Here is a 113,993-nt window from a genome sequence, read left to right as displayed (position 1 = left end):
AGGCGATTTTTTCCGCTGTTTGGCTTACAGCGCTCTTGATGCTCGTGTTCTGGATGATGAACTTTCGTTCATCCATTCACCGTGAAAATGTAAGTCGTAGTTATCAGCCCGAAATGAGGGAGGCGACGCCTGAAAGCGAAGAGATTGCATCAATTCCTTTCAAAATTCGCGCAACCTTTCCGGGTCGAATTTCAGGGATCAAGGAATGGACACCCGAGGAGATCAACCTCATAATCACATCCTACAAGGAACGCTACCCCGAAGAATGACAGGCCTATCTTGATGCCGAGAATAACAATGGGTTCATTTCCAGTGCGATGAGCGATCGCATTTGTTCATTCATTGAAGAATTGTTTCCCGGCCTTCATCGGAAGCACTACCGCGCTGGCGCAGTTAATTTTCGATTTGCCAATGAGCGCACTTTTCAATTTGTCATGTGGCAGCCCGAAAATCGACTGCTGCGTAGGGAGAAATTCCTAGCACACATCAAGAAACATCGACAAATTGTTAATGGTAGTGTCGAATGGAACGAAGCCCAGGGCATTGTTTTACTGGAGCATATACAGAGCAATGATCCCGATCTTTGGACAGACTATTGCAATTCATACAACGACATCGGCTTCATAGGTCTCGGAATTATCGGTCGAATTAAGGCGCATATTACGGCCCTATTCCCTCTTCCGGAGGATTGCAGCAACAAATGGGTAATGCGCGGGCTATTGGACGAGGCCAATCGGCGTTACGGCTTCGAAATGCTCAAGCCGGCAAACGCCAAGATGCTAGATCGGCTTGAGAGCGAGTGGTTCAATGAGCGGCGCGGGTGGATGACTTTTGAAGAATGGCACCAGCAGGTAAAATTGCGCACCAAAAACACTTCAGACAAAGGCGATTAAGACCGCGCTGCGGCTGGAATATCACCCCTCGCCCAACCTTCTGAAATCTCTGCCGCGCGGGTCTCGAACGCATTAGCCTCGATCGCGGCGCGGATGTCCTGCATAAGCTTCTGATAATACGAGAGATTGTTCCAGGTCAAAAGCATCGCACCGAGCGCCTCCTGCGAGCGCACCAGATGGTGCAGATAGGCGCGTGAGTAATCCCGGGCTGCCGGGCAGTCGTTTTCCTCGTCGAGAGGGCGCGGATCGTCGGCATGGCGGGCGTTGCGCAGATTGACCTTGCCGCGCCTGGTGTAGGCAAGGCCGTGCCGGCCCGCTCGCGTCGGCATCACGCAGTCGAACATATCGATGCCGCGCGCCACCGATTTCAGGATATCGTCCGGCGTGCCGACGCCCATGAGATAGCGCGGCTTGTTCGCCGGCAGTTCCGGACAGGTGATGTCGAGCATCTCGAGCATCACCGCCTGCGGCTCGCCAACGGCCAGGCCGCCAACCGCATAGCCCTTCAACCCCATCGCGCTCAGTGCCTGCGCCGACCGCACCCTGAGTGCCGCGTTGTCGCCGCCTTGCACGATGCCGAACATCGCCTTGCCCGGCTGGTCGCCGAACGCCGTCTTGCAGCGCTCGGCCCAGCGCAGCGACAGCTCCATGGCACGCTCGATCTCCTTCATCGCGGCCGGCAGCGCCGTGCACTCGTCGAGCTGCATCTGGATATCGGAATCGAGCAAGCCCTGGATCTCGATCGAGCGCTCCGGCGACATCTCGTAGGCGGCGCCGTCAATATGCGAGCGGAAGGTGACGCCCTTTTCGGTCAGCTTTCTCAGCTTCGACAGCGACATCACCTGGAAACCACCGCTATCGGTCAGGATCGGATGCGGCCAGCGGGCGAACTCATGCAAGCCGCCGAGCCGCGCCACGCGCTCGGCGCCCGGCCGCAGCATCAGATGGTAGGTATTGCCCAGGATGATGTCGGCGCCGACGCCGCGCACTTGGTCCATGTACATCGTTTTGACCGTGCCGCCGGTGCCGACCGGCATGAAGGCAGGCGTGCGGATTTCGCCGCGCGGCATGTCGATCACACCACGCCGCGCCTTGCCGTCCGTCGCCAGAACCTTGAAGCTGAACGGCTTAGCCATTGAATTCCTTGTCATGAACCGGTGCGCCAGGTGCCTGCTTGTCGAGCGACTGGCGGTATTGGATGCAGCCACGCATGAATTTTGGCCAGGGCGGCACGGCGATCGATGGCTCGGTCTTCTCAGGCAGCAAATCCCACAGATCCGGATGATACCAGCACAAATCATGGCCGGTGGCGTCGCGATGCTGCCGAATGCCGGTGCGCAATTTTTTCACTTCCGCGATCAGTGCATCGCGGTCCAGGCTCTTGAGATCATCGTCCATCGCTCATCTCCGCTCGATAAAGCAGGCTTGCGTCTCCATAGGAGTAGAATCTGTAACGGGTCTCAATGGCATGCGCATAGGCCGCACGCATCGTGTCGAGGCCACTGAAGGCCGAAACCAGCATGAACAGGGTCGAGCGCGGCAGATGGAAATTGGTCATCAGCATGTCGGCGGTGCGAAAGCGATAACCCGGCGTGATGAAGATGTCGGTCGGGCCGGACCACGCGGCGAGCGTGCCATCTGCGCGGGCGGCGCTCTCCAGCAGGCGCAGCGAGGTCGTGCCGACAGCGATGATGCGCCCGCCCCTCGCCCTGACCGCGTTGAGTGCGTCGGCGGTTGCCTTGCTAACCGAACCGGTCTCGGCGTGCATCTTGTGGTCGGCGGTGTCATCTGCCTTCACCGGCAGGAACGTGCCGGCACCGACATGCAAGGTGACGAAATGGCGCTCGACACCCTTGGCGTCGATTGCCGCAAAAAGCTCCGGCGTGAAATGCAGGCCCGCCGTGGGTGCGGCAACGGCGCCTTCCTCCCTGGCATAGATGGTCTGGTAGTCAGCCCGGTCGCGTTCGTCGTCGTCGCGCTTCGAAGCGATATAGGGCGGCAGCGGGATGTGGCCGACCGCGTGCAGTGCCTCGTCCAGGAAGGGCCCCGACAGGTCGAAGCCAAGCAGCGCTTCGCCGCCCTCGCCTTTCTCGATCACGGTGGCGTCGAGCTGACCGAGGAAACAGGAATTGCCGTCATGGCCGAAATGGATGCGGTCGCCGGCGGCAATGCGCTTGCCCGGCCGCATGAAAGCCAGCCAGCGGTCCGGCGCCATGCGCATGTGCAGCGTGGCTTCGACCTGAGCCTGTGCCTCACCGCGCCGTCGGATGCCTTTGAGCTGCGCCGGAATCACCTTGGTATCATTGAAAACCAGCACGTCGCCGGCCCTGAGCAGGGACGGCAGGTCGCCAACTGTCCGGTCGTCGAGCCCTTCGCCAGGCTTGACCACCAGCATCCTGGCGCTGTCGCGCGACTCTGCCGGGCGAAGCGCGATGCGCTCCTCCGGCAGGTCGAAGTCAAATAGATCGACGCGCATCAGTAGAGCCGGACGAGCAGCGCTCCGGCCAGCAGCAGCACCGCGCCGGCGACCCGGCCGAGCGAAATTTCACGCACCGCGACGCCGAGGAAGCCTACACGGTCGATGAGCATGCCGGCCAGCAACTGGCCGGCCACCAGAAACGCCATCAGGGCGGCGGCGCCGATGCGCGGCGTCAGGATCGTCGACAGCGTGACATAGAAGCCACCGAGCATGCCGCCGGCGACGAACAGCCACGGTGCCGGCGCCTTCCAGTCGAGCGTGACGTCTTGCAGCTTCACCACCGTGACGGCGATGATGCCGAGCACGACCGCGCCCGATAGGAACGAAAACGCAGCCGCCGCGACCGGGAGCCCCAGGCCGCGCGCCAGCTGCGAATTGATCGGCGCCTGAATGGCAATGAAGGCGCCGGACAGGATGCCGAAAAGCGACCAGACGACGCCCATCATTGTCGTTTTACCTTACTTGACGTCGGCCGCGACCTTCAGCGACACGATCTTGTCAGGATCCGGCACCGGCTCGCCGCGCTTGATCTTGTCGACATTGTCCATGCCTTCGATGACCTGGCCCCAGACCGTGTACTGGCGGTTGAGGAAGGCGGCTTCGTCGAAGCAGATGAAGAACTGCGAATTGGCCGAGTTCGGGTTCTGCGAACGGGCCATCGAACAGGTGCCGCGGCCATGGTTGGCGTTGGAGAATTCGGCTTTCAGGTCCGGCTTGTCGGAGCCGCCCATGCCAGCGCGCGACGGCGCGAAGGAAGGCTTGCTCGAATTGCCGAACTTGACGTCGCCGGTCTGCGCCATGAAGCCGTCGATGACGCGGTGGAAGACCACGCCGTCATAGGCGCCTTCGCGCGCCAGCTCCTTCATGCGGGCGACATGGCCGGGCGCCAGGTCGGGGAAAAGTTCGATGACGACCGTGCCCTTGGTCGTTTCCATGATGAGCGCGTTTTCGCGGTCCTTGATCTCGGCCATGTCAGATATCCTTTTGAGAAAACAGAGTTATTTGTCGGCGGCGATGCGCACCTTGATCATCCGGTCAGGGTCGGTGACCGTGCCATTGTCCGCTTCGTCGCCCTTCTTGATGTGGTCCACCAGATCCATGCCGCTGACGACGTTGCCGACGATGGTGTACTGGCCATCGAGCGGCGGCGCCGGCGCGAACATGATGAAGAACTGCGAATTGGCGGAGTTGGGATCCTGCGAGCGGGCCATGCCGACCACGCCGCGCTTGTAGTGCTCGGTCTGCGAGAATTCGGCTGGCAGGTCGGGCTGGTCGGAACCACCTGTGCCGACGGCCTCGGCGCTAAAACCCTTCTTCATGTTGCCGAACTTGACGTCGCCGGTCTGCGCCATGAAGCCGTCGATGACGCGATGGAAGGCGACGTTGTCATAGGCGCCCTGGCGCACCAGCTTCTTGATCTGCGCGACGTTCTTGGGCGCGAGATCGGGTCGAAGTGCAATGATGACGTCGCCATCCTTCAGCGTGATGATCATGGTGTTTTCCGGGTCGGCGGCGAAAGCCGAGACCGATGCGGTCACAAGGCCGGCAAGCACAATGAGGAGCGAGGCAAGCTTTTTCAGCTGCATGGATTTTTCTCCGGAGTCCTTATTTCGCGAATTTGGCGGTGAGCGCACCGGCAACCGCCGCCGGCACGAAGGGGCGGATGTCGCCTCCCATCGAGGCAATCTGGCGGACAAGTGTGGCGGTAATGGTGCGCACGGACGGGCTGGCGGGCAGAAATACCGTCTGCAGTTCAGGCGCTATGGTCTCGTTCATGCCGGCCATCTGCATCTCATAGTCGAGGTCGGTGCCATCGCGCAGGCCGCGGATCATGATCGAGGCGCCCTGCTTCCTGGCCGCATCGATGACCAGCCCGTCGAAGGCGACGACCTTGATGCGCGCGCTGTCGCGGCCGAATAAGGTGTGCGTCGCATTCTCGATCAGCTTCACCCGTTCCTCAAAGGAAAACAGCGGCTGCTTGCCCGGATGGATGCCGATCGCCGCATAGACGACGTCGGCCACCGCCAGTGACGCTTTCAGCACGTCGAGATGGCCGTTGGTCAGCGGGTCGAAGGAGCCGGCATAGAGAGCGATGCGTTCAGTCATGGCTGGTGCTTCTAGCGAGCCTCTCTCGCAAAGGCAAATCCGATTGGCGAGCGGGTCGTGAACCTTTTCCGCCGCATGAACGACAGATGAACACGCTGATCACGAAGCCTTCACGCAGCGTTCACTAGGTTGCACCTTAATAAGATGAAACCAAAATCCCATATGTTCGTTGTTAGGCGCAGGAGAACACACATGCTGATCTACATGCTCGCCACCGCAATGACCGTCGCCATGCTGATCGCCACCGTTTTCGGCTTGCATCAGGAGGCTCAGCGCGTCCGCATCAAGGTCAACACCAGGCGCTTCGAAGGTTTTGGCCCCCGCAAGCCATATCGCCACTACTAAGTTCGTCCTAACTTGCTGCCGCGCCGGCCGATGGGCCGGCGTTGCTTTGTCAGAGCCTATTCTATGACACCCGGGCCGGCGTCCGCGGCCGGAGTGGACTCAGCGCCGCCCTCGATACCGTCCTCGGCTTCCTCGTCCGCCTGCGGTTCCGAAATCCGCTCGACCGAAACCACCTTTTCGCCTTCAGCCGTGTTGAAGATGGTCACGCCCTTGGTGGCGCGGCTGGCGAAACGGATGCCGTTGACCGGCACCCGAATGACAGTGCCGCCGTCCGACACCAGCATGATCTGGTCGTCATTGCCGACCGGGAAGGTCGCCACCAGCCTGCCGATCTCGGCTACCTTCGAAACGTCGGTGGCACGGATGCCCTTGCCGCCGCGCCCGGTCACCCGGAAATCATAGGAAGACGACCGCTTGCCGTAGCCATATTCGGTTACCGTCAGCACGTACTGCTCGTGTACCTTGAGATTCTCGTAGTCCGCGTCGGAAAGCTCCGCCTCCTCGCCGACCTCTTCATTGGTCAGCGCGATCTCTTCCTCTTCGCCGGCCGCGATGCCGGCGGCAAGCCGCCGTTCGGCCGCCGCCCGCTTGAGATAGGCGGCGCGCACGGCCGGCGACGCATCGACACTCTCGATCACCGCCATGGAAATCACCCGGTCTGTCTCGGCCATGGCAATGCCACGCACCCCGACCGAATTGCGGCTCTGGAAGACGCGCACGTCGCCGACCGAGAAGCGGATGCACTGGCCGGAACTGGCGGTCAGGAGCACATCGTCATTGTCGGTGCAGGTCTCGACGCCGAGGATCTCGTCGCCCTCCTCCTCCAGCTTCATGGCGATCTTGCCGTTGCGGTTGACCTGGACGAAGTCGGAAAGCTTGTTGCGCCGCACGGTGCCGCGCGTGGTGGCGAACATCACGTCGAGCTCGCCCCAACTGGTCTCGTCCTCGGGCAGCGGCATGATGGTGGTGATGCGCTCGCCCTGTTCCAGCGGCAGCATGTTGATCAGCGCCTTGCCGCGCGATTGCGGGTTGCCGATCGGCAACCGCCAGACCTTCTCCTTGTAGACGATGCCGCGCGAGGAGAAGAACAGTACCGGCGTATGCGTGTTGGCCACGAACAGCCGGGTGACGAAATCCTCTTCCTTGGTCGACATGCCCGAGCGGCCCTTGCCGCCGCGGCGCTGCGCCCGGTAGAGCGACAGCGGCACGCGCTTGATGTAGCCGGAATGGCTCACCGTCACGACCATGTCCTCGCGCTGGATCAGGTCCTCGTCTTCCATGTCCGCGCCACCGTCGGTGAGCTCGGTGCGGCGTGGCGTGCCGAACTCGTCGCGCACGGCGGCAAGCTCGTCCTTGACGATCTGCTGGACGCGCGCGCGGGACGACAAAATGTCCAGATAATCAATGATTTCGGCGCCGATCGTGTTCAACTCGTCGGCAATTTCGTCACGGCCAAGCGCGGTCAGGCGCTGCAGGCGCAGTTCGAGGATGGCGCGCGCCTGTTCCTCGGAGAGGTTGTAGGTGCCGTCCTCGTTGATGCGGTGGCGCGGATCGTCGATCAACAGGATCAGCGATTCGACGTCGCCGGACGGCCAGCGCCGCTCCATCAACTGCTCGCGCGCCGTCTGCGGATCCGGCGCGGTGCGGATGAGCTTGATGACCTCGTCGATGTTGGCGACGGCGATGGCGAGACCGACCAGCACATGGGCGCGGTCGCGCGCCTTGCGCAGCAGGAATTTCGTCCGCCTTGTGATCACTTCCTCGCGGAAAGCGACGAACGCCCGCAGCATGTCGGTCAGCGTCAGCAGTTCCGGCTTGCCGCCGTTCAGCGCCACCATGTTGGCGCCGAAAGAGGTCTGCAGCGGCGTGAAGCGGTAAAGCTGGTTGAGAATGACGTCGGCGACGGCGTCGCGCTTCAGTTCGATGACGACACGGTAGCCCTGGCGGTCGCTCTCGTCGCGGATGTCGGAAATGCCCTCGATGCGCTTGTCGCGCACCAGTTCGGCCATCTTCTCGATCATCGACGACTTGTTCACCTGATAGGGAACCTCGGTGATGATGATCGACTCGCGGTCGTTGCCGCGCGCCTCGATGTTGACCTTGCCGCGCATGACGATGGAGCCACGGCCGGTCGAATAGGCGCTGTAGATGCCGGAACGGCCAAGCACGATGCCGCCGGTCGGGAAATCCGGTCCCGGAATGATCTCCATCAGCGCCGGCAGGTCGATCGCCGGATTGTCGATGATGGCGATGGCGCCGTTGCAGACTTCGCCGAGATTGTGCGGCGGGATGTTGGTCGCCATGCCGACGGCGATGCCGCCGGAACCATTCACCAGCAGATTGGGGAACCGTGCCGGCAGAACCTTGGGCTCGCTGCCGGACGCATCATAAGTGTCCTGGAAATCGACGGTGTCCTTGTCGATATCCTCCAGCAACTCATGCGCGACCTTGGTCAGCCGCGATTCGGTGTAACGCATCGCCGCCGGCGGATCGCCGTCGATCGAGCCGAAATTGCCCTGTCCGTCGATCAGCGGCACGCGCAGCGACCAATCCTGCGCCATGCGCACCAAGGCGTCATAGATCGAGGCATCGCCATGCGGATGGTATTTACCCATCACGTCGGCGACCGGGCGCGCCGACTTCACATATTTGCGGTTCCAGTGGTAACCGCTCTCATGCGAAGCGAAGAGAATGCGGCGATGCACCGGCTTCAGGCCGTCGCGCACGTCCGGCAGCGCACGGCTGACGATCACGCTCATGGCGTAATCGAGATAGGAGCGCTGCATCTCCTCGACGATGGATATCGGCTCGATGCCGGTGGGGCCGCCGTCGGCGCCGCGCGGTGTCTTTTGGTCGGTCAAATCGGATCACAATCTAATCAGGAATCACTTGCTGCTTATATAGGAAGCAAGCCCGAAACTCCAACATCCGCAACACTTTTCCAGTGTCAATTTTGGTGGTAATTTCAAAAGGATACCACTGATTGCGACGATATGGCCAAGGCGGTTTCGCCGCCACCGAGGCAAAAGCCTGCAACGGACCATTTTCCCCAAGCGAAAGCCACGAGCGCGATGAATTGGACCCCTTGGCTGCCCTTGCGAGCACTGAGCGGTTGGACACCAAGGGACCTCAACCGCGATCTGGTCGCGGGCCTGACACTGGCGGCGATCGCCATTCCCGAACAGATGGCGACCGCCCGCCTTGGCGGCTTTGCTCCAGAGATCGGCTTCTTCGCTTTTGTTGCCGGTTCGGTGGCGTTTGCCCTGTTCGGTGCCAACCGGCACCTGTCGGCCGGCGCGGATTCGACCATCACGCCTCTGTTTGCCGGCGGCCTCGCTGTGCTCGCCGCCTCCGGGTCGCCGCATTATCTGGCGCTGGCTTCCATGCTGGCGCTGATGGTCGGGCTGATCGTGACCTTGAGCGGCGTCTTTCGCCTTGGCTGGGTTGCCGACCTCTTGTCGGTGCCGGTCACGACGGGTTTTCTGGCCGGCATCGCCGTCCATATCATCGTTTCGCAATTGCCCGGACTGCTCGGCCTGCCCGCCGAGAACGGTGAAACCGTGCGGCGCATCGGTGAGATCGCCGGCAACCTGCATCTCACCAATCCCTGGAGCCTCGGGCTCGGCCTTGGCGTGTTCGGAACCGTGTTCTGCGCCGAGCGCATCAGCGCCCGCATCCCCGGCGCGTTGATCGGCATGGTGCTCGCCACCTCAGCGGTTGCCGTCTTCGGCCTTAGGGATCGCGGCGTCGAGGTGCTTGGCGCCTTGCCCAACGGCCTGCCGCAGGCCGGCCTGCCGTTTGCCAGCCCTGGCGATGTGCAGGCGCTGGTCCCGCTGGCATTGCTGATCGCCATCGTCGTCATGGTGCAGACAGCGGCCACCTCCCGCTCCTTCGCGCCGCAACAGGGCGACGCTCCTGACGTCAATCGCGATTTTGTCGGCGTCGGTGCCGGCAGCATCGCGTCAGGCCTGTTCGGCGCCTTTGCCGTCAATGCCAGCCCGCCGCGCACGGCAATCGTCTCCCAGTCGGGCGGCCGCTCACAGGTCGCAGGCCTCCTTGCCGCGGCCATCGTGCTGGCGCTCGGTGCTTTCGGCGGCGGCCTGCTTGCCGATGTCCCGCAGGCCGCCCTTGCCGGTGTTCTGCTGTTCGTCGCCCAGCACATTCTGCGCTGGAAGGTGTTCGCCAACGTCTACCGGCAGGCGCCGGTCGAATTCGCATTGATCCTCATCACCATGGCGGCCATCGTCGTGCTGCCCATCGAGACCGGCGTAGCGATCGGCATCGGCCTGTCGCTGCTGCACGGAATCTGGAGCGCAACCCAGACACAGCCGATCGAACTGGAACAGGTGCCGGGTACTTCGGTGTGGTGGCCACCCGGCGAGCCGGCAGCTGGCGAACAGCTCCCCGGCGTGCTCGTCGCCGCATTCCAGGCGCCTTTGTCCTTCGTCAATGCCGACCGCTTCAAGCGCGGCCTTGTCGATCTTGTCGATGCCAGGAGTGAGAGCGTGAAGCTGGTCGTGCTGGAGGCCAGCAACATCGTCGAGATCGACTACACAGCAGCGCAAGCCCTGGTCGAAACCATCACCCATTGCCGCAAGGCGGGCGCGATCTTTGCCATCGCGCGGATGGAATCGCTGCGTGCCCAAGCGGCGCTGGCACGATTTGGCATTGCCGACCTGATCGGCCCGCAGCGAATTTTTCACAGTGTCGATGCCGCCATCAGGGCGCTCGGTCCGGACCAGCAGCCGCAACAACAGGACAAAACCAAATGACGACCCAGCGGGAACCGTTGTTGACCCCCGTCGCAGTGGAAGATTTGCGGCCGACGCAGATCACCGTCGGCATGCGGGAAGTCGCCCTGAAGCGCCAGATGATCCGCTCGCAGAGCGCAGGGAAGACCAGGGTTTTTCTCGGCACCCACATGGTCCCTGTCGTGCTGGGGCCAAAGAAGCGCAACTACGTCACCGATCACCACCATCTCGCCCACGCCTTGCTCGAGGAAGGCATCAGGGACGTTTTGGTCACGGTGATCAGCGACCTGTCGGGCCTCGACAACAAGGACGCCTTCTTCGTCGTGCTCGACAATCGCGGCTGGATGCACCCGTTCGACGAGAAAGGCAGGCGCCGGCGCTATGACGCCATTCCCAAAACCATGGCCGAACTCGCCGACGATCCCTATAGGAGCATGGCCGGCGAACTGCGCCGGCAAGGCGGCTTTGCCAAGGACACCACGCCGTTCAGCGAATTCCTGTGGGCGGATTTCCTGCGCCGGCGCATCGACCGGAATGGGGTGGCGAAAAATTTCGACAAGGCCATGAAGGACGCCCTGACGCTGGCCAAGGGCAAGGACGCCGACTACCTGCCAGGCTGGTGCGGGCCGACATCCGACTAAGCTGCGTTGATATTCAGGTGATGCCGGCCTGCAAACGCCGGTTTCCTGCGCTTCCGGTGCTCACGTACTTTAAGTACGCTCCGCTCCGGTTCTCGAAAACCACCGTTTTCGGCTCGGTCTGACCTGAATCTCAACGCACCTTGTGCTGCAAGCGTTAGCGGGCCGCCCCTCGGCGGGCGCGGTACTGGCCCGGCGTCTCGCCCATGACGCGCCGAAACCGACGATTGAAAGTCGACAAATCGTTGAAGCCTGCGTCAAAGGCGATTGCCGAAACCGCATCGTCTGACATGCGCAGCCGCACCGCCGCGCGGTGCAGCCGGGTCTTGAGCAGGAACTGGTAGGGCGTCATGCCCGCGACCTGCCGGAAAATGCGCAGGAAATGATAGGGGCTGGTCGCGGTCTCATCGGCAAGCGCTGAAAGCGAGACCGGCCTGTCGGCATCGAGTTCGATCCGCCGCACCGCTTCGGCAACCCGTTTCTGATCGCGGCGGCTTGGCGCGCGCCTGACAGGTGTGGAGCCAGAGACCGTTGCCACCGCAGCCCCCGCAATGCGCAGCCCGAGTTCCTCGAAGGCGTCGATGTCGGCCATCTCGCGAGCGGTTTCCGCCTCGGCGAGCAAGGACGCCAGGGCCGGCAAAGGCGGCAGGCGCGGCGCCTCGAAGGCCAGCTTTTTCGCGCCCGGCACGCCAGCCACGATCCGTTCCATGTAGGTCGGCCCGAAATGGAACGAGAGGCAACGGTCGCCGCTGCCATGTTCATGCCCGCATTCGTAGCATGTGGCGGGATTGCCGAGCAGGAGCGCGCCGGGCGCCAGCAGCGCCGTGCCTTGTTGCGCGCGATAGCGGAACGTGCCGCTGGTGACCGCGGCGACGCAGAAATCCCGATGCGCTTCCTCGAACGGCCGGTCACCGGCGCCGGCCGTGCAGATCACATCCGCCACGTGCCAGCCGGACCCGGATGCGAGAGTGTGCGTGGTCGCTGTCATGACCGAAATATAGCAATTTATCCCAAGCCCAGAACCCCATCAGGGCCTACTCCTCGCGGTCTCCTGACAAGAAGAGGCCGGAGCCATGTATGACCAATCCTCCTTTGCGGAAGCCTTGCACAATCCCGGACCAATCGACGGACTTACCGAGAAACTGAACCTTTACGGCCGCTTCGTCGGCGCCTGGACGTTTGACGCCTCGCGCCATCTCGAGGACGGCACGGTGCTGACCGGGCGTGGCGAGGTGCATTTCGGCTGGGTGTTGGAAGGCCGGGCGATCCAGGATGTGTGGATCCTGCCCGCGCGTGACGCCGGCCCCTCGCCCTCGCTCGGCAAATGGACGTTCTACGGCACGACATTGCGCCTCTACGACCCCACCGAGGACGCCTGGCACATCTTCTGGAGCGACCCGCGCAACCAGTATTACAGCCGCCAGCTTGGTCGAGCCGAGGGCGATACGATCGTGCAAGTGGGCGCAGATGGCACCGGCTCCTCGGTGCGCTGGAGCTTTTCGCGGATCACCGAGAATTCCTTCCGCTGGCTCGGCGAGCGCTCGCACGACAACGGCGCGACATGGCGGCTGGAAGTCGAGTTCCTGGCGCGCCGAACGGCAACAACTTGACGCGACAAGATATTGTAACAATGGAGAAAAAACATGTTCGATCATATCTCGATCGGTGTTCGCGACACCGCCGCTTCCAAGCGCTTCTACGATGCTGCGCTGAAGCCGCTCGGCTATACCTGTCTCAGCCAGTCACCGGGTTCGTTGGGTTATGGCGCGCAAGGCGTCGCGCTGTGGGTCAACGATGCCGCGCGGCCTGTGCCATCAGACGCAAAATCCGGCCTGCATTTCTGCTTCGCGGCGCCGACGCGGGCCAGCGTCGACGCCTTCCATGCCGGCGCCTTGCGTGAAGGCGGCAGCGACAACGGCGCGCCGGGCCTGCGCGCCGACTATGGCGAGAATTATTACGCGGCGTTCGTCGTCGATCCGGACGGCTATCGCGTCGAGGCCTATTGCGGCGCTGTCGGCTAAAGCATTCCAGGAAAAGTGTAAAACGGTTTTCCGTCCGGAATTGCGTCAAGACAAAGGAAAGCAATTCCAGGAAAAGTGTGAAACGGTTTTCCCAGGAAAAGCGCATAGCGCTTTCCCTCAGGGAATTGCGTCAAGACAAAGGGTTGTCGAAGTCTCCGGTTTCGTCCTCCGACGGTTCCCACCGACCGGGCTTTGCTCTACCAATATCCTGGTGCGGGCACGGCCCGGCGGGAGGGGTCTGAGATGCCGAGCTTCGACAGCCTGTTCAACGCCTTCGTCACCATTCTTGTGACCATCGATCCGCCCGGGCTGGCGCCGCTGTTCCTCGCCGTGACACGTGGCATGAACCGCGAGGAGCGCCAGCAGGTTTCCGTCCGCGCCTCGATTATCGGTTTTCTGGTGATGGCGCTGTTTGCGGTTGCCGGCGCCTCGATCCTGTCGGTGTTCGGCATCACGCTGCCGGCCTTCCGCGTCGCCGGCGGTTTTCTCTTGTTCTTCATCGCCTTCGAAATGGTGTTCGAGCGCCGGCAGGACCGCAAGGAGAAGATCGGCGACGTCGCCATCACCAAGGACATGATCCACAACATCGCCGCCTTCCCGCTGGCGATCCCGCTGATCGCCGGCCCCGGCGCCATTTCGGCGACGGTGCTGCTCTCCGGCTCGTTTCAGGGCTTTGCCGCGCAGGCGGCGCTGGTCGGAATCATCTTCGTCTGCCTCGCCATCACCTATCTGGTGTTCGTGCTGTCGGAGCGCATCGACCGCATCCTCGGCCAGACTGGGCGTTCGATCCTGACCCGGCTGCTCGGCGTCATCCTGGCGGCGCTTGCCGTGCAGTTCGTCGCCGATGGCATCAAGGCGCTGATGGCGGGATAGCGCGCGACAAGCCGCCGAAGCCGGCCCTACTTCGCCGTCGTATCGACGACTTCGAAATCGTGGGTAATCGTGGCGGTCTTGGCCAGCATCGCCGAAGCCGAGCAATATTTTTCGATCGAAAGATCGATCGCCCGCTTGACCTTGTCGCTGGAAAGCGACCGTCCCTTGACGACGAAATGCATGTGGATGCGCGTGAACACCCTGGGCTCGGTTTCGGCCCTGTCAGAGTCGAGCTCAACCACGCAATCCTCGATCGCCTCGCGGCCTTTCTCGAGGATATGGACAACATCATAGGCCGAACAGCCGCCGGTGCCGATCAGCACCAGTTCCATCGGGCTAGGCCCTGGTGTTTTACCTTCCGGCCCGAGCGCGGTTCCCAGCACCACCTTGTGGCCGCTGCCGGACTCGCCGACGAAGGTGCGCTCTTCGACCCACTTTACGCGTGCTTTCACCTGAGATTTCCTTTCACTTGAGGTCATCCACCTCAAGGATCAAATAGGGTCATGGTCCGGCTCGCGCGACGCCAAAGACGACATCGTGCATGACCCTGCTCGGCAACAGCGTGAAGATGCCGGCGCCGACCAGCGCAAAGACATACAGCGAAATCATGACCTTGCGGTGCTTGGCGACGCGGTGATTGTGGGCGTGCCACACCGCCAACGGTACAGTCACCAGCACCAAGATCGACAGGAGATGGATCGGACTGAAAGGGCCGATGAGGCGGATCTGATGAATCCAGAAACTCGAGACGGCGATGACCAGCATCAGCGCGGCCCAGACATAACCCGCGATGCGATGGCGCGGCGTTCCCTTCGGCAGCACCAGCTGCGTGGCCCCTATCGCCGATGCGGCGAAGGCCGCAAAGGCATGCCAGGGAATCGGAGAAGGGGCGGCAAGCAGCGGTTGCAGCGACATTGCCGCCTCTCCGGTGGTTGATTGTCCTCAGAACGGGATTTCGTCGTCCAGTTCGCGCGACGAACCGCCGCCACCGCCGCTCTTGGCACCGCCGCCACCGCGATTGAAGCTTTCGCTCGGGCTGGACTGGCCGAAATCGGAACCACGGCTGCTGCCGCCACCGGCATAACCGCCGACCTGGCCGCCCTCACCCTGTCCGCGCGCGTCGAGCATCTGCAGCTCGCCGCGGAATTTCTGCAACACGACTTCCGTCGTGTACTTGTCGTTGCCAGTCTGGTCCTGCCATTTGCGCGTCTGCAACTGACCCTCGACATAGACCTTCATGCCCTTCTTCAGATACTGCTCGGCCACCTTGGCGAGCTGGTCGTTGAAGATGACGACGTTGTGCCACTCGGTCTTTTCCTTGCGCTCGCCGGAATTCTTGTCGCGCCAGCTTTCCGACGTCGCAATGCGGATGTTGACGACCGGCTCGCCCGAGTTCAGGCGACGGACTTCCGGGTCCGCACCGAGGTTGCCGACCAGAATGACCTTGTTGACGCTACCCGCCATGATATTTCTCCGCGCTCATCCGAAACAAATTTTTGTCGCAGCACCTTACAGGCTGCGGACAATCGCCGCCTGCTAAGGCTGGCTTTTCCCACAAGGTTTTTGTTCCCTGTTCGTTCTACGATGCTGACGACGTTCTGTCAATGTTTGTCAGCAGGATGTAGTGTTCCGGACTGAAAATTTCCATGAAATCGGGAATGGGTCGGGGGCGATCAAATGAAGTCCGTCACACATGAGGACCAGCAGCGCGAGCAATGGCGAGCAGGTGTTGAAACGCGTATGCATGTGTCGGCCAGCAACGGTGCATCGCAACTTTGCATATTCGAGCAATGGGTCGAGCCCATGGTCGGCGCCCCAACGCATTGGCATCCCGTCGAGGAAGTGCTGACCGTTATCGCCGGCAGGGCCGAGATGTGGATCGACGATGAGCACAACGTCCTGACATCGGGCCAGTCTCTCGTTGTTCCTGCGAACAGGAAACACGGGTTCAAGAACGTCGACACAGGACCGCTTCACATCCACGCTGTGCTTGCGTCGCCAATCTTCGAGGCAACGTTTGATGGACCTGCCGGGGTAGTGAGGCGCTGGCTTCCGACAATCTCGTAAAACAGCGCTTGCCAAATCAATAAGTATCGACTTATGCTTTTACCATGATCGAAGCAGAGATTTTTCGCGCCCTTGCCGACCCGACGCGCCGCGCCGTCTTTGAGCAGCTCGCCGCTGGCGAAATGACCGTATCGGAATTGCGCAGCGGCATGACAGTGTCGCAACCCGCGGTGTCGCAGCATCTGGCGGTGTTGCGCGGCGCTGGCCTGGTGGTCGAGCGGCGAGCTGGCCGCAACGCCTATTACCGCGCCGATCCACAGGGGCTTGCCCCCTTGCTCTCCTGGATCGAACGCTACCGGACCTTCTGGCCGGAGCGCATCGAAAGGCTGAAGGCGGTTTTGAAGGACATGGATCAATGAAGAACATGAGATCAATGAAGAATATGGGATCAATGACAGACCAAAGCCACGCGGACTCCGAGACCGCGCCTGACGCGATCGAATTTGAATGCGACCTGGCGGAGCCGCCGGAAAAGGTGTGGCGCGCGCTGACCGTGCCGGAGCTGCTCGCCGCCTGGATGATGCCGAACGACATCAAGCCGGAGACCGGCAGCCGTTTTGCCTTCGCCGGGCCGGACGCGTCGATCGAATGCGAGATCATCGACGCCGAACCCGAACGGCTGCTGCGCTATTCCTGGCGCGAGCGGCCGCAGCCAGGCGATGCCGCGCGGCAGGATCCGCTCGACAGCCCACTGGACAGCATTGTCACCTTCACACTCGCCCGCACTGTTTCCGGCGGCACCCATCTGCGCATCGTCCATGACGGTTTTGCCCGAACGGCGATGCCTGAGGTTGCCATGACGGGCGCCGGCTGCCGGCTTTCGCTGGGGTTGCGCAATCCAAGACAGCCAATCGCCGCGAACACGCCTTTGCTGTTGCTGCGCGCGGCCTGAACAACGAAACGGACGGAGACAAACATGAGCGGCCTTGCCAATCTGGTACCGATGGTGATCGAGCAATCGAGCCGCGGCGAACGCGCCTTCGACATTTTCTCGCGGCTGCTGCGCGAGCGTATCATTTTCATCAACGGCGAGATCAACGACGACATCTCGGCGCTGGTCTGCGCGCAGCTGCTCTCGCTGGAATCGGACAATCCCGACAAGGAGATTTCGCTCTACATCAACTCGCCCGGCGGCGTAGTGACCAGCGGCTTCGCCATCTACGACACCATGCAATACATCAGCTGCCCGGTGTCGACGGTGTGCATGGGCTTTGCCGCGTCGATGGCCTCGTTCCTGTTGATGGCAGGCACCGCCGGGCGTCGCATTTCTCTGCCGAACGCCACCATCCTGCTGCATCAGCCGCTGGGCGGATTCCAGGGCCAGGCCTCCGACATCCAGCGCCATGCCGAGCGCATCGGCCAGACAAAACGGCATATGGCCGAACTCTACGCGCAGCATTGCGGCCGCACCTATGAAGAGGTCGAGCGCACGCTGGACCGCGACCACTTCATGACGGCCCGCGAGGCTCAGGCCTGGGGCCTTGTCGACCATGTTTTCGATACGCGCAAACAGGCCGCGTGAGGCTAATGCATGTCGCCCAAAAGTGGCCTCGGTTTTGGGAGAACGACATGCATAAAAACAGACTACCTAAAGCGCATCGCCTGAATCCAATCAATCGCGATGCGCTTTAGGCCAGATCGGATTCCTGCCGGCTGTCGAAGATTTGACGACGCCGGTCTGGTCCGGTCGGCGACACGCCACTATAACTGGGCGATGACCGACACTCGTCCGTCCAGAACATTGCACCGCGTCGTCGCCGTTGTCGTGTTCACTGCCGTTGTCGTGATCGCTCTTGCCGGCCTCATGAGCGGCACGGCACTTGCCGAAGACAGCTCACCGCCGGCGCGGAAAGGCGCCCTGCCCGGTGTGACCGGCGACTATCGCATTGCCAAGCCGGCTCCCCAGCCCGAACCCGACGACGCATTCCCCAGCAATGGCAACGGCCAGTTCAAGATCGGCAATACGGATGTGAGGATTTCCGGCAGCATCACCGTGGATGTCGGCACTGGCGCAATCGGGCCGCCGCGTCGTTGACAGTGCGTGGCGGTGTAGCCGCGCATAAAAACGGCCCCGCCGTGCTTTGCGCAAACGGTCGGGGCCTTTTTTGGATCTCAAATCCAATTTTTGCCGGGAGTGTACTGCCGGCGTTTGATTTCGGATGCTTCGCGGCGTTCAGCCGTCGATCCGACTAGCAGTCTCTGATTTTTGTGGGGTATGGCAGGTCACGGTTTGTCGGGTGGCGCAAACGCTAAACCCTGGCACTTATGCCTGCCTCGGCTCCAGTGACAACTGGAACCCTAGGGGACGATCCGGTGGCGTCATGGCTCCACTCCCTTGTCCGTTGCGACGTGTCGTCCCAAAGCACAAATCGCGGATGCCTGCGGCGTCTCGCAGGCCGCCTCTGGCGGCGAGGCCATCGAAAGACGGCCGGCTTCGGTTGACTCCCGGACACTGCGCCCCTGAGTCAGTGGCGTCAACCTTCAATAGCCGGTTACCGAAAAATGTGATCTCTGGGAGGTTACGTACAAGTCAGTTTTTTGCACAGCTTTGTCAGGAGCGTGTTCGGCCTTTGTTCTTTCCGCTTGCCCGTTCGCGCGAAAGACGGTTAAACGCTTTTGTCGGGAATTGTGGCGTCTCTCGACGTGGCGGCAATAATACCTACATAGGGGATGGCCGGGAAAACCCGCCATTCCAGGAAATTCCAGATTCTGAGGCGGCGACCGGCGATGGCCGACCATAAATATCTTTCTATTCGCGGGGCGCGCGAACACAATCTGAAGAATGTCGATCTCGATCTGCCGCGTGACAGCCTGATCGTCATGACCGGCCTGTCCGGGTCCGGCAAATCGTCGCTTGCCTTCGACACCATCTATGCCGAAGGCCAGCGCCGCTATGTCGAAAGCCTGTCGGCCTATGCGCGGCAATTCCTCGAAATGATGCAGAAGCCTAACGTCGACCAGATCGACGGCTTGTCGCCTGCCATCTCGATCGAGCAGAAGACGACCTCGAAGAACCCGCGCTCGACCGTCGGCACCGTCACCGAAATCTACGACTACATGCGGCTTCTCTTTGCGCGCGTCGGCATCCCCTATTCGCCGGCCACCGGCCTGCCGATCGAAAGCCAGACGGTCAGCCAAATGGTCGACCGCGTGCTGGCGGTCGAGGAAGGCACGCGCCTGTTCATCCTGGCGCCGATGGTGCGCGGCCGCAAAGGCGAGTACCGCAAGGAACTCCTGGAACTGCAGAAGAAGGGCTTTCAACGCGTCAAGGTCGACGGCGTCTTCTATGAAATCGCCGACGTGCCGGCGCTGGACAAGAAGTACAAGCATGACCTCGACGTCGTCGTCGACCGCATCGTCGTGCGCGGCGATCTGGCCACCCGGCTTGCCGACTCCATCGAGACCGCGCTGAAGCTCGCCGAGGGGCTGGCGGTGGCCGAATTCGCCGACAAGCCGCTCGACGCCACCCAGACCGGCGAGGATTCGGTCAACAAATCCAAGAACGAGACGCATGAGCGCATCCTGTTTTCGGAAAAATTCGCCTGTCCGGTCTCCGGCTTCACCATTCCCGAGATCGAGCCCAGATTGTTCTCCTTCAACAATCCGTTTGGCGCCTGCCCGACCTGCGACGGTCTCGGCAGCCAGCGCGCCATCGACGGCAATTTGATCGTGCCGGACGAAAACATCTCGCTGCGCGACGGCGCCGTCAGCCCATGGGCGAAGTCGACCTCGCCCTATTACGCGCAGACGCTGGAAGCGCTGGGCAAGGTCTATGGCTTCAAGCTCGGCGACAAATTCAGGGATCTGACCGACGAGGCGAAGGAAGCCATCCTGCGCGGCACCGGTGAGCGCGAAATCACTTTCCAGTATGATGACGGCCTGCGCTCCTACAAGACCACCAAGACTTTTGAAGGCGTCATTCCCAATCTCGAGCGCCGCTGGAAGGAGACCGAATCCGCCTGGATGCGCGAAGAGATCGAGCGCTTCATGTCGGCGACGCCTTGCCCGGTCTGCAGGGGCTATCGACTGAAGCCCGAGTCGCTGGCCGTGAAAATCGCCGGCAAGCACATCGGCGAAGTCACCGAGCTTTCCATCCGCAAGGCCGACCAGTGGTTCACCGACCTGCCGGCATCGCTCAACGACAAGCAGAACGAAATCGCAGTGCGCGTCTTGAAGGAGATCCGCGAGCGGCTGCGCTTCCTCAACGATGTCGGGCTCGACTACCTGACGCTGTCGCGCAATTCCGGCACGCTGTCGGGCGGCGAGAGCCAGCGCATTCGTCTGGCCTCGCAGATCGGCTCCGGCCTCACTGGCGTGCTCTACGTGCTGGACGAGCCGTCGATCGGCCTGCACCAGCGCGACAATGCGCGGCTGCTCGACACGCTGAAGCACCTGCGCGACATCGGCAACACGGTGATCGTCGTCGAGCATGACGAGGACGCCATCCTGCATGCCGACTATGTCGTCGACATGGGTCCGGCCGCCGGCATCCATGGCGGCGAGATCATCGCCCAGGGCACGCCGCAGCAGGTGATGGCCAATCCCAATTCGATCACCGGCAAATATCTGTCGGGCGCGCTCGAAGTGGCGACACCCGGCGTGCGGCGCGAGGCGAAGAAGAACCGGCGGCTGAAGATCGTCGGCGCGCGCGGCAACAATCTGAAGAATGTAACGGCCGAAATCCCGCTCGGCACTTTTACCGCCGTCACCGGCGTGTCGGGCGGCGGCAAGTCGACCTTCCTGATCGAGACGTTGTTCAAGGCGGCGTCGCGGCGCATCATGGGTTCGCGCGAGCATCCGGCCGACCACGACCGCATCGAGGGTCTCGAATTCCTCGACAAGGTCATCGACATCGACCAGTCGCCGATTGGCAGGACCCCGCGCAGCAACCCCGCCACCTACACCGGCGCCTTCACGCCGATCCGCGACTGGTTCGCCGGCCTGCCGGAAGCCAAGGCGCGCGGCTATCAGCCGGGACGTTTCTCTTTCAACGTCAAGGGCGGCCGCTGCGAGGCCTGCCAGGGCGACGGCGTCATCAAGATCGAGATGCACTTTTTGCCCGACGTCTACGTCACCTGCGACGTCTGCCACGGCAAGCGCTACAACCGCGAGACGCTCGACGTGCTGTTCAAGGGCAAGTCGATTGCCGACGTGCTCGACATGACGGTCGAGGAAGGCGTCGATTTCTTCGCTGCGGTACCCGGCGTGCGCGACAAGCTCGAAACTCTGAAGCAGGTCGGCCTCGGCTATATCCATATCGGCCAGCAGGCGACAACGCTGTCGGGCGGCGAGGCGCAGCGTATCAAGCTAGCCAAGGAACTGTCGCGCAAGGCGACCGGCAAGACGCTCTACATTTTGGACGAGCCGACCACCGGCCTGCATTTCCACGACGTCGCCAAGCTCCTGGAAGTGCTGCATGAATTGGTCGACCAGGGCAACACGGTGGTGGTCATCGAGCACAATCTCGAGGTGATCAAGACCGCCGACTGGGTGCTCGACCTCGGCCCCGAAGGCGGCGACGGCGGCGGCGAACTGGTCGCGTCCGGCACGCCGGAAGCGATCGTGCGCGAGAAGCGCAGCTACACCGGCCAGTTCCTGAAGGAACTGCTGGAGCGGCGCCCCGGAGGCAAGCGCGAAGCGGCGGAGTGATGATCGGACCGGCTGGCGCCTGGAGAGCCTTTGAATGACAATCCGAAGAGCGCTTGCCGATGATCTCGAAACTATCGTCTCGCTGACGGAAGCCGCCTATGCGCCCTACATCGCGCTGTTCGGCGCGCCGCCGATTCCGGTTACCGAGGACTATGCACCGCGCATCGCGCGCGGCGAGGTCTGGCTTTTGGAGAATGGCGGTGAGCCCGCCGGATTGCTCACTTTGGAGCGGCATCCCGACCACGCGATGATCTTCTCCGTCGCCGTCTCCCCTGCTTTCCAGGGCAAGGGCTTCGGCATCACCCTGCTCAAACACGCGGATGAACAGACCCGGCTGTGGGGCCTGCCTGAGGTGCGGCTCTACACCAACGCCAGGATGGAGCGGAACATCGCGCTCTATCTGGCCTATGGTTTCCACGAAACGGGTCGCCGGCCCAATCCATACCGGCCAGGATGGGTGCTCGTCGACATGGCCAAAGCCGTCGATGAGATCACGACGGCCTGATTTTCTGAACTCGGGAGGATGACTATGAGCAAATCGGGAACAATCCGCTCCGGCATGGGTGGCTGGACGTTCGAGCCCTGGGACACGTCCTTTTATCCCGAAAAGCTCTCCAAGGCGAAGCAGCTGCAATACGCCAGCCGGCAGGTGCCGAGCATCGAGGTCAACGGCACCTATTATTCGAGCTTCAAGGAGCCGACCTTCGTCAAATGGGCCAGCGAAGCGCCGGATGGTTTCGTCTATGCGCTGAAGGGCAATCGCTTCGTCACCAACCGGCGCGTGCTCGGCGAGGCTGAGGAATCGATGACGCGTTTCCTCGGCTCAGGCGTTGCGGCGCTCGGCGAAAAGCTCGGGCCGATCCTGTGGCAGTTCGCGCCGACGAAAAAATTCGATCCAAGCGATTTCGAAGCCTTTCTGAAACTACTCCCCGAAAAGCAGGACGGCGTTGCCCTGCGCCACGCCGTCGAGGTGCGCAACGACAGTTTTATCGTGCCGGAATTCGCGACGCTCGTGCGCAAATACAAGGTGGCGATCGTCTATGCCGACCACGCGAAGTATCCGGCGATCGCCGACGTCACAGGCGATTTCATCTATGCCCGGCTGCAGACCGGCAGCGACGACAACCCCGACTGCTACACGCCCAAAGGCCTCGACGAATGGGCCGCGCGTGCCAGAACCTGGGCGGATGGCAAGGTGCCGGCCGACCTGCCGCGCGCCGATCCCGCCACCGAAGCACCGGTGCAGCCGCGCGACGTGTTCGTCTACTTCATCACCGAGGGCAAAGTGCGCGCGCCGTTCGGCGCGATGGCACTGATGCAGCGGGTGGCCGACTGAGAGCGCCAGCATAAGACTTTTCATACGCTAAGCGCGTCTCATACGCGTTTTGCGCGTAGCAAAGTGTCCAATCGTGGCAATTTCGGCACCGTCGTAACCTTATCGATACCTCCTTGCTGCATGAATCCAGCCGGGCCAAGCCGCAGAGCTGGGATCGCCGCCGGCAAGGAACGAGGGGCATGTCGCTCGACTACACTTCACTTCTGCTGGCTGTCGGTTTTTCCGCTACCTGCCTGAGCCTGACACTGTTTGGCATGTGGCTGACCGCTCGCTCGGAGAAATTCCTGCTGACATGGGCGATCAGCCTGCTGTTGGTGGTCGGCGACATTTTTGCCTATGACGCCTATATCGACATGCCCGGGCGTCTGCTTGGCATCGCGACCCTTGCCCTGCTCCTGCTTGGTTTTTCGGCCATGCTCGGCGCTGCCTACCAGTTCAGAACCGGCGCTTCGCCGGTCCCGAGAACGGTGTTTGGCAGCATCGCGCTGGCCGTCGCGCTCCCTCCCATGGCGCTTGGCTATGACGGTCTCGGTTTCATGTTCGAGAACCTGTTTGCCGCCTTGCTTCTGTTCGCAACGGCGTTCGAATACTGGAAGGGCCGCAACGAAGCCCCAGCGCTCACGATCGGCATCACAGCACTCTATTCGGCGACGGCCACGTCCTTCGCTCTCTGCGCCATGGTTCTCGCCTGGGACGGAAAGCTGATCCTCGGGCATGCGCCAAGCAATTGGGCCGAGGAGTTGAGCCTCATCATCGTCATCGCCAGCATGACCGGCATCGGTGCGCTGTCACTTGCGCTCAATCAGGGGCGCCTGGCTAGGCATCACCGCCACAACGCCCTGACCGATCCCTTGACCGGCCTGCTCAACCGCCGCGCCCTGTTCGACATGCATGGCAATGCACCGGTCGGCGCTTTCACCGCTGTGGTCGTGTTCGACCTCGACGGCTTCAAGGCCATCAACGACGAATTCGGCCACGCCGCGGGCGACGAGGTGCTGAGGGTGTTCGCCAGGGAACTCGCCGGCAATCTTCGCCCGGCCGACGTCGCCGCGCGCATGGGCGGCGAGGAATTCGCGCTGGTGCTGAAGCGGACCTTGCCCGAAACGGTTGAGGCCACCGCCGAGGCCATACGGGCTGCCTTCGCCGCGTGCTGCATCGAAACCGAGACGGGTCCCCTGACATGCACGGTCAGTGCCGGATTTGCTTTCGGCACCAAGGAGGGCCTCAGCTTCGACAAGGTGCTCAGCGCCGCCGACAAGGCGCTCTACGCCGCCAAGCGCGGCGGCCGCAACCGCGTCACCGCCTCGGCATTCCGGCGCGCGAGCTGACCACGGGCATCAATACCGCGTCTATGATTGCTGGAACGGGCGAAGCGGCTTCTATGCGGCCATGACAATTTCGTTGAAAGCATCGAGATCGACGTAGAAGACCTTGGTGATTTCCTCGATCAGTTCGTCGCGGTCGTACCCCTGGGACCTCAATATGTTGATGGCGGTGATGATATCGACGCGCTCGGTAAGCCGCCGCTTCTGGTAGTCCTCGACGTAACGTTCCATGGCTGTCCCTTAGCCTGTGTGCCCAAACGAGTTGAACGACAATCAGATCGCAGGAGGGAAGCTAGGAATGCTGGCTTGCGTGGAACTTGCCCGGCCTTCGCCGCGCCCCTCGATCTGCGATAAACCAGACTGAAACGGAAGCGGCCGACTCACAAAAGCCAAGAAAAGACTAGCACGCAGCCGCCGGTGCGCCAGAGACACGGATGACTGGATCGAAGAAATATTGGACTTGCGAAAGACTTCGGAGCGTCACCTGAAGTCAGTACTGATTCTAATGCATGTCGCCCAAAAGTGCGCAGCGGTTTTGGGACACGACATGCACAGAAGCAAAAAACTAAAGCGCGTCGTTTGAATCCGTTTGGATGCGACGCGCTTAGAGCAATTCCAGGAAAAGTGTGAAACGGTTTTCCGTCCGGAATTGCGTCAAGACAAAGAGTCTACACGGTCAGGAATTTGCGGACATCGGCCCGGTCGAGATCTTCCGCCGGGCCGGTATGGACGATCAGGCCGCGGTCCATGATGTTGACCTCGTCGGCAAGCTCACGGCAGAAATCGAGATATTGTTCGACCAGAAGCACGGCGATGCCCGCCTGGTCGCGCAGATAGCGGATCGCGCGACCGATATCCTTGATGATCGACGGCTGGATGCCTTCGGTGGGTTCGTCAAGCACCAGCAGCTTCGGCCGCATGACCAGCGCTCTGCCGATGGCGAGCTGCTGCTGCTGGCCGCCGGACAGGTCGCCGCCACGGCGGCCAAGCATCTGCTTCAGCACCGGGAACAGTTCGAAGACATGGGCGGGCACGTTGCGGTCGGCACGCTTCAGCGGCGCGAAGCCCGATTCGAGATTCTCCCGCACCGTGAGCAGCGGAAAGATCTCCCTGCCTTGCGGTACGAATGCGATGCCCGACCGGGCGCGGTCATACGCCGCGCTCCGGTCGAGCGCCTTCCCCTCGAAGGCAACGCTTCCGCTCGTCAGCCGGTGGTGGCCGACGATCGATCTCATCAAACTGGTCTTGCCGACGCCGTTGCGGCCGAGCACGCAGGTGATCTTGCCGGCGCCGGCCTTCAGCGACACGCCGCGCAGCGCCTGGGCGGCGCCGTAGTGGAGCGTGGCGTTCGAAACTTCGAGCATGTCAGCGCCTTTTCCAGAACCTGAGGAAGGACAGATCGAAGCGATGGAATTGAACCCGCCAGACCATGCTCATCTCCCCAGATAGACTTCGACGACGCGCTCGTCGGCCGAAACGAAATCGAGCGTGCCTTCGGACAGCACCGAGCCCTCGTGCAGGCAGGTGACCTTGACGCCCAGTTCGCGCACGAAATGCATGTCGTGCTCGACCACGATGACCGAATGGTCGCGCGCAATCTCCTTAAGCAGCCGCGCGGTTTCCTCGGTCTCTGCATCGGTCATGCCGGCGACCGGCTCGTCGACCAGCAGCAGCTTCGGGTCCTGCGCCAGCAGCATGCCGATCTCCAGCCACTGCTTTTGCCCGTGGCTCAAATTTGCTGCCAGTTGATCGCGTTTGTCGCCGAGCCGGATAATGCCGAGAATGTCGTCGATCTGCCGCGCTTCGGCGGCCGAGCGGCGATGGAACAGCGCCGGGAAGATCGAGCGTGGCCCCTTCAGCGCCAGCATCAGATTTTCCTCGATGGTGTGGCTTTCGAAGACCGTCGGCTTCTGGAATTTGCGGCCGATGCCCATCATGGCGATCTCGGCTTCATCATGCTTGGTCAGGTCGACCTGGCCGTCGAAGAACACCTCGCCCTCGTCGGGCCGCGTCTTGCCGGTGACGATGTCCATCATCGTCGTCTTGCCGGCGCCGTTGGGGCCGATGATGGCGCGCATCTCGCCCTTGTCGAGCACCAGCGACAGGTTGTTGATGGCGCGAAAGCCGTCGAAGGAAACCGAGACGCCGTCGAGATAGAGGATCGTGTTCGACTTGCTCATCGTCGCTCACTCCGCCGGCTGCGGTTCGGGGCTGGACGAGGACCAGTCGCCCGGCTTTGTCGCCGCACTGCGAACGATCTTCTGCTGCGGCGGGACGACAGGGTCGGTGCCAGCCTCCTCGGCCAGCGATGCCGCCCGCAGCGCTTTGGCGTTGCCGCGCCAGGAATCCCACATGCCGACGATGCCTTTGGGCAGCAAAAGCGTGACGGCGACAAACAGGCCGCCGAGCGCGAACAGCCAGAATTCCGGCAGCACGCCGGTGAACCAGGATTTGCCGGCATTGACCAGCAGCGCGCCGATGATCGGCCCGACAATGGTGCCGCGCCCGCCAACGGCCGCCCAGATCACCACCTCGATCGAATTGGACGGTTCGAACTCGCCCGGATTGATGATGCCGACCTGCGGCACGTAGAGCGCGCCGGCTATGCCCGCCATGACAGCCGACACGGTGAAGGCGAACAGCTTCACGTTTTCCGCCCGCCAGCCGAGGAAGCGGGTGCGGCTCTCGGCGTCGCGCACCGCCATCAAGAGCTTGCCGTATTTGGAACCGACGATCGCCCAGGTGACGAACACGGCGAGCGCGAGCATCAGCGCGCTGGCGGCGAACAGCGCCGAACGCGTTGCGTCTGCCTGCACGTTGAAGCCGAGAATATCCTTGAAATCGGTCAGGCCGTTGTTGCCGCCGAAACCCATGTCGTTGCGGAAAAAGGCGAGCAGCAGCGCGTAGGTCATCGCCTGGGTGATGATGGAGAGATAGACACCGGTGACACGGCTGCGGAAGGCGAACCAGCCGAAGACGAAAGCGAGCAGGCCGGGCACCGCGAGCACCATGATCGCAGCGAACCAGAAATGATCGAAACCAGTCCAGAACCAGGGCAATTCCTTGTAGTTCAGGAACACCATGAAGTCCGGCAGGATGGGGTTGCCATAGACGCCGCGCGCGCCGATCTGGCGCATCAGATACATGCCCATCGCATAGCCGCCGAGCGCGAAGAAGGCGCCGTGGCCGAGCGAAAGGATGCCGCAATAACCCCAGACCAGGTCGAGCGCTAAGGCGAGCAGCGCATAGCAGAGATATTTGCCGGTCAGCGCAACGATGTAGGACGGCACGTAGAAGGCGCTGGTTGGCGACACAGCCAGGTTGAGCAGCGGCACGATGATGGCCACCGCCAGCAGGATGAGAATCGTGATGGCGATGCGGCGGTCCGCGCCCGCGGCGAAGAAGCGACCGGTGATCATGCTTCCACCGCCCTGCCCTTGAGCGCGAACAGGCCCCGCGGGCGCTTCTGGATGAACAGGATGATCAGGACCAGCACGACGATCTTGCCGAGCACGGCGCCGGCATAGGGCTCAAGAAACTTGTTGACGATGCCGAGCGAGAAGGCGCCGACCAGCGTGCCCCACAGATTGCCGACACCGCCGAAGACAACGACCATGAAGCTGTCGATGATGTAGCCGCGGCCGAGATTCGGCGAGACATTGTCGATCTGACTGAGCGCGACACCGGCGATACCGGCAATGCCGGAACCCAGCGCGAAGGTCAGCGCGTCGACCCATGGCGTCCTGATGCCCATCGAGGCGGCCATGCGCCGGTTGGCGGTGACGGCGCGCATCTGCAGACCCCAGGGCGTGCGCTTCATCACGTAGAGCAGCACGGCAAAGACGGTGAGCGCGAAAACCAGGATCCACAGACGGTTCCAGGTGATTGCGAGCTGACCGACATTGAACGAGCCCGACATCCAGGCGGGATTGCCCACTTCCTGGTTGGTTGGCCCGAAGATGCTGCGCACGGCCTGCTGCAGGATCAGCGAGACGCCCCATGTCGCCAAGAGTGTCTCCAGCGGCCGGCCGTAGAGGAAGCGGATGACGCCGCGCTCGATGGCCAGGCCGACGATCGCGGCAACGAGAAAGGCGAGCGGCAGCGCGATCACCAGCGACCAGTCGAACAGGCCGGGAAAGGATGTGCGGATGACCTGCTGGACGACGAAGGTCGTGTAGGCGCCGAGCATGACCATCTCGCCATGCGCCATGTTGATGACGCCCATGACGCCGAAGGTGATGGCAAGCCCGATCGCCGCCAGCAGCAGCACCGAACCCAGCGAAATCCCGTACCAGATGTTCTGACCGGCATCCCAGAATGCCAGTGTCGAATTGATGTTACGAATAGCCGCCGTCGCCGCGTCCTTGACCGCGCCCGAGGCGTTCGCTTCGACCGAGGTCAGCAGCGAAACCGCATCACGGTCGCCCCGTGCGCCGATCAGCGTTATCGCCGCCAGTTTGTCGGCATCCGGACGATCCGAGACAAGAACCGAGGCAGCGCGGGCCTGTTCGAGCAGAGCCTTGACGCTGGCCACGGTCTCGCTGGCGATCGCGGTGTCGAGCGGCCCGATGTTTGCGGCATCGGGTGTCTTGAACATGGTGTCGGCGGCGGCGATGCGCACGGCCGGATCCTTGGCGCCGAGCGTCAGCGTTCCCAGCGCATCGCGGATGACGCGGCGCAGCGTGTTGTTGACCTTGATCTTAGTGATGTCGTCCTTGGCGGCATCCGCCGACTTTTCGCCGCTCAGCGGATCGAACAACTCTACGCTGACACCTGCTTCCTTGCCGACGAAGACCTGCGAATCGGCCTTGCGGATATAGAGGTTGCCGTCGGCGAGTGCCGCAAGCGGCCGTTCGACTAGGGGGTCACCTGTAGCCGCCAGGTCGTGAACGACAGCCCCCGTCTCCGAAAAGCCCTTGGCCGTCGCGAATTTGGCGATGATGCCACGCAGATCGGCTTCGCCAGCACCCGACGACGACAGCGTCGCCAGCAGGAACAAAAGCGTCAGGCCAATCGCACGGAACAGGTTCATCGGCTTCAGGCGACCCTTGAAGGTTGAATTGGGCGTCCGGACGGCGGAGGAAACCGTCCGGACGCTGGCGGTCATAGGTCGTGGACTTAACAGCCCAGACCTGGACCCGGGAGGATCAGTTTGTGCCCTTGCCGCCGCATTTGCCGGTGGCGACGTTGAAGTTGCCGCAGGACAGAGGCGCGCGCCAATCGGAGATCAGGTCCTTGGAGTCGGGCAGGTAGTCGGACCATTCGTCGCCCATCACCAGGCCCGGCGTGCGCGAAACCGTCTCGAACTGGCCGTCGGCCTGGATTTCACCGATCAGCACCGGCTTGGTGATGTGGTGGTTCGGCATCATCGTCGAATAGCCGCCGGTCAGGTTGGGCACCGAAACGCCGATCATGGCGTCGATGACCTTGTCCGGATCGGTGGTGCCGGCCTTCTCGACCGCCTTCACCCACATGTTGAAGCCGATGTAGTGGGCTTCCATCGGGTCGTTGGTGGTGCGCTTGTCGTTCTTGATGAATTTGTGCCAGTCGGCGATGAACTTCTTGTTCTCGGGCGTGTCGACGCTTTCAAAGTAGTTCCAGGCGGCGAGATGGCCGACCAGCGGCGCGGTGTCGAGACCGGCAAGCTCTTCCTCGCCGACCGAGAAGGCCATGACCGGGATGTCCTCGGCCTTGATGCCCTGGTTGCCGAGTTCCTTGTAGAACGGCACGTTGGCGTCGCCATTGACCGTCGACACAACGGCGGTCTTCTTGCCGGCCGAACCGAATTTCTTGATTGCTGAAACTTCGGTCTGCCAGTCGGAGAAGCCGAACGGCGTGTAGTTGACCATGATGTCTTCCGCCGCGACGCCCTTGGCCTTCAGATAGGCCTCGAGGATCTTGTTGGTGGTGCGCGGATAAACGTAGTCGGTGCCTTCGAGCACCCAGCGCTTCACCGAACCGCCATCCTCGCTCATCAGGTAGTCGACCGCCGGAATGGCCTGCTGGTTCGGCGCCGCACCCGTGTAGAACACGTTGCGCTCGCTTTCCTCGCCCTCGTACTGGACGGGATAGAAAAGGATGTTGTCGAGCTCGCTGAACACCGGCAGCACCGATTTGCGCGACACCGAGGTCCAGCAGCCGAACACCGCGGCAACCTTGTCCTTGGAGATCAGCTCGCGCGCCTTCTCGGCGAACAGCGGCCAGTTGGAAGCTGGATCGACGACCACGGCCTCAAGCTTCTTGCCGAGCAGGCCGCCCTTGGCGTTCTGCTCGTCGATGAGCATCAGCATGGCGTCCTTCAGCGTCGTCTCCGAGATCGCCATGGTCCCCGACAGCGAATGGAGAATGCCGACCTTGATCGTGTCGTCAGCCGCCCTGGCGGGTGCGGACATCAACAGGCCGGCGGCAACGACGCTGGCCGAAAACATTTTTGTTATTGTCGAGAAACTACCCCTCATGCCTAACACTCCCAGGCTGGTTGATTGCACCGCAACAATGCAATGCAACCCCCATGCCAATCGCTGGAGAGATGCCAAACAAGGGACAATAACTCAATATTATCAGTCGTTTGAAATATTAGCTTTATGGAAACAAAGAAGGGCGGTTAAAAATTGATTGAGAGAAATTTGCGCAGCGCACACGGACTTTGCCTAATTTTCGCCCAAATTGGCAAGGTGCCTAGTTTTTGATCTTCATCGGCAGATCGCGGACGACAAATGTTGCGGCTCAGCGCAAAAGTAGGGCAAGGTCGCTCCTCAAACGAGCGACGTCATGGCATCCGGCATTTCACGCATTTCCATCGGCATATTGCTTCTGGCGGCAGCGACCGGCACAGCACGAGCCGATTTCAGCGACGGCAAGATGCCCGACGGCGTCTACCACTGCGAAGTATACCTGCTTGGCATGTTTCTCAACCTCGGCGACATCACCATCAAGGGAAATGTCTACAGCGGCCCGGTCACCTTCGGGACCGCCCAGCAAGGCTACAATTATCAGATGGATGCAAACGGCGTGATCTCGTGGCTGGGACCGCTGGGTGGCTATACCGCCGGCGACAACGCGCTGTCGCTGACCCAGGCGACGCTGGACGGCCAGAGTGCACCCTCCTTCGACATCATCATGAAGCAGCCCGACGGTGCGTTCACGGCCTCGACCTGCACCAGGGGAGCCGGCCAGTAGGCCATTCCCGGGCAATGGCCGCCGCCTCGGCGGGCCTGCCCGTCTCTCATGTCATCTGGATGTTGCCGAAACTGGATAGGCAGCGGTGCGCCGTCACCATCCACCTTGAGAGGCAGACACAATGGCCAACTCCCCGTCTTCATCCTCCCCTGTCATTCGCGACGTCATAGCCGAGCGCGTCTCGCGCCGTACCCTCCTGAAGGGCAGCCTTGCATCTGGTGCGCTGATTGCCGGCGGCAGCTTCGTCGGTTCGTTGTTTGCCGGCGAAACACATGCCGCGGCTGCACTTTCCACACTCGGCTTTCCCGAGCTGAAGCGCGTCTATGACAAGACCCACGCCGCCGCCGAGGGCTATGAGACCACAATCGTCGCACGCTGGGGCGACCCGCTTGTGGCCGGCCTGCCGGATTTCGACGGCAACAAGGTCGCCGCCGACGAGCAGGAGAAGCGCTTCGGCTACAACTGCGACTACATCGCCTTCCTGCCGCTGCCGAAAGGCACGGTGAATTCCGACCACGGCTTGCTTTGCGTCAACAACGAATACATTTCGCCCAACGTCATGTTTCCCGGCATGACCGAGGATGACGCCGGCAAGACGATGAGTAAGGAACAGGTCGATCTCGGCATGGCCGCCATGGGCCACTCGATCGTCGAAGTGCTGTTGAAGGACGGCAAGTGGTCGCTGGTCGAGGACAGCCCGCTCAACCGGCGCATCACCGCCAACACCGAAATGACCGTCTCCGGTCCGGTTGCCGGCCATGCCTTGATGCAGACATCTGCCGACGCCACCGGCACGAAGGTGCTCGGCACCAGCTATAACTGCAGCGGCGGCTTCACCCCGTGGGGCACCGTGCTGACCTGCGAGGAAGGCGTTTCCGACCTGTTCGGCGGCGATCCGAAGAAGGCGCCGACCGCGGACGTTCTCGACCGCTATGGCTTCGACGGTTCCGACATCTATGGCCGTGGCCGCTTCCATGACCGCTTCAATCTCGACAAGGAGCCGAACGAGGCCAACCGTTTCGACTGGGTGGTCGAGATCGACCCCTATGATCCCCAGTCCAAGCCGGTGAAGCGCACCGCACTTGGCCGCATGTCGCATGAGGCGTCCACGGTTGTCCTCAACAAGGACGGCCGCGTCGTCGTCTACATGGGCGACGACGACTATTTCGAATACATGTACCGCTTCGTCTCGAACAAGGCCTACGATCCGGCCAAACCGGCCTCTGGCAACGACCTGCTGGATGACGGCGTGCTTTCGGTCGCCCGCTACGAAGCCGACGGCTCCATGACATGGCTGCCGCTGGTTCACGGCCAGGGCAAGCTTACGGCTGAAAACGGCTTTGCCGATCAGGCCGAAGTTCTGCTGAAAACACGGCTCGCGGCAGACACACTTGGCGCAACACCGATGGACCGTCCCGAGGACATCGAGACCAATCCGGTGACCGGCCGCGTCTATGCGGTGATGACCAAGAACAAGAAGCGCGACCAGTCGAAGGTCAACCCGGCCAACACGCGTCCGGAAAACCTCTGGGGCCACATCGTCGAACTGATCCCGCCAGGCGGCCGCGGCGCAGACGCCGACCATACCGCGGACAAATATGCCTGGGATCTGTTCGTGCTGTGCGGCAACCCCAAAGATGCCGCGGTCGGCGCCACCTTCCACCCGGACACGTCGGACAATGGCTGGTTCGTCTGCCCCGACAACATCACCTTCGATCCGGCCGGCCGGCTCTGGGTGGCGACCGACGGCGCCAATGATTTCGACCTGCCGGACGGCGTCTATGGCGTCGACACCGAAGGCCCGGCGCGTGGCCTGCCGAAACTGCTGTTCACCTGCCCAAATGGCGCCGAAGCAACCGGACCCTGCTTCACGCCGGATGGCACGACCTTGTTCCTGTCGGTCCAGCACCCGGCCGAAGACGCCGAGACGCTCGACAAGGTGCAGACGCTGTGGCCCGACTTCAAGGATGGCCAGTTGCCGCGCCCTTCGGTGGTCGCCATCCGCCGCAAGGACGGGCAGCCGGTCGGCGCCTAGCCAGCACGAAAAAAAGCGGAACGCGCGTTACGCGTTCCGCTTGGCAGTCCGGGAGGACGCTTGGATTTCGCACCGCCCCGATGGTCGGGGCGGTGTCTTGGCGGCTCAGATCGTCTTGGCCGACATCTGCGTGGCGATGTAGTCGGCCTGGCGGATCGCCAGCGACACGATCGTCAGGGTCGGGTTTTCGGCGGCACCCGTCGTGAACTGGCTGCCGTCCGACACGAACAGGTTCTTGATGTCGTGCGTCTGGCCGTGCTTGTTGACGACGCCGTCGGCCGCCTTCTCGCTCATCCGGTTGGTGCCGAGATTGTGGGTCGACGGATAGGGCGGCGTCGGGAAGGTGCGCGTGGCGCCGACCGCGGCGTAGAGCGCCGAGGCCTGCTTGTAGGCATGGTTGCGCATCGCCGTGTCATTGGGGTGGTCGTCGAAATGCACGTCGGCGATCGGCATGCCGTGCTCGTCCTTCAAGTCGGCATGCAGCGTGATGCGGTTCTCCGCGCGCGGCATGTCCTCGCCGACGATCCACAGGCCGGCCATGTGGTCGTAGTGATCGAGCGCCGTGGTGAACGAACGGCCCCAGGCCCCCGGATCGAGGAAGGCCGCCATGAACGGCAGACCGAGCGACAGCGTCTCGAACTCGTAGCCGCCGACGAAGCCTCGTGACGGATCATGGCGCGCCTCGTCGCGGATGATGCCGGCCATGGTGGTGCCGCGATACATATGCACCGGCTTGTCGAAGATGGCATAGACCGAGCCCGTGGTGTGGCGCATGTAGTTCTTGCCCACCTGCCCCGACGAGTTGGCAAGGCCATCGGGGAATTTGCCCGACGCCGAATTGAGCAACAGCCGCGGGCTTTCGATGGAGTTGCCGGCGACGGCGACGATGCGGGCCTTCTGCTCCTGCAGCTTGCCGTCCTTTTCGGCGTAGACCACGCCGGTCACCTTGCCCGAGTCATCATGGTTGATCTTGACCACCATGGCGTTCGGCCTGACCTCGAGATGGCCTGTCGCCTCGCCCTTGGGGATCTCGGTGTAGAGCGTCGACCATTTGGCGCCCCATTTGCAGCCCTGGAAGCAGAAGCCGGTTTGCTGGCAGGACATGCGGTCGTCGCGCTCGACCGAGTTGATCGCCATGTTGCCAGTGTGGCATTCCTTGTAGCCGAGCTTGTCGGCGCCGGCCTTCAACACCTTGAAATTGTTGTTGCCCGGCAATCTCGGCCAATCGTTGGTGCCGGTGACGCCCATCTTGGCTTCGGCCTTGGCATAGTATGGCTCCAGCTCGGACAGCGTGATCGGCCAGTCGAGCAGGTTGGCGCCCTCCAGTTTGCCGTAGGTCGACAGCGTCTTGAACTCGTGTTCCTGGAAGCGCAGCGACGCTCCGGCCCAGTGGGTTGTCGAACCGCCGACCGACTTGACGATCCAGGCCGGCAGGTTTGGAAAATCCTTGGCCACTCGCCAGTCGCCGGAGGTGGTGCGCTTGTCCTTCCAGGCAAGCTGGGTGAACGAATCCCACTCGTCGTTGACAAAATCCTCGTATTCGTGACGCGCGCCGGCTTCCAGGATGACGACGTCGACACCCTTCTGGGCAAGTTCGTTGCCGAGCGTGCCGCCGCCGGCGCCCGAGCCGATGATGACGACCACGCCGTCGTTGTTCAGATCAAATGCTGCAGCCATGGTTTCCTCCCATGATTTTCTGTTTGCGGGTTCAAGAACGACGGGGCTCAGAGCCACTCGATGTCGTTGAAACCGCGCGCGATGTAGCCGCCCTTGGAAAAGGACTCGCCCTCGTAGCCGAAGATCGGCCAGACCTCTTTCTGGTTGTAGAGGCTGACGACGAGGCCACCACGGATGGCCTGGAAGAACGGCGTTGCCTCGACCTGCTTCAGCACAGCGACGCGCTGGTCCTCCCAGCCAAGGCCCCGGTAGCCTCCATCCCCTGACTTCTTGTCGAGGTCGGCGATGCCGTCTTCGATCATCGTCTTGTAGGCGGCGTCCTTGCCGGCCTGCTCGTCATGGCCTTTCACGGCAATGGCGTAATTTTTGTCGGGAACCTGATCGTGCGGATAGATGTCGCGCGCCATCTGGATCAGCGTCGCCATGGTTTCGGGCTTGAGCGCCGATGTCTCGAGCCCCCAGGCATGTTCGGGGCTGATGACCGCGCTGCCGGAGATGACGAGCAGCGCGCCGATGCCACCGCGTTTGAGAAGCTCACGACGTGAAAGTCCAGGCTTCCCGTCATAGATCGTGACCATTTATTCCTCCCTGCTTGCTATTTGCGCCCTGCTGAGCGCCGTTGCTGGCACCGCACCTGCCGGTGCGGTCGCACTGTCCCCTATTTGAAGCGACCTCCGCGTTGCAGAACCTCGATCTTGTAGCCGTCCGGATCCTCGATGAAGAAGAAGCGGGCGATCAGCGATCCGTCATGGTTGAACTCGACGAGCTTCTTGGGGTTGAGGCCGAGCGCGCCGAGCCGATCATGTTCGCTGTCGAGGTCGGCGACCGAGACCGCGAGGTGACCGTAACCATCGCCAAGTCCGTAAGGCTCGATCCGACCCTTGTTCACGGTCAGTTCGAGTTCGAACCCTGACTCGGCATTGCTGAGGTAAATGAGTGTGAATGTCTCGAAGTCCAGCCTGTCGGCGACATCGAGCCCGAAGGCATTCCTGTAAAAATCGATGGATCGGGCCTCATCGAGAACCCGGATCATGGAATGGATCGCTTTGGCCAAATCAGTCTCCGCCCTGGTCTGGAACCGATTATGGGCGGCGCGGGGGAAAAATGGTGGCAGCCGGTTACCACGCCCAAAACCGTGAACTGGCTTGCCTAGTGCATGTCGCGCAAAACTGGCCCCGGTTTTGCGAGAACGACATGCATGAAGACAAACACCTAAAGCGCGTCGCCTGAACCCATTCAAACGCGACGCGCTTTAGGGGACAGGGACGAAAGTCCGATTGCCGTTCCGGCAATTTTGCCCGAGAATGCGGATGGGGACAGGTCGAGCAGTATCAGACCGCACGCCTGCCCGCCCAAGACCAACAAGCATGGGAGGTTTGTCGGATGTGCAGGGTATTTGCGGGCCAGGACCCCGAAGGCTATCGCCAGATCAACCGGTCGATTCGCATCGACGGCCACTCGACCAGCATCCAGCTTGAAGCGACATTCTGGGCGTTGCTTGATGAGATCGCCGAAAACCAGGGCCTGACGACGCCGAAATTCATCTCGAAGCTTTACGACGAAGCCATCGAGATCAACGGCGCCATTCCAAACTTTGCCTCGATGCTGCGCACCACCTGCGCGCTCTATTTGCGCGGCCATCGTCCAGGCATGGATGAACAGATGGTGCCGAAGCGGCAAGCCGCCTAGAGCAATTCCAGGAAAAGTGTGAAACGGTTTTCCCGATTGCGTCAAAACAAAGAGATAGAGCGGTTCGGCGTTTCCGTGAAACGGTGAACCGCCCTAGCCTCCTTCCACGGCGACAGCGAGCGCCAGCCGGCTCATATCGGTGAACAGGTCCTGACGCTCGGAGTAGTCGGTCAGTTCCCCGGTCTCGATGTTGTCGACCACCGTGCAGATCGACAACGCCCGAGCCCCGAAATGCTCGGCGATGCGATAAAGCGCGCTGGTTTCCATATCCACGGCCAGAGCACCGGCTGCCTGCGCATCGGCAAAGCGGCCGCGTCCTTCCGGGTGATAGAAGATGTCGCTGCAAACCGTCAGGCCGGCACAATGGTCGATGCCGAGTTCGGCTGCCTTGGCCAGCGCACAACTGAGAAGTGCCGGATCCGGACCGGCGACGGCTTTGTAGAGGCCGAAGACCTGACCGCTTTGAGCGCTTTCCGCCTGCGCCGATTGCGAGATGACAAGGCTGCGCAGCTTGGCCTTGGCGGTCAGGCTGCCGCAGGTGCCGGTGCGGATCAACGTCCGGGCACCATAATAGTCAAGCAATTCATGCGCATAGATCAGAAACGACGAGACACCGATGCCTGTCGCCTGGATGCTGATGGGTTTGCCGCGAAACAGTCCGGTAAAGCCAAGGGCGTAGCGTCGGCGATTGATGCAGCGCGGCGCTTCCAGAAAAGTTTGCGCCATCCATTCGGCGCGCTGCGGATCACCCGGCAGCAACACCGTGTCGGCGTAGGCACCCTTGTCTGCTTCGTTGTGTGGCGTCAACCGCTGCTCCCCCAAGCCCACTTGCCGTTTCACCCGCAATCATGGCGTTGTCACGGCGTAGCGCAAGGGAAAGAGCATCAGAAAATTCTAAGACTCCAGCACATCCTTGACGATCGTCGCCAGTTGCTTGAGCGAAAACGGCTTTGGCAGGAAGCCGAAATGCGCATCTGCCGGCAGGTTTCTGGCGAATGCGTCCTCGGCATAGCCGGACACGAAGACGAATTTGATGTCCGGCTGGCGCTTGCGCAATTCACCAAGCAGCGTCGGCCCATCCATTTCCGGCATCACCACGTCGGAGACGACGATGTCGACCTTGCCGCCCAGCGCCTCGAACACTTCCAGCGCCTCGACGCCCGAGGATGCCTCGTGCACGGTATAGCCGCGCGATACCAGCGCCCGCATGCCGCCCATGCGCACCGCGTCCTCGTCCTCGACGAGCAGCACCGTGGCCGAGCCGGACAGATCCTTGGCCGCATCGGCAACCTTCGCCGGTGCCGCCGGCAGATCGTCGGGCTCGCCTGCTTTTTTCGCTTCCGCGATATGACGCGGCAGGAAAATGCGGAAAGTCGAGCCCTTGCCGACCTCGGAATCGCAGAAGATGAAGCCGCCGGTCTGCTTGATGATGCCGTACACCATCGACAGGCCAAGCCCGGTGCCCTTGCCGACCTCCTTGGTGGTGAAGAAGGGCTCGAAAATCTTCTTGAGCACGTCGGGCGCGATGCCGCTGCCGGTATCCTCGACTTCGACCACGACATAGTCGGCTGGGGTGAGTTCGCGGTAGGAAAAGGCCTTGCATTCCTCGGTGGCCACATTGCGCGTGCGCACGGTGAGATCGCCGCCCGCCGGCATGGCGTCGCGCGCGTTGACCGCAAGATTGACCACCACCTGTTCGAACTGCCCGATATCGACCTTGACCGGCCACAGGTCGCGGCCATGGTCGACCTTCAGCTTGATGTCGTTGCCGACAAGGCGAGCCAGCAGCATCCTGAGATCGGCCAGCACGTCGGTCAGGTTGAGCACCTCCGGCCGCAGCGTCTGCTTGCGCGAGAAGGCCAGCAATTGCCGCACCAGCGAGGCCGCCCGGTTGGCATTCTGCTTGATGTTCATGATGTCGGGGAAGGATGGGTCCGACGGGCGATGGTTGGTCAACAAAAGGTCGGACGCCATGATGATGGCGGTCAGCACATTGTTGAAGTCGTGCGCGATGCCGCCGGCGAGCTGGCCGACCGCCTGCATCTTCTGGCTTTGCGCCATCTGCCCTTCGAGCGCTTTCTGCTCCGTCGTCTCGACGGCGTAGACGATGGCCGACTCCTCGGCGCCCTCGCCGCCGGTGCCGTCGGCGACCGCGTTGACGTAGAAACGGATGTGCCGGTCGTCGTTGCCGGGCAGCAAGGTGTCGATCGGCTCGATGTCGGCCTGCCGCTGCTGCGCCTTTTCGAAAGCCGCGGCGAAGGCCGGCCGATCGCGCTCGTGGATCACCGTGTCGAGCCGCACACGACGATCGACGGCGTCGCGGTCGACGACCGACGAAAACAGCGACAGGAAAGGCGCATTGGTGCGCAGGATGCGCCCGCTGTGGTCGACACCGGCTATCGCCATCGGTGTCGAGTTGAAGAAGCGGGTGAAGCGCACTTCCGAAGCGCGCAGGTCGGCCGAGGCGTCCTCGCCCTGCGTGCGGTTGAGCACGATCGTGCGCGTTGGCCCGTTGAGGCCTTCGCGGCTGGCCGAAACGCGGTGCATGAAACGCACCGGCAGTGCTTCGCCCGTCATCGTCGTCAAGTCGAGATCGATGACCGCGTTGCGTGTCGTTCCGGGGTCGGCCTTGACCGAGCGGACCAATGCCATGCCGTCGCCGGCCACGATCTCCGGCAGGGTGACGGAGCCGGGCGTGAAGCTGGTAAGGTCGATGCCCAGCCATTCGGCAAGCGTGGCGTTGATGTAGGTGACGCGACCGTCCTGGTCGGCCGAAAAGAAGCCGGCTGGTGCGTGGTCGAGGTGATCGATCGCCTTCTGCAGGTCGAGGAAGAAACGCTCCTGCTCGGCCCGCTCCTGCGAGATATCGGCAAGCTGCCAGGCCAGCATCGGCAGCCGCTGGCCCGGAATGCTGAAGGCGCGGGCACGCGCCCGGTACCAGCGGGCGCCGGGCTCGGCGCCCGGCCGAATGGACTGCGCGAGACGAAACTCGCCGTCGCCCGGCTGGCCGTCGCGCAGGCCGGACGCCAGCCGATAGATCGTCACCGAGGCTTCGGGGACATCCGAGAGCAACCCCTCGACCGTCTTCAGGTCGGCCGCCGACGTCGCTCCGGTCATGTCGGCATAGGCCCGATTGGCGTAGACGACGCGGCCCTTTGTGTCCGTGACGAGAAGGCCCTGCGACATCGAATCAACGAATGCCTTCGACAGTTCGTCACCGGTCGAGCGTGGCGTGATCTGCACGAAGCCGATCGCCGTGGCGAACAGGAAGCCGACACCGATCATCGCCAGCACACCGAGCATGCCAAGCAGAAAAGGGTCGCCGAGGCGCTCGCGGAAAAGGCCGAAGACGATCGCGGCCCCGGTCAGAACGACGATGAAGATGATGAGCCGGGTGACCGCGCCCGGTCGCGTATTCTGGTCGACGATCGGTACCGGATAGAAATCGCCGCGCGCTTCCTTGGCCATGTGCCCCCTGCTCGTGAATTCCGGTGTTCCGACACCCGCCCCTAGCGGGTTGAATCACATTCTCCTAGTCCGGAAAAGGCCTGGGCGGCAAATGTCGGATAAAAATGATATCTTCCGGCCTTCGGAGTTTTCAAGCTGTTCATCAAGCGCGAAACGCAACTTGCGGTGGCCCGCCGCAACGGTCTAGTGTCGCGTCACTTCCAAGGGCAATCAGGTAAAACCAATGCAATGGCTGGATAGCGTGGCGGGCCCCGGTTATGCCGCAGCACTGTTGTGGACGTTTGCAGCGCTCGTCCTGCTGGTCATCGTTCTGGTCATCATCAAGCTCGTGCGCAATCTGACGTTCGGAACCTTCGTTGCCGGCGGCAGGAACCGCAAGACGCGGCTGGCCGTCATGGACGCCACCGCCGTCGACAGCCATCGACGGCTGGTGCTGATACGCCGCGATGATATCGAACATCTGCTGCTGATCGGCGGCCCGACCGACGTTGTCGTCGAACGTGACATCCGGCTTTCGGCGCCACGCCGTCCGGCGCTGACCGGAGATGGCGGCTTGCAGCCCGTCCCGGCCGCCGCGGCCCCGGCGGCGAGACCGCGGGCGCCTCACTCCGCTCCGCCGCCGCCGGTGAGGCAGGCACCTGCTCCGCAGCCGGTGAGCGCGGCGCCGCACGCACGCCCGCGTCAAACAGCGCCGGCGCCAACACCGGCGCCAGCACCGAAGCCGCAGAGTTACCAGCCGGCCAATGTCACGCCGGTGCCCGCCTATGGATCCGCGAATGCCAATGCTATCAGGCACGCGCCGCCACCGCCAAGGCAGGACAGCATCGATGATACGCTGATGAAGGAACTCGAAGTGTCGCTTGACCAGCCGCGTTCGAGCGACCCGGTGAGCAAACCGGTGGCGAAGGCGCCGCCGTCGCTTGACGACGAAATGACGAAGCTTCTGGGCGAACTCTCCAGCCAAAAGAGATGATCAGATCCTGATCTGCCCCGCCAGTCGGGAAATTGGACCGGTCAAGGTCTTGGGCGTGCATTCGCCTGTTCGGACAGATGCGTGGCGCGCCAACAAAAATGGCCGGAAAACCGGCCATTTCAACGTCAGCGTCACTGCAAACTGTCTTGAGCGCAGCCCTTGGCCGATGCGTCAGTCGTCGCGATAGACCTTTTCGCGGCGCTCATGCCGCTCCTGCGCTTCGATCGACAACGTCGCGATCGGACGGGCATCGAGCCGCTTCAGCGCGATCGGCTCGCCGGTCTCCTCGCAATAGCCGTAAGTGCCTTCGTCGATGCGCTGCAGGGCGGAATCGATCTTTGCAATGAGCTTTCGCTGACGGTCGCGGGCCCTGAGTTCGATAGCGCGGTCAGTTTCCGAAGAGGCGCGGTCGGCAAGATCGGGGTGGTTGGCGTTTTCCTGTTGCAGGATTTCGAGTGTTTCGCGCGCTTCGCGCAATATGTCATTCTTCCAGGTGACGAGCTTTTGGCGGAAGTAGGATTTCTGCCGCTCGTTCATGAACGGCTCGTCTTCGGAGGGTATGTAATCGGCGGTAACGATGTCGTTCATTCGACTCACCCAAACTGCCCCAAATTTTGCGCCTATATATTCGCGGTCCGACGCCTGCACAAGCGCAATCGGCCGCCGTCTCACGCAATTGTTAATGTGCGGTGGCTGGCGCCTTTGCAGCAGCGGATGGTCGTTTTGATACCAAACTCCGCTCCGACACTTTGGATCCCGTGCAACATGCTTTTCGAAGATCGGCGTGATCTTCGGGCCGAAGCACAGGCGCCTTTTGCGGCGCCGCACCATGGGTGATTCGCTGTGTTTGAAGAACACGGGCCATTGTGCGCAACGCCTTTCTCGTGGCTAATCCCTAGAGTTTCGGCATTCGGCGTCAGCGGAGGTTGGGTGAGCACGCTTTATCTGTTGCGACATGCGAAGGCCGGCTGGGCACTGCCCGGCATGCGCGATTTCGATCGCCCGCTCGACGCATCCGGCCGCGCCGATGCCGAAATGATGGGCGCGGCGATGCGGTCCCGCTGCTATGTTCCGGACCTGACCCTCTGCTCCAATGCCAAACGCGCCAAGGAGACGCTGGAAGGCCTGGCCGGCCAGACCGACACCGGCCGGGTTCTGTTCTTCGACACGCTCTACAGCGAAGACGCCGCCGGTTACCTCCGCCTCATCCGCGACAATGGCGGATCGGGTTCGTTGCTGGTCATCGGCCACAACCCGATGACGGAAGATCTCGCCATGGCGGTTTCGGGCGACGGCGACGAGACGGCGCGGGCAACGCTCACCCACGGGTTCCCGACCATGGGCCTGGCGGTCGTCCGCTTCGACGGCGATCTCGCAAAAGCCGCCCAGAACGCCGGCTATCTCGAAGCGTTCCTGACGCCGGCCGATCTCTGAAGCCATTTCAAAGCCGGGTTCCACAGCCTATATCGGACGGACCGAAGCCCGAGAGATCATATTTTGGCATCATCGCTGACCACCTTCACCGACGAGGCGAGGATTGCCCTCGATACGCTGTCGGGCCGGGCCACCGGGCTTTTTTCTCCATCGCTGCGATTGGGTGTCACGGGTCTGTCCCGCGCCGGCAAGACAGTGTTCATATCGGCCTTTGTCCACAATCTGATCCATGGCGGGCGCCTGCCGCTGTTCGAGGCTCAGAAATCCGGGCGCATCGCCCGTGCCTTCCTTGAACAGCAGCCCGACGACGCCGTGCCGCGCTTCCAGTACGAGGATCATATCGCCGCACTGGTCAACGATCGCGCCTGGCCCGATTCGACGCGCGCCATTTCGGAATTGCGGCTGACCATCGAATATGAATCGGCCTCCGGCTGGAGCCGCATGTTTTCCTCCGGCAAACTGTCGGTCGATATCGTCGACTATCCCGGCGAATGGCTGCTCGACCTGCCGCTGCTCGGCAAATCCTTCGCCGATTTTTCCCGCGAAGCCTTCGAAATGGCCGTTTTGCCGGTGCGCGAGGACCTGTCGCCGGCCTGGCGGGCGCTGTCGGCGGAGATCGACCCGAACGCCGATGCCGACGAGATGACGGCGCGCCGCCTGGCCGAAAGCTTCGCCGCCTATCTGAAGGCGTGCAAGCTCGACGAGCGGGCGCTTTCGACCTTGCCGCCCGGCCGCTTCCTGATGCCTGGCGATCTCGAAGGCTCGCCCGCACTGACCTTCGCGCCCCTGGCTGGGCTCGGCGACAAGCGTCCGCGCCCAGGGTCGCTGCACGCCATGATGGACAGGCGTTATGAGGCCTACAAGACGCATGTCGTCAAACCGTTCTTCCGCGAACACATCACGCGCCTCGATCGTCAGATCGTGCTGATCGACGCCATGCAGGCCCTGAACGCCGGCCCCGGCGCCATGGCCGACCTGGAGCGCGCGGTGACAGAGATCCTCAGTTGTTTCCGTCCCGGTCGGGGCAGCTTCCTCACCGACCTGTTTTCACGGCGCATCGACCGCATCCTGGTTGCCGCGACCAAGGCCGACCATCTGCACCACGAAAGCCATGACCGCCTGCAAGCAATCGTGCGGCGGCTTGCCGACCGCGCCGTGGCACGGGCGAATTTCACCGGCGCCGATGTCGATGTGGTCGCCATGGCGGCCGTGCGCGCGACACGCGAAGGCACTGTCAAACAGGGCCGAGAGACGCTTCCCGTCATCATCGGCACACCGATCGCCGGCGAGAAGATCAACGGCGAAACGTTTGATGGAAAAACGGAAACAGCCATATTTCCCGGTGATTTACCGGAGAATATTGATGCGGTGTTCGATATTTCGGGACCCGATCACAAGCAGGACGCTGTGGATCCGGCAATCCGCTTCGTCCGTTTCCGTCCACCAAAGCTCGAACGCACGGCCGAAGGTGTCACGCTGTCGCTGCCGCATATCCGGCTCGACCGTGCCTTGCAGTTCCTGATTGGAGATCATCTGGCATGACCGCGCCCCGCAAGCCGGCCGCATTTCGTATCGAGCCGGAAGCCCTACCAAGACAAGAGGCGCCTGAGGCGCGCCGTGCCCGGGCCGGCACCCGTGCCCAGGCCGACGCAGAGCGGAAGCCCCGCGCGATGAAGACCGATGTCGCCATGGTCATCCCGGCGGAAGTCGATGTCTTCGACGAACCCGACATCGTTACCGCCGAACCACCGCCGGCGATCGCCCCCAGAAGGCGGTCGCTGCTTGGCAGCATCTTCTTCGGCGCCTTTGGCGTGCTGGTTTCGCTGGCTGTCGGCCTGTGGACCGATCAGCTCATACGGGACCTCTTTGCGCGCGCCGAATGGCTGGGCTGGCTGGCAGCCGGCATGGCGGCCATCGCCTTGCTGGCACTTCTGGTCATCCTCATCCGCGAGTTCCTGGCAATCGCCCGCCTCGCCGAGGTCGAAAAGCTGCAGAAGCGAGCCCTCGATGCCATTGCACGCGACGATCCCAAGGCGGCACGATCGGTGGTCGACGAGCTGTCGGCCTTCGTCGCCGCCAAGCCCGAAACCGCGGCCGGCCGGCGCGCGCTGGCCGAACTGCGCGGCGAAATCATCGACGGCGGCAATCTGGTGCGCCTGGCCGAAGCCGAAATTCTCGGCCCCCTCGATGCCAGGGCAAAGGTGATGATTCTCGAGGCCGCCAAACGCGTCTCACTGGTGACGGCGGTCAGCCCGCGCGCGCTGGTCGATGTCGCCTATGTCGTGTTCGAGGCCGGACGCCTCATTCGCCGCCTGTCGGAACTTTATGGCGGGCGGCCGGGAACGCTCGGTTTCTTCCGCCTGGCGCGCAGCGTGCTGGCGCATCTGGCGGTCACTGGCTCGATCGCCGTCGGCGACAGTTTCGTCCAGCAGATCGTCGGCCACGGCCTGGCGGCGCGCCTTTCGGCCAAGCTTGGCGAGGGCGTCGTCAATGGCATGATGACGGCGCGCATCGGCATCGCGGCGATGGAGACGGCGCGTCCCCTGCCCTTCAGCGCCGCGAAGCGTCCGGGACTGGGCGATTTCCTCTCGGCGCTGACATCGTTTGCAACCAGGAAAGGTGCTGAAACAACCTCATCCGGCAAGTGAACCGGACTGCAGCATTTGGACCTTCGGAATTGTTACCGGACTGCTTTCCGGTGGGCTCGTAGTGACGAAGCATTAACCAATCTTGTTCATGGTCAGACGGGTTCCAAACAGCCTCTTTGTTGCCGGGTGTCGTCGATGAAAAGTGTAATTCTGTCCAGCGTCTTGCCGCTGGCAACCGTGATCACAGCACTCGTCGGTATTGCCGGAGCGGCTTCCGCGGCGGAACCGGACAAGCAGTTCTTCCAGTCGGCCGAAGGCAAATGGATCGGCCCCGGCGAAATCGTCGCCGGCAAATACAAGGGCACCAAATTCAACTGCAGCTTCACCGGCTCGACGCCGGACGGCAAGGTCGGCATGTCACTCGACGGCGGTTGCCGGGTCGGCATGTTCACCCAGCAGATGTCGGCCAAGATCGAGCGCAAGGGCCGTGAGGGCTACAAGGGCAGCTTCATGGGTGGCGCGACCGGTTCCGGCCTCGACATCATCGGCGGCAATGTCGTCGATGCCCGCAAGGTGGTTTTCACCATCAACCGCAACCAGCTGCGCGGCGTCATGCAGGCCCGCATCCCCGACGACAATTCAATGACGGTGACCATTGCGGTGCGCGTCGACGACCAGTTGGTGCCGGTGATCGGGATGAGCCTGAAGCGCGTCGATGCCGTCGAAGTCGGTTCCATCGCGCCGAACTGAACAATCACCGATCCCTGATGCATGTCGCCCAAAGTGGCCCCGCTTTTGGCGGAACAACATGCACAAAAACAAAGACAAAAAAGGCGGCGACCCACGGTCGCCGCCTCGTTTAAACCGCTTGAACCAGGCGCTTAGCCCTTGATCGCGGCCGTCACCTCGTCATAGGCCTTGCAGGCGTCGGCCAATGTCGTGGCGCCCTGATATTTGGTTGTCACTGCCTGCACCTTGGCCGTCAGATCAGCCGCCTTGGACGGGTCCTTGGTGATCGCCTCCTGCAGCGCGGCAGCCATGTCCTGCGCTTTCTTGGTTGCGATCTCGGCCGTGCACTCAGGCGCCTTCGAGCAAGCCGAACCGGCAAGCACCGCCAGGCCGACGGCAACAAACAAAAACTTCTTCATGTCAGTCATCTCCTCAAAAGGGCTCGACTTGATCGTCGCTCACCCTCCAATGGCCGAAGCCGAGCGTCCTTAGCCTTCGATTGTGGCAAGATGCAACGCGGTCCCGGCGTCACTTGTATAACGCGCCTGCAACATCGCCGGTGATCCGGATTCGGGCTGTTCGATCCCCACCGAAGCCCCTATCTTCGCCCCTTGTCATAGAACTCCGAAATCGGAATCGGTCCTCAAACGAGCGGAATGGCGGCATGGCTGTAGAGGCATCGAGCAGCGATCTGGTTCAGGTGGTGGCGCTGCTTGCAGCCGGCGTTGTCGCCGTTCCCATCTTCAAGCGCATGGGCCTCGGCTCGATCCTCGGCTATCTGGCCGCCGGTGTGGTGATCGGCCCGTTTGGTCTCCGCGTCTTTTCCGAATCGGAAGCCATTCTTCATGTCGCTGAGCTTGGCGTGGTGATGTTCCTGTTCATCATCGGACTGGAAATGCAGCCGTCGCGGCTGTGGGGCCTGCGCCGCGAGATCTTTGGCCTCGGTGCACTGCAGGTCGGCGTCTGCGCGGTCTTGCTGACCGCTGTTGGCGTGGCGGGAGGGTTTCCAATCTCGCAATCCTTCGTCGCCGGCGCCGGCTTCGTGCTGACCTCGACGGCGATCGTCATGCAGCTTCTCGAGGAACGCGGCGAAATCGCCGAGCCGAAAGGCCAGCGCATCGTGTCGGTGCTGCTGCTCGAGGACCTGGCCATCGTGCCGCTGCTGGCCCTGATCGCGTTCCTGGCGCCCGGCGGCGCCGACACCAGCCTGACGGAGCGCCTCACCGAGGTCGGCATCGGCCTTGCCGCGATCGTCGGACTGGTACTGGCAGGCCGTTATCTGCTCAATCCGTTCTTCCGCATCCTGGCGGATGCGCGTGCCCGCGAGGTGATGACGGCTGCCGCCCTTCTGGTCGTCCTCGGATCGGCGCTCGCCATGCAGCTCAGCGGCCTGTCGATGGCGATGGGTGCATTCCTGGCCGGCGTGCTGCTGTCGGAATCGACCTTCCGCCATCAGCTCGAAGCCGACATCGAACCCTTCCGCGGCATCCTGCTCGGCCTGTTCTTCCTCGCCGTCGGCATGTCGCTCGACCTGCATGTGGTGGTCGCGAACTGGCGGCTGATTGCCATCTATGTCGTCGCCTACATGGTGATGAAGGCGCTCGGCATCTACATCGTCGCCCGGGTCTTGAAAACCGGCCATCGCGAAGCGCTGCAACGTGCGGTCTTCATGGCGCAAGGCGGCGAATTCGCCTTCGTCCTCTATTCGGCGGCCGCCGCGGTCGGCATCATCGACAACCAGGCCAACGCGACCCTGACGGCGATCGTCATCATCTCGATGGTGCTGACGCCGCTGGCGATCATCGCGCTGCGGTATCTCACGCCGCGCGACGAGCAGTCGCTCGACGGGGTCGACGTCGCCGATGGCCTGACCGGTAGCGTGCTGATCATCGGCTTCGGCCGCTTCGGCCAGATCGCCAGCCAGCCGCTGCTGCTGCGCGGCATCGATGTGTCGATCATCGACAATGATGTGGAGATGATCCAGGCGGCGGCCGATTTCGGCTTCAAGGTCTATTATGGCGACGGCACGCGCCTCGATATCCTGCGCGCCGCGGGTGCAGGCCGGACGCGCGCCGTGCTGATCTGCGTCGACAAGCCTGATGTGGCCGTTCGCATCGCCCAGCTGATCAAGGCCGAATTCCCACTGCTCACCGTGCTGGCCCGGGCTTTCGACCGCGGAACAGCGCTGCAGCTCATTCGCGCCGGCGTCGACTTCCAGCTGCGCGAAACCTTCGAATCGGCGCTGGTTTTCGGAGGTTCGGCGCTGGAGTCGCTCGGCGTAGATCCCGAAGACGTGGCCGAGGTGATCGAGGATGTGCGGCGCCGCGACACCGCCCGTTTCGAAACCCAGCTCGCCGAAGGTGTTCGCGCCGGACAACGCTTCTTGAGGGGCAATATCGGCACGCCCATCCCCACACCCCTCACCCAGCCGCGCCGTACCGGCCAGGCACTCAATGAAGAGACGGCCGGTGTTTTGCACAAATCCGAACCCGCGGATTGAACAAGGAATTATGCATGGAATTGGACAGCAGAGCCCTGTCGGTCACCAAATTCTGGCGCGACGCCGGCGAGGATGCATGGTTCGAGAAGAACGAGGCTTTCGATGCCGACTTCCGCAACCGCTTTCTCGATCTGCACTACGCAGCCGCGCGGCGTGAATGCGACGACTGGTCGGCACACGCCGAAGGCTCGCTGGCGCTGATGATCCTGCTCGACCAGTTTCCGCGGAACTGTTTTCGCGCCACCGGCCATATGTATGCGACCGATCCGCTGGCCAGATATTTCGCTGCAAAGGCGATCGCGGCGGGCCATGATCTGGCGCTCGACGAGGACGTCCGCGTCTTCCTCTATTTGCCGTATGAGCACTCGGAGCTGCTCGCCGACCAGCACATATCGGTCGAGCTGACGCGGGCCAGGGCCGAGCCCTATCTGAAATACGCCGTCGAGCACCGCGATATCATCGAGAATTTCGGCCGTTTCCCGCACCGAAACAGGATGCTTGGCCGCGAGACCACGCCGCATGAGCAGGGGTTCCTGGATGGCGGCGGCTTCTCCGGTTAAAAGGCCCTGCTGCCGCCTCCCCAAGCGTCAGACCAGCCACCAATCGCGGCCGGATGGCAATCGCTCGATACCGGACGTGTCGACCGCGACCAGCCGGTCCGCAACGCTGCGGCCACCGACAACCAGGCCCGGCGCGATCTCTGCCAGCGGCGCCAGCACGAAGGCGCGCTCCAGCATGCGCGGATGCGGCACTTCCAGTCCCGTCTCGTGAATGACGCGGTCGCCGAACACCAGAATGTCGATGTCGATCAGCCGCGGTCCCCAGCGCTCCTCGCGCACCCGCTTCAGCCGGCGTTCGGCATCAAGACAGAGGTCGAGCAAGGCGCGTGGCGCAAGCCCGGTGGAAATTTCGGCAGCCGCATTGAGAAAATCCGGCTGATCGAGCTTGCCCCAGGGTGGCGTGCGATAGAGCGAGGATACGCCGGTAACGCGCGTATCCGCGTCGGCATCCAGCATGCGCAGCGCCGCGCCCATCGACTTCGCCGGGTCGCCAAGATTGCCGCCAAGGCTGAGATAGACGGTGCTATTCGGGCCAGACAACGGTCACCTCGACGTAATCGAGCACACCGGGGACCGGGGCGTTGGGCTTGCGCACGGTGATCTCGGCCTTTTTGATCTGCGGAAAACGCGCCGTCAGCGCACGGGCCACCTCGAGCGCCAGGGATTCGATCAGAAAGCGGCGCTGCCCCGTGATGATCTTTTCGATCACCGTGAACGCGATACCGTAGTTGACCGTGTCCTCGATGGAATCCTCGACAAGCGCCCGGCCGGGATCAACGGTAAGAGCGGCATCGACATAGAAGCGCTGGCCGAGCCTTTCCTCCTCGTCCAGCACGCCGTGCCGGGCAAAGAATGCGCAATTCTTCATGCGGATGACATACATCGCTCAGTCTTTCGCCCAGTCGGTTTGACGCGCCAGCATAGCATCTGCGAGCGCCAGCGCGTCCACGTTGAATGCGACATCATGGACGCGAAACAGATCGGCGCCCTTGAGCCGCAGGATGACGCTGGTCGCCGCTGTTCCGACACCTCTGTCAGCCGCGTCGCGGCCGGTGACGGTGCCGATGAAGCGCTTGCGCGAGGTGCCGGCCATCAGCGGCAAGCCGAGCGCACTGAGCTCGGAAAAGCGAGCCATCAGATCGAGATTTTCCTCCGCCGTCTCCTTGGCGAAGCCGAATCCGGGATCGAGCACGATATGGTCGTCGGCAACGCCATTCTGACGGGCGATTTCCAGCGATTTTCGCAGGAACGCCAACTGATCGGCAATCACGTCCGGCAGCTTCTCGCGGTCCCGCCCGGTATGCATGATCACAAGCCCGGCGCCGGCGTCGGCGGCGACACGGGCAATGTCGGGCTCGCGCTGCAAACCCCAGACATCGTTGACGATATGCGCGCCGGCGGCCACCGCGAGCCGGGCGGTGTCGGCGCGATAGGTATCGACCGAAATCAGCACCTCGCCGGCGCTTGCCAGCGCTTCGATCACCGGCAGGATGCGGGCCTGTTCGTCGCTCGGCGATATCGCGGCGGCACCCGGGCGGGTCGATTCTCCGCCGACATCGACGACCAGTGCCCCTTCCCCGATCATGCGCCGTGCCTGGACCAGCGCCTTTTCGGGGGCGTCGAACAGACCGCCGTCGGAAAAGCTGTCGGGCGTGACATTGAGGATGCCGACCACCACGGCCTTGCCGCCAAGGTCGAGATGGCGTCCATGCGCCAAGTGCCATCGCCTAGCCGTCATTGCTCAGCAACCATAGGCTCATCAACCAAGAGGCTCATCAACGATGTGTGATCCGCAGCGGATCAATTCCGTTGCGCTGGCAACGGCCGTAAAGCAAGGTGATCGAAGAGGCAACATGATGAAACGATCCATGCTTGGCATGAAACCATCCCTGCTCTGTGCGCTGCTGCTTGCCGCCACTGCCGTCCCGGCCGGTGCGGCCAATCTCGTCAAGACGTACAGCTATTTCGCCATCGGCGGCAGCACCCTCGACGACATCGAGGCACAACTCTCCAAACGCGGGCCGGAGGTGAAAAGCACGGGCACGCGGCACCCGGGCGCCACGCAGATGGCCTTCACCACCCGCATAAGCTATGCGAAGACATCGAACTCCTGCCGGATCGCCGACGCGGTGGTGACCGTCAAGGTGAAGGTGATCCTCCCCGAATGGCGCCGTCCGCGCAAGGCCGATGCCGATGTCAGGCTGTTTTGGGACACGCTGGCCGCCGACATTAAGCGCCATGAGGAGCGCCATGTCGAGATTGCCAAAAACCATGGCCGCGAACTCGAAGAGGACCTGAAAGCCGCCTACCCGCAAAAGAATTGCGACGCCGCCAAGGCCAAGGCCGCCGAAATCACCGCGGCCGTTCTTGCCAGGCATGACCGGGCACAGGTGCAGTTCGATCGTGTCGAAAGCGTCAATTTCGAAAGCCGCATCCTGCGGCTGCTGCGCTATCGCATCGAACGCATCGAGAGTGGTCAGCTGCCGCCGGCCTGACTCGAAAACCAGCGGCGCCGGCGAAAGCCAAATTCACTGAAGCGTAGTGCCAGTTTCGAAAAACTTTCGGGCGCCTGTCGAAATCGGCCTATACGGGACGACATATATCAGGCTCGCCAGGCACGGGCTTCAAAACGCCAATGCAATCAAAATGGTCAAAGGACCGGACAGGGCCGAACAAGGCCGGTCAATCGCAAGCTTACGGATGAACGATCATGGACCAGGCTGTCGACAAGCAAACGATGGTGGAAACCGGCACGCCACTGACCGAAACCGAAAAGAACGCCATCATCGCCGGCGTGCTCCTGTCGATGCTGTTGGCGGCACTTGATCAGACCATCGTCGCACCTGCCATGCCGACCATCGGGCATGCGCTCGGCCATGCGCAATATCTACCATGGATCGTTACCGGATACCTCTTGACCGCGACCGCCATGGCGCCGCTCTACGGCAAGATTTCCGACGTCTATGGCCGCCGGCCAACTGTTTATGCGGCAATCCTGATCTTTCTCCTGGGATCGCTGGTCAGCGCCATGGCCCCCAACATGTTTGTGCTGGTTGTCGGACGGGCGATCCAGGGCGCTGGTGGCGGCGGCCTGTTCACCTTGACGCAGACCGTCATCGGCGACCTTGTTCCGCCACGCGAGCGGGCGCGCTACACCGCCTGGATCTCCGGCACCTGGGCTGTCGCCAGCATCGCCGGGCCGCTGCTCGGCGGTACATTTGCCGAACATCTCCACTGGTCGCTGATTTTCTGGATCAACATTCCGCTCGGCCTGCTAGCCATGGCGATCATCAACAAGCCGCTCAAGAAGCTGCCAATCGCCGCAAAGCAGCATCGCATCGACGGCCTGGGCGCGCTGCTGCTTGTCGCGGCCACGGCATTGTTGCTGCTGGCGCTCAACTGGGGCGGCAGCGAATATCCATGGCTGTCGCGCGAAATTCTCGGGCTGTTGGCCGCTTCAGTGGTTTTCTGGGCTGCTTTCGCACTGCGTCTGCTGCGCGCGGCTGAACCGCTCATCTCGCTTGAGGTGCTCAGCAACCCAGTCGTTCTCACCGGCACCTCGTCAGTGTTCCTTTTGCAGGCCGCCAACATAGGTCTGGCGGTCTACCTGCCTGTCTATCTGCAGTCGATCGTCGGTCTCTCCGTCAGCGAGTCGGGTCTGGCGATGCTGGGCCTGCTGCTTGGCACCGTGGCCGGCGCGACGATCAGCGGGCGTATGCTACAGCATTTCACCCACTACAAGCGGATCGCGATGGTGGGTGTGCTCTTCGCCATGATATGCCTCGGCCTGCTCGCTTTTGTCGCCGGGAACGCCTCGCTGCTGGTTGTCGAGATCCTGACGATCTGCGTCGGCCTGGGCAGCGGGACGACCTTCCCGGTTGCCACCGTATCGGTCCAAAACGCCGTCGATCGCGCGCACCTCGGCGTCGCAACCGGCGTGCTCACCTTCCTGCGCTCACTGGGCAGCGCGCTGGGTGTCGCCATGCTCGGCGCTGTCGCGCTTGGCTACGGCCTGCCGCTTGCCGGTGAAGGCACGCTGGCCATCGGACAGGTTATTTCAGCCGCGCCATTCGAGATGATCTTCCTTGTCGCCGCGGCGACGCTGCTCATGGCGCTGATCGCACTCGGCCTGATGCCGGAAATACCGCTTCGCGGTCAGGCCGAGCATGCACCGGTGATGGCGGAATAGAGCAATTCACGGTTTCCGCCAGGAATTGTGCGGAAACAGACGGCTGGCGCAACGCTGAGGTGGTCCGGCGGCTCAGCCGACGACGCCGAGTTTCTTCTGCAGGCTGGTCGACGAGGTCGTGTACTGGAACACGATGCGCTCGCCGGGGCTGATGATGCGCTTGGCAGCCTGCGCCATCAGCGCCACCTCGTGGAAGCCCGACAGGATCAGCTTCAGCTTGCCGGGATACCAGTTGATGTCGCCGACCGCGAAGATGCCTGGCACCGACGTCTGGAACTTCTCGGTGTCGACCGGAATGAGGTTCTCGTGAAGATTGAGCCCCCACTCCGCGATCGGCCCGAGCTTCATGGTCAGGCCGAAGAACGGCAGCATGCGGGTGCAGGGCACCTCGACATCTCCGTCCGGCCCCTTGATGACAGCCGATGAGAGCTGGCCGTCCGCGCCGGTCAGTCCGGTCACTTGCCCGACCTGGAACTCCAGCTGCTTCATCTCCTGCATGGCATACATCTTGTTGACGCTGTCGGGTGCGGCGCGGAATTCGGGCCGCCGGTGCACCAGCGTCACGCTCTTCGCCACCGGCTGCAGGTTGAGCGTCCAGTCGAGCGCCGAATCGCCGCCGCCGACAATGACAAGGTCGTGGCCGCGAAAATCGTCCATCCTGCGTACCGAGTAGAAGACGCTCTTGCCTTCATAGGGTTCGATGCCCGGGATCGGCGGCCGCTTGGGCTGGAAGGAACCGCCGCCGGCGGCAATCACCACGACCTTGGCCTCGAACACCTCATTCTCGTCGGTGGTGACGCGAAAGCTGCCGTCCTCCAGCTTTTCCAGGCTGGAAACCATGCGGTTGTAGGTGAAGTCAGGCTTGAACGGCGCGACCTGCTCGAGCAGTCTGTCGACCAGCCCCTGCGCAGAGATCGAAGGCCAGCCTGGAATGTCGTAGATCGGCTTTTCCGGATAGAGTTCCGCGCATTGGCCGCCCGGCCGGTCGAGGATGTCGATCAGGTGGCACTTCATGTCGAACAGACCGAGCTCGAACACGGCAAACAGGCCGACCGGCCCTGCCCCGACAATGAGGACGTCTGTCTTGGTGATGTCGGTCATGCGGTGTGCCTCGCTGCGCATGACCCCGAAAATCGGAATCGATTTTCGGAAAGGATCATGCGCCAAATAAAAGTGCTACAGCGTCCTTTGCGCGCCCAAGAGGACGCGCGGCGCTGTAGCGGAAACCGCGTGACACTGCATGAGCAATGCGCCGCTGCCAAGCAGCAGCCGGCAAAAATCGGTGTCTCAGCCCTGGCGGGCCGGCACCCGGACGACCAAACCGTCAAGCGCGTCGCGCACCTTGATCTGGCACGACAGCCGCGAGTTCGGCTGGACCTCATAGGCGAAGTCCAGCATATCCTCTTCCATCGCTTCCGGCTCGCCGACTTGCGCCGTCCATGCCTCGTCGACATAGACATGGCAGGTCGCGCAGGCGCAGGCGCCGCCGCACTCCGCCTCGATCCCCGGCACCGCGTTGCGGATCGCGTTCTCCATGACCGTCGAGCCGTTTTCGGCGTCCATGTCGAATTGTGTGCCGTCATGGGCGATGAAAGTCAGCTTGGTCATTTGTCACCTGAAGGAGTCTCGCCCGAGATAATCACTCCGGCAGACAAGTCAACTGCGCGCGAAAGCGCCGCTCGGTGACGTTTTTCCGCAAACCGGGTTCAGCGACTGATGGCGGCGATGAAATCGCGCACTTCGTCGATCAGGACACCAAGCCGCCCGAGCGTCTGGTTGTCTTCCGGCCGGTGCTCGATCTCGGTGGCGCAATCGGCGATGGCAAAGGCACCGACACCCCGTGCCGAACCTTTCAGCCCATGCGCCAGCAGAAGCCGGTCCTTGATGTCGGCATCGACTATTTTGTCGCGCACCGACAGCGCCTGTTGTACAAACAGCGCCAGCACCTCTTGCTCGAGGCTGCGGTCGCCCATCGTCTGGCGGGCAAGATGTGCCAAATCGACCGGCCGTGACCGCCTGGGTCCGGATACGTCGCCCCCGGGCATTGAGAAGGCAATGCCACTTTCGCCACGCATGAACTCGAACTCCGTTTCTTCGATCGCCCAAAAAGCTAGGTGATTCCAGTGGACAACGGGTTAATGAGTGGCCTGGAAAAATGTTGCGAAAGCGGCGCCGAAATCACGCTTCCGTTAACCTTATATTTAAAGTTTTACGTATCTCGCGGAATGCATGTTTTCTTTACCCCCCTGTGTCATTACGATACGAGGGGTCCATTTTCAGCCTCCTGCGCGGGGTACGACAAACACAATTATAAGCCCGCGGCAGCTAGTACAGGGTAGAAGGCATGGCAAAGAAACCAACGACGACGAGAACTCTCGACAACGACGTGGCCAGGGAACTCGAAAAGGCGCTTGATCTAGACCTCAGCAGCGATACCGGCGACGGCGACCTCGACATCGCGGCTTCGATGGAAGATCTGGAAGCGCAGATATCCCAGGCCGCCGACGAACTGGCGCGCGAGGGACGCAACGAGAAGCCGGCGCCCGCTGTCAATCAGAGTCAGGCCGCGCAAAGCCAGCAGTCCGCGAAACCCGCGCCCCAGCCCAAGCCTGCCGAGTTGCGCCCCGTCGAAACACGCAATGGCGCCCAGCCCGCCGGTTTCGCGCCGGCCAATGACGATCGCCAGAAGGACTATAAGACGCTCCTGCACAGCCTCAACAGGCGTGCCTCGAACACCATTTACTGGGTCGTTGCCTTTGTCTCGCTCGCCTGGTTCGCCGGTGCAGGCGGACTGGCCAACCTCCTTTTCGGACCGAGCGTCTGGAGGATCCGCACACTCGACCAGTTTCTCGCCCGCCCCGAAGTGATCGGTCTGGCAGTTGCGGCGATCGTGCCCGTCATCCTGTTCTGGGCCTTCGCGGCGATGATCCGCCGCGCCCAGGAAATGCGCATTGCCGCCCAGTCGATGACCGAAGTGGCCTTCCGCCTGACCGAGCCGGAAAACCTTGCCCAGGATCGCGTCATGATGATCGGCCAGGCCGTTCGTCGCGAGGTGGCCGCCATGGGCGAAGGCATCGAGCGCACGCTTGCCCGCGCCGTCGAGCTGGAAACGCTGGTCCACAGCGAGGTCAACCAGATCGAGCGCTCCTATTCGGAGAACGAATCCCGCATCCGTTCGCTGGTCGACGGGCTCGGCAGCGAGCGTGAAGCCGTTGTCAGCCACGCCGAGCGCGTCCGCGCCTCGATCACCGGCGCGCATGAGACGCTGAAGGACGAGATCGGCGCTGCCTCCGACATCATCCGCGACAGCATCCTCAATGCGTCGACCAAGCTGTCGATGACGATCACCAATTCCGGCGACACGCTCATCGACCGCATCAATGAAAGCTCGATGTCGATCTTCGATTCGGTGGAAGGCCGGCTCGATACGATCACCGACAAGCTATCGACCTCGGGCGAGGCCTTCGCCAGCCTTCTCGACACCCGCATCGCCAAACTGACGGACACCACCGACGGCCTGACGCGGTCGTTGACCGATCTGCTCGACGATCGCACCACCGGCATGGTGTCTCTGCTTGGCGGCGCCGCGCGCACCCTCAATTCCGAATTCGAGGCCAGCCTCAACGGCATCGAGCGGACGCTCGCCGAGCGCGGCCAGGCGCTGATCAGTGAGTTCCAGACTCGCGCCGAGGCACTGGACACCGGAACGCAGAAGCTCAACGCGGCGCTCGAGGCCCGCGCCCGCCAGATCAACGAGACGCTGGTCGAGCGTGCCCGCGAAATCGCGCACACCTTTGCCGAGAGCAAGGACACGCTGTCGGCGATGATCGATCAGGGCAAAACCCAGATCGGCGCCGACATGGCCGACATCGTCACTTCGACCTCCTCCATGCTCGAAGCCCGCGCCAGCGACTTCGCCGGCCGCATGGAAGCCGCGCGTCATGTCGTCTCTCGTTCCTTCGACAGCGACATCCAGCGGCTCGCCGACGCTCGCGTCGGCATCGAGGAAGCCGTCGAAAACCACAGCCGCAAGCTTTCCGAAAGCCGCGAGCGCATGGCCGAGGCCATGCAGGCCGACCTGGCAAGGTTCGACGAAGGCCGCGCCGGCATCGATGCGGCGGTGACCGATCAGGTGCAGAAGCTGGCCGAAGGCCGCAGCCTGATCGCGCGCGCCCTCGAAGAGGACCTGCGCAAGGTCAATGAATCGCGGGCGGCCATCGATGCGTCGCTCGGCAGCCATCTTGAAAGGCTGGAAGAAGGCCGCAATAGGCTCTCCAATGCCTTGAATGAAGACTCCGGGAAACTGGTACAAGCTCGTACAATCATTGATGAAATGGTTGCCGGACACGTCGGCAAGCTTGCCGAGGGTCGCAGCATCCTGTCGCGCGCCCTGGAAGCCGATCTCGGCAAATTGTCCGACAGCCGAGCCAGCATCGACGGGCTCGTCGCCGGCCAAGTCGAGAAGATCGCCGAGGGTCGCGCCGTGCTCGCCAAGGCACTGGAAAACGACATCACCGGCATCAAGAGCCTCATCGAAGTCCATTCCGCCAAGCTGGCGGACGACCGCACGCAGCTTTCCCATTCGCTCGACAACGATCTGTCCAGCATACGCGGCCTGATCGACAGCCATTCGGGACGGCTGGCCGAGGATCGCAGCCTGCTGTCGCAGACGCTCGAGGCTGATCTTGCCAAACTGGCCGACAGCCGCTCCAGCATCGATGGGCTGGTTGCCGGTCAGGTCGAGAAGCTAGCCGAAGGCCGCGACATTCTCAAGCGGGCGCTGGAATCCGATCTGAACACGATCAAGGGCGTCATCGCCAGCCAGTCGGAAAGATTGGCCGAGGATCGCGGCCAGCTTTCGCGGGTGCTGGAAACCGACCTGCAGAATGTGAACAGCGTCATCGCCGACCACATGAACAAGCTCGTTCAGGATCGTTCGACCTTGTCGAAGGCGCTTGAAGATGATCTCGCCAAGCTGGCGGAGAGCCGCTCCAGCATCGACGGGCTGGTCGCCGGTCAGGTCGAGAAGTTGTCGGAAGGTCGCGACATCCTGCGGCGTGCCCTGGAAGCCGACCTCAATGCGATCAAGGGCACCGTTGCCGACCAGTCGCAGAAACTGGTCGATGACCGGGCACAGTTCGCCCGTGCGCTCGAGGCTGATCTAGAAAGCGTCAACGGCTTGGTCAACAACCACGCGGAACGGCTTGTCGAGGAGCGCTCGACCCTGTCGAAGGCGCTCGAAGACGATCTTGCCAAGCTGGCCGAAAGCCGTTCCAGCATCGACGGGCTGGTTGCCGGTCAAGTCGAGAAGTTGTCGCAAGGCCGCGACATCCTGCGGCGCGCGCTGGAAGCCGACCTCAATGCGATCAAGAGCACCGTTGCCGACCAGTCGCAGAAACTGATCGATGACCGGGCACAGTTCGCCCGGGCACTCGAGTCTGATCTCGAAAACGTCAGCGGCCTGGTCAACAACCACGCAGAAAGACTGGTCGGGGAGCGCTCGACCCTGTCGAAGGCGCTCGAAGACGATCTCGCCAAGCTGGCGGAAAGTCGTTCCAGCATCGACGGACTGGTCGCCGGCCAGGTCGAGAAGCTCGCCGAAGGCCGCGATATCCTCAAGCGTGCGCTGGAAGCCGACCTGCAGAAGCTGTCCGCAAGCCGCAGCGATATCGACGACATCATCGCCGGACATGTCGGCAAGCTATCGGAAGGCCGCAATATGCTGGCCCGCGCGCTGGAAGACGATCTCGGTAAGCTCGCCGAGACCCGCCAGGACGTCGACCGCTCGCTGTCGGGCCATATCGACCAGATCGCCGCCAGGAGCACCGATATCTCTGCGGCGATCGCTGCCGATGTCGAGAAGATCGAGCAGGCGTTCAGCCGCCAGACCGGCGTCATCGAGGAGCGCGCCGGCACCATGGAGCGTGCGCTCTCGACAGGCGTCGACAACGTCCGAGCCGTGCTCGAGAAGAGTGCGGTCTTCGTTGCCGGCGCGTTGCGCGAAAAGGTCCTGGAGGTCACCAGCACGCTGCATGAGCAGGCCGGTGCTGCGTTCAGTGACGCCGACCGCAAGATCGCCGAGCGCGCCGAGCAGACCTCGGCCGCCCTGCTGGCGAGAGCCGAAGACATCGCCCGCACCTTCGAGGAGGCCGATCGTCGCCTCCACGCCCGTGCGGAAGATACGTCGAGCGCCTTGCTTGCCCGCGCGGATGACACCTCCAGCTCGTTGCTGGCCCGTGCCCATGAAACCGCTGATCAACTGGCTGCTCGTGCAAGCGAGATCGCCGGCAGCTTCGACGTAGTGGACCAGAAGCTCGCCGCCCGCGCCCAGGAAACCGCCGATCAGTTGACCGCCCGTGCAAGCGAAATTGCCGGCGCATTCGATGCGGCAGACCAGAAGCTGGTCGCCCGCGCTGTCGAAACCGCACAGTCGCTGGCCGCCCGCGCCGGCGACATCCTGCGCAACTTCGAAGGCGCCGATCAGCGGCTCGGTGTGCGTATCGGCGAATCGGCCGAGGCGCTTGCCGCACGTGCATCGGATCTCGGCCGTATCTTCGATGCCGCCGACCAGCAATTGGTCTCGCGCATCGCCGAAGGTTCGGAAGCGCTGTCGAGCCGTGCCTCGGAAATCGGCCGCATCTTCGACGAAGCCGATCAGCGTCTGGTGTCGCGCATCGCCAGCAGCTCGTCGACGATCGGCGAGCATACCGAAACCATCGTCGGCGCCTTTGCCGACACCGAGCAGAGGGTCGCCGAACGCGCAAGGCGGACCGGTCAGGAAATGGCCGTGCATGCCCGCGAAATCGAACAGGCGCTTGTCGGCGCCGACGAGCGCCTCGCATCGAGCGCGGCGGCTGCGGCGGCCCGTGTCGAAGAGCAGGTCTCAGGCGTCGAGAACCGCCTCGCCTACACGGCCGAGACCATGGGCCAGAAGATCCACGAGCAGGTGGCGAATGCCGAGGCGCAACTCGTCTCGCGCGCCAATGTGATCGCGGAGACCTTCACCGCGGTTGGCCAGCATATCGGCCAGAGCACCAACGATGCCGCCAAGACGATCGGCGCCAACACACGCGAGCTCAACACCATGCTCGCGGCGCGTTCGGCCGAAATGTCGAAGATCCTCGACGAAACCGCGCGGCCACTGGTCGAGCGCTTCGCCCAGGGCGGCTCGGAACTGCAAAAGAGCATGGAAGAGGTCACCGAACGCGCCACCGAGAAGCTGCGCAGCGAGAATGCCGCACTTGTCAACGCACTCGCCAACCGCACCGCCGAGACGTTGTCGGCGGTCGAGGGCGCCCGCTCGTCGCTGTCCGACAGCGTCGCCGACCTCATCGGCCGCATGACCACGTCCAGTTCGCAGCTCGGTCAGTTGATCGAGCAGGCCGCGGTCAATCTCGGCCAGGTCGACGAACGCCTGAGCGGCAGCACGCAAAGCTTCGCCGCCACCACGGAGAAAGCCGCGCAAACCTTCGCCAGCTCGGCACGGCTGGTCGATTCGAACACGACAAGGCTGACGGAACTGTCGTCGTCCACCTTGCGCGAGGTCGCTTCGATCGCAACCAAGTTCGACGAACACAGCCGCCTGCTGTCCAGTGCTTCGGACCTGCTGAGCTCGGCCCAGAGCAACCTCGAGCACACGCTCGAAAGGCAGTCGTCGCTCGAGGATCTCGCCGTCGGCCTGGTCAAGAAGTCGGAAGATCTCGAAAGGGTCATGCGCTCGTTCGAAGATCTCGTCGGTCAGACGCTGCAGAACGCCGAGGGCAAGACGATGGAGTCGGCCGACAAGATCCGCAACGCCATCACCGATGTCGTCGATTCAGCGACCAAGCGCTTCGCCGACGCGACCGAGGAGATGCGGCGCACCGCGGGCTCGATCAAGAGCGAGCTCGACCTTACCCGCGCCGAGCTCAAGAAGGGCGTCATCGAGATGCCGGAAGAGGCAAAGGAATCGACCTCGGCCATCCGCCGCGCCGTTTCCGAGCAGATCAACGCCCTGAAAGAGCTTTCGGACATTGTTGCGAAGTCCGGTCGCGGCGGCGGCGATGCCTCCGAGCAACGCAATCTGCGCCCGGCGCCACAAGCGCCGGCCGCACGCCCTGCCGAGCCACCGCGGCGCGCACCGGCACCGCAGCCGGAGCTGCGCACACCACAGGCCCCGTTGGGCGGCGCAGCACTGCGCGGCACGCTCGACATGGAGCGTCCAGCCGAGGCGGCACCGCGACAGCGTGCCGATGCCGGCGCACGCACACCACAGGGCGGCTGGGTGCGCGATCTCCTGACCGGGGCATCGCGCGAAGAGGACGCCAGGCCGGCAACGCCCGCGGAAGCACCGCGCGCGGCTCCTGCCCAGCGCTCGCCGCTGCATGTCGTGGAATCGCTGAACTCGCTTTCCGTCGACATCGCGCGAGCCATCGACCACGACGCCTCGATCGAGCTGTGGAACCGCTACCGGCGCGGCGAGCGTGACGTCTTCACCCGGCGGCTCTACACGCTGAAGGGCCAGCAGACGTTCGACGAGATCCGCCGCAAGTATCAGGCGGAGGCCGAGTTCCGCACCGCGGTCGACCGCTACTGCGACGATTTCGAGAAGCTGCTCAAGGATGTCTCGCGCAACGACCGCGACAACATCATGGCGCAGACCTATCTGACATCAGACACCGGCAAGGTCTACACCATGCTGGCCCATGCCAGCGGCCGCCTGCATTGATCACCCGATAGGGCAAAAGACAAAAAAGGCGGGAAATATCCCGCCTTTTTCATTTTTGCCGATTTGTGCCGCTGGCGCGTCTGCGGCGGCGCGTCCCTTGCAGGGCCTCAGACATCAGAGCCTCGGCATCAGCGTTATCGGAAACGTTGCGCGATCAATCGTTTACGGCGATCAGATGACCGAATCCGTCCAGCGCACGATCTGCTTAGCGGCATCGCCGAAAGCACTGTCGAGCGCACTGACATAGGCAGGATTGCCGCTGCCCGAAACCGGTGCGGATGCGGTGAAGCTCTTGGAGGCACGCACCTCGCCATTGCGGTCGTTGAGGATACGCACGAACAGGTCGACCTCGGCGTGCTCGCCGCCGTCGACCCGAACTTCGAAAGACCGGACCTCGACGATCACCTGATAGTCGATCGCCAGGCCCTCGCCCGGCTTGCCGACGCCGGCAAAGCTGCCCGAACGCTGGAAGGTCTCGGCCAGCCGCGCCTGCACGATCAGCGGCAGCCGGTCGGCCCATTGCGCGCCCTTGAGATACTGGATCGAGCGATCCGATGGCTTGATGACGATGTTCTGGCTGTCCAGCGCCTTGAGCGCCGACGGCTGCGCGATCAGGATTTGTCGGCGGCTATGGCCATGCGCGTCGACCGACGGCGCCGACAGCTCGAACGTATCGAGCGGCGCAGGCTTGCCGCCCAACACCGCGCAGCCGGCCAGCGTCAGGGCAAGCAGTGCCGCAGCCGATGTCAACCCGCCCGTTCTCACCCACACAGACTTCACGCGCGATCCCCGTTGTCCCCGGATCGTAAGATCGACCCGCTTTCGCGGCTCATGTTCTTGGGGCGCGCCGAAGCCGAAGTCAACGCCGCGCCCTGCCATCGAACTGCCGAACCTCGCCATCGCCACCCGATAGGATGCGCTGCGGATTGCGGCTGAGATCCGTTACGGCCTCCTCGATGCGGCTGATCGAACGGCGGCTGTCCTGCACCAGCGCCTCGACGTTCGAAAGCCCCTGGCCCGAGAAGCGCGCCAGATTGTCGGTGATGACGCCCAGGCGGGCATTCAGCGTGTCGGCAACCTGCTTGAACGACTTCAGCGTATCCCTGGCGTCGGCGATCACGCCGTCGGCCTGCCCCGACCCAAGCAAGGTGTCGACCTTGGCGAGGATGCCGTCGACACGCACCGAGGCGTCGTTGAGCCGCTGCGCCAGTTGCTTGGCATCCTTGATCGTCTGGTCGATGTCGTCGGCCCGGTTGGCGATCTTGTCGGTCACCTCTGCGATGTCGGCGGCGGCCTTGTCTGCGTTTTCGCTGGCTTTCTGGATGTTGGCCAGTGCGGCGCGCACCTGCGCCGGATCGATACCGTCGAGCACGCCGTCGACCTTGGCCAGGGTGCCTTGCGTCTGCTTGGCGAAATCGTTGACCGAACCCACCGCCGTGTCGACATTCTTGATCACGCCGTCGAGCTGCGTGGACGTTTCCTTGAGATTCGCGGTTGCCGTATCGACGTTGGCAACGATGCTCTTGATCTTGTCCTTGTCGACAGCATTGAGCAGGCCTTCCGCTGCTTTCAGCGTGCCGTCGAGCTTGCCGGAAACGCCTTTCAGCTCTTCGGAGAGCGCACTGACGCTGGACAGGAACTTGTCGATGCCGTCCGAATTCTTGGCCAACGCGTCGGAGAAGGTCTGCGCGTTCTTGACGGTCTGCGTCAACGGCCCGCGAACGTCCGTGGTGAAGCCTTCGAGCTCCGTGAGCACCTTGTCGGCGCGGCTGAAGATGTTCTGTGCCGTCTGCAGCAGATTGGTCACAGCAGAGGGGTTGGCGACGATCTCGGCGACCTTGCCTTCCTTTTCGGCTTGGTCGAGGAGTTTTACTTCCTTGGGATCGGCGCCCTTGAGTTCGATGTTGGCTTGTCCGGTGAGGCCAGCGAGGCCGATATCGGCCTGTGTCGACTTGGTGATCGGCGTCAGACGATCGATTTCGGTGTCGGCGATGGCGACGGTCGGATTGTCGACGTCGATATAGACGCGCCTGACATCACCGACCTTGACGCCGTTGAACAGCACGAAACTGCCGCGGCCAAGCCCGGAAGCCGAACCCGGAATGCGCACGCGCAGCAACGTGGTCTCGCCCTTGTCGCCGATCGCCGCCGTCCAGTAGACGAAGGCAAACGCCGCCAGGATCGCGGCCAGCGTGAAAATGCCGACAATGACGTAGTTGGCTCTGGTTTCCATTGTCCCACTTATGGCTATGCGCGCGCCGCAAGATCAAGTTGCCGGGCGCGTTTTCCGCGGAAATAGGATTTTACCCACGGCTCCTCACTCTTGAGCATGTCGTCGATGGTGCCTTCGACCAGCACTTTCTTGTTGCCGAGCACAGCCACCCGGTCGCAAGCGGTGAAAAGCGTGTCGAGATCGTGCGTCACCATATAGACGGTCAGATCCATCGTATCGCGCAGCTTGACGACCAGTTCGTCGAACTCCGCCGCGCTGATCGGATCGAGGCCGGATGTCGGCTCGTCGAGGAAGACGATATCGGGATCGAGCGCGAGCGCCCTTGCCAGCGCCGCCCGCTTGATCATGCCCCCGGAAAGTTCGGACGGGAATTTCTGCGCCGCGTCCGGCGGCAGCCCGACCAGCTCGACCTTGAGCATCGCCAGTTCGTCCATCAGCTTTCGCGGCAGGTCGAGATATTCGCGCATCGGCACCTGGACGTTTTCCAGCACCGTCAGCGCCGAAAACAGGGCGCCGTGCTGGAACAGCACGCCAAGCCGCATGTCGATGCGCAGGCGCTCCACATCGCTCGCCTTCCCGACATCGACGCCGAACAGCTTGATCGTGCCCGACTGCTTGCGCGTCAGGCCGAGAATGGTGCGCAGCAGAACGGATTTGCCGGCACCCGAGGCGCCGACAAAGCCAAGGATCTCGCCGCGCCTGATATCGAGCGACAGCTTGTCGAGTATGAGCTTGTCGGCGAAGGACACGGTGATGTTGTGCGCGGAAAGCACGATGTCGCCCTCGCCCGTTTCGTCCGCGATCGCCTTTGTCCTGCGCAGCTTCATCTCAGAACTCGATCGCTGCGTAGAAGATGGCGAAAAGCCCGTCGAGGATGATGACGACGAAGATCGACTTCACCACCGAGGCGGTCACGTGCTGGCCGAGCGATTCCGCGCTGCCGCCGACCTTCATGCCTTCGACCGAGGCAATCGTGCCGATGATCATGGCCATGAACGGCGCCTTGATCAGGCCGGCGAAAATGGTGCTGAGGTCGATGGCGACGCGCAGCCGATCGATGAAGGCGGCTGGCGCGATGTCGGAATAGAGCCAGGCAGCCAGTATGCCGCCGCCGAGCGCTGCGAAATTGGCGATGATGGTCAGGCACGGCAAGGCGATGACCAGCGCCACCAGGCGCGGAAAGACCAGCACGCCGATCGGATTGAGCCCGATGACCTTCAGCGCGTCGACCTCCTCGCGCATCTTCATCGAGCCGATCTCGGCGGTGATCGCGCTGCCGGAGCGGCCGGCGATCATGATCGCCGTCATCAGCACGCCGAGCTCGCGCAGAATCAGCACGCCGACCAGGTCAACGACGAAGATATCGGCGCCGAAATAGCTGAGCTGATAGGCGCCTTGCTGGGCAACGATGGCGCCGACGATCGCCGACATCAGCACCACCACTGGAATGGCGCCGACGCCCATGCGGTCGATCTGGTTGAAGATCGCCGCCGGGTTTATGGCATGGCCACGGCCGAGCTTCATCTGCGCGCCGCGGATGGTGGCGCCGAGGATGTTCATCGAGGCGAGGAAGTCGTCGCGCATCTCGTAGACGCGCCGGCCAACGGCCTCCAGCGCGCGAATGATGATGTTGGGCGGACCGGCGGCACCGGATTCGGGTTCGCGCCGAACGGCCTCACCCACCGCGTCGAGCAGGATGGAAGCGATCTCGCTTTGGCCTTGCATGCTGACTTTGACGCCCTTCTTCTCGAAGGCACTGACCAGCCGGTCGATCAGCCAGGCACCGGCGGTATCTATCTTTTCGATCTTGGAAAGATCGAGCGCCAAGGTCTTGAAACCACTTCGTTTCTCGATCTTGCGCATGTCGGCGTCGATCAGCGCGACGGTCCGTGTCGTCCAGATTCCCGAGAAGGCGCAGCCGAGAACGCCGTCTTCCTCGCCGGTCGCCACGCGCGGTTCGTGGTCAGCCTCCCCCGCGGTCGTGCCGCTTGCGTCGCTCTTGCCGATGGTCAACATGGCACCCTGTTTAGCCTGACGGAACCAAGCTGTCGATTTGCCGACTCGCCCGTTGTTGCATAGCCGGAGCAGAAAAATATGGCGCGTGTCATTTCGGTCGAGGCCGAGCGTTTTCCGATCGCCGGAACCTTCACCATTTCACGCGGTTCCAAGACCGAAGCCGAGGTCATCACCTGCACGATCAGCGAGAACGGCCACGCTGGGCGCGGCGAATGCGTTCCCTACAAGCGCTACGGCGAGGCCATGGACGGCGTGAGCGAGGCGATCGAAGCCATGCGTGAGCGGATCGCCGCCGGCATCAGCCGGATCGCCTTGCTCGACGCCATGCCCGCCGGAGCCGCCCGCAACGCCATCGACTGCGCCCTGTGGGATCTGGAGGCAAAGATCAGCGGAACATCGGTGGCTGCTGCCATTGGCGCTGTCCCCCTACGGGCGCTTAAGACAGCCTACACGCTGTCATTGGGCGAACCGGAGGCGATGGCGGCGCAGGCCCGCGCCAATGCGACGCGGCCGCTGCTCAAGGTCAAGATCGGCGGCGACAACGACATCGCCCGTATCCGCGCCGTCAGGCAAGCCGCACCCGACAGCCGCATCATCCTCGACGCCAATGAGGGTTGGACCGACGACAACATCGTCGCGAACCTCGCCTTTGCCGCCGAGCAAGGCATCGCGCTGATCGAACAGCCGCTGCCGGCCGGCCACGACGAGATCCTGCGCCATATAGCGCATCCCGTGCCGATCTGCGCCGATGAAAGCGTGCATGAGGCTGAGCATCTCGAAGCGCTTGTCGGCCTCTACGATGCCGTCAACATCAAGCTCGACAAATCGGGCGGGCTGACAGCGGCCATTGTGCTGCGCGATCGCGCTCGCGAACTCGGTTTCGGTGTGATGGTCGGCTGCATGGTCGGCACGTCGCTGGCGATGGCGCCGGCGGTGCTGCTCGCCCAGGATGCCGATTTCGTCGACCTCGACGGTCCGCTGCTGCTTGCCCGTGACCGAGTGCCCGGCCTTGTCTATCAGGGATCGCTGGTGTCACCGCCTGATGCGGCGCTGTGGGGCTGAGCGCGCCGCAAGTCCGATCAGCACCAGTCCGATCGAGGCGATCGGGATCATGGCAAAGAAGCCATCGACGCCGAAACGGTCGTAAAGCGGGCCGGACGCCAACGTCACCACCGCCATGAAGAAGCCGTTGGAGAAATAGGCGATGCCTTGCGCAGCACCTGTCCGCTCCTCGGAGACCGTTTCGCCAATCATCTTCTGCAGGCCGATCAGCACCAGCGCCACCGAGACCGAATGCAGCGTCTGGACGCCGAAAAATCCGGCAACGCCGAGGCCGAGCGGCCAGACCAGCGGAAACGCGATCCAGCGCACGATGGCCCCGATCCCCGCCATCACCATGATCGAGACGACCGAGAACGAGCCGAAAAAGCGGGTGAACATCATGAACATACAGACTTCCGACACCACGCCCCAGGCCCACAAAAGCCCGACAACCGAATCGCTGAGGCCGATCGATTTCCAGTAGATGGAGACGAAGCCGTAGAGGAATGCGTGGCTGGCGGTGATGACGCCGACACCGATCGAGAAATACAGGAAATATGGGTTGAGAAGCTTCGGCGCCGCGTGCTGGAAGTCGGTGGCCGACAGCGGCGAGGCGCGTCGCGGACGGCCAAGACGCGGCGCCAGCAAGCCGGCGGCAAGGGCAGCGGCAAGCGATGCGAAAATGATCACCGGAACAGCCCCGGAGCCGGTTGCCGACAGGATGAAGCCACCGGCGACATTGGCGAACAGATAGGAGATCGAGCCCCATTTGCGCATGCTCGTATAGTTCGAGCCAAACCGGCGCACACCCGACAGCGCCAGCGAATCGGCGATCGGCGAATGCGGCGTCCAGACAACGGTCAGTGCCAGTGAAACCGCCAGCACCATGGCGTAGGTCGGCGTCAGGAAATAACCGGCCGACAGCAGCAGCGACGCCGCCACCAGCGCGACATAGACATCGGCGCGATCCCTGGCCCTGTCGGCAAGTGCTGTCAGCAACGGCGTCGTCACCACGCGCAGGAACATCGGGGCCGCCAGAATGACGGCGATCTGCTCGGCGTGGAAACCCTTGGCCTGCAGCCACAGTGGGAAATAGGGCAGATGCGTTCCGAGCGGCACGAACAGCGTCGCGAAGATCAGGCTCATGCGCAGTTCGAAATGGCGCGGCTTGACGAGTTGTTCGGGCGAAAGCGGCGGCAGCGACATGAATCGATCCAATAACGCTGCACTCGACCGGACGGCAACGTGTATCGATCCCTTAACATGGGCGAAAACCGGACGAAACCGGCTGGCCTAATCGATTAATCCCGAAATCCGCGGCGAGTGCCCCGTCAGGCCGCCTGCCCCACCCGGTCTTCGAGGAGCAACGGGATAAAGGGTTCGTCCGGCGCCTCGGGCAGCACCTGCGCCCAGGTCAGGATTTCCATCCGGCCGTCAAAATGCTCGACCACCGCCGTGCAGCTTTCCACCCAGTCGCCGGTGTTGATGTATTGGACATCGCCAAAATTCTCGATGGCAGCGTGATGGATATGTCCGCAGATGATGCCGTCGACATGCGAGCGGCGCGCCTCTTCGGCTAGCATGGTCTGGAACGAGCCGATGAAGTTCACCGCCTTCTTGACGTTGGCCTTGGCCCATGACGAGAACGACCAGTACGGCAGGCCGAGCAGTTGACGCAGCCGTGTCACCACGCGGTTGACCAGCATGGCCGCGTCATAGGCGTGGTCACCGAGATAGGCGAGCCAGCGCGCATTGTGGACGACGGTGTCGAACTGGTCGCCGTGGATGACAAGCAGCCGCTTGCCGTCGGCGGTCTCGTGGATGGCGCGGTCGGCAACGACGATGCCGCCGAAATGCACGCCCTGGAACTGGCGCGCGAACTCGTCATGGTTGCCGGCGATGTAGGTGATGTTGGCGCCCTTGCGCGCCTTGCGCAGCAATTTCTGCACGACGTCATTGTGGCTTTGCGGCCAGTGCCAGCTCCGCCGCAGCCGCCAGCCATCGACGATATCGCCGACCAGATAGATGATATCGGCGTCGTGATATCTAAGGAAATCGATCAGGAATTCGGCCTTGGCCGCCTTCGAGCCGAGATGAACGTCGGAAATGAACATGCTGCGGAAAGTGCGGGGCTCTTGGCCGGACATCGCGATTTCACCCTTGCTTTCGCGCAGGCTATGCCCCGATTCATGCAACAACCGTATGACGGTTGCGATTGGTCCAGCCGAAGGACTAGCTTGCCGCCGGCTCACAAGGAGAAAATCATCATGGATCTCGGCATTCGCGGAAAGAAGGCCATCGTCTGCGCTTCGAGCAAAGGGCTTGGGCGTGGTTGCGCCATGGCACTGGCCGAGGCCGGCTGCGACATCGTCGTCAACGGGCGCAATGCCGAGCTGGTGGCCAAGACCGCCGCCGAGCTGCGCGAGCGCTACGGCGTGACGGTGACCGAAGTCGTCGGCGACGTCTCGAAGCCGGAGGTGCAGAAGGCGTTGCTCGCCGCGTGTCCCGAACCGGACATCCTCGTCAACAACAATGGCGGGCCGCCACTGCGTGATTTCCGTGAACTCGATCGCGCCAAGATCCTTGAAGGCGTGACCCAGAACATGGTGACGCCGGTCGAGCTGGTTCAGGCCGTCATCGACGGCATGGCGGCGCGTGGCTTCGGCCGCATCGTCAACATCACCTCGCTGTCGGTCTACGTCCCCATCCCCGGCCTCGACCTGTCGTCCGGCGCGCGCGCCGGCCTGACCTCGTTCCTCGCCGGCGTGGCGCGAACGGTGATCGACCGCAACGTCACCATCAACAACATGCTGCCGGGCAAGCTCGACACCGACCGGCTGCGTGGCCCGCATGAGGCCGGCACGCCAGAGGATCCAGCGGCCGCCGCCGCGCGCAAGACCCGCATCAGCGCCGATGTTCCGGCCAAGCGGCTCGGCACGCCGGAGGAGTTCGGCCAGATCTGCGCCTTCCTGTGCTCGGTCCATGCCGGTTATCTGACCGGTCAGAACATACCGGTCGACGGCGGTCTCTACGTCAGCGCCTTTTGATAGACGCGCCTGCGCGCAGCAGGACTCATATGCGATGAAATCGGCATAAGCATTTGATAGATAATGATTTTTGACGCGCCGCCGGGTAAAGCTGCCGGCGCGTCATTTAGCGTCGCGAAAAACCTTGGCCGCATGCTAAAAGGAATCTTCAGGCAGATTTCGAGGGAGTAGCCGCATGGAAGGCGAGACCAAAAAGACGGCACGTTCGGACCTCGACGAAGCCGCCCTTTACTTCCACAAGTATCCAAGACCGGGAAAGCTCGAGATCCAGGCGACCAAGCCGCTCGGCAACCAGCGCGACCTCGCGCTCGCCTATTCGCCGGGCGTCGCCGCCCCTTGTCTTGAGATCCGCGACGATCCGGCGACCGCTGCCGACTATACGGCGCGGGCCAATCTGGTCGGTGTCGTCTCCAACGGATCGGCCGTGCTCGGCCTCGGCAACATCGGCCCGCTGGCTTCCAAGCCGGTGATGGAAGGCAAGGCTGTCCTGTTCAAGAAGTTCGCCGGCATCGACGTCTTCGACATCGAGATCGACGCGCCGGGCATCGAGCGCATGGTCGAGACGATCTCGGCGCTGGAGCCGACCTTCGGCGGTATCAACCTCGAGGACATCAAGGCGCCGGAATGCTTTGAGGTGGAAGAGCAATTGAAGGCCCGCATGGGCATTCCGGTCTTCCATGACGACCAGCACGGCACCGCCATCATCGTCGCTGCCGCCGTGCTCAACGGCTTGGAATTTGCCGGCAAGACCATCTCGGACATCAAGATCGTCACCTCGGGTGCTGGTGCTGCCGCCCTTGCCTGCCTCAACCTGCTGGTCTCGCTTGGTGCTCAGGTGGAAAACATCTGGGTCACCGACCGTTTCGGCGTCGCCTACAAGGGCCGCGTCGACGAGATGGACCGCTGGAAAGACCCCTATGTGAAGGACACCGATGCGCGCACGCTGGCCGATGTCATCCCCGGCGCCGACGTCTTCCTCGGCCTCTCGGCGGCAGGCGTGCTGAAGCCGGAACTGCTGCAGCACATGGCGCCGAAGCCCCTGATCCTGGCGCTGGCCAACCCCAATCCGGAGATCATGCCGGAAGCGGCGCGCGCCGCACGTCCCGATGCGATGATCTGCACCGGCCGTTCTGATTTTCCCAATCAGGTCAACAACGTACTGTGCTTTCCTTACATCTTTCGCGGTGCACTCGACTGCGGCGCCAGCGCCATCAACGAGGAGATGAAGATGGCGGCGGTGCGGGCGATCGCGGCCCTTGCCCGCGAAGAACCCTCCGATGTCGCGGCGCGCGCCTATTCCGGCGAGACGCCGATCTTCGGGCCTGACTTCCTGATCCCTTCGCCCTTCGATCCGCGCCTGATCCTGCGCATCGCCCCGGCGGTCGCCAAGGCGGCCTGCGACACCGGCGTCGCGACACGGCCGATCACCGACTTCGCCGCCTATATCGACAAGCTCAACCGCTTCGTCTTCCGCTCCGGCCTGGTGATGAAGCCGGTGTTCTCGTCCGCCAAGGCATCGACCGCCAAGCGCGTCATCTATGCCGATGGCGAGGACGAGCGCGTGCTGCGCGCCGCCCAGGTGGTGCTCGAGGAAGGCATCGCCGAGCCGATCCTGATCGGCCGCCCGCACGTCATCGAAGTGCGCCTGAAGCGCTACGGCTTGCGCATCAAGCCCGGCGTCGATTTCGGCTTGATCAATCCGGAGGACGATCCGCGCTATCGCCATTATGTCGACCTCCTGATCGAACTCGCCGGCCGGCGCGGCGTGACAACGGAGGCCGCCCGCACCATGGTGCGCACCGACAACACGGTGATCGCCGCGCTCGCCCTGAAGCGTGGCGATGCCGATGCCATGGTCTGCGGCCTCGAAGGACGTTTCGAGCGGCATCTGCGCAACGTCACCCTGATCATCGGCCCCCGCCTCGGCATCAAGGACCACGACCTGTCGACGCTTTCGATGCTGATCTCGCAACGCGGCATCATCTTCCTGACCGACACGCACGTCACCGTCGACCCGACGGCCGAGGAGATCGCCGAGATGACGGTGCTGGCGGCGGAAGAAATCCAGCGCTTCGGCATCGAGCCGAAGGCTGCGCTGCTGTCGCATTCGGATTTCGGCTCGCGCGATTCGCCGAGCGCGCTCAAGATGCGGCAAGCGGCGGCGATCCTGGCGCGCATCGCGCCGGAGCTGGAGTGCGACGGCGAGATGCATGCGGACACAGCTTTGTCCGAGCACCTGCGCCAGCGCGTCTATCCGCATTCGCGGCTGAAGGGCGAAGCCAATCTGCTGGTGTTCCCCAACCTCGATTCGGCCAACATCACGCTGACCGCGCTCAGGACCATGATGGACGCGCTGCATGTCGGGCCGATCCTGCTCGGCACCGACATGCCGGCGCATATTTTGACGCCGTCGGTCACGTCGCGCGGCGTGGTCAACATGACGGCGCTTGCCGTGGTTGAAGCCGCCCACAAGGCACAAGCGGTCGTCAATCTGGGCTGAACACGGATTTCGCGGTAAACTGCAGTTAACCGCGAAGGCGGTAGCCTTGCGGACGGACAGGCGGAGTTTGGGCGGATGGCAAGCGGAGGGTGGAAGCAGGCGCATGCTGCCGTGCTGCTTGGTCTCTTGCTGTCCAGCAGCTGGGTAGTCGAGCCACAGGCCGCCTCGCGGGTCTGCCGCCAGTTGGAAGCCGATCTTGCCGCTGCCTCGCGCGGCGGCGGTGGTGGCCCGGCACTGATCCGGAAATACGACGCAGCCATCGAAAGGCAGCGCGAACAGATCTCGAGGGCCCGCAGCCAATCCAGCAGCGCCGGTTGCGGCTTTTCGCTGTTCAGCCGCAACGTCAGCGAATGCGCCGGGCTCAACGCCACCATCGACCGCATGAATGCCAATCTCGATAGCCTGCAGGCCAAGCGCGCCCAGCTCTCCAGCGGTGGCTCGCGCCGCGACCGTGGCCGCATCCTGGCGGCGCTCGACGCCAAGGGCTGCCGCGACGACACCGTAGCACCGCGGCGCGCGCCCCTGCAGGAAGCGAACCGCGAAGACGGCAACGCAAACCTGTTCGACCAGCTTTTCGGCGGCAACAGCCAGCAGCTCGATGCGCTCGATGAGCCTGACGATCCCGGCGAGGAGCGCAACGTCAGCCGGGTGCTCAACCGGCCCGGAGTACCGGATTTTCCGAGCATCGGCGGCGAGTTCCACACCATGTGCGTGCGCACCTGCGACGGCTACTTCTTCCCGATGTCGAATGCGGCTTCCACAAGCGATTTCGAACGCGACCAGAAGAACTGCGAATCGAGCTGCCCCGGCACCGAGATGCAGGTTTTCTATTCGCGCGGCATGGATGACGATTCGGCTGACATGACGTCGTCGGTCACCGGCCGGCCCTACAGCGAATTGCCGACCGCCTATCTCTACAAGCAGTCCGACATGCCGCGGCCGCCGGCTTGCGGCTGCAACGCCGCGCAGAATTTCCAGATCATCGCCGGCAACCCGCCGAATCCTGAGCAGTCGCAGCCCGAAACGGACGCGGCACCGCTCATTCCGGTCCCGGTTTCCAAGCCCGATCCGGGTATCGATCCGGAAACCCTGGCCAATGTGGAGGGCGGACTTGACCGCGAGGCGATCAAGCGGCTTTCCGCCAAGCCGGTGACGTCGCCGGTGTCGGCCTTGCCACCGGAACAGCGTAAGGTCAGGGTCGTCGGGCCATCGTTCCTTCCCGACCCATCAGCGGCAATAGATCTGCAAGCTCCGGCCCCGAAGGCAGTCCGGTAAGGGCGAGCCTGAGCGGCATGAACAGCGCCTTGCCCTTGCGGCCGGTCGCCTCCCTGATCTTGCCCGTCCAGTCCTTCCAGACTGTACCGTTCCAGGGTTCCTCCGGCAGCAGGTCGAAGGCCTGACCCAGAAAGTCGCGGTCGTCATCGGAAAATTCCGGCCTCTCCTGCGGGCCCTCGCGCAGGGTACGCCACCAGCTCGCCGCATCGGCCAGCCTGTCGAGATTGCCGCGTACCGCCAGCCAAAACGGTTCGGCCTGGTCACCCGAGACGCCGAGCACGATCAGCCGGTCTTGCGCCTCGGAGAACGGCATATGGTGCAACAGCGACCGGTTGAGCACGAAGAGCTCGTCAGGATCGAACTTGGCCGCGGATTTCGATGTCGCCGCCGGATCGAAGCGTTCGGCAAGTTCGGCCATCGTCGGCACCGCCGCGACATTCTCCGAAGTGCCGACCAGCACGGCAAGCGAAGCGACGGCCATCGGCTCGATGCCGTCCTCGCGCAGGCTTTCGATGGAGAGCGCCCCGGTGCGTTTCGACAGCCCCTCGCCCGATGCCGTGGTCAAGAGGTTGTGGTGGCCGAACACCGGCGGCTCGGCAGCCAGCGCCTGGAACAGGGCGATCTGCACGCCGGTGTTGGTGACGTGGTCGTCGCCGCGGATGACATGGCTGACGCCCATCTCGATGTCGTCGACTACCGAAGGCAGCGTATAGAGATAGGTTCCGTCCTCGCGCACCAGAACCGGGTCGGAAAGCGAGGCAAGGTCGACGGTTTCCTCGCCGCGCACCAGATCGTTCCAGTGGATCTCGGTGCGTTCGGGCTGCTGCGGATCGCCAGAGAAATTGGGCAACAGGAAGCGCCAGTGCGGCCTGCGGCCATCGGCCTGGTATTCGGCGATCTGCTCCGGCGAAAGCGCCAGCGCCTCGCGGCCATAGACCGGCGGCAGGCCCCGCGTGCGGCGCACCTTGCGCCTGAGGTCGAGCTCCTCCGGCGTCTCGTAGCAGGCGTAGAGAACGCCGGCCGCCTTCAGCCTCTCGACCGCCGCGTCATAGACCTCGAAGCGCCGCGACTGGTATTCGGTGGCATCCGGGAAAATGCCGAGCCAATGCAAATCGTAGAGGATGGCGTCGGAGAATTCCTGCTTCGAGCGGGCAATGTCGGTGTCATCGAAACGCTGGATGAAGCGGCCCTTGTTGTTCATGGCAAACAGCCAGTTGAACAAAGCGGTACGCGCATTGCCGATATGGATGCGGCCGGTTGGCGACGGTGCGAAACGAACGGTAACTGTCATGAGCGGGGCGTACCGGATGCTTTTGTGATTGACAAGACGCGCCCCCGCGCGGTGCGGCAGACATAGAACAGGACGCGTGCAATGAAAAGACCGGGGCGGCGTGCGCCTCGGGCGGCTCATAGGCGGCGGCCAGTCCGGCGGCGCCCACCATGACCGAGCGCAACCAGCCGGTGGAAGCCGACGCCGGCCGAGATAGTGATGCCGCTCGACGACTGCCGCCATAGGTCAACTCGTAGCGGGCCGAGACATGCGTGCTGGCGCCGACGAACAGGTCGTTGAAGGCGATCAGCGGCCGAAGTCGTCGGAACTGAGGCGGGTCCAGCGGTCGCCGATCAACCCACCGATAAAGATGTCGCCGGAGCGGACCGCTTCCGTGACCTCAGCAATTCGCGAGCGGACCATCGTCCCCCCGGCATAGCGGAAGAAGACATTCTTGTAGCCGAAGAGTTGAGGCATGAATCTGCTCTGCGTCTGCCCGGTGATGCCCACGCAACCCATATCCCACGCGGCCGCGATAAGGCCATCCAGAGTTGCGCCCCAGTGAGATCCGGACGCCTGGATTTGCAACAGGCTCGCGATGTCGCCAGCTTGACCGTAGAAGGCATAACAACCGAGCATTTTGCCCGTTTCGTCGTAAGTCCCACCGAAATGAAGTGGGCCGTCGGCCCGCTTCTCGGCCGCCAGCGCAAGCAGCCGTGGCAGCTCGCCATCCTTCCAATTCGGCCGAAGAGAGTAATCGGACAGGAGGGTCGGCAGCCGCTCGGCAAATTGCGCGGCATCGATCGGCTCACGGTGGACCCGATGCGACGATGAAAGCTGGACGGGGGACCCGAACCTTCTTTTCGAAAGAGCATCGAAAGCTCTCGCACAGGGATCGAGTGCCAAGCGAGGCAGGCCGGGCCATTTACGGTGCAGTGCGGCGGCGGCCATCGCGGCAGGCCGGAAAATACAGGTCCATCCCAGACAATGCACCGGCAGGAGCTGATACTTCATCGGGCGCGCGAAGGCCAAAGATGTCCGGTTGGCCGAATCGGTCAGATGCAGATCGAATTCGCCTTGATGCACGGCTCGCAGCAATTGCGGTCCGGCCGAGCCGTCATCGGTGCCGGGGTCGGCCATGAGCGGACCGATGATCGCCGCATTCAATGCCGCTCCGTTGAGCTCGTAGCGGGCTTTCAGGACGCCGAGGAACCCACCCAAACGACCCTGCCGGTTGATCTGGACAAGAGCGTTGCTCGCACCGGACTGGCCGGCAGGGTCAAGATAAATCTCTCTCATATACTCGGCCGTCTCCGCGATCGCGCGATCGAGGAGATGACGCCGCCGCCGGCGAAACTTCGTCAGGAAGAGTGCGGCGACGCGCTCGAGATCTTCGGCAGCGAGCGGCCGAACCGAGCCGTGCTGAGATTCCAGCACCGACGGCGCAGCCACCTTTTCCGGACCGGCATTTGCGGACACAAGATGCATCGTGAAGCCTGTAGAAGGTCGTCTGCCGCAGGGTGAAATCCAGCACAGGTTAATCGGATTCCAGGATATGCATAGACCGTCTTTGGGTTGCCTGGAGTAAATGTATACCAACCAGTGGTAGAAACAACGTAAACAAGACGTCTCAAAACTCAGGATCTGGAAACGCACTGGATGCTGATTCGCGTCACTCCAACCGACTGACGGAAGCTCGCTGTTGCAACCGCAGAGTTGACAGCGGCTGAAAGCGCCTCTGATAGAGGTGGCCTCCGTCCGAAGCCGGAGGCCACCTCAGGTCAGATGACCAAGCCCTTGGTCAGTTCGAGTGCCTGTCGTTCGAACAGGCGGCGATAGATGCCGCCGTTCAGCCGGATCAGTTCGTCATGCGAGCCTTCCTCGACGATTCTGCCGCGATCGAAGACCAGCAGCCTGTCGAGCGCCCGCACCGTCGAAAGCCGGTGCGCGATGACCAGCGTCGTGCGGCCGACCATCAGCCGTTCCATCGCCTGCTGGATCAGCACCTCCGATTCCGAATCGAGGCTCGATGTCGCCTCGTCGAGGATCAGGATGCGCGCATCGGCAAGGAAAGCGCGCGCGATCGCCACGCGCTGACGCTCGCCGCCCGACAGTTTCACGCCGCGTTCGCCGACCAGCGTCCCGTAACCCTTCGGCAGGTTGGCGATGAAGTCGTGCGCACTCGCCAACCGCGCGGCATGCTCGATCTCATCTTGCGTCGCTGTCGGCCGGGCATAGGCAATGTTCTCGGCCAGCGACCGGTGGAACAGGATCGGTTCCTGCTGGACGATGGCGATCTGCCCGCGCAGCGACGCCTGCGCCACCTGCGAGATGTCCTGGCCATCGACCAGGATTTTTCCCGCATTCACGTCATAGAGCCGCTGGATCAGCTTGACGAAAGTCGTCTTGCCCGAACCCGAATGGCCGACGAGCCCGACACGTTCGCCCGGCGCGACATCAACCGAAAAGTCACGGTAAAGCGCCGATCGGTGACTGCCGTAGTGAAAGGTGACGTTGTCGAAGCGGATAGCCCCCTGCGTGATCCGGATCGGCCTGGCGCCAGGCCGGTCCTCGATGCCAAGCGGTTCGGACTGGAAATCGACCAGTTCCTCCATGTCGTTGATCGAGCGTTGCAAATTGCGGATATGGGTGCCGATATCCCTCAGATAGCCCTGCAGAACGAAAAACGAGGTCAGCACGAAGGCGACGTCACCGGCGCTCGCTTGCCCCCACGACCACAGCATCAACGCCAGGCCGATCACCGCGGCTCTCATGACCAGCAGCAGCGCCCCTTGCGTGGTGCCGTTGATGGTGCCGCGCACCCAGGTGCGCCGCGTGCGCGCACGCCATTTGGCGACGACCCGGGCAAGGCGGCGCTCCTCGCGCTCCTCGGCGCCAAAACCCTTGACCACGGCGTTGCAGCTGACTGCGTCGGCCAGCGAACCGCCGAGGCGCGTGTCCCAGGTGTTGGCGAGCCTTGCCGCCGGTGCGACATAGCCGAGCGACAGCATCGCCGTCACCGTGATGAACAGCACCGAGCCAGCAGCAACGACAGCACCCATCAGCGGCCAGAACCAGCCAAGCAGCAGCGTCGAGCCGACCAGCATGACGACCGACGGCAGCAGCGCGATGAGGATCGTGTCGTTGAGCAGGTCGAGCGCCCACATGCCGCGCGTCACCTTGCGCACGGTCGAACCGGCAAAGCTGTTGGCGTGCCAGTCGGTGGAAAAGCGCTGGACGCGATGGAAGGCGTCAGCGGCGATATCCGCCATCATCTTCAGCGTCAGCTCGACGATCGCCATGAAGGCAAGGTTGCGCAGCACGACGCCGGTCAGCGCCAGGGCCATCAGTATCGAAAATGCCGTCACCGCGGCATTCCAGGCAATTGCGTCGGCGCCGGCACTGCTGGCAACGGCGTCGACCAGCCGGCCGGAATAGAGCGGCGTCAAGACGTCGGCCAGCGTCGACAGCAGGAAGCCGCCCATGATGGGCGAAAGCCGCCACGGCTGACGCCGCCAATGGGTGAGCGTGAAACCAAGAACGCTGCGAAAGGCGCTCGCGCGCAAATCGATTCTAAAACGAGCCATGATGTCATTCGGGCGCAAACGAGCCCGATCCCAGTAAGGTCGAAAATTGAAGAAGCCGCGCAAGGGCTAATGATGGCCCAGAATGCGGAGTGGCATATTTGGCGTCTCGCCCGTAATCGGGCGGCGACCGGCATCGGCATAAGCCTGTGCTCAATCCGGCATAGGCGCGAGGACAAAACCCTCGCGGAACGCCGGATGAGACCTAGGCTTCGCGGCCTCGCATTACCATTTGAAATACTGCCATTCGGACCTCCCGCAAGTGAATCGCGGAACGGTCCTTATAGAGACGCCACGATGCATCGCCAAGATCGGCTCACGCCAAAAGTCTATCTGATCCAAGCACTGAGGTTATTTTGCAACAACAGGCTGATGTCGCGACGGCAGCATACTGTTCATTGCGGACTGCGATCGAGCCGGTCCGCGACCGGTATCTAGCCGCGATCCCTAAAACGGTTGGTGATGGGATAGCGGCGGTCGCGGCCAAAATTCTTCCTGGTGATCTTCACGCCGGGTGCAGCCTGCCGGCGCTTGTATTCGGCGATGTAGAGCAGGTGCTCGATGCGTGTCACCGTCGCCCGGTCGTGACCGCGTGCGACGATGTCGTCGACCCCCATCTCGTTCTCGACCAGGCATTCGAGGATATCGTCCAGCACCGGATAGGGCGGCAGCGAATCCTGGTCGGTCTGGTTCTCGCGCAATTCCGCCGACGGCGCCTTGTCGATGATGTTCTTGGGGATCACCTCGCCGGAAGGCCCGAGCGCGCCCGGCGGCACGTGGCTGTTGCGCCAGCGCGACAGCGCGTAGACCTGCATCTTGTAGAGGTCCTTGATCGGATTGAAGCCGCCGTTCATGTCGCCGTAGAGCGTGGCATAACCGACCGACATCTCGCTCTTGTTGCCCGTCGTGACGACCATCGAGCCGAACTTGTTGGAGATCGCCATCAGGATGGTGCCGCGCGCGCGGCTCTGCAGGTTCTCCTCGGTGATGCCTTCCTTGGTGCCCTCGAAGAGCTGCGTCAGCGTGTGCAGGAAGCCCTCGACCGGCTCGAAGATCGGCACGATGTCATAGCGGCAGCCGAGCGCGCGGGCGCAATCCTCGGCATCTTTCAGCGAGTCCTTCGAGGTGTAGCGGTAGGGCATCATCACCGCGCGCAGGCGTTCCTCGCCAAGCGCATCGACGGCAAGGGCGGCGCAGATCGCCGAGTCGATACCGCCGGACAGGCCGAGCACGACATTCTTGAAACCGTTCTTGTTGACGTAGTCGCGCAGGCCAAGCATGCAGGCGCGGTAGTCGGCCTCGTCCCTGTCCGGGATCTTCGACATCGGCCCTTCCGAGCAGACCCAGCCACCATCCGTTCGTTTCCAGGTGGTGACGTCGACCGCTTCCTCGAACTGGCTCATCTGGAAGGCCAGCGTCTTGTCAGCGCCGATGGCAAACGACGCACCGTCGAAGATCAGCTCGTCCTGGCCGCCGAGCTGGTTGGCGTAGATCATCGGCAGCCCGCATTCGATGACCTGGCGGATGACGACCTGGTGGCGGACATCGATCTTGGTGCGATAATAGGGCGAGCCGTTCGGCACCAGCAGGATTTCGGCCCCGCTTTCGGCCAGCGTCTCGCAGATGCCGACATCGCCCCAGATGTCTTCGCAGATCGGAATTCCGATCCGCACGCCGCGGAAATTGACCGGCCCCTGGATCTCGGGTCCGGCCTGGAAGACGCGCTTCTCGTCGAATTCGCCGTAGTTCGGCAAATCGAGCTTGTAGCGCTCGGCGATGATCTTGCCGCCATCGGCGAAGATGATCGAATTGTGCGTGCCGCTCTTGCGCTTCAGCGGCGTGCCGATGATGACGCCCGGGCCGCCATCGGCGGTATCGGCGGCAAAGTCCTGTGCCGCTTTTTCGCAGGCCTTCAGGAAGGCCGGCTTCAGCACCAGATCCTCCGGCGGATAGCCGGCGAGGAAAAGCTCGGTATAGAGCACGAGGTCGGCGCCCTGGCGGGCGGCATCCGCCCTCGCCTCGCGGGCCTTGGCGAGATTGCCTGATATGTCGCCAACAGTCGGATTGAGCTGGGCGACGGCGATGCGCAGGGTGTCGAGCTTCTTGGTCATGTTGCTGACTTAGCGCGGCAAATTTGCCCGAGCAATGGCGTTCGTTTGGACCAATCCAGACCGAATGTCATATGTCATTCGTGTCCAGACCGAATGTCAGATCATAGCTTGGGCGACCAGGGATCAGTCGTCGCCCATATATTCGCGCAACGCTTCCGGCGAATGGTTGTCGCCGATCGACATCGCCAGGATGCGCGAAATATGCCGGCGCGGCAGGCCCGTGTCCGCCGCCCACTGATTGATCTGCCTCTGGATCTTGTCGAGATCCTTCTTCGAGGTCGGGCTTTCGGCGATGTCGAGGCCGGCGTCGCGCAACGCGGCCGCCATATCACCCGAAATGACGAAGGCATCCCAGCCCAGCCAGCGCAAGAAATACTGGCCGGTTTTGCCGCCGAGCCGGCTGCCATGCTTGCCGAGATACGCCATCAGGCCGACCTGATCGTCCGCCGGCCAGTCGGCAAGGAATTTGCCGAAACCGCCATATTCCCCAGACACGCGCTCGACGAAGGCAGCATTGTCGCGCACCGATCTGATCTTCTGCGGATTGCGCACAATGCGCTGATCGGAAGCCAGATCGTGCCAGAAATCGTCGGGCTGGAACAACAGCCGCTTCGGCTCGAAGCGGAGGAAGGCCTCTTCGAAACCCGGCCATTTCTGTTCGATGACGCGCCAGACGAAACCGGCGGCAAAGACGCGCTCGGCCATCGTCGATAGAATACGGTCATCGGTGATGTCAGCCACGGCGGCATTGTCGGGCGCCGGCCCCAAAAGCGACGAAAGCTCCGCCTCACCGCCCTTGCGTTTGGCGGCTCGGGCGCGGATTTTCGCGAAGTCTGGCATTTTGCTTTCGTCTCCGTGCCGCGCTTTTGACGGAACGGCATCTTCCTATATGGAGACGAGGCTGCCAAGCCGAGGCTTTTGGTATGGAGACATCCATGAACAAGACAGTGCCCGAACTGGCCAACCGCTGGCTAAGGCGAACGCCGGAAAATCTGACCGAACTCGAAAGGCGGGTGCTGCAAAGCGCTGTCGACCGCAAGCCGGTATCGCAGAACATCAATGAGAGCCTTGCCGGCCTTCAGGGCGCGGGCGACCGTATCGCCGATGCCATTGCGCGCGTCGGTGGTTCGTGGACGTTCATCCTGTCCTTCATCGCCTTCTTGATCCTCTGGATCGGCGCCAACTGGTGGCTGCTGGGGCAAGAGTCGTTCGATCCCTACCCGTTCATCTTCCTCAACCTCGTGCTGTCGATGGTCGCCGCCTTGCAGGCGCCGGTGATCATGATGGCGCAGAACCGCCAGACCGAACGCGACCGCATCGACGCCGCCCACGACTACGAGGTCAACCTGAAGGCGGAGATCGAGATCATGGCGCTGCATGAAAAGCTGGACGAACTCCGCCACGGCCAGATCCTCGGCATGCGCGACGAGCTCGTGCGACTGGCCGACCTCGTCAAGCGGATCGACGAAAGGCTTTCGCAGCAGCAGCCGTCTTCATGACCGAAACGATCCATCACCTGATCGAACAATACGGCCTGCTTGCCGTCTTCCTCGGCTGTGTCGCGGAAGGTGAAAGTGCGGCCATCCTCGGCGGCTTCTTCGCGCACCAGCAAGTCTTCGTGCTGTGGCATAGCGTCCTCGCGGCCGCCCTTGGCGCCTTCGTCGGCGACACCTTCTTCTTCATTCTTGGACGACGCTTTGCCGACCATCCCTATGTCGTCAGATTGCGCAAGCGGCCCGGCTTTCGCCGTGCCTTTCGCCTGCTCAACACCCATCCCGACATTTTCGTGCTGTCGAACCGCTACGTCTACGGCATGCGCCTTGTCGGCGGCATCGCGGCCGGCCTTTCCAACATCGCAGCGCTGCGTTTCGTCATCCTCAACGCCATTTCATCGGTGATCTGGGCGGTGCTGTTCAGCACGATTGGCTATGTCTTTGGATTGGGGGCCGAACACTTCATCGGCCAGGCGTTGATGCGTCACGAGCGGTTGCTGGTCGGGCTTGGCATCGGTCTGACGGTGGCGATCCTTGCCTGGTTCGTCGCCCGGCATGTCGCCAGGAAAGAACGTGCCAGGGAGAGTTGAGGTCTTTAGAGCAATTCCAGGAAAAGTGTGAAACGGTTTTCCGTCCGGAATTGCGTCAAAACAAAGAGATAGAGCGGTTCTGCGTTTCCGTGAAACGATGAACCGCTCTAGTTTGCATGCATGTCGTTGTCCCAAAACCGCTACGCACTTTTGGGCGACATGCATCAGTCGATACCGAGCGCCTGATCACCCCGATCGAGGATCAGCGGGATGATCAAATCTTCCTCGTCGGCAAGATGCCGGGTCAGCATGTCGATCAGCCGGCTGTTTTCGTCGGCATAGGCGTCGGCGGCGAAGCGCTGTCTGTCCTCGCTCTCATGAAGCGTCTTGATGAAGGCGTTGGCGGCCTCGGCATTGCGCTCCAGTCCTTCATGGATGGTGTGATGGTCGGCATCGAGGATCTCGAAACCGCGCTTCAGCCGCGTCTCCGCCTTGGCGAAGACCGGAAAATAATGATGATCCTCGACATTGTGGTGACCATCGAGATTGCCGAGAAAATGGTTGAGGCGCGGCGCGAACCAGCGCGCGAAGTCGGGCGCCGTCAGCCTGCCCTCGCGGTAGTCGCCAATGCCGTTGGCCAGCATGCCGCCGAGTTCGCGGAACATGTCGTGCCGCTGCAGCCACATATTGGCGATGCCGTGGATGTTGGCGTGGCCCTGCCAGTTTTCACGCGGGTATTTTTCGGCCAGCCAGCGCAGATCGTCCGGCAGGCCGGCTCGCTCAAGCAGGGGGAAATCAGCGGCGTCCGACATGACAGTCTCCTTTGGTAACCGTCATATAGGAGCTGGTACGCTAGATCGGTAGACCGGCGATCCGTTCGATAATGGCGATGCCCCAGACGCCGGCGACGATGATCACCGAAATCAGCACCGCCAGCGAACCGCAGTCCTTGGCCAGCTGGATATCGACATTGAACTCGCGGCTGAAGGCGTCGCAGGCCGCCTCGATGCCGGTGTTCAGCACTTCGACCATGATCAGCAGCAGCACCGCGCCGATCAGCAAGGCATAGCCGCGCCACGAGATCGAAACAAACCAGCCGAGCGGCAAGGCGAGCGCGAGCAGCATCAGCTCCTGCTGGAAAGCCTTCTCGCTGACGGCCAGCTTGCGAAACGCCCGCACCGAATTGAAAAAAGCGTCGATCAGCCGCTGCATGCAAAACCCCTTTCCGAATCACCGGCACGGGATAATGCAATGGCTGGCGAGATCAATGGAATAAGGCGACTTGTCCAAAATTCATTCAGCGACCGGTATAACGGGCGTCGACTTTTCAAACTGCGGCAGCCCGTCGTCGATCGAATAATAGTCGCCCTTGTCGCCGACGAAGATATGGCATTCGCCCTCAAGGCCCGTCGGCCTGTCGAACGATCCGGCCATGACCGAAATGTAGTCCTGGTCCCGCGGCTTCCAGAACAGCACCGACCCGCATGCCTTGCAAAAACCGCGCCTGGCGAAGGAAGATGCTTCGTACCAGGTGATGCTTTCGCCACCCTCGATCACGATGTCGGCGTCTGCAACATTGGTCGCGGCATAGAAATGTCCGCTCTGCTTCCTGCATTGTGAGCAATGACAATAGACGACGCCGCGCAGCGCTCCGCGCGTTCTGAAGCGAACCGCTCCGCACAGACACGATCCTCGGTGGCTGTCACTCATTACGACCCTCCTTGAAGAAACTCTGCCACAGCATCGTCGTCAGGATTCCAGCTTTGCGGCAGCCATACGCAAGCAAATGCGACATTTGCTGGTGTGGCGAAACCGAAATCCAGTTTCATTTTTAGCAGCGTGATGCGCGAATTTCGCATTCAAAGCCACCAAACTGGCGTTCATCCCGGATTGTTGGTGCGCAAATTGATGCTTCTACAGCCTCAGAGAGAGAAAAACTGTGGAACCTCAGCGAATTAAGGAAACTTTAGCGCTCACGCATTTATGGTCATGGTAAGCGAATGTCGCAGGTGGGGACGCGTCTGTTCGCAAGTTGTTCTGGATTATCGGGTAGCCTTCCCCGGTCGGCGACAAATGGAATCCGCAAATTCTGCCGCGGAATCCGAGGGGAAGAGTGATCAGAACATGCAGCCGGCAGTTGTCCCGACCGAACGAAGCACCGATATCGCGGCCAATGTCGTCGCCACAATGCGCCAGTTGGGCGTGCTCGGCTTGCCGCGCAACTACGAGATTTTCTACGAGGCACTGAGCGGCACCAATCGTGAACTCAGCCTCGCCGTCGTTTCGCTGAGCAACCGGCCGACACAGGATGATCTGGACCAGATCGGCCGCGCCTTTTTTGCCCACAACCATGGCCCCGGCATCGTCGAGCATGCCAGAGAAGTCATTGCCAGGGAGCTCGAGGAGGTCGCTTCGCTGCTGAGGAGCGAGCGCAGCCACATCGAGAAATACGGCAGGATCCTCGATGAGACATCGAGCGGGCTGAGCAACCGCAGCCTTCTCTCTCAGGATCTTTTGCAGAAGATCGCCAACGCCATGGCGATTGCCACCAATTCGACCATCGACCACGGCCGGCAGGTCGCCTCGACGCTCAGCGACAAGACGGCCGAACTTGAGAGCGTCAAGTCGAAGCTCGAGGAATACAAGCGGCTGGCCGACACCGATCCGTTGACCCATATCTGGAATCGCCGTGCCTTCGACAAGGAAATCACCAGGATTTACAACAGCAGCAAGGGCATCCTGTTCAACGCCTTGATCCTTGCCGACATCGATCGCTTCAAGGACATCAACGATCGCTACGGCCATCCGGTCGGCGACAAGATCATCCAGATCATCGCCGACATTTTCCAGACCAGCATTCGCGGCGACATGTTCGTCGCCCGCACCGGCGGCGAGGAGTTCGCGCTGATCATCGAGGGCGCCAGCGAGGACGCCACCTACGAGATTGCAGAGCGCATCCGCGCCCTGATCGAGCAGACACCCTTCACCAGCAGCCAGACCGGCACCAACTACGGCACCGTCACCGTCTCGATGGGCATTTGCATGGCATCTGAAGCCGAGGGGCCCGAGGACCTCTACACCAAGGCCGACCGGGCGCTCTATCGCTCGAAAGTCAGCGGTCGCAACCGCGTCACCAAGCACTCGACGATGGCCGGCCGCGCCGGCAAGAGCTGGCTGCTCTACAAGAAGGACTGAGCGTGCCTCGTCTATCGCCGCCACGGATTGTGTGACGCTACCCCTTTCCATGTGAATTGGAGGCGATCCGCTACCGTTCCGCGCGTGACCCAAAGGGCGCCAACATTGCGCTGCTGACCTGCCGCGGCTTCGCCAAGGCCAAGCCAATGGGGCCGCAGACCTGGCGCATCCGGCTCGGCGCGTTCGGCGTGCAGGCGATCTGCGAATTTCCGGAAAAGCGCATCGAGTTTTCCAGAACCGCCTTTGCCGATCCCCGTCTCGTTGGCCTGCGCTGGGAACGCGGGCCCTGAATAAAAAGAAAAGCGCCGGATTTCTCCAGCGCTTTTTCTGTCGACGTTCAGGCCGAAATCAAGCTTAGCCGTTAACGGCCTGCTTGTGCTGCACCGGGTGGCTCTTCTTCAAGAGATCCGAGACCAGGAAGGCCAGTTCGATCGCCTGGTCGGCGTTGAGGCGTGGGTCGCAATGGGTGTGGTAGCGATCCTGCAATTCCTCGGCGGTGATGGCGCGGGCGCCACCGGTGCATTCGGTGACGTTCTTGCCGGTCATCTCGACATGGATGCCGCCTGGATGCGTGCCTTCGGCGCGATGCACCTCGAAGAAGGTCTGCACCTCCTTCAGGATGCGGTCGAACGGCCGCGTCTTGTAACCGGCAGCCTCGATCGTGTTGCCGTGCATCGGGTCGGACGACCACACCACGCTGCGGCCTTCCTTCTGCACCGCGCGAACCAGCTTCGGCAGATGGTCGGCGACCTTGTCGGAGCCGAAGCGCGCAATCAGCGTCAGCCGGCCCGGCTCGTTTTCGGGGTTGAGCAGATCGATCAGTTCCAGCAATCCATCCGGCGTCAGCGATGGGCCGCATTTCAGGCCGAGCGGGTTCTTGATACCCCGGCAATATTCCACATGCGCATGGTCGGGCTGGCGGGTGCGGTCGCCGATCCAGATCATGTGACCCGACGTGGCGTACCAGTCGCCAGAGGTCGAGTCGACGCGGGTCAACGCTTCCTCATAGCCGAGCAGCAGCGCCTCGTGGCTGGTGTAGAAATCGGTCTCGCGCAGTGCGTAATTGGTTTCCGAGGTGATGCCGACGGCCTTCATGAAGTCCATCGTCTCGGTGATGCGGTTGGCGAGTTCCCCGTACTTCTCGCCTTGCGGGCTGTCAGACACGAAGCCGAGCATCCAGCTATGCACATTCTCCAGGCTGGCATAGCCGCCCTGCGCGAAGGCGCGCAGAAGGTTGAGCGTCGCCGCCGACTGGCGATACGCCATCTCCTGGCGGGCAGGATCTGGTATGCGCGACTTGGCGTCGAATTCGATGCCGTTGATGATGTCGCCGCGATAGCTGGGCAGCGTCACATCGCCCTTGGTTTCGTTGTCGGACGAGCGCGGCTTGGCGAACTGGCCGGCAACGCGGCCGACCTTCACCACCGGCTGCGCGCCGGCGAAGGTCAGCACCACCGACATCTGCAGGAACACGCGGAAGAAGTCGCGGATGTTGTCCGCGCCATGTTCGGCAAAACTTTCGGCGCAATCGCCGCCCTGGAGAAGGAATGCATCACCGGCAGCGACCGCCGCCAACTGCTTCTTCAGCTTGCGCGCCTCACCTGCAAAAACCAGCGGCGGAAAGGTAGCGAGCTGAGCTTCCGTGTTCTTCAGCGCGGCAAGGTCCGGATAGGTCGGAACCTGCTTGATCGGCATCGTTCTCCACGAATTCGGCGACCATTTTGTCATCGCTGCACCCAACGCTCTTTCCGAGCAATTCCAGGAAAAATGTGAAACGGTTTTCCGTCCGGAATTGCGTCAAACAACAAAGCAAGCGCCATCGCCCGCCAATCCACCCCATATGGGGATCGCGGCTCAATACACGAAGCCGATTTCCTATTCTAGACCGGATTTGGCCGCGTGGCGAATGCACGCGCGTCGTTAAGGTGTGTTGAGATTCAGCACCGGAAGCGCAGGAAGCCGCCGTTTGCAGGCCGGCCTCACCTGAATATCAATACACCTTAAGCTGCCTTCTCAACGAGCCGCGCCAACTGCGTCATGACGACCGCCGAACCCGCCAGCCGCTTCTCGGCCGTCGGCCAGTCGCGCGCGAAAACGACGCTGTGGTCGGGCCGGATCTTGGCCAGCGAGCCCTGCTCGCCGATGAACTGGACCAGGCCGACCGGATTGGAGAATTCGCGTTTACGGAAATGGATGACGACGCCCTTCGGCCCGGCGTCGAGCTTTTCGACATTGGCCTTGCGGCAGAGCGCCTTGATGAAGACGATCTTCAGAAGATGCTTCACCTCTTCCGGCAACGGGCCGAATCGGTCGATCAGCTCGGCGCCAAAGGCGTCGATCTCCTCGGTGTTTTCGAGGTCGCCGAGGCGGCGGTAGAGCGCCAGCCTGAGCTGCAGATCCGGAACATAGCTTTCCGGGATCATCACCGCCGTACCGACGGCAATCTGCGGCGACCAGCCGCCATCCTGGACTTCACCGGAATCCTTCACCTCGGCGACGGCCTCCTCCAACATCTGCTGGTAAAGTTCGAAGCCGACCTCCTTAATGTGGCCGGACTGCTCTTCGCCGAGAAGATTGCCGGCGCCTCTGATATCGAGGTCATGGCTGGCCAGTTGGAAGCCGGCGCCCAGCGTGTCGAGCGACTGCAGCACCTTCAGCCGGCGCTCGGCCGTGTCGGTCAGCTTGCGGTTGGCCGGCAGCGTGAACAGCGCATAGGCGCGCACCTTCGAGCGACCGACGCGGCCGCGCAGCTGGTAAAGCTGCGACAGGCCGAACATGTCGGCGCGATGCACGATCAGCGTGTTGGCGGTCGGGATGTCGAGGCCGGATTCGACGATGGTCGTCGACAAAAGCACATCGTACTGGCCGTCATAGAAGGCATTCATGATGTCGTCGAGTTCGCCCGGCGGCATCTGGCCGTGGGCCACCGCCACTTTCAGCTCCGGTACGGATTCTCTCAGGAAATCATGGATCTCCGCCAGATCGCTGATGCGCGGAACGACATAGAAGGAGTGCCCGCCGCGATAGCGCTCCCGAAGCAGCGTCTCGCGGATGACCAGCGGATCGAAGGGCGAGATGAAGGTGCGCACCGCCATGCGGTCGACCGGCGGCGTGGCGATCAGCGACAGCTCGCGCACACCGGTCAGCGCCAGTTGCAGCGTGCGCGGGATCGGCGTCGCCGACAGCGTCAGCACATGCACATCGGTCTTCAGGTCCTTCAGCCGCTCCTTGTGCTTGACGCCAAAGTGCTGTTCCTCGTCGATGATCAAAAGGCCAAGGTTCTTGAACGAAATCGAGGCGCCAAGCAGCGCGTGGGTACCGACGACGATGTCGGCCTGCCCCTCGGCGATACCTTTCTTGGTCTCGGCCAGCTCCTTGGCGCCGACCAGCCGCGATGCCTGGGCAACGCGAATCGGCAGGCCGGAAAAGCGCTGCGAAAAGGTCTTGAAATGCTGGCGCGACAACAATGTCGTCGGCACCACCACCGCCACCTGAAAGCCTTCCATCGCCGCGATGAAGGCGGCGCGCAGCGCTACTTCCGTCTTGCCGAAGCCGACATCGCCGCAGATCAGCCGGTCCATCGGCTTGCCAGCCGCCAGATCGTCCCTGACCGAGTCGATCGCCGTCTGCTGATCGTCGGTCTCCTCATAGGGGAAGCGGGCGGCGAACTCGCCATAGAGGCCATCGGCCGGCACCAGGGCCGGGGCGGCGCGCATCTGCCGTTCGGCGGCGATGCGGATCAGTTGCCCGGCCATATCGAGCAGGCGTTTCTTCAGCCGCGCCTTGCGCGACTGCCAGGCGCCGCCGCCGAGCTTGTCCAGCGTCGCCTCGGCCGAATCCGAGCCGTAGCGCGACAGAAGCTCGATGTTCTCGACCGGCAGGAACAGCCGGTCGTCGCCGGCATAGTGGATTTCGAGGCAATCATGCGGCGCGCCAACCGCTTCGATGGTGCGCAGGCCAATGAAGCGGCCAATGCCGTGATCGGCGTGGACGACGATGTCGCCGGCCGACAGTGCCGAAGCTTCGGCGATGAAGTCGGAGGCCCGCTTCTTGCGCTTCGAGCGCCGGATCAGCCGGTCGCCGAGAATGTCCTGTTCGGCGACGACGACCAGTCTTTCGGTCTCGAAGCCGGATTCCAGCGGCAGCACGGCCAATGCCGCCTGCCCCGGCTCGAGCTGTTCCGCTTCCGCCAGCGTGTTGACCTGCTTGAGATTGCCGAGATGGTGTTCGCCAAGGATTTGGCCAAGCCGGTCGAGCGAGCCTTCTGTCCAGCCGGCAATGACGACGCGGCGGCGCGCCGCGCGCTCGTCGGCGATATGCCTGACTACTATGTCGAAGACATTGACGCTGGGGTCGGCGCGTTGCTCGACAAAGCTGCGGCCGTGGCGCGAACCGGCATGAAAAACCTTCTTGGCGCCGGCGTCGGGCGCATCGAACGGCGTAAAATCGATCGCTTCGCGCGGCCCAAGCGAGGCAATCAGGTTTTCCGGCGAGAGGTAGAGCAGGTCCGGCGGCACTGGCTTGTAGGGCACTGCATCCTTCAGCGCGCCCTCGGCCTGCTTCTTGCGCGCCTCGTAGTGATCGAGGATCAGCGTGTGGCGCTCGGCCAGCGCCTCATGCGCCAGATGATCGAACACAACAGGCGTGTCCGGCAGATAGTCGAACACGGTCTCCAGCCGTTCGTAGTAGAACGGCAGCCAGTGCTCCATGCCGGCGAAGCGCCGGCCCTCGCTAACCGCCGCATAGAGCCCGTCGTCGCGCTGGGGTGCGCCAAAGGCTTCGATATAGGAGCGGCGGAAGCGGCTGATGGTTTCCGGTGTCAGCGCCACTTCGCTCATCGCCTGCAGCGCCATCGACTTGCGCTGGCCGGTGGTGCGCTGGGTGGCGGCATCGAAGACGCGGATCGATTCCAGCGTGTCGCCGAAGAAGTCGAGCCTGAGGGCTTCGGTCCAGCCGGGGGCGAACAGGTCGAGAATGCCGCCGCGCACGGCGAATTCACCGACGCCGCGCACCGTCGGCACGCGCTCGAAGCCTGATGTCTCCAGCCGCGACACCAGCGCGTTCATATCGATCTGGTTGCCGGGCCTGGCATGAAACGTCTGTGCCTCGACCAGATCGGCCGGCGGAATGCGCTGCAGCAGCGCATTGGCGGTGGTGAGGATGACGGCGCGGTGCGGCTTCTTCGCCAGCGCAATCATGGCGGTCAGCGCATCGAGGCGCTTGGCGGCCGCGTCCGACCCCGGCGAGACGCGGTCATAGGGCAGGCAATCCCAGGCCGGCAGTTCCAATACGGGAAGGCCGGGCGCCGCGAAGGACAACGCCTCGATGATCGCCGGCAGGCGCTGGCCGTCGCGCGCCACGAACAGAACCGGCTTGTCGGGCGCGATCTCAAGTGCCGCCTGCACCAGCGCGAAGGCTTCGTAGCCGTCAGCGACGCCATCGACAATGAACTGGCCGGCGCGGCCTTTCGGCAGGCCTATGGTGGGAATGAGGCTCATGAAATCACGGTCTTGTTTGTCGCAATTCCGGACGGAAAACCGCTTCGCACTTTTCCTGGAATTGCTTGTGTTCAGAATGTCATGGAATGGCGGAAAGCCAGGATCTTTCGCAGAACGGCACAATCGATATCCACTGGGACCGGGCGTTCGCCGGTGACCATGGGCAGGAATTCGGTGTCGGGAATGTCGAGGAGCCTCTCATATTGGTCGATTTCCTCGCCGGTCAAGGCGCCGATCTCGGCGTCGGCGAAGGTGCCGAGGATGAGATCCATCTCGCGCATGCCGCGATGCCAGGAGCGAAACAAAAGCTTGCGGCGGCGGGCGTCCAGCCCCTCGCTTGATCTCGTCGTCCCGGTCATTGTGCCGCATCCTCACTTGCTGCGGCGCATATAGCGTGGATAGAAGGGGCTGTCAGCCTTGCGCTGCGGCCATCGCGACATAAGCTGACATCATGCGTCCTTCCATCCTCGATCCGTTGTTCGTCCCGATCACCTCGCTGGCCGGCGTCGGGCCGAAGGTTGGCGCGTTGATCGAGAAAGTGGTCGCGGCCGATCTCGGTGATCGCGCCGCACGCGCCGGCGACCTTCTGTTCGTGCTGCCGCACACCGTCATCGATCGCCGCAACCGCCCGGGCATCGCGCTCGCCGCCGAAGGCGCAATCGTCACCCTCGAGGTGCGCATCGACCGCCACCAGCCGCCGCCGCGCAGCAACAGGTCGGTGCCCTACCGGGTCTACGCCCATGACGACACCGGCGAGATTGCACTGACCTTCTTCCATGCCCATGCTTCTTATCTCGAAAAGGCGATGCCCGAGGGCGAGCATGTCGTGGTCTCGGGTCGCATGGAATGGTTCAACGGCCGCCCGACCATGGTCCACCCCGACCATATCGCGCCGGCCAGCGAAGCGGAAAACCTGCCGCTGGTCGAGCCGGTCTATCCGCTCACCGCCGGGCTCTCGGGCAAGGTGCTGCGCCGGGCGATCGGCCAGGCGCTGGCGCGCTTGCCTGTCTTTGCCGAATGGCAGGACGGCGCCTTCATGCGCCGGCACACCTTTCCGGCCTTTGGCGATGCGCTCGCCCGCATCCACAATCCGGCAGACCCGATCGACGTCTCCATCGACGGCGCAGCATGGCGGCGCCTCGCCTATGACGAGCTGCTGGCGGGCCAGGTCTCGCTGGCGCTGGTGCGGGCAAAAATCCGCCGCCTGTCCGGCCGCCCCCTGGTCGGTGATGGCAGCATCGTGGAAAAACTGCGCGCCGCACTTCCCTACTCACTGACCGCGAGCCAGGAATTCGCGCTCGCCGAAATCAATGCCGACCTCGCTGATCCGGAGCGCATGCTCCGGCTCCTGCAGGGTGATGTCGGCTCCGGCAAGACGGTTGTCGCGCTGCTGGCCATGGCGCGTGCGGTCGAGGCCGGTGGCCAGGCAGCACTGATGGCGCCAACCGAAATCCTGGCGCGCCAGCATCTGGCGACGATCGCGCCGCTTGCCGCCAAGGTCGGTCTGCGCATCGCTATCCTCACAGGCCGCGAGAAAGGCCGCGAGCGCACCGACACGCTGGCCGGCCTGGCGAGCGGCGAGATCGACATCGTCGTCGGCACCCACGCGCTGTTCCAGGAGACGGTCACCTTCCACGACCTGGTCTTCGCCGTCATCGACGAGCAGCATCGCTTCGGCGTCCACCAGCGGCTCGCCATCACCGCCAAGGGCGACGCGCCCGATATGCTGGTGATGACGGCCACGCCCATCCCGCGCACGCTGGTGCTGACCGCCTTCGGCGACATGGACGTGTCGAAGCTGACGGAGAAGCCGGCGGGCCGGCAACCGATCCGCACCGTCACGCTGCCGCTCGAGCGGCTCGACGAATTGGTCGGCCGCATGGTCGACGCCGTTGCCGGCGGCCAGAAGATCTACTGGATCTGTCCGCTGGTCGAGGAATCCGAAGAGATCAAGCTGATGTCGGCCGAGGACCGTTTCGCGTCGCTGAAACCGCTCTTCGGCGATCGCATCGGCCTCGTCCACGGCCGCATGAAGGGCGCCGACAAGGACGAGGCGATGCGCGCCTTCAAGCAGGGCGAGACACGCATCCTGATCGCCACCACGGTCATCGAGGTCGGCGTCGACGTACCGGACGCCACCGTCATGGTCATCGAACATGCCGAGCGCTTTGGCCTCGCCCAGCTACACCAGTTGCGCGGCCGCGTCGGGCGCGGCGATATCAAGTCCTCCTGCGTGCTGCTCTACAAGGACCCGCTCGGCGAGACCGCAAAACGCCGGCTGTCGGTCATGCGCGAGACCGAGGACGGTTTCCTGATCGCCGAAGAAGACCTGAAGTTGCGCGGCGAAGGCGAATTGCTGGGCACCCGCCAGTCCGGCACACCTGGCTTCCAGGTGGCGCGTATCGAGGCGCATGCGGACCTTTTGGAGGCTGCCCGCGACGACGCCAGGCTGATCCTGTCACGCGACCCGGAGCTGCAGTCCGAGCGTGGCGAGGCGTTGCGCCTGTTGCTTTACTTGTTCGGGCGCGACGAAGCCGTCCGGCTCCTGCGCGCCGGCTGAGCCAGGGCGGCAACCGACGGGTTGGCAAGCACTCCATCGATCGGCTCGCCGTTCACGACGACCATTTGTTTGACCTCGGGCGACACCAGCCCGGCGGAGACGATCAGCTTGGCGCCGTCCTCGATCGTCATGTCGAGCAGCACGATGTCGGACTTCGGCACATACATGAGAAAGCCAGTGGTTGGGTTCGGCGTGCATGGCATGAACACGGCGATCAGCGGATCGTCTGCCTGATCGAGCTTCTGGTTGATCTCGGTCTCCTTCTCGCTGGCGACGAAAACCAGCGACCAGACGCCTTTGCGCGGATATTCGACCAGCCCGACCTGGCGGAACATGTCGCCCTTGTTCGACAGCACGGTCTCGAAAATCTGCTTCAGCGAACCATAGATGCCGCGCACCAGCGGCATGCGGCCAAGCAGGCGCTCGCCGAAATTGACGATAGCGCGACCGACAATGTTGGCCGTCAGGAAGCCGATCAGCGTGATCAGGATCAGCGCGACGATCAGCCCGAACCCCGGGACCGGAAATGGCAGGTAGCTGTCAGGGCTGTAGCGTGCCGGAATATAGGGCTTTACCCAGGAATCGACCCAGCCGATGAACGACCAGGCAATGTAAGCGGTGATCGCCAGCGGCGCACAGACGACGAAGCCCGTGAGGAAATAGTTCCTCAGCCGGGTCATGCCGGAGGTCTTGGGAGCATCGGACATGGTTCACCGAGGACACGGGTTGCGCCGCAACATTAGATCATGATCCCGAAAAGTGGGAACCGGTTTTCGGAAAAAGATCATGCTCAAAAAGAAAAACAGCCGCTGTGATGCAAATGCCATCACAGCGGCTCTGTGAACCGGAATGCGCTTTGGAACTGCGAAGTTTTAAAGGCCCCTATTCCACCGTCACCGATTTCGCCAGATTGCGTGGCTGGTCGACATCGGTGCCCATGAACACGGCAGTGAAATAGGCGAGCATCTGGATCGGCAGCGCGTAGATGATCGGCGAGATGATTTCCGGCACGTCCGGCAGCACGATCGTCTCCATCGTCTTGACGCTCGTAAGTGCCGCACCCTTGCTGTCGGTGATCAGGATTATCTTGCCGCCGCGGGCCGCCACTTCCTGCATGTTCGAGACCGTCTTTTCGAAAATCCGGTCATGCGGCGCAATGACGATGACAGGCATGTTCTCGTCGATCAGCGCGATCGGCCCATGCTTCAGCTCGCCCGCTGCATAGCCCTCGGCGTGGATGTAGGAGATTTCCTTGAGTTTCAGCGCGCCTTCCATGGCCAGCGGGAAATTGGTGTCGCGGCCGAGATAGAGCACGTTCTTGTAGTGCGCGAGGTCGCGCGCGATCTTTTCGATCTGATGGTCGAGCTTCAGCACCTGGTTGGCATAGCGCGGCGCTTCCGACAGTTCGCGCACAAAGGTCTTTTCCTGCTCGCGCGAGATCGTGCCGCGCGCCACGCCGGCGCGCACGGCAAGCGATGCCAGCACCGAAAGCTGGCAGGTGAAGGCCTTGGTCGAGGCAACACCGATCTCCGGGCCGGCGAGCGTCGGCAGCACGACGTCGGATTCGCGCGCCATGGTCGATTCGCGGACATTGACGACGGCGCCGATCTTCATCCCGGCCTTGCGGCAGTAGCGCAGCGAGGCCAGCGTGTCGGCGGTCTCGCCCGATTGCGAGATGAAGAAGGCGGCATCTTTCGCAGACAGCGGCATTTCGCGGTAGCGGAACTCCGAGGCGACATCGATGTCGACCGGCAGGCGGGCGTAGCGCTCGAACCAGTATTTGCCGATCAGGCCAGCGAGATAGGCGGTGCCGCAGGCCGAAATCGCCAGCCGGTCGATCTTGGCGAAATCAAACGGCAGGTCGAGCGGCTTGGAGACGCCACCGACGAAGTCGATATAATTCGCCAGCGTGTGCGAGATCACCTCGGGCTGTTCATGGATTTCCTTCTCCATGAAATGGCGCCGGTTGCCCTTGTCGACCATGAAGCTGGTCGAGAGCGACTGCTGGCGCTTGCGCTCGACTTGTCTGCCATCAATGTCGAAGATCGTGACGCCTTTGCGGCGCACCACCGCCCAATCGCCATCTTCGAGATAGGTGATCGAATTGGTGAACGGCGCGAGCGCGATGGCGTCTGAGCCCAAGAACATCTCGCCATCGCCATGGCCGACGGCCAGCGGCGGGCCGTTGCGGGCGCCGACGATCAGGTCCTCGTCGTCCTTGAACATGATCGCCAGCGCAAAAGCGCCTTCCAGCCGCTTCAGCGCCTGGTGCGCGGCCTCGACCGGCTTCAACCCCTTGGCCAGGGCGCGCGCCACCAGATGGGCGACGACCTCGGTGTCGGTCTGCGAAGAAAATTCGTAGCCGTCACGCTTCAGTTCGTCGCGCAATTCAGCAAAGTTCTCGATGATGCCGTTGTGGACGATGGCGACGCCGTCGGAAAAATGCGGGTGCGCATTGGTCTCGTTGGGCACGCCATGCGTTGCCCAGCGCGTGTGGCCGATGCCGATGGTGCCATCAAGCGGATCGTCCTTGAGCCGGCGCTCAAGGTTGATCAGCTTGCCTTCCGCGCGGCGGCGGGCAAGCTCACCATGTTCGATGGTAGCGACACCAGCCGAGTCATAGCCGCGATATTCGAGCCGTTTCAGCGCGTCGACGATGAGCGGCGCAACCTGCGAGTGGCCGACGATTCCAACGATACCGCACATGCAGACAGTCCCCAATTCCCCATGGAAAACCAGCACTATTTAGGGATGGCCGGCCTGCCGCGAAAGTCACATTGCATTTCGTCCCATGTAACGGAACGCTTCTGCAGGCATGCACCATGACAGACCGCTCTTGCAATCCGGTTACTGCAATTGTTCGGTTTTTCAGCCATTCGGTTCTCGTTCGGGAAATATTTGGCTAAGCTCCGACCATGAACGAAACCATATCAACCATTATACTCTGGCGCCCGGTCGGACCCAAAGAGCTGAAACTCATCGAGGCTTCGGATATGCGGGCATTTCGCGCCGCGCCTGCCAGAACAGCCGATTTTCTATCCGGTTCTGTCGGAAGCCTATGCCGTGCAGATCGCGCGAGACTGGAACGTGCCGGCCAGCGGAGCAGGATTCGTGACGCGGTTTGCTGTGCTCAAAAGCTTTCTCGACCGCTACCGGGTCGAGCATGCCGGCAGCAAGGCGCATCTGGAATACTGGATACCCGCCGAAGACCTCGATGATTTCAACAAGGCCATCGTTGGCAAGATCGAGGTGACCGCCGCCTTCGACAAGGGCATGACCGGCTAACCGCTAGTGGTCGGCGCCGGCAGCCTTTTTCTTCGCAGCCGCGGCCGAAGCAAAGCGCTCGCGCAATTCCTTGGCCTTGCCAGGGATGGTCTTCTGGCGGGCGCGGCCGAAGGCCAGCGCATCGTCGGGTACGCTTTCGGTGATGACGCTGCCCGAGGCGATATAGCCGCGCTTGCCGATCGACACGGGCGCCACCAGCGAGGAATTCGAGCCGACAAAGGCGCCTTCGCCGATGTCGGTGAAGAATTTCGAATAGCCGTCGTAATTGCAGGTGATGGCGCCTGCGCCGATATTGGCGCCCGCGCCAACGCGGGCGTCGCCGATATAGGTCAGGTGGTTGACCTTGGCGCCTTCCTCGATGGTCGCCTTCTTGACCTCGCAGAAATTACCGACCTTGGCCTTGTTCCTGAGATCGGCACCCGGCCGCAGCCGCGCGAATGGCCCGACTTCGCAATTCGAGGCGATGGTGGCACCTTCGAAATGGCTGAAGGCATGGATCTTGGCGCCCGTGGCGATTTTCACGCCTGGGCCGAACCAGACATTGGGCTCGACGATCGTGTCGGCGCCAATCTCGGTATCGTGCGAGAAATACACGGTCTCCGGCGCGATCAGCGTCACGCCCGACAGCATCGCCTCATGGCGGCGGCGCGCCTGCCAGATGCCCTCGGCCTGCGCCAGTTCGGCGCGGTTGTTGATGCCGAGTGCGCTTTCAAAGCTGGCTTCTGTGGCAACGACATCGAGGCCCTGTCCGCTGGCAATCTCGACGATGTCGGTGAGATAATACTCGCCCTTGGCGTTCTTGTTGCCGACAGCATCGAGCAGCGTCAGCGCCTGGCTGCCGGCCACCGCCATCATGCCGGCATTGCAGAAGCCGATCTTCCGTTCCTCCGCGCTGCAGTCCTTCTCCTCGCGGACGGCAATCAACTTGCCGCCTTTTTCGATCAGCCTGCCATAGCCGGTTGGATTGGGTGGGCGGAAACCGATGACCACGACGGCGGCACCTTCGGCCAGTTTCAGCCGCGCCACGGTGAGTGCGTCGGCGTCGATCAATGGTGTGTCGCCGAACATCACCAGGATATCGTTGTAACCCTTTGATATCGCATCGCGAGCGGCGAGCACGGCATGCGCGGTGCCAAGGCGCTTTTCCTGCACGAAGGTCTCGGCCTTCGGCGCGAATTTTGACGCAGCCTTGCGCATCTCGTCGGCGCCATGGCCGATCACCAGCGCCTGGCTGCCGGCACCGGCCGCTTCGGCCGCCTTCACCACATGGGCGACCATCGGCAGGCCGGCAATCTGGTGCAGCACCTTCGGCAGCGCGCTCTTCATGCGCGTGCCTTCGCCGGCGGCGAGGATGACGGACAGGCAGGATCTCTGGCTCATGAAAGGACAACCATATGAAAAGGGTTGGGAATCAAGACAGGATAGCAGTGGCGCCATGCTGCACCAATGCGGTTAAATTCCGGTGAGATGGCGGAGCGGCTGACTCCTAATCATCGGGTCCACGGCGCGCATTTCGCATTTTGGGCAACGAGATTATCCCAGCCGCCCCAGCACCGGGAAATTCTCCAGCAACCAATACGATACCGTCTGCACGCCGCCGGTGAGGAAAAACACGCCGGCGACGACCAGCAGCGCGCCGATCGCTTTTTCGACGCGGCCGAGATGGACGCGGAATTTGCCGAGGAAGCGCATGAAGGCGCCGGAAAACAGCGCCGCGATCAGGAACGGGATGCCGAGGCCGAGCGAATAGGCAGCGAGCAGCAACGCGCCCTCGCCCACGGTTTCGCGACCACCGGCCAGCGTCAGGATCGGCCCCAGCACCGGGCCGATGCAAGGCGTCCAGCCGAAGGCGAAGGCCAGGCCCATTACATAGGCAGCGATCGCACTTGCCGGTTTTCCCCGCGACTGGAAGCGCGCCTCGCGTGACAACAGCGGAATGCGCAAGATGCCGAGGAAATTCAAGCCCATCAGGATGATGAGCACACCGGCGCCCGTCGCCAGCGGCTCCTGCCAGACCCGCAGCCAATGGCCGATGGTCGACGCGCCGGCACCGAGCGCGACAAACACGGTAGAAAAGCCGAGCACGAATGCAATCGAGGAATAGAGCAGCGCACCGCGCGCGCCTTCCCGGGCCGTTACACCCGCATTGCCGCGAAAATCGTCGACCGACACGCCTGCCATGTAGCAGAGATAGGGTGGCACCAGCGGCAGCACGCACGGTGACAGGAACGAGATCGCTCCCGCCCCGACCGCGCTGACATAGCCGATGTCCAATGCCATTCCAAAACTCCGACTGCCCCGGCGCCGATATAGGCTCGACGTTGCTTCTCCACCAATCACCATTTTGTGGCAAGTCGTCGCCGCATGTGCAGGTCGGGGAAGAAACGATGGCTCGCAGGCGTTGCTATAGCGAGGCCGCGATTTCCCGCGCGTCTCCAGATATCAGGGAGATTTCCATGAAAACCATAACCGTAGGGCTGGCCGCGCTTTTGCTTAGCACCGCCGCATCGTTCGCCGCCGACGCGTGGAAGGAAGCCGAGGTCGGTGGCACCAAGATCTACACCGACGCCAACGGCATGACGCTTTATACCTATGACAAGGATGAGAAGGGTAAAACCAACTGCTACGACAAATGCGCCACCAACTGGCCGCCGCTGAAGGCCGAGGCCGGCGCCAAGGCGGACGACGAATGGAGCGTTGTCGACCGTACCGACGGCACCAAGATGTGGGCTTATGACGGCAAGCCGGTTTACACCTTCGTCAAGGACAAGAAGGCTGGTGACATATCCGGCGATGGCGTCGCAGGTGTCTGGCACGTCGTCAAGGCCGACTAGAGTCCCCAATCCGGGTCCTGCCGCTGGCGGGACTTCGACTGGCCGCCGGATATCCCTCCAACAGCCCGGCGGCCAGCATCAATGAGCCTGTCAGAGCGTCGACCCCTGCGATACCCAGCCCGCCTTCCGCGACTCGGCGGAAAAATGAAACCGGGCAGTTTCCGCTGACTCGGAACCACCATCTCCCCAAGCCAAAATTCTGTGATTTTCTCCATACACTCTAAGAGTGTATTGCTGCGGACAGCCCTGCAATTTGGCCGCTTCCCCTTGACCCGATGCAAAAGCGCGGCCATGTGAGCGACAAATAGAGCGAGATTTCGTCGCGCGCAGCGGAATTCTTCTGCCGCATCACAGCTGATATGAGACCTCATGGACGTCGTCGTCGTCGAATCGCCGGCCAAGGCAAAGACAATCAACAAATACCTCGGCAAGAACTACAAGGTTCTGGCCTCGTTCGGCCATGTCCGCGATTTGCCGGCCAAGGATGGCTCGGTGCGCCCGGACGAGGATTTCGCCATGTCCTGGGCGGTCGACACCGCCTCGGGCAAGCGCCTCGCCGACATCGCCAAGGCGGTCAAGGATGCCGACGGCCTGATCCTCGCCACCGATCCGGATCGTGAAGGCGAAGCGATTTCCTGGCACGTGCTGGAAGTGCTGAAGCAGAAGCGCGCGCTGAAGGACAAGCCGGTCAGCCGCGTCGTCTTCAACGCCATCACCAAATCGTCGGTGCTGGAAGCGATGGCCAATCCGCGCCAGATCGATGCGCCGCTGGTCGATGCCTATCTGGCGCGCCGGGCGCTCGATTATCTCGTCGGCTTCACACTGTCGCCGGTGCTGTGGCGCAAATTGCCGGGCGCTCGTTCGGCCGGCCGTGTCCAGTCTGTCGCATTGCGTCTGGTCTGCGACCGCGAATCCGAGATCGAGCGCTTCATCCGCGAGGAATACTGGCAGATCGCCGCCCTCCTCGGCACGCCGCGCAACGAGAATTTCGAAGCGCGGCTGACCGCCTTCGATCGCAAGAAGCTGCAGAAGCTCGATATTTCCAACAAGGCGCAGGCCAACGACATCAAGTCGATGCTCGAAGGCGCGACCTTCAAGGCGGTGTCGGTCGAAGCCAAGCCGACCAAGCGCAATCCCGGCCCGCCCTTCACCACTTCGACACTGCAGCAAGCCGCCTCATCGGGCCTTGGCTTCTCGGCCAGCCGCACCATGCAGGTGGCGCAGCGCCTCTATGAAGGCATGGAGATCGGCGGCGAGACCACTGGCCTGATCACCTATATGCGAACCGATGGCGTGCAGATGGCGCCAGAGGCGATTTCGGCTGCCCGCGACGCCATCGTCAAGGAATTCGGCCCAAAATACCTGCCGGAAAAGCCGCGCCAATATACCGCCAAGGCCAAGAACGCCCAGGAAGCGCACGAAGCGATCCGCCCGACGGATTTCATGCGCACCCCGGCATCGGTCAGGCAATATCTCGATTCCGACCAGGCGCGGCTCTATGAGTTGATCTGGAAGCGCGCCATCGCCAGCCAGATGCAGCCTGCCGAGATCGAACGCACCACGGCCGAGATCGAGGCCGTGAACGGCGCCCGCACAGCGGAGCTTCGCGCCATCGGTTCGGTCGTTCGCTTCGACGGCTTCATTGCCGCCTACACCGACCAGAAGGACGACGATTCGGAAGACGAAGAAAATCGCCGCCTGCCCGAGATCCGCGCCGGCGAGCAGCTTGCCCGCCAGGCGATCAACGCCACCCAGCACACCACCGAGCCGCCGCCGCGCTACTCCGAAGCCTCGCTGATCAAGAAGCTGGAAGAGCTCGGCATCGGCCGGCCGTCGACCTACACGGCGATCCTGAAGACGCTCGAGGACCGCGACTACGTCACCATCGACAAGCGCCGGCTGGTGCCGCAGGCCAAGGGCCGCTTGCTGTCGGCCTTCCTCGAAAGCTTCTTCAAGCGCTATGTCGAATATGACTTCACCGCATCTCTCGAGGAAAAGCTCGACGAGATCTCGGACGGCAAGCTCGCCTGGAAGGACGTGCTGCGCGATTTCTGGAAGGATTTCTCCGGCGCCGTCGCCGACATCAAGGAGCTGCGCGTCACCGACGTGCTCGATGCGCTCAACGAGGAACTGGCCCCGCTGGTGTTTCCGACGCGTGAGGACGGCTCCAATCCACGCATCTGCCCGAAATGCGGCACCGGCAATCTGTCGCTGAAGCTGGGCAAGTTCGGCGCTTTCGTTGGTTGCTCGAACTACCCCGAATGCTCCTTCACCCGCCAGCTCGGCGACGCCGCCAATCCCAATGGCGAGAACGGCAATGGCGATGACGGCACCAAGGTCATCGGCAAAGACCCTTATACGTCAGAGGAAATCACGCTGCGCAGCGGCCGCTTCGGCCCCTATCTGCAGCGTGGCGACGGCAAGGAAGCCAAGCGTTCCAGCCTGCCCAAGGGCTGGACGGCCGAAACCGTCGACCACGAAAAGGCGCTTGCCCTGCTGTCGCTGCCGCGTGATGTCGGCAAGCATCCCGAATCCGGCAAGATGATTTCGGCCGGGCTCGGCCGCTACGGTCCGTTCGTGCTGCATGACAGCACCTACGCCAATCTCGACAGCATCGAGGACGTGTTCTCGATCGGCCTCAACCGCGCCGTGTCGGTGATTGCCGAGAAGCAGTTGAAGGGCAAGGGCGGCCGCAATGGCGGCACACCGGCAGCTCTGAAGGAGCTTGGCGACCATCCCGATGGCGGCGGCAAGATCGTCGTACGCGACGGCAAATACGGGCCTTACGTGAATTTCGGCAAGGTCAATGCCACCCTGCCTAAGGGCAAGGATCCGCAATCGGTGACGGTTGAGGACGCGCTGGCGCTGATTGCCGAGAAGGAAGCCAAGGGCGGCGGCGGCAAGAAGCCGTTCCGCAAGGCGGCAGCGGCCAAGGCCCCGACAACCAAGAAAACGGCAGCCAAGAAAGCGCCGGCCAAGAAGCCGGCCGCGAAGAAAAACGGGTAGGACAGCGTGGCGCGCAGGATCACCGGTAGAACCCACGGCGATCCGCGCACCGCCGACACGAGAGCCAAGGTCAAGGACGACTATCGGCCGTCACGTGACGAAATCCTGCGCTACATCGCCGAAAATCCCGATCGCGCCGGCAAACGCGACATCGCCAAGGCGTTCGCGCTGCGCGGCGACGACCGCATCTGGCTGAAGGATATTTTGCGCGACCTGCAGGACGAAGGCGTCCTGACCAAGGAGCGCAAGCAACTGGCCCGCGTCGGCGCCCTGCCCCATGTCGCCGTGCTCGACATTTTTGGCCGTGACGGCGACGGCATTTTGCTGGCCCACCCGGCGGAGGCCGTCGGCACGGGCGAGCCGCCGGTTGTCTCCATTCGGATATCGCGCAGCGGCAGCGGCCCGGCGCCCGGCATCGGCGACCGCGTGCTGGCAAAAACCTTCCCGACCAACGAAGCGACAGGCCCCGCCTACACCGGGCGGGTGATGAAGATCTTCGAGAAGCGCACCGATGCGGTTCTCGGCGTCTTTCGCATCCTGCAGGACGGCACTTTCCGCATCGAGCCGGTCGAGCGGCGCCAGCCCGAACTGATCGTCGACAAGGAATTCCAGAACGGCGCCAGGAACGGCGACCTGGTCGAGGTCGAGCCCGCGCGCGCTTCCCGCTATGGGCTGCCGAGAGCCAAGGTGCTCAACGTGCTGGGTTCGCTGACCAGCGAAAAGGCGGTCTCGATGATCGCCATCCACGCGCATGACATTCCGCATATTTTTCCGGCCGACGTCATCGCCGAGTCCGAAGCGGTCAAGCCTGCGACGATGGATCACCGCGAGGACTGGCGCGACCTGCCGCTGGTCACCATCGATCCGGCCGACGCCAAGGACCATGACGACGCCGTCTTCGCCACCCCCGATCTCGATGAGAAGAACCGGGGCGGTGTGGTCGCCACGGTGGCGATCGCCGATGTCGCCGCTTATGTCCGCTATGGCACTGCACTCGACCGCGAGGCTCTGAAACGCGGCAATTCGGTCTATTTTCCGGACCGCGTCGTGCCGATGCTGCCCGAGCGCATCTCCAACGATCTCTGCTCGCTGCGCGAAGGCCAGGACCGGCCGGCGCTGGCCGTGCGCATGGTTTTTTCGGCCGACGGCCGCAAGCTCCGGCACTCCTTCCATCGCGTCATGATGAAGTCGGCGGCAAAGCTCGCCTACAGCCAAGCCCAGGCCGCCATCGACGGCGTGCCGGACGACAAAACCGGTCCGATCCTCGACACCGTGCTGAAGCCACTGTGGGACGCTTATGCGATCCTGAAGCGTGGCCGCGACGGTCGCCAGCCGCTCGAGCTCGAGCTGCCGGAGCGCAAGATCCTGCTCAAGCCGGATGGCACCGTCGATCGCGTCATCGTGCCAGAACGGCTTGATGCTCACAAGCTGATCGAAGAATTCATGATCCAGGCCAATGTCGCCGCGGCCGAGACGCTGGAGGCGAAGAAGCAGACGCTGGTCTACCGCGTGCATGACGCGCCGTCGCTGGCCAAGCAGGAATCGCTGCGCGAATTCCTGCAGACGCTTGGCCTGTCGCTGGCGCGCGGCGCGCAGATGCGGCCAAGCCAGTTCAACGGCATTCTGGAGGGCGTGCGCGGCGCCGACAATGAAGGCCTGGTCAACGAGGTGGTGCTGCGCTCGCAGAGCCAGGCCGAATATTCGCCCAAGAACATCGGCCATTTCGGCCTCAACCTCAGGCGCTACGCGCATTTCACCTCGCCGATCCGCCGTTACGCCGACCTGATCGTGCATCGCGGACTTATTGCCGCACTCGGCCTCGGTCCGGGCGGGCTGACGCAGGACGAAGAGGCACGCCTCGAAGACGTTGGCGTGCTGATCTCAGGCACGGAACGGCGCGCAATGGCGGCCGAGCGCGACACCGTCGACCGCCTGATCGCCGCCTATCTCGCCGAGCGCGTCGACGACCGGTTCGACGCCCGCATCTCCGGCGTCACCAAATCGGGACTATTTGTCCAATTGCCGCAGTATGGCGCGGATGGTTTCATCCCGGTGTCAACATTGAATGGCGATTACTATATATACGACGAAACGGCCCGCTCCCTGTTCGGAGAACGCTCGGGCAAAGGCTACCAGCTCGCGGATCGCGTCGAGGTCCGGCTGGTCGAGGTGGCACCAATGGCCGGCGCGATGCGCTTCGAGATGTTGACCGACCCGAAGCCTTTGCCGGGCTCCAAGCGGTCGTTTCACAAGGCCAAAGGCCGCGCCCGCGCGTCGCAATCGCGACCAGGTTCGCGCGGCAGGAGAAGATGATGGCAACAGCCATGGAAGAACAGGTTTTCGGCGGCGAACATCACTCGGGCCGGGCCGCCCGCCCGCTGTGGACGGCGATGAAGCGCGGCATGCTCGGCCGTTGCCCGCATTGCGGCGAAGGCAAGCTGTTTCGCGCCTTCACCAAGACCGTCGATAAATGCAGCGTCTGCGGCGAGGAACTGCACCACCATCGCGCCGACGACCTTCCGGCCTATCTCGTCATCGTCATCGTCGGCCACATCGTGCTTGGCGCCTTCATGGCTGTCGAGGCGACATCGACCCTGTCCACCTGGCAGCATATCGCCATCTGGGTACCGCTGACCATCATTTTGGCGGTGGCGCTGCTACAGCCGGTCAAGGGTGCCGTCATCGGACTGCAATGGGCCTTCTATATGCACGGATTCGGCGGCGAGCAGGACGTGATCGAGCCCCATCCCGGGGTTTAGGTCAAAGTTGGCTACGCTCGCTGGTGCAACATACCGACGTGAAAGGCCACTTTCGCTTGCCAGAAGTTTCCGCTAGGTCCTGCGCATGGACGGTATGACCAAGGCGGAAGTCGACAGGATCGAGCGGAGCATGATCGCTCATAGCGACCAGCCAATTCGCCCGCGCGACGCGGCGACCCTGATCCTGCTCGACCGCGAGGGCGATGAGGTGCTGGTGCTGATGGGCCGTCGTCATGCCGGCCACGCCTTCATGCCAGGCAAATTCGTCTTTCCCGGCGGCCGCACCGATCCGGCCGACAGCCGCATCGCGGTCGCCGCCGCATTGCATCCGGAGCAGGAAGCAAAGCTCATCGCCGGACCGGGCCGCACAAGTGCTGCACGGGCCCGCGCCATTGCCTTGTCGGCCATCCGCGAGACCTATGAAGAAGCCGGGCTGCTGATCGGCCGCAAAGGTGTTTTCGCCACCGCCAGACCCGATTGGCAGGGCTTTGCCGAACACGGCGTGCAACCCTCTCTCGACATGCTGCGCTTCGTGGCGCGCGCCATCACGCCACCGAACCGGGTGCGCCGCTTCGACACACGTTTCTTCAGCGCCTGGCGCGACGATGTCGCCGTTGAACTGCCGGGTGGCGGCCCAACCAACGAACTCGAAGAGCTGGTCTGGCTGCCGCTGGCCAAGGCCAGGGAAGCCGACATACCCGACATCACCCGAATGATCCTGGACGAGCTGGAAAAGCGCCTCGCCCATGATCCGCAGTTGCGCCCAGGCGGTCCCGTGCCCTTCTACCGGCTTGTCCGCAACCGCTTCACCCGCGAAATTCTGTAGAACATCGAGTATTCAGACATCCCATGACGGTCGATACCCAGGGCGACGAACGCGTACACTGGCTGCCGATGGTGGCGGCGATCTCGTCGATCAGCGTCGTCGGCATCGCCATCGGCCTCGGCATGCCGCTGCTCAGCGTCATTCTCGAAACGCGTGGCCATTCGGCTTCCATGATCGGCCTCAACACAGCCGTCGCCGGCCTGGCCTCGATCGCCGGTGCCCCGCTGGCCACGCCGCTCGCCATGCGCTTCGGCGTTGCCTGGACGATGATTGCCATGATTGCCGCCGGCGCCCTGGCCTTCGTCGGCTTCCACTTCGCGCCGGATTTCTGGATGTGGTTTCCGCTGCGCATCGTGTTGCACATCGCGCTGACGGTGCTGTTCATCCTGTCTGAATTCTGGATCAGCACCTCGGCGCCGCCGCACCGGCGTGGCCTTGTCCTCGGCATCTACGCCACCGTTCTGTCGCTCGGCTTTGCCGCCGGGCCGTGGCTGTTCGCCCATCTCGGCAGTTCGGGCTTCAGGCCATTCGGCGTCATCATCGCATTGGTGACGCTGGCCGCCATACCGGTGCTGGCGGCCCGAAACGAGAGCCCGACCATCGCCTCCGATGGCGAAACCAGCAATTTCCTGCGCTACATCTGGCTGGTGCCGTCGGCGACCGCCGCCGTGCTGGTGTTCGGCGCCGTCGAAACCGGCGGCTTTGCGCTGTTCCCGATCTACGGCAACCGCATCGGCTACTCCGAGGCCGACGCAGCCCTTCTCCTGACCATGATCGGCCTCGGCAACGTGCTGCTGCAGATCCCGATCGGCATGATCAGCGACCGCGTCAACGATCGTCGCTATCTGCTGATCGCCTGCGCCACTGTCGGCCTTGCCGGCACGGTCTTCATGCCCTTCTTTGCGCAGAACTGGCACCTGATGGCGGCACTTCTGTTCATCTGGGGCGGCGTCGTCGCCGCCATGTATACGATCGGCCTTGCCCATCTCGGCTCGCAGCTCTCCGGCCACGAGCTGGCGTCCGCCAACGCCGCCTTCGTGCTTTGCTACGGCGTCGGCATGGTGCTCGGCCCGCAAGCGATCGGCATCGGCATGGATGCGTTCGGTCCGTCCGGTTTCGGCTGGTCGCTCGGCCTGTTCTTCGCCGCCTACATCGGCCTGGTCAGCATCAGGCTGATCCGCAAGATCCTCCTGTAGCGATACCTCTGCGAACCCTGCATTTCACGCGGCGCGATGACAGGCTGCTGACAGAACCATGTCAGCAGCCCCCGGTTATAAGGTTGCCTCAAAACACCTGAAGTTGAGGACACTTCCATGATCGACAGCGGCTTTGAAACCACTTCGTTGCGAATGACACTGCTCCTGCTCGTGACCTTCCAGGCACCAGCCGCCGATATCGACCGCATCATGGATGCGGTGGTGGCGATAGCGCCGCTGGCGATGGGCAAATATGACCGCAACGCCTATCAGTCTGCACATGGCATCGAACGCTACCGGCCGCTCGACGGTGCGGCCGCCGGCGCCGAAACCGAGTTGCGGCGACGCCCCGGCACGGTCGAGGTTTCGTTTGAATTGCCCGACGACCAAGCGCTGGCCGCGCGCGTCGTCGAGGCAATTTTCCAGGCGCATTCCTATCAGGAACCGGTGATCCGCATTCAGCCGATCCTGGCCAGCCGTTCCAAGGGGCTGGACGACCGCGCCAATCCGAATCGCTGGTGGAACACGACCGGAGACTGGAAGAAGGTTGCGGCGCCGGCGAGAGAAACCGCATGATTTGAGGCCACTGGCCAGCTCCGGTAGGCCGTATGGGCTCCGCCGGGCTTGACTTTCCAGGCACGTTCTTTATGTGTCGCGCCAAGTTTCCCGCGTCCGGGTGTTTTCCCGTGCTCCAGCGGCCAAAACCCCACGAACATAACGGACTGAGATCATGGCCAAAGCCGCAAACATCAAGATCAAGCTTCTGTCGACCGCCGACACCGGTTTCTTCTACGTGACCAGCAAGAACAGCCGTACCAAGACCGACAAGCTGTCGTTCCGCAAGTACGACCCGGTCGCCAAGAAGCACGTCGAATTCAAGGAAACCAAGATCAAGTAATCTGGTTTGTCCGAGAATGCCGAACGCCGCCCATTGGGCGGCGTTTTTGTTTTCATGGTTGGCCTCAGGCCCTTACCCGATGCGATCGCCGCTTTTCGGATCGAACAGATGCAGTGACATTGGGTCGGCCGACAATCGGACCACGTCGCCGGGCTTCACGCCGGCACGGCCCATGGCAAAGACGCAAAGCTGCTGGCCGGCCAACTTGACGTAGAACTGCGTCGAGAGGCCGAGCGGCTCCACCACCCCCACCTCGCCCTGCAATTCGCCGTCATCCGCCAGCCTGATATGCTCGGGCCGCAGGCCGACGGTGATCGTGTCACCATCCTTCAGCGGCAGGCCCTCCGGCAGGCGCAACGCCTGGCCGTCGGCCAGCACGGCCTCCGACGTGCCGCTCTTGCGAACCGTTGCTGGCAGGAAATTCATGCCCGGTGAACCGATGAAGCCGGCGACGAACATGTTGGTCGGCCGGTCATAGAGATCGAGCGGCGCGCCGACCTGCTGGATCAGCCCGTCATGCATGACGACGATGCGGTCGGCCATGGTCATGGCCTCGATCTGGTCGTGGGTGACGTAGACCGAGGTGGTCTTCAACTGCTGGTGCAGCGCCTTGATCTCGGCGCGCATATGAACGCGCAGCTTGGCATCGAGGTTCGACAACGGCTCGTCGAACAGGAACACCTTGGGATCGCGCACGATGGCGCGGCCCATGGCGACGCGCTGGCGCTGGCCGCCGGACAATTGGCGCGGCAGGCGCTGCAGGAAAGTATCGAGCCCGAGCCGCTTGGCCGCACCGTCCACCCGCGCGTCGATCGCCGGCTTCTCGGCCTTCCGCAGCATCAGGCTGAAGCCCATGTTCTTCGACACGTCCATATGCGGATAGAGCGCGTAGGACTGGAACACCATGGCGATATCGCGGTCCTTCGGCGCGACATCGTTGACCAGCCGCTCGCCGATGCGGATCTCGCCGCCGGAAGCCTCCTCCAGCCCGGCGATCATGCGCAAAAGCGTGGACTTGCCGCAGCCTGACGGGCCGACCAGGACGACGAACTCGCCATCGGCGATTTCAAGGTCGACCGCATGCAGGACACGCACAGCGCCATAATCCTTGCGGACCTTTTCGAGCGTAACAGAGGCCATCGATCTATCCTTTGACGGCGCCGGCGGTCAGGCCGGTGACGAGATAGCGTTGCAGGAAAGCGAAGAAGATGCAGACCGGGATCAGCGCCAGGATCGACGCTGCCATCATCTGTCCCCAGTCGACGGCGAACTTGCCGATGAAGGTGAGCAGGCCAACCGCGAAGGTCTTCTGGTCGTCGCTGGAAATCAGCATCAGCGCGAACAAGAGCTCGCTCCAGGCGGCGGTGAAGACGAAGCCCAGCGTCGCGCCCATACCGGGCAGCGTCAGCGGCACGATCACCTTGCGCATCGCTTGCGCGCGTGTGCAGCCGTCGATCATCGCCGCTTCTTCCAGGTCCTTCGGGATGCCGTCGAAGAAGGATTGCATCAGGAAGGTGGCGAAAGCGGTGTTGAAGGCGGTGTAGATGATGATCAGCCCGGTCAGGCTGTTGATCAGGCCGATCTGCCCCATCACGCGGTAGATCGGCGGAATGACCATCACCAGCGGAAACGTCTGGGTCAGTAGCAGCATCAGGGCCAGCGCCGCCTTGCCGCGAAAGGTGAAACGCGACATGGCGTAGCCGGCGAGCGTGGCAATGACCGTCACCAGTGCTGCAGTCGACACCGAGACGATGACGCTGTTGAGGAAATAGCGCGGGAAATCGGTGGCCTCGAGCACGGTGACGAAATTCTGCAACGTCATCTGCGACGGCCAGAAGGTGATGCCTTCGGAATAGAGAAGCCGCTCCGGCGTGACCGAGATCTTCAGTGTCCAGTAGATTGGGAACAGCGCAAAGATCACGTAAGCCGCGATGGCGGCGTAGAGGCCGATGCCGCCGAAAAACCGTTGCGAGGCTGAGCGTCCTGCGATCATCAGACGTGCCTCACCAGGGAGCGGCGGATGCCGATCAGTGCAATCGCATAGGCAATGAGCAGGACGAGCAGCAGCACGGCCACCGCCGAGGCATAGCCCTTGTCCAGCGATTTGAAGGCGCTGACATAGATGTAGACCGGCACCGTGTTGGTCGAGCCGGCCGGTCCGCCCTCGGTCATGACGAAGATCAGGTCGGCGAAGGTGGCGATCCAGATGGTGCGCAGCATCACGGTGATGGCAATGGTCGGCGCCAGGAACGGCAGCGTCACCTTGGTGAAGCGCTGCCATGGCGAAGCGCCGTCGATCGCCGCCGCCTCATGCAATTCCGACGGGATCGACTTCAGCGCCGCCAGCAGCGTGATGGCGAAGAAGGGAATGCCGAACCAGACATTGGCGATGATCGGTCCCCACATGGCGGTGGCGGGATCGGAGAGAACATTGGTCGGTTCGGCCTTCAGCCCCAGCGCAAACAGCCAGTGCGGCAGTGGCCCGACGATCGGATTGAACAGCCAGGCCCAGGTCAGGCCCGACAGGAAGGACGGCACTGCCCAGGGCAAAAACACCAGGGCCTGCACCACCTTGCGGCCGGGGAATGGCTTGTCGAGCAGCAGCGCCAGGCCGAGACCGAGGAAGAACTGGAAGAACAGGCTGGTGACGGTCCACCACAGCGTGTTGACCAGCGCCTGCCCCAGCACCTGGTCCGACAGCATCGCCTGATACTGCCCGAGCCCGACAAATTCCGACTTGAAAGCCGAGAATTTGCGGAAGGAGTAGCTGATGCCGATGACCAGCGGCACCAGAAGCACCACGATCAGAAGGATGATCGCCGGGCTGAGATAGAGCCAGGGTTCGATGGCGGCGTGTGATAGCCGCCTGCGACGCGGCTTGCCTGCGGATCGTATTTCGGACACGGCATAGGTCATTGGCTGTGGATCGGCTCCGGGAAGCGTTGGGGCTGGTGAAAAGCGTCCTTCCCCCCGTTCACGGGGAGTTGAGGAGCGGTCCGCGCAGCGGACGAAAAGCCAATTGCTTGGCTTTTCGAGCGACGAAAGCCGGCAGGCAGATGAGGGGCAGCGCTAAGCTGGCAGAAGCCTGTGCCGCCCCACATCCGGCCCTATCGGGCCACCTTCTCCCCGTGGAACGGGGAGAAGGGAAGAAAAATTACTTCTTGTTCTTCGCCAGCCAGTCCTGCTGTTCTTTGGTCAGGAAGGCAGCCCATTGGTCGGCGACATCCTTGGCCGTCTTCTGGCCAAGCAGCACTTCCTGGAAGTTCTTGATCGCCACCTGATCGACGAAATTGCCGAGATTCTCCAGATGGGTCGGCGGCGTCACCATTTCATATTTGGAGGTGTCGCTCAGCTCCGTGAACCAGCCCTTGAACTGCTCGGTCTTGAAGTGAGCATCCTGGTCGGCGCCGTTGTGGATCGGGACGACGCCGACTTCCTTGGCCCATTCCAGATTGTCCTTGGGCGAGAGCAGTGTTGCCATCAGCTTCCAGGCGTCGTCCTTGTGCTGCGAGTTGGCGAACATCGCCCAGCCGGCATAGCCGAGCGTCGGATAGGACTTGCCACTCGGCCCGACCGGCAATGGCGCCACAGCGAAGTCGTCGGCGCTCATCTTGTCGGCGATACCGAGCAACGCGTCCGGATCCTGGTTAAGCATCGCGCAGGTACCGGAGTAGAAGCCGGTGACCGTCTCGTTGAAGCCCCAGCTCACCGCATCCTTCGGCGCCAGGCCGTCCTTGTACATGTCGGCCAGCATCTGCAGACCTTTCACCGAGCCTTCGTCGTTGATGGTCGAGGTGCCATCCTCGTTGAAATAGCCGCCCTTGCCGGCGGCGATATTCATGAACATGTGCATGCCGTTGAAGGCGCCCGGTCCCCCGCGCAGGCAGTAGCCATATTTGCCGGGCAGTGCCGAAATCTTCTTGGAATCGGCGATGAAATCGTCGAGCGTCGCCGGCGGGCCGTCGAGGCCTGCCTCCTTGAACAGCTTCTTGTTCCAGAACAGCGCGTTCACATAGTAGCCGTAGGGGATCATGAACTGGGTGTTGTTGACCGTCGAGCCGAACTGCTTGGCGCGGTCGCCCAGCGTCTTGGCGTCGTCCCATTTGGCCATGTAGGGGCCGAGATCCTCGAGCTGGGCATTGTTGGCGTAGAGGCCCATCCAGCGTTCCGGCATCTCGACCACGTCGGGCGTATCGCCGGCCTGCACCATGGTCAGGAATTTCTCAAAGGCCTGGCCCCAGGGCAGCGAGATCAGCTCGACCTTGACGCCGGGATTGGCGGTTTCGAACTCGGCGATCTGCTTCTTCAGGAATTCGGTGCGCGGCGGGCTGGTGATGACTTCGACCATCTTGAGGGTCGAATCAGCCAGCGCGCTTCCGGCGGAAATCGCCAGCCCCGCAACGGTGGCAAGCATGACGGTCAGTTTTTTCATGTTCAAGACTCCCATTTTGAACCCGCTTGTTATTTTCTGGCTTTTTCGAAGGCCTGGGCGACGTCCGCCCACAGGTCTTCGACACTCTCCAATCCGACACTGAAGCGGATGGTTCGGGGGCTGACGCCGAAGCGCGCCATCGAATTCAGGCCCGGCGTCTGCTCCAGCGACGCCTTGGCAGGCACGATCAGGC

At 62.8% G+C, this 113,993-nt stretch carries 105 protein-coding genes and 1 pseudogene (2 of these 106 only partly in view); 49 read left to right on the top strand and 57 right to left on the bottom strand.

Annotated elements, in window-relative coordinates; translation table 11 throughout:
- Both B5V02_RS23575 and B5V02_RS23570 read left to right on the top strand, forming a co-directional pair.
- Positions 1 to 269, top strand: the 3' portion of a protein-coding gene (locus B5V02_RS23575; protein ID WP_111546465.1) for a hypothetical protein. Its footprint begins 28 nt before the window's first position; the window shows 269 of its 297 coding nt (coding positions 29-297); its start codon lies off the left edge, out of view; its stop codon occupies positions 267 to 269.
- A 48-nt stretch (positions 270 to 317) separates the two neighbouring features.
- A complete protein-coding gene (locus tag B5V02_RS23570; protein WP_146606141.1) occupies positions 318 to 893 on the top strand; it encodes a hypothetical protein in 576 nt (191 codons plus the stop codon).
- Here the strand turns inward: B5V02_RS23570 and tgt are convergent.
- The 7 genes from tgt to coaD all read right to left on the bottom strand — a co-directional run bounded on the left by tgt (position 890) and on the right by coaD (position 5,478).
- Complete coding sequence (gene tgt / locus B5V02_RS23565; RefSeq protein WP_111546463.1) at positions 890 to 2,029, bottom strand: tRNA guanosine(34) transglycosylase Tgt; 1,140 nt, start codon at positions 2,027 to 2,029, stop codon at positions 890 to 892. The genes B5V02_RS23570 and tgt overlap by 4 nt on opposite strands.
- Positions 2,022 to 2,291 carry a hypothetical protein gene (locus B5V02_RS23560; RefSeq protein ID WP_111546462.1) on the bottom strand — a complete coding sequence of 90 codons (270 nt, stop codon included), beginning with the start codon at positions 2,289 to 2,291 and terminating at the stop codon, positions 2,022 to 2,024. Before B5V02_RS23560 ends, tgt begins: the two co-directional genes overlap by 8 nt.
- A complete protein-coding gene (gene queA, locus B5V02_RS23555; RefSeq protein WP_111546461.1) occupies positions 2,281 to 3,369 on the bottom strand; it encodes a tRNA preQ1(34) S-adenosylmethionine ribosyltransferase-isomerase QueA in 1,089 nt (362 codons plus the stop codon). The genes B5V02_RS23560 and queA overlap by 11 nt, the downstream gene beginning before the upstream one ends.
- Entirely contained in the window at positions 3,369 to 3,818 is a 450-nt protein-coding gene (locus tag B5V02_RS23550) for a DMT family transporter (RefSeq protein WP_111546460.1), read from the bottom strand. Before B5V02_RS23550 ends, queA begins: the two co-directional genes overlap by 1 nt.
- A gap of 12 nt (positions 3,819 to 3,830) precedes the next feature.
- The gene (locus B5V02_RS23545) at positions 3,831 to 4,343 is read right to left on the bottom strand and encodes a peptidylprolyl isomerase (protein WP_111546459.1); all 513 of its coding nucleotides are present in this window, start codon (positions 4,341 to 4,343) and stop codon (positions 3,831 to 3,833) included.
- Between the two features lie 27 nt (positions 4,344 to 4,370).
- Entirely contained in the window at positions 4,371 to 4,865 is a 495-nt protein-coding gene (locus B5V02_RS23540; RefSeq protein ID WP_245446159.1) for a peptidylprolyl isomerase, read from the bottom strand.
- A 112-nt stretch (positions 4,866 to 4,977) separates the two neighbouring features.
- A complete protein-coding gene (coaD, locus tag B5V02_RS23535; protein ID WP_111546457.1) occupies positions 4,978 to 5,478 on the bottom strand; it encodes a pantetheine-phosphate adenylyltransferase in 501 nt (166 codons plus the stop codon).
- Between the two features lie 192 nt (positions 5,479 to 5,670).
- On the opposite strand from coaD, the gene B5V02_RS23530 reads away from it, so the two are divergent.
- Positions 5,671 to 5,823, top strand: a complete 153-nt coding sequence (locus B5V02_RS23530) for a hypothetical protein (RefSeq protein WP_111546456.1) — start codon at positions 5,671 to 5,673, stop codon at positions 5,821 to 5,823.
- Between the two features lie 56 nt (positions 5,824 to 5,879).
- Here the strand turns inward: B5V02_RS23530 and gyrA are convergent, their stop codons facing one another.
- Positions 5,880 to 8,684: a DNA gyrase subunit A gene (gyrA, locus tag B5V02_RS23525; RefSeq protein WP_111546455.1), complete on the bottom strand. Its 2,805-nt coding sequence runs from the start codon at positions 8,682 to 8,684 to the stop codon at positions 5,880 to 5,882.
- 210 nt (positions 8,685 to 8,894) lie between these two features.
- Between gyrA and B5V02_RS23520 the strand changes: the two genes are divergently transcribed.
- Positions 8,895 to 10,595 carry a SulP family inorganic anion transporter gene (locus B5V02_RS23520; protein ID WP_111546666.1) on the top strand — a complete coding sequence of 567 codons (1,701 nt, stop codon included), beginning with the start codon at positions 8,895 to 8,897 and terminating at the stop codon, positions 10,593 to 10,595.
- Positions 10,592 to 11,215 (top strand): ParB-like protein, encoded by a 624-nt coding sequence (locus tag B5V02_RS23515; RefSeq protein ID WP_111546454.1) that lies wholly within the window; start codon positions 10,592 to 10,594, stop codon positions 11,213 to 11,215. Before B5V02_RS23520 ends, B5V02_RS23515 begins: the two co-directional genes overlap by 4 nt.
- A gap of 154 nt (positions 11,216 to 11,369) precedes the next feature.
- Here the strand turns inward: B5V02_RS23515 and B5V02_RS23510 are convergent, their stop codons facing one another.
- Positions 11,370 to 12,200, bottom strand: a complete 831-nt coding sequence (locus B5V02_RS23510; RefSeq protein WP_111546453.1) for a helix-turn-helix transcriptional regulator — start codon at positions 12,198 to 12,200, stop codon at positions 11,370 to 11,372.
- An 85-nt stretch (positions 12,201 to 12,285) separates the two neighbouring features.
- On the opposite strand from B5V02_RS23510, the gene B5V02_RS23505 reads away from it, so the two are divergent.
- From B5V02_RS23505 to B5V02_RS23495, 3 genes are all read left to right on the top strand, one after another.
- Positions 12,286 to 12,822, top strand: coding sequence for a hypothetical protein (locus B5V02_RS23505; protein ID WP_111546452.1), 537 nt, complete (start codon positions 12,286 to 12,288; stop codon positions 12,820 to 12,822).
- Positions 12,823 to 12,855: 33 nt separating this feature from the next.
- The gene (locus B5V02_RS23500) at positions 12,856 to 13,233 is read left to right on the top strand and encodes a VOC family protein (protein WP_111546451.1); all 378 of its coding nucleotides are present in this window, start codon (positions 12,856 to 12,858) and stop codon (positions 13,231 to 13,233) included.
- A 243-nt stretch (positions 13,234 to 13,476) separates the two neighbouring features.
- Complete coding sequence (locus B5V02_RS23495) at positions 13,477 to 14,106, top strand: MarC family protein (RefSeq protein ID WP_023670949.1); 630 nt, start codon at positions 13,477 to 13,479, stop codon at positions 14,104 to 14,106.
- A 26-nt stretch (positions 14,107 to 14,132) separates the two neighbouring features.
- On the opposite strand, the gene B5V02_RS23490 is transcribed toward B5V02_RS23495, so the two are convergent.
- Genes B5V02_RS23490 through B5V02_RS23480 form a run of 3 tightly spaced genes read right to left on the bottom strand, consistent with a single transcriptional unit; the run spans position 14,133 to position 15,570 of the window.
- A complete protein-coding gene (locus B5V02_RS23490) occupies positions 14,133 to 14,558 on the bottom strand; it encodes an OsmC family protein (RefSeq protein WP_111546450.1) in 426 nt (141 codons plus the stop codon).
- Between the two features lie 49 nt (positions 14,559 to 14,607).
- Positions 14,608 to 15,021, bottom strand: coding sequence for a DUF2306 domain-containing protein (locus B5V02_RS23485; RefSeq protein ID WP_111546449.1), 414 nt, complete (start codon positions 15,019 to 15,021; stop codon positions 14,608 to 14,610).
- Between the two features lie 27 nt (positions 15,022 to 15,048).
- Positions 15,049 to 15,570 (bottom strand): single-stranded DNA-binding protein, encoded by a 522-nt coding sequence (locus B5V02_RS23480; RefSeq protein WP_111546448.1) that lies wholly within the window; start codon positions 15,568 to 15,570, stop codon positions 15,049 to 15,051.
- Positions 15,571 to 15,783: 213 nt separating this feature from the next.
- Here B5V02_RS23480 and B5V02_RS23475 point away from each other — a divergent pair, with 213 nt between their 5' ends.
- The 9 genes from B5V02_RS23475 (at position 15,784) to B5V02_RS23435 (ending at position 24,486) form a co-directional block, all read left to right on the top strand.
- Positions 15,784 to 16,173: a cupin domain-containing protein gene (locus tag B5V02_RS23475; protein ID WP_111546447.1), complete on the top strand. Its 390-nt coding sequence runs from the start codon at positions 15,784 to 15,786 to the stop codon at positions 16,171 to 16,173.
- A 44-nt stretch (positions 16,174 to 16,217) separates the two neighbouring features.
- Complete coding sequence (locus B5V02_RS23470) at positions 16,218 to 16,532, top strand: ArsR/SmtB family transcription factor (RefSeq protein WP_111546446.1); 315 nt, start codon at positions 16,218 to 16,220, stop codon at positions 16,530 to 16,532.
- Positions 16,533 to 16,564: 32 nt separating this feature from the next.
- Complete coding sequence (locus tag B5V02_RS23465; RefSeq protein WP_245446124.1) at positions 16,565 to 17,065, top strand: SRPBCC family protein; 501 nt, start codon at positions 16,565 to 16,567, stop codon at positions 17,063 to 17,065.
- A gap of 24 nt (positions 17,066 to 17,089) precedes the next feature.
- Positions 17,090 to 17,695 carry an ATP-dependent Clp protease proteolytic subunit gene (locus B5V02_RS23460; RefSeq protein WP_095085064.1) on the top strand — a complete coding sequence of 202 codons (606 nt, stop codon included), beginning with the start codon at positions 17,090 to 17,092 and terminating at the stop codon, positions 17,693 to 17,695.
- Between the two features lie 192 nt (positions 17,696 to 17,887).
- Complete coding sequence (locus B5V02_RS23455; RefSeq protein WP_111546445.1) at positions 17,888 to 18,208, top strand: hypothetical protein; 321 nt, start codon at positions 17,888 to 17,890, stop codon at positions 18,206 to 18,208.
- 692 nt (positions 18,209 to 18,900) lie between these two features.
- Complete coding sequence (gene uvrA / locus B5V02_RS23450; RefSeq protein ID WP_111546444.1) at positions 18,901 to 21,822, top strand: excinuclease ABC subunit UvrA; 2,922 nt, start codon at positions 18,901 to 18,903, stop codon at positions 21,820 to 21,822.
- Between the two features lie 34 nt (positions 21,823 to 21,856).
- Positions 21,857 to 22,327, top strand: coding sequence for a GNAT family N-acetyltransferase (locus B5V02_RS23445; RefSeq protein WP_111546443.1), 471 nt, complete (start codon positions 21,857 to 21,859; stop codon positions 22,325 to 22,327).
- A gap of 24 nt (positions 22,328 to 22,351) precedes the next feature.
- Positions 22,352 to 23,158, top strand: coding sequence for a DUF72 domain-containing protein (locus tag B5V02_RS23440; protein WP_111546442.1), 807 nt, complete (start codon positions 22,352 to 22,354; stop codon positions 23,156 to 23,158).
- 179 nt (positions 23,159 to 23,337) lie between these two features.
- On the top strand, positions 23,338 to 24,486 hold the full coding sequence (locus B5V02_RS23435; protein ID WP_111546441.1) for a GGDEF domain-containing protein: 1,149 nt from the start codon (positions 23,338 to 23,340) through the stop codon (positions 24,484 to 24,486).
- Positions 24,487 to 24,537: 51 nt separating this feature from the next.
- Here the strand turns inward: B5V02_RS23435 and B5V02_RS23430 are convergent, their stop codons facing one another.
- From B5V02_RS23430 to urtA, 6 genes are all read right to left on the bottom strand, one after another.
- Positions 24,538 to 24,714 carry a hypothetical protein gene (locus B5V02_RS23430; RefSeq protein ID WP_111546440.1) on the bottom strand — a complete coding sequence of 59 codons (177 nt, stop codon included), beginning with the start codon at positions 24,712 to 24,714 and terminating at the stop codon, positions 24,538 to 24,540.
- A gap of 437 nt (positions 24,715 to 25,151) precedes the next feature.
- Complete coding sequence (gene urtE / locus B5V02_RS23425) at positions 25,152 to 25,847, bottom strand: urea ABC transporter ATP-binding subunit UrtE (protein WP_056576776.1); 696 nt, start codon at positions 25,845 to 25,847, stop codon at positions 25,152 to 25,154.
- Between the two features lie 69 nt (positions 25,848 to 25,916).
- Positions 25,917 to 26,663: an urea ABC transporter ATP-binding protein UrtD gene (gene urtD / locus B5V02_RS23420; protein ID WP_111546439.1), complete on the bottom strand. Its 747-nt coding sequence runs from the start codon at positions 26,661 to 26,663 to the stop codon at positions 25,917 to 25,919.
- Between the two features lie 6 nt (positions 26,664 to 26,669).
- Entirely contained in the window at positions 26,670 to 27,902 is a 1,233-nt protein-coding gene (gene urtC, locus B5V02_RS23415) for an urea ABC transporter permease subunit UrtC (protein ID WP_111546438.1), read from the bottom strand.
- Positions 27,899 to 29,515, bottom strand: coding sequence for an urea ABC transporter permease subunit UrtB (gene urtB, locus B5V02_RS23410; RefSeq protein ID WP_111546664.1), 1,617 nt, complete (start codon positions 29,513 to 29,515; stop codon positions 27,899 to 27,901). Before urtB ends, urtC begins: the two co-directional genes overlap by 4 nt.
- A gap of 115 nt (positions 29,516 to 29,630) precedes the next feature.
- Entirely contained in the window at positions 29,631 to 30,941 is a 1,311-nt protein-coding gene (gene urtA / locus B5V02_RS23405) for an urea ABC transporter substrate-binding protein (protein WP_111546437.1), read from the bottom strand.
- 313 nt (positions 30,942 to 31,254) lie between these two features.
- On the opposite strand from urtA, the gene B5V02_RS23400 reads away from it, so the two are divergent.
- Complete coding sequence (locus B5V02_RS23400) at positions 31,255 to 31,662, top strand: hypothetical protein (protein WP_111546436.1); 408 nt, start codon at positions 31,255 to 31,257, stop codon at positions 31,660 to 31,662.
- A gap of 121 nt (positions 31,663 to 31,783) precedes the next feature.
- On the top strand, positions 31,784 to 33,697 hold the full coding sequence (locus B5V02_RS23395) for a PhoX family protein (RefSeq protein ID WP_111546435.1): 1,914 nt from the start codon (positions 31,784 to 31,786) through the stop codon (positions 33,695 to 33,697).
- Positions 33,698 to 33,802: 105 nt separating this feature from the next.
- Here B5V02_RS23395 and B5V02_RS23390 read toward each other — a convergent pair whose 3' ends face one another.
- The 3 genes from B5V02_RS23390 to B5V02_RS23380 form a co-directional block, all read right to left on the bottom strand.
- Positions 33,803 to 35,374, bottom strand: a complete 1,572-nt coding sequence (locus B5V02_RS23390) for a GMC family oxidoreductase (RefSeq protein WP_111546434.1) — start codon at positions 35,372 to 35,374, stop codon at positions 33,803 to 33,805.
- A gap of 47 nt (positions 35,375 to 35,421) precedes the next feature.
- Positions 35,422 to 35,952: a gluconate 2-dehydrogenase subunit 3 family protein gene (locus B5V02_RS23385; protein WP_111546433.1), complete on the bottom strand. Its 531-nt coding sequence runs from the start codon at positions 35,950 to 35,952 to the stop codon at positions 35,422 to 35,424.
- Between the two features lie 80 nt (positions 35,953 to 36,032).
- A complete protein-coding gene (locus B5V02_RS23380; protein WP_111546432.1) occupies positions 36,033 to 36,428 on the bottom strand; it encodes a VOC family protein in 396 nt (131 codons plus the stop codon).
- Between the two features lie 329 nt (positions 36,429 to 36,757).
- Between B5V02_RS23380 and B5V02_RS23375 the strand changes: the two genes are divergently transcribed.
- Positions 36,758 to 37,063, top strand: coding sequence for a ribbon-helix-helix domain-containing protein (locus tag B5V02_RS23375; RefSeq protein ID WP_111546431.1), 306 nt, complete (start codon positions 36,758 to 36,760; stop codon positions 37,061 to 37,063).
- Between the two features lie 93 nt (positions 37,064 to 37,156).
- Here the strand turns inward: B5V02_RS23375 and B5V02_RS23370 are convergent, their stop codons facing one another.
- Both B5V02_RS23370 and cckA read right to left on the bottom strand, forming a co-directional pair.
- On the bottom strand, positions 37,157 to 37,870 hold the full coding sequence (locus tag B5V02_RS23370) for a purine-nucleoside phosphorylase (protein WP_111546430.1): 714 nt from the start codon (positions 37,868 to 37,870) through the stop codon (positions 37,157 to 37,159).
- An 87-nt stretch (positions 37,871 to 37,957) separates the two neighbouring features.
- Positions 37,958 to 40,531, bottom strand: a complete 2,574-nt coding sequence (cckA, locus tag B5V02_RS23365; protein WP_111546429.1) for a cell cycle histidine kinase CckA — start codon at positions 40,529 to 40,531, stop codon at positions 37,958 to 37,960.
- A gap of 223 nt (positions 40,532 to 40,754) precedes the next feature.
- Between cckA and B5V02_RS23360 the strand changes: the two genes are divergently transcribed.
- Positions 40,755 to 41,504, top strand: coding sequence for a flagellar biosynthetic protein FliO (locus tag B5V02_RS23360; RefSeq protein WP_111546428.1), 750 nt, complete (start codon positions 40,755 to 40,757; stop codon positions 41,502 to 41,504).
- A gap of 171 nt (positions 41,505 to 41,675) precedes the next feature.
- On the opposite strand, the gene dksA is transcribed toward B5V02_RS23360, so the two are convergent.
- Positions 41,676 to 42,092: an RNA polymerase-binding protein DksA gene (gene dksA / locus B5V02_RS23355; protein WP_095085082.1), complete on the bottom strand. Its 417-nt coding sequence runs from the start codon at positions 42,090 to 42,092 to the stop codon at positions 41,676 to 41,678.
- 342 nt (positions 42,093 to 42,434) lie between these two features.
- Here dksA and B5V02_RS23350 point away from each other — a divergent pair, with 342 nt between their 5' ends.
- The 4 genes from B5V02_RS23350 to B5V02_RS23335 all read left to right on the top strand — a co-directional run bounded on the left by B5V02_RS23350 (position 42,435) and on the right by B5V02_RS23335 (position 46,276).
- Positions 42,435 to 42,938, top strand: a complete 504-nt coding sequence (locus tag B5V02_RS23350) for a SixA phosphatase family protein (protein ID WP_111546427.1) — start codon at positions 42,435 to 42,437, stop codon at positions 42,936 to 42,938.
- Between the two features lie 63 nt (positions 42,939 to 43,001).
- Positions 43,002 to 44,480, top strand: coding sequence for a YcjX family GTP-binding protein (locus B5V02_RS23345; protein WP_111546426.1), 1,479 nt, complete (start codon positions 43,002 to 43,004; stop codon positions 44,478 to 44,480).
- Positions 44,477 to 45,586, top strand: coding sequence for a YcjF family protein (locus B5V02_RS23340; protein WP_111546425.1), 1,110 nt, complete (start codon positions 44,477 to 44,479; stop codon positions 45,584 to 45,586). Before B5V02_RS23345 ends, B5V02_RS23340 begins: the two co-directional genes overlap by 4 nt.
- 135 nt (positions 45,587 to 45,721) lie before the next feature.
- Positions 45,722 to 46,276: a hypothetical protein gene (locus tag B5V02_RS23335; RefSeq protein ID WP_111546424.1), complete on the top strand. Its 555-nt coding sequence runs from the start codon at positions 45,722 to 45,724 to the stop codon at positions 46,274 to 46,276.
- A gap of 131 nt (positions 46,277 to 46,407) precedes the next feature.
- Here the strand turns inward: B5V02_RS23335 and B5V02_RS23330 are convergent, their stop codons facing one another.
- Positions 46,408 to 46,674: a hypothetical protein gene (locus tag B5V02_RS23330; protein WP_056582264.1), complete on the bottom strand. Its 267-nt coding sequence runs from the start codon at positions 46,672 to 46,674 to the stop codon at positions 46,408 to 46,410.
- Positions 46,675 to 46,919: 245 nt separating this feature from the next.
- On the opposite strand from B5V02_RS23330, the gene B5V02_RS23325 reads away from it, so the two are divergent.
- A complete protein-coding gene (locus B5V02_RS23325; RefSeq protein ID WP_111546423.1) occupies positions 46,920 to 48,755 on the top strand; it encodes a monovalent cation:proton antiporter-2 (CPA2) family protein in 1,836 nt (611 codons plus the stop codon).
- A 14-nt stretch (positions 48,756 to 48,769) separates the two neighbouring features.
- A complete protein-coding gene (locus B5V02_RS23320) occupies positions 48,770 to 49,315 on the top strand; it encodes a DUF924 family protein (RefSeq protein WP_111546422.1) in 546 nt (181 codons plus the stop codon).
- Positions 49,316 to 49,342: 27 nt separating this feature from the next.
- On the opposite strand, the gene folK is transcribed toward B5V02_RS23320, so the two are convergent.
- The 3 genes from folK to folP are packed head-to-tail and all read right to left on the bottom strand — an operon-like array spanning position 49,343 to position 51,053.
- Entirely contained in the window at positions 49,343 to 49,855 is a 513-nt protein-coding gene (gene folK / locus B5V02_RS23315; RefSeq protein WP_111546421.1) for a 2-amino-4-hydroxy-6-hydroxymethyldihydropteridine diphosphokinase, read from the bottom strand.
- Complete coding sequence (folB, locus tag B5V02_RS23310; protein WP_056582260.1) at positions 49,839 to 50,198, bottom strand: dihydroneopterin aldolase; 360 nt, start codon at positions 50,196 to 50,198, stop codon at positions 49,839 to 49,841. The genes folK and folB overlap by 17 nt, the downstream gene beginning before the upstream one ends.
- Positions 50,199 to 50,201: 3 nt before the next feature.
- Complete coding sequence (gene folP, locus B5V02_RS23305) at positions 50,202 to 51,053, bottom strand: dihydropteroate synthase (RefSeq protein ID WP_111546420.1); 852 nt, start codon at positions 51,051 to 51,053, stop codon at positions 50,202 to 50,204.
- 139 nt (positions 51,054 to 51,192) lie between these two features.
- Here folP and B5V02_RS23300 point away from each other — a divergent pair, with 139 nt between their 5' ends.
- Both B5V02_RS23300 and B5V02_RS23295 read left to right on the top strand, forming a co-directional pair.
- Complete coding sequence (locus tag B5V02_RS23300) at positions 51,193 to 51,810, top strand: DUF922 domain-containing Zn-dependent protease (protein WP_167458647.1); 618 nt, start codon at positions 51,193 to 51,195, stop codon at positions 51,808 to 51,810.
- 215 nt (positions 51,811 to 52,025) lie between these two features.
- Positions 52,026 to 53,504, top strand: coding sequence for an MDR family MFS transporter (locus B5V02_RS23295; protein WP_111546419.1), 1,479 nt, complete (start codon positions 52,026 to 52,028; stop codon positions 53,502 to 53,504).
- A gap of 72 nt (positions 53,505 to 53,576) precedes the next feature.
- Here the strand turns inward: B5V02_RS23295 and B5V02_RS23290 are convergent, their stop codons facing one another.
- The 3 genes from B5V02_RS23290 to B5V02_RS23280 form a co-directional block, all read right to left on the bottom strand.
- A complete protein-coding gene (locus B5V02_RS23290) occupies positions 53,577 to 54,605 on the bottom strand; it encodes an NAD(P)/FAD-dependent oxidoreductase (protein ID WP_111546662.1) in 1,029 nt (342 codons plus the stop codon).
- Positions 54,606 to 54,791: 186 nt separating this feature from the next.
- Positions 54,792 to 55,112, bottom strand: a complete 321-nt coding sequence (locus B5V02_RS23285) for a 2Fe-2S iron-sulfur cluster-binding protein (RefSeq protein WP_111546418.1) — start codon at positions 55,110 to 55,112, stop codon at positions 54,792 to 54,794.
- A gap of 98 nt (positions 55,113 to 55,210) precedes the next feature.
- A complete protein-coding gene (locus tag B5V02_RS23280) occupies positions 55,211 to 55,579 on the bottom strand; it encodes an Hpt domain-containing protein (protein WP_111546417.1) in 369 nt (122 codons plus the stop codon).
- A 269-nt stretch (positions 55,580 to 55,848) separates the two neighbouring features.
- On the opposite strand from B5V02_RS23280, the gene B5V02_RS23275 reads away from it, so the two are divergent.
- Entirely contained in the window at positions 55,849 to 62,211 is a 6,363-nt protein-coding gene (locus tag B5V02_RS23275; protein ID WP_111546416.1) for a kinesin, read from the top strand.
- A gap of 171 nt (positions 62,212 to 62,382) precedes the next feature.
- Here the strand turns inward: B5V02_RS23275 and B5V02_RS23270 are convergent, their stop codons facing one another.
- From B5V02_RS23270 to B5V02_RS23255, 4 genes are all read right to left on the bottom strand, one after another.
- Positions 62,383 to 62,991, bottom strand: a complete 609-nt coding sequence (locus B5V02_RS23270) for an ABC-type transport auxiliary lipoprotein family protein (protein WP_378917153.1) — start codon at positions 62,989 to 62,991, stop codon at positions 62,383 to 62,385.
- A gap of 79 nt (positions 62,992 to 63,070) precedes the next feature.
- Entirely contained in the window at positions 63,071 to 64,444 is a 1,374-nt protein-coding gene (locus B5V02_RS23265; protein WP_111546415.1) for an MlaD family protein, read from the bottom strand.
- A 14-nt stretch (positions 64,445 to 64,458) separates the two neighbouring features.
- A complete protein-coding gene (locus B5V02_RS23260) occupies positions 64,459 to 65,271 on the bottom strand; it encodes an ABC transporter ATP-binding protein (RefSeq protein ID WP_111546414.1) in 813 nt (270 codons plus the stop codon).
- A 1-nt stretch (position 65,272) separates the two neighbouring features.
- Positions 65,273 to 66,460 (bottom strand): ABC transporter permease, encoded by a 1,188-nt coding sequence (locus tag B5V02_RS23255; protein WP_111546413.1) that lies wholly within the window; start codon positions 66,458 to 66,460, stop codon positions 65,273 to 65,275.
- Positions 66,461 to 66,538: 78 nt separating this feature from the next.
- On the opposite strand from B5V02_RS23255, the gene dgcA reads away from it, so the two are divergent.
- Positions 66,539 to 67,522 (top strand): N-acetyl-D-Glu racemase DgcA, encoded by a 984-nt coding sequence (dgcA, locus tag B5V02_RS23250; RefSeq protein ID WP_111546412.1) that lies wholly within the window; start codon positions 66,539 to 66,541, stop codon positions 67,520 to 67,522.
- Here dgcA and B5V02_RS23245 read toward each other — a convergent pair.
- Both B5V02_RS23245 and B5V02_RS23240 read right to left on the bottom strand, forming a co-directional pair.
- Complete coding sequence (locus B5V02_RS23245; protein WP_111546411.1) at positions 67,493 to 68,707, bottom strand: MFS transporter; 1,215 nt, start codon at positions 68,705 to 68,707, stop codon at positions 67,493 to 67,495. The genes dgcA and B5V02_RS23245 overlap by 30 nt on opposite strands.
- A 125-nt stretch (positions 68,708 to 68,832) precedes the next feature.
- A complete protein-coding gene (locus B5V02_RS23240; RefSeq protein ID WP_111546660.1) occupies positions 68,833 to 69,648 on the bottom strand; it encodes a UDP-2,3-diacylglucosamine diphosphatase in 816 nt (271 codons plus the stop codon).
- A 120-nt stretch (positions 69,649 to 69,768) separates the two neighbouring features.
- Here B5V02_RS23240 and B5V02_RS23235 point away from each other — a divergent pair, with 120 nt between their 5' ends.
- The 3 genes from B5V02_RS23235 to B5V02_RS23225 all read left to right on the top strand — a co-directional run bounded on the left by B5V02_RS23235 (position 69,769) and on the right by B5V02_RS23225 (position 74,323).
- Positions 69,769 to 70,548, top strand: coding sequence for an SDR family oxidoreductase (locus B5V02_RS23235; RefSeq protein WP_111546659.1), 780 nt, complete (start codon positions 69,769 to 69,771; stop codon positions 70,546 to 70,548).
- A gap of 175 nt (positions 70,549 to 70,723) precedes the next feature.
- The gene (locus B5V02_RS23230) at positions 70,724 to 73,048 is read left to right on the top strand and encodes an NADP-dependent malic enzyme (RefSeq protein WP_111546410.1); all 2,325 of its coding nucleotides are present in this window, start codon (positions 70,724 to 70,726) and stop codon (positions 73,046 to 73,048) included.
- A gap of 75 nt (positions 73,049 to 73,123) precedes the next feature.
- Positions 73,124 to 74,323, top strand: a complete 1,200-nt coding sequence (locus tag B5V02_RS23225; RefSeq protein ID WP_111546409.1) for a DUF2865 domain-containing protein — start codon at positions 73,124 to 73,126, stop codon at positions 74,321 to 74,323.
- Here the strand turns inward: B5V02_RS23225 and gltX are convergent.
- From gltX to B5V02_RS23200, 5 genes are all read right to left on the bottom strand, one after another.
- Complete coding sequence (gene gltX / locus B5V02_RS23220) at positions 74,241 to 75,614, bottom strand: glutamate--tRNA ligase (RefSeq protein WP_111546408.1); 1,374 nt, start codon at positions 75,612 to 75,614, stop codon at positions 74,241 to 74,243. The genes B5V02_RS23225 and gltX overlap by 83 nt on opposite strands.
- A gap of 285 nt (positions 75,615 to 75,899) precedes the next feature.
- Positions 75,900 to 77,081 carry a hypothetical protein gene (locus B5V02_RS23215; RefSeq protein ID WP_111546407.1) on the bottom strand — a complete coding sequence of 394 codons (1,182 nt, stop codon included), beginning with the start codon at positions 77,079 to 77,081 and terminating at the stop codon, positions 75,900 to 75,902.
- Between the two features lie 293 nt (positions 77,082 to 77,374).
- Positions 77,375 to 79,180: an ABC transporter ATP-binding protein gene (locus tag B5V02_RS23210; protein WP_111546658.1), complete on the bottom strand. Its 1,806-nt coding sequence runs from the start codon at positions 79,178 to 79,180 to the stop codon at positions 77,375 to 77,377.
- Between the two features lie 431 nt (positions 79,181 to 79,611).
- Positions 79,612 to 81,288, bottom strand: a complete 1,677-nt coding sequence (locus B5V02_RS23205; RefSeq protein WP_111546406.1) for an NAD+ synthase — start codon at positions 81,286 to 81,288, stop codon at positions 79,612 to 79,614.
- Between the two features lie 123 nt (positions 81,289 to 81,411).
- Positions 81,412 to 82,128: a DNA-3-methyladenine glycosylase I gene (locus tag B5V02_RS23200; protein WP_111546405.1), complete on the bottom strand. Its 717-nt coding sequence runs from the start codon at positions 82,126 to 82,128 to the stop codon at positions 81,412 to 81,414.
- Positions 82,129 to 82,223: 95 nt separating this feature from the next.
- On the opposite strand from B5V02_RS23200, the gene B5V02_RS23195 reads away from it, so the two are divergent.
- Positions 82,224 to 82,787: a DUF1003 domain-containing protein gene (locus B5V02_RS23195; RefSeq protein ID WP_111546657.1), complete on the top strand. Its 564-nt coding sequence runs from the start codon at positions 82,224 to 82,226 to the stop codon at positions 82,785 to 82,787.
- Positions 82,784 to 83,371: a DedA family protein gene (locus B5V02_RS23190; RefSeq protein WP_111546404.1), complete on the top strand. Its 588-nt coding sequence runs from the start codon at positions 82,784 to 82,786 to the stop codon at positions 83,369 to 83,371. Before B5V02_RS23195 ends, B5V02_RS23190 begins: the two co-directional genes overlap by 4 nt.
- 164 nt (positions 83,372 to 83,535) lie before the next feature.
- On the opposite strand, the gene B5V02_RS23185 is transcribed toward B5V02_RS23190, so the two are convergent.
- The 3 genes from B5V02_RS23185 to B5V02_RS23175 form a co-directional block, all read right to left on the bottom strand.
- On the bottom strand, positions 83,536 to 84,123 hold the full coding sequence (locus B5V02_RS23185; protein WP_111546403.1) for a hemerythrin domain-containing protein: 588 nt from the start codon (positions 84,121 to 84,123) through the stop codon (positions 83,536 to 83,538).
- Between the two features lie 40 nt (positions 84,124 to 84,163).
- On the bottom strand, positions 84,164 to 84,523 hold the full coding sequence (locus B5V02_RS23180; RefSeq protein WP_111546402.1) for a diacylglycerol kinase: 360 nt from the start codon (positions 84,521 to 84,523) through the stop codon (positions 84,164 to 84,166).
- Between the two features lie 81 nt (positions 84,524 to 84,604).
- On the bottom strand, positions 84,605 to 85,021 hold the full coding sequence (locus B5V02_RS23175; protein ID WP_111546401.1) for a GFA family protein: 417 nt from the start codon (positions 85,019 to 85,021) through the stop codon (positions 84,605 to 84,607).
- Positions 85,022 to 85,435: 414 nt separating this feature from the next.
- Here B5V02_RS23175 and B5V02_RS23170 point away from each other — a divergent pair, with 414 nt between their 5' ends.
- Together B5V02_RS23170 and B5V02_RS23165 are read left to right on the top strand one after the other, a co-directional pair.
- A complete protein-coding gene (locus B5V02_RS23170) occupies positions 85,436 to 86,506 on the top strand; it encodes a GGDEF domain-containing protein (protein ID WP_111546656.1) in 1,071 nt (356 codons plus the stop codon).
- A gap of 56 nt (positions 86,507 to 86,562) precedes the next feature.
- Positions 86,563 to 86,796: a hypothetical protein gene (locus B5V02_RS23165; protein WP_342633876.1), complete on the top strand. Its 234-nt coding sequence runs from the start codon at positions 86,563 to 86,565 to the stop codon at positions 86,794 to 86,796.
- A gap of 64 nt (positions 86,797 to 86,860) precedes the next feature.
- Here B5V02_RS23165 and B5V02_RS23160 read toward each other — a convergent pair whose 3' ends face one another.
- Complete coding sequence (locus B5V02_RS23160) at positions 86,861 to 88,234, bottom strand: class II 3-deoxy-7-phosphoheptulonate synthase (RefSeq protein WP_111546400.1); 1,374 nt, start codon at positions 88,232 to 88,234, stop codon at positions 86,861 to 86,863.
- Between B5V02_RS23160 and B5V02_RS40740 the strand changes: the two genes are divergently transcribed.
- On the top strand, positions 88,191 to 88,430 hold the full coding sequence (locus B5V02_RS40740; protein ID WP_167458617.1) for a hypothetical protein: 240 nt from the start codon (positions 88,191 to 88,193) through the stop codon (positions 88,428 to 88,430). The genes B5V02_RS23160 and B5V02_RS40740 overlap by 44 nt on opposite strands.
- A 76-nt stretch (positions 88,431 to 88,506) precedes the next feature.
- Here the strand turns inward: B5V02_RS40740 and mfd are convergent, their stop codons facing one another.
- Positions 88,507 to 92,004, bottom strand: coding sequence for a transcription-repair coupling factor (mfd, locus tag B5V02_RS23155; protein WP_111546399.1), 3,498 nt, complete (start codon positions 92,002 to 92,004; stop codon positions 88,507 to 88,509).
- Positions 92,005 to 92,075: 71 nt separating this feature from the next.
- A complete protein-coding gene (locus tag B5V02_RS23150) occupies positions 92,076 to 92,363 on the bottom strand; it encodes a succinate dehydrogenase assembly factor 2 (protein ID WP_111546398.1) in 288 nt (95 codons plus the stop codon).
- Positions 92,364 to 92,455: 92 nt separating this feature from the next.
- Here B5V02_RS23150 and recG point away from each other — a divergent pair, with 92 nt between their 5' ends.
- On the top strand, positions 92,456 to 94,564 hold the full coding sequence (gene recG / locus B5V02_RS23145; protein ID WP_111546397.1) for an ATP-dependent DNA helicase RecG: 2,109 nt from the start codon (positions 92,456 to 92,458) through the stop codon (positions 94,562 to 94,564).
- Here the strand turns inward: recG and B5V02_RS23140 are convergent.
- Together B5V02_RS23140 and glmS are read right to left on the bottom strand one after the other, a co-directional pair.
- Complete coding sequence (locus B5V02_RS23140) at positions 94,516 to 95,271, bottom strand: DUF502 domain-containing protein (protein ID WP_111546396.1); 756 nt, start codon at positions 95,269 to 95,271, stop codon at positions 94,516 to 94,518. The two genes, recG and B5V02_RS23140, sit on opposite strands and share 49 nt — an antisense overlap.
- A gap of 175 nt (positions 95,272 to 95,446) precedes the next feature.
- Entirely contained in the window at positions 95,447 to 97,270 is a 1,824-nt protein-coding gene (glmS, locus tag B5V02_RS23135; protein WP_111546395.1) for a glutamine--fructose-6-phosphate transaminase (isomerizing), read from the bottom strand.
- Between the two features lie 209 nt (positions 97,271 to 97,479).
- Here glmS and B5V02_RS23130 point away from each other — a divergent pair.
- A pseudogene (locus tag B5V02_RS23130) lies at positions 97,480 to 97,849 on the top strand (ADP-ribosylation/crystallin J1).
- 3 nt (positions 97,850 to 97,852) lie between these two features.
- On the opposite strand, the gene glmU reads toward B5V02_RS23130, so the two are convergent.
- On the bottom strand, positions 97,853 to 99,229 hold the full coding sequence (gene glmU, locus B5V02_RS23125; protein ID WP_111546394.1) for a bifunctional UDP-N-acetylglucosamine diphosphorylase/glucosamine-1-phosphate N-acetyltransferase GlmU: 1,377 nt from the start codon (positions 99,227 to 99,229) through the stop codon (positions 97,853 to 97,855).
- A gap of 153 nt (positions 99,230 to 99,382) precedes the next feature.
- On the bottom strand, positions 99,383 to 100,129 hold the full coding sequence (locus B5V02_RS23120; protein ID WP_111546393.1) for a cytochrome c biogenesis CcdA family protein: 747 nt from the start codon (positions 100,127 to 100,129) through the stop codon (positions 99,383 to 99,385).
- 176 nt (positions 100,130 to 100,305) lie between these two features.
- Between B5V02_RS23120 and B5V02_RS23115 the strand changes: the two genes are divergently transcribed.
- The 8 genes from B5V02_RS23115 to rpmG all read left to right on the top strand — a co-directional run bounded on the left by B5V02_RS23115 (position 100,306) and on the right by rpmG (position 109,368).
- Positions 100,306 to 100,683: a COG4315 family predicted lipoprotein gene (locus B5V02_RS23115; RefSeq protein WP_111546392.1), complete on the top strand. Its 378-nt coding sequence runs from the start codon at positions 100,306 to 100,308 to the stop codon at positions 100,681 to 100,683.
- Positions 100,684 to 101,052: 369 nt separating this feature from the next.
- Entirely contained in the window at positions 101,053 to 103,689 is a 2,637-nt protein-coding gene (gene topA, locus B5V02_RS23110) for a type I DNA topoisomerase (protein WP_111546391.1), read from the top strand.
- A 6-nt stretch (positions 103,690 to 103,695) separates the two neighbouring features.
- A complete protein-coding gene (gene rnr / locus B5V02_RS23105; RefSeq protein WP_111546390.1) occupies positions 103,696 to 106,002 on the top strand; it encodes a ribonuclease R in 2,307 nt (768 codons plus the stop codon).
- A gap of 11 nt (positions 106,003 to 106,013) precedes the next feature.
- Positions 106,014 to 106,448, top strand: coding sequence for a DUF983 domain-containing protein (locus B5V02_RS23100; protein WP_208647134.1), 435 nt, complete (start codon positions 106,014 to 106,016; stop codon positions 106,446 to 106,448).
- 85 nt (positions 106,449 to 106,533) lie between these two features.
- Positions 106,534 to 107,274, top strand: coding sequence for an NUDIX hydrolase (locus tag B5V02_RS23095; protein ID WP_111546389.1), 741 nt, complete (start codon positions 106,534 to 106,536; stop codon positions 107,272 to 107,274).
- A 23-nt stretch (positions 107,275 to 107,297) separates the two neighbouring features.
- Positions 107,298 to 108,470 (top strand): MFS transporter, encoded by a 1,173-nt coding sequence (locus B5V02_RS23090; RefSeq protein WP_111546388.1) that lies wholly within the window; start codon positions 107,298 to 107,300, stop codon positions 108,468 to 108,470.
- A gap of 117 nt (positions 108,471 to 108,587) precedes the next feature.
- On the top strand, positions 108,588 to 109,046 hold the full coding sequence (locus tag B5V02_RS23085) for a YqfO family protein (protein WP_111546387.1): 459 nt from the start codon (positions 108,588 to 108,590) through the stop codon (positions 109,044 to 109,046).
- A 154-nt stretch (positions 109,047 to 109,200) separates the two neighbouring features.
- Positions 109,201 to 109,368: a 50S ribosomal protein L33 gene (gene rpmG / locus B5V02_RS23080; protein ID WP_006201775.1), complete on the top strand. Its 168-nt coding sequence runs from the start codon at positions 109,201 to 109,203 to the stop codon at positions 109,366 to 109,368.
- A gap of 72 nt (positions 109,369 to 109,440) precedes the next feature.
- Here rpmG and B5V02_RS23075 read toward each other — a convergent pair whose 3' ends face one another.
- The 5 genes from B5V02_RS23075 to B5V02_RS23055 form a co-directional block, all read right to left on the bottom strand.
- On the bottom strand, positions 109,441 to 110,508 hold the full coding sequence (locus tag B5V02_RS23075) for an ABC transporter ATP-binding protein (RefSeq protein ID WP_111546386.1): 1,068 nt from the start codon (positions 110,506 to 110,508) through the stop codon (positions 109,441 to 109,443).
- 4 nt (positions 110,509 to 110,512) lie between these two features.
- Positions 110,513 to 111,361, bottom strand: a complete 849-nt coding sequence (locus B5V02_RS23070; protein WP_013895215.1) for a carbohydrate ABC transporter permease — start codon at positions 111,359 to 111,361, stop codon at positions 110,513 to 110,515.
- Positions 111,361 to 112,284 carry a carbohydrate ABC transporter permease gene (locus tag B5V02_RS23065; RefSeq protein WP_111546385.1) on the bottom strand — a complete coding sequence of 308 codons (924 nt, stop codon included), beginning with the start codon at positions 112,282 to 112,284 and terminating at the stop codon, positions 111,361 to 111,363. Before B5V02_RS23065 ends, B5V02_RS23070 begins: the two co-directional genes overlap by 1 nt.
- Before the next feature lie 238 nt (positions 112,285 to 112,522).
- Positions 112,523 to 113,800, bottom strand: a complete 1,278-nt coding sequence (locus tag B5V02_RS23060) for an ABC transporter substrate-binding protein (RefSeq protein WP_111546384.1) — start codon at positions 113,798 to 113,800, stop codon at positions 112,523 to 112,525.
- 29 nt (positions 113,801 to 113,829) lie between these two features.
- Positions 113,830 to 113,993, bottom strand: the final stretch of a protein-coding gene (locus B5V02_RS23055) for a PLP-dependent transferase (RefSeq protein WP_111546383.1). It continues 1,024 nt past the right edge of the window; only the last 164 of its 1,188 coding nucleotides appear in the window; its start codon lies beyond the right edge, outside the window; the stop codon is at positions 113,830 to 113,832.

It is taken from the genome of Mesorhizobium kowhaii (assembly GCF_003253745.1).
Lineage (GTDB): Bacteria > Pseudomonadota > Alphaproteobacteria > Rhizobiales > Rhizobiaceae > Mesorhizobium > Mesorhizobium kowhaii.
The sequence above is the reverse complement of the archived record's forward strand: the minus strand, read 5'-3'. Positions and strand labels throughout refer to the sequence as shown.

Bases quoted from the DNA above. Each gene is read 5' to 3' on its own strand.
- B5V02_RS23100 (WP_208647134.1), top strand. From the start codon at position 106,014: ATGGAAGAACAGGTTTTCGGCGGCGAACATCACTCGGGCCGGGCCGCC.
- B5V02_RS23495 (WP_023670949.1), top strand. From the start codon at position 13,477: ATGCCGAGCTTCGACAGCCTGTTCAACGCCTTCGTCACCATTCTTGTG.
- B5V02_RS23375 (WP_111546431.1), top strand. From the start codon at position 36,758: ATGTGCAGGGTATTTGCGGGCCAGGACCCCGAAGGCTATCGCCAGATC.
- B5V02_RS23340 (WP_111546425.1), top strand. From the start codon at position 44,477: ATGACCGCGCCCCGCAAGCCGGCCGCATTTCGTATCGAGCCGGAAGCC.
- B5V02_RS23170 (WP_111546656.1), top strand. From the start codon at position 85,436: ATGCAGCCGGCAGTTGTCCCGACCGAACGAAGCACCGATATCGCGGCC.
- gltX (WP_111546408.1), bottom strand. From the start codon at position 75,614: ATGACAGTTACCGTTCGTTTCGCACCGTCGCCAACCGGCCGCATCCAT.
- B5V02_RS23160 (WP_111546400.1), bottom strand. From the start codon at position 88,234: ATGACAAAATGGTCGCCGAATTCGTGGAGAACGATGCCGATCAAGCAG.
- B5V02_RS23520 (WP_111546666.1), top strand. From the start codon at position 8,895: ATGAATTGGACCCCTTGGCTGCCCTTGCGAGCACTGAGCGGTTGGACA.
- B5V02_RS23245 (WP_111546411.1), bottom strand. From the start codon at position 68,707: ATGTCGCTGCCGCCGCTTTCGCCCGAACAACTCGTCAAGCCGCGCCAT.
- B5V02_RS23190 (WP_111546404.1), top strand. From the start codon at position 82,784: ATGACCGAAACGATCCATCACCTGATCGAACAATACGGCCTGCTTGCC.
- B5V02_RS23500 (WP_111546451.1), top strand. From the start codon at position 12,856: ATGTTCGATCATATCTCGATCGGTGTTCGCGACACCGCCGCTTCCAAG.
- B5V02_RS23475 (WP_111546447.1), top strand. From the start codon at position 15,784: ATGAAGTCCGTCACACATGAGGACCAGCAGCGCGAGCAATGGCGAGCA.
- folP (WP_111546420.1), bottom strand. From the start codon at position 51,053: ATGACGGCTAGGCGATGGCACTTGGCGCATGGACGCCATCTCGACCTT.
- glmS (WP_111546395.1), bottom strand. From the start codon at position 97,270: ATGTGCGGTATCGTTGGAATCGTCGGCCACTCGCAGGTTGCGCCGCTC.
- B5V02_RS23275 (WP_111546416.1), top strand. From the start codon at position 55,849: ATGGCAAAGAAACCAACGACGACGAGAACTCTCGACAACGACGTGGCC.
- B5V02_RS23435 (WP_111546441.1), top strand. From the start codon at position 23,338: ATGTCGCTCGACTACACTTCACTTCTGCTGGCTGTCGGTTTTTCCGCT.
- urtB (WP_111546664.1), bottom strand. From the start codon at position 29,515: ATGAACCTGTTCCGTGCGATTGGCCTGACGCTTTTGTTCCTGCTGGCG.
- dgcA (WP_111546412.1), top strand. From the start codon at position 66,539: ATGGCGCGTGTCATTTCGGTCGAGGCCGAGCGTTTTCCGATCGCCGGA.
- B5V02_RS23530 (WP_111546456.1), top strand. From the start codon at position 5,671: ATGCTGATCTACATGCTCGCCACCGCAATGACCGTCGCCATGCTGATC.
- B5V02_RS23545 (WP_111546459.1), bottom strand. From the start codon at position 4,343: ATGGCCGAGATCAAGGACCGCGAAAACGCGCTCATCATGGAAACGACC.
- B5V02_RS23285 (WP_111546418.1), bottom strand. From the start codon at position 55,112: ATGACCAAGCTGACTTTCATCGCCCATGACGGCACACAATTCGACATG.
- B5V02_RS23385 (WP_111546433.1), bottom strand. From the start codon at position 35,952: ATGGTCACGATCTATGACGGGAAGCCTGGACTTTCACGTCGTGAGCTT.
- B5V02_RS23230 (WP_111546410.1), top strand. From the start codon at position 70,724: ATGGAAGGCGAGACCAAAAAGACGGCACGTTCGGACCTCGACGAAGCC.
- B5V02_RS23180 (WP_111546402.1), bottom strand. From the start codon at position 84,523: ATGCAGCGGCTGATCGACGCTTTTTTCAATTCGGTGCGGGCGTTTCGC.
- urtE (WP_056576776.1), bottom strand. From the start codon at position 25,847: ATGCTCGAAGTTTCGAACGCCACGCTCCACTACGGCGCCGCCCAGGCG.
- B5V02_RS23510 (WP_111546453.1), bottom strand. From the start codon at position 12,200: ATGACAGCGACCACGCACACTCTCGCATCCGGGTCCGGCTGGCACGTG.
- rpmG (WP_006201775.1), top strand. From the start codon at position 109,201: ATGGCCAAAGCCGCAAACATCAAGATCAAGCTTCTGTCGACCGCCGAC.
- B5V02_RS23200 (WP_111546405.1), bottom strand. From the start codon at position 82,128: ATGCCAGACTTCGCGAAAATCCGCGCCCGAGCCGCCAAACGCAAGGGC.
- B5V02_RS23430 (WP_111546440.1), bottom strand. From the start codon at position 24,714: ATGGAACGTTACGTCGAGGACTACCAGAAGCGGCGGCTTACCGAGCGC.
- B5V02_RS23210 (WP_111546658.1), bottom strand. From the start codon at position 79,180: ATGGCTCGTTTTAGAATCGATTTGCGCGCGAGCGCCTTTCGCAGCGTT.
- coaD (WP_111546457.1), bottom strand. From the start codon at position 5,478: ATGACTGAACGCATCGCTCTCTATGCCGGCTCCTTCGACCCGCTGACC.
- B5V02_RS23295 (WP_111546419.1), top strand. From the start codon at position 52,026: ATGGACCAGGCTGTCGACAAGCAAACGATGGTGGAAACCGGCACGCCA.
- B5V02_RS23440 (WP_111546442.1), top strand. From the start codon at position 22,352: ATGAGCAAATCGGGAACAATCCGCTCCGGCATGGGTGGCTGGACGTTC.
- B5V02_RS23395 (WP_111546435.1), top strand. From the start codon at position 31,784: ATGGCCAACTCCCCGTCTTCATCCTCCCCTGTCATTCGCGACGTCATA.
- B5V02_RS23060 (WP_111546384.1), bottom strand. From the start codon at position 113,800: ATGAAAAAACTGACCGTCATGCTTGCCACCGTTGCGGGGCTGGCGATT.
- recG (WP_111546397.1), top strand. From the start codon at position 92,456: ATGCGTCCTTCCATCCTCGATCCGTTGTTCGTCCCGATCACCTCGCTG.
- B5V02_RS23215 (WP_111546407.1), bottom strand. From the start codon at position 77,081: ATGCATCTTGTGTCCGCAAATGCCGGTCCGGAAAAGGTGGCTGCGCCG.
- B5V02_RS23095 (WP_111546389.1), top strand. From the start codon at position 106,534: ATGGACGGTATGACCAAGGCGGAAGTCGACAGGATCGAGCGGAGCATG.
- B5V02_RS23265 (WP_111546415.1), bottom strand. From the start codon at position 64,444: ATGGAAACCAGAGCCAACTACGTCATTGTCGGCATTTTCACGCTGGCC.
- B5V02_RS23205 (WP_111546406.1), bottom strand. From the start codon at position 81,288: ATGACCAAGAAGCTCGACACCCTGCGCATCGCCGTCGCCCAGCTCAAT.
- urtD (WP_111546439.1), bottom strand. From the start codon at position 26,663: ATGAGCAAGTCGAACACGATCCTCTATCTCGACGGCGTCTCGGTTTCC.
- B5V02_RS23280 (WP_111546417.1), bottom strand. From the start codon at position 55,579: ATGCGTGGCGAAAGTGGCATTGCCTTCTCAATGCCCGGGGGCGACGTA.
- B5V02_RS23240 (WP_111546660.1), bottom strand. From the start codon at position 69,648: ATGTCCGGCCAAGAGCCCCGCACTTTCCGCAGCATGTTCATTTCCGAC.
- B5V02_RS23560 (WP_111546462.1), bottom strand. From the start codon at position 2,291: ATGGACGATGATCTCAAGAGCCTGGACCGCGATGCACTGATCGCGGAA.
- urtA (WP_111546437.1), bottom strand. From the start codon at position 30,941: ATGAGGGGTAGTTTCTCGACAATAACAAAAATGTTTTCGGCCAGCGTC.
- B5V02_RS23225 (WP_111546409.1), top strand. From the start codon at position 73,124: ATGGCAAGCGGAGGGTGGAAGCAGGCGCATGCTGCCGTGCTGCTTGGT.
- B5V02_RS23540 (WP_245446159.1), bottom strand. From the start codon at position 4,865: ATGATCATCACGCTGAAGGATGGCGACGTCATCATTGCACTTCGACCC.
- B5V02_RS23335 (WP_111546424.1), top strand. From the start codon at position 45,722: ATGAAAAGTGTAATTCTGTCCAGCGTCTTGCCGCTGGCAACCGTGATC.
- B5V02_RS23085 (WP_111546387.1), top strand. From the start codon at position 108,588: ATGATCGACAGCGGCTTTGAAACCACTTCGTTGCGAATGACACTGCTC.
- cckA (WP_111546429.1), bottom strand. From the start codon at position 40,531: ATGGCCAAGGAAGCGCGCGGCGATTTCTATCCGGTACCGATCGTCGAC.
- B5V02_RS23140 (WP_111546396.1), bottom strand. From the start codon at position 95,271: ATGTCCGATGCTCCCAAGACCTCCGGCATGACCCGGCTGAGGAACTAT.
- B5V02_RS23235 (WP_111546659.1), top strand. From the start codon at position 69,769: ATGGATCTCGGCATTCGCGGAAAGAAGGCCATCGTCTGCGCTTCGAGC.
- uvrA (WP_111546444.1), top strand. From the start codon at position 18,901: ATGGCCGACCATAAATATCTTTCTATTCGCGGGGCGCGCGAACACAAT.
- B5V02_RS23090 (WP_111546388.1), top strand. From the start codon at position 107,298: ATGACGGTCGATACCCAGGGCGACGAACGCGTACACTGGCTGCCGATG.
- B5V02_RS23460 (WP_095085064.1), top strand. From the start codon at position 17,090: ATGAGCGGCCTTGCCAATCTGGTACCGATGGTGATCGAGCAATCGAGC.
- B5V02_RS23255 (WP_111546413.1), bottom strand. From the start codon at position 66,460: ATGTTGACCATCGGCAAGAGCGACGCAAGCGGCACGACCGCGGGGGAG.
- B5V02_RS23570 (WP_146606141.1), top strand. From the start codon at position 318: ATGAGCGATCGCATTTGTTCATTCATTGAAGAATTGTTTCCCGGCCTT.
- B5V02_RS23515 (WP_111546454.1), top strand. From the start codon at position 10,592: ATGACGACCCAGCGGGAACCGTTGTTGACCCCCGTCGCAGTGGAAGAT.
- B5V02_RS23325 (WP_111546423.1), top strand. From the start codon at position 46,920: ATGGCTGTAGAGGCATCGAGCAGCGATCTGGTTCAGGTGGTGGCGCTG.
- B5V02_RS23470 (WP_111546446.1), top strand. From the start codon at position 16,218: ATGATCGAAGCAGAGATTTTTCGCGCCCTTGCCGACCCGACGCGCCGC.
- tgt (WP_111546463.1), bottom strand. From the start codon at position 2,029: ATGGCTAAGCCGTTCAGCTTCAAGGTTCTGGCGACGGACGGCAAGGCG.
- B5V02_RS23455 (WP_111546445.1), top strand. From the start codon at position 17,888: ATGACCGACACTCGTCCGTCCAGAACATTGCACCGCGTCGTCGCCGTT.
- B5V02_RS23360 (WP_111546428.1), top strand. From the start codon at position 40,755: ATGCAATGGCTGGATAGCGTGGCGGGCCCCGGTTATGCCGCAGCACTG.
- B5V02_RS23320 (WP_111546422.1), top strand. From the start codon at position 48,770: ATGGAATTGGACAGCAGAGCCCTGTCGGTCACCAAATTCTGGCGCGAC.
- B5V02_RS23550 (WP_111546460.1), bottom strand. From the start codon at position 3,818: ATGATGGGCGTCGTCTGGTCGCTTTTCGGCATCCTGTCCGGCGCCTTC.
- queA (WP_111546461.1), bottom strand. From the start codon at position 3,369: ATGCGCGTCGATCTATTTGACTTCGACCTGCCGGAGGAGCGCATCGCG.
- B5V02_RS23480 (WP_111546448.1), bottom strand. From the start codon at position 15,570: ATGGCGGGTAGCGTCAACAAGGTCATTCTGGTCGGCAACCTCGGTGCG.
- B5V02_RS23185 (WP_111546403.1), bottom strand. From the start codon at position 84,123: ATGTCGGACGCCGCTGATTTCCCCCTGCTTGAGCGAGCCGGCCTGCCG.
- B5V02_RS23070 (WP_013895215.1), bottom strand. From the start codon at position 111,361: ATGATCGCAGGACGCTCAGCCTCGCAACGGTTTTTCGGCGGCATCGGC.
- B5V02_RS23390 (WP_111546434.1), bottom strand. From the start codon at position 35,374: ATGGCTGCAGCATTTGATCTGAACAACGACGGCGTGGTCGTCATCATC.
- B5V02_RS23290 (WP_111546662.1), bottom strand. From the start codon at position 54,605: ATGACCGACATCACCAAGACAGACGTCCTCATTGTCGGGGCAGGGCCG.
- B5V02_RS23445 (WP_111546443.1), top strand. From the start codon at position 21,857: ATGACAATCCGAAGAGCGCTTGCCGATGATCTCGAAACTATCGTCTCG.
- B5V02_RS23260 (WP_111546414.1), bottom strand. From the start codon at position 65,271: ATGAAGCTGCGCAGGACAAAGGCGATCGCGGACGAAACGGGCGAGGGC.
- B5V02_RS23115 (WP_111546392.1), top strand. From the start codon at position 100,306: ATGAAAACCATAACCGTAGGGCTGGCCGCGCTTTTGCTTAGCACCGCC.
- B5V02_RS23400 (WP_111546436.1), top strand. From the start codon at position 31,255: ATGGCATCCGGCATTTCACGCATTTCCATCGGCATATTGCTTCTGGCG.
- B5V02_RS23505 (WP_111546452.1), top strand. From the start codon at position 12,286: ATGTATGACCAATCCTCCTTTGCGGAAGCCTTGCACAATCCCGGACCA.
- folB (WP_056582260.1), bottom strand. From the start codon at position 50,198: ATGTATGTCATCCGCATGAAGAATTGCGCATTCTTTGCCCGGCACGGC.
- B5V02_RS23075 (WP_111546386.1), bottom strand. From the start codon at position 110,508: ATGGCCTCTGTTACGCTCGAAAAGGTCCGCAAGGATTATGGCGCTGTG.
- B5V02_RS23330 (WP_056582264.1), bottom strand. From the start codon at position 46,674: ATGAAGAAGTTTTTGTTTGTTGCCGTCGGCCTGGCGGTGCTTGCCGGT.
- B5V02_RS23150 (WP_111546398.1), bottom strand. From the start codon at position 92,363: ATGACCGGGACGACGAGATCAAGCGAGGGGCTGGACGCCCGCCGCCGC.
- B5V02_RS23465 (WP_245446124.1), top strand. From the start codon at position 16,565: ATGACAGACCAAAGCCACGCGGACTCCGAGACCGCGCCTGACGCGATC.
- glmU (WP_111546394.1), bottom strand. From the start codon at position 99,229: ATGAGCCAGAGATCCTGCCTGTCCGTCATCCTCGCCGCCGGCGAAGGC.
- topA (WP_111546391.1), top strand. From the start codon at position 101,053: ATGGACGTCGTCGTCGTCGAATCGCCGGCCAAGGCAAAGACAATCAAC.
- urtC (WP_111546438.1), bottom strand. From the start codon at position 27,902: ATGATCACCGGTCGCTTCTTCGCCGCGGGCGCGGACCGCCGCATCGCC.
- B5V02_RS23065 (WP_111546385.1), bottom strand. From the start codon at position 112,284: ATGACCTATGCCGTGTCCGAAATACGATCCGCAGGCAAGCCGCGTCGC.
- B5V02_RS23300 (WP_167458647.1), top strand. From the start codon at position 51,193: ATGAAACCATCCCTGCTCTGTGCGCTGCTGCTTGCCGCCACTGCCGTC.
- B5V02_RS23175 (WP_111546401.1), bottom strand. From the start codon at position 85,021: ATGAGTGACAGCCACCGAGGATCGTGTCTGTGCGGAGCGGTTCGCTTC.
- mfd (WP_111546399.1), bottom strand. From the start codon at position 92,004: ATGAGCCTCATTCCCACCATAGGCCTGCCGAAAGGCCGCGCCGGCCAG.
- B5V02_RS23195 (WP_111546657.1), top strand. From the start codon at position 82,224: ATGAACAAGACAGTGCCCGAACTGGCCAACCGCTGGCTAAGGCGAACG.
- dksA (WP_095085082.1), bottom strand. From the start codon at position 42,092: ATGAACGACATCGTTACCGCCGATTACATACCCTCCGAAGACGAGCCG.
- B5V02_RS23485 (WP_111546449.1), bottom strand. From the start codon at position 15,021: ATGTCGCTGCAACCGCTGCTTGCCGCCCCTTCTCCGATTCCCTGGCAT.
- B5V02_RS23120 (WP_111546393.1), bottom strand. From the start codon at position 100,129: ATGGCATTGGACATCGGCTATGTCAGCGCGGTCGGGGCGGGAGCGATC.